We start from the raw sequence: 85,551 nt of genomic DNA on the forward strand, positions 1-85,551 counted from the left end.
GGAAGGTTTCTGACCGCTCCATGAACGGGACGGGTACCGCCGCCGAGGACCGCGTCTTCGCCGCGCTCGCCAACGCCACGCGCAGGGAAGTGCTGCGGCTGCTGCGCGAGAGCGGACCGCAGCCCGTGCAGACCCTGGCCGACCACTTCGACATGCGCCGCCCGAGCCTCTCGGAACACCTCAGGGTGCTCCGGGAGGCCGGCCTCGTCTCCGAGCAGCGCTCCGGCCGGCAGCGCATCTACCGCCTCGAGGCGGCCCCGCTCGCCGAGGTGCAGGACTGGCTCCATCCGTACGAGCGGTTCTGGCGGGACCGGTTGAAGGGCCTCGGCGATCTGCTCGACCGCATGCCGGACGATGACCGCCCATGAGCACCGCACCGCCCGACGACGCCGACGACCTCACCACGATCCGCGTCGACCAGTTCTTCCCCCACCCGCCCGCCAAGGTCTGGCGGGCCCTGACCGAGCCCGGGCTGCTGGCCAGGTGGCAGATGCCCGGCGCCGAGGACTTCCGCCTCGAGGTCGGCCACCGGTACCGGATGACCTCGGTCCCGCGTCCCAACTCCCGCTTCTCCGGCGTCGTAGAAGTGCAGGTTCTCGCCTACGACACCGAGCGGATGCTGTCCCTCCGGTGGGCGGATGCCGATCCCGCCAATCCTGCGGACTGGACCATCACCTGGACCCTGGAACAGGAAGGGCGCGGTACGCGTCTCTTCCTAGTGCACGAAGGTTTCGATCCGGACGACCCGGCGCAGTTGATGGCGCGGAAGATCATGGACGGGGGCTGGAGGGGGCATGTACTGCCGTCTCTGGGGCAGACGCTGGACCGGCTTCGGTAAAGCGGACGTCAAACCTGTAATCGCGGGAACACCCCCCGTGCACGTGCATCTGCTCATGCAACTGCACATGAACGGGGTTATGATCCGGGTCAGTTGACTACAGCATCTATGGCCTCACCAGCCAGTGCACCACCGGGGAGCAACCTGTGGACCGCGACGTTGACGGCGTGTACGGGGGGTACGACGTGTACAACGGCATGGCTGCCACGCAGCTGGACGGAGTGGCCTGGCAGAAGAGCAGGCACAGCAACTCGCAGGGCTCGTGCGTGGAGTTCGCGCGGCTGCCCGGCGGCGAGGTGGCCGTACGCAACTCGCGCTTCCCGGACGGCCCCGCGCTCGTCTACACGCGCGCGGAGATCGAGGCGATGCTCCTCGGCGTCAAGGACGGCGAGTTCGACCATCTGGTGGCCGGCTGAAACGACTCACCGGCCCGGACGCGACCGACCGGTCGCGGTGGGCCGGTGGCGGCCGGGTGACGTCCGGGTGTACGCGCGTAGAACCGCGGCGTCCGTCGGTGCCGTACCGGGTCAGTCGGTGGGCCGGAGCCGGAACAGCGCCCAGACGACCTTGCCGTTGAGGGTGCCCGCGAGCGGGTGCCAGCCCCAGCTGTCGGCGAAGGAGTCGACCAGGAACAGGCCGCGGCCCGACTCGGCCGAGAAGTCGTCCGAGTCGCGTGGGGCGGGGGTCTCGTGGCTGGGGTCGCGCACCGCGCACACCAGTCGCTCGGTCCAGCGCATCAGGTGCAGCCGTACCGGCTGGTCCTCGGCGCACCCCACGTCGGCCGCGTCGGAAGGTGCGGCCCGCAGGGCCTCGTTGCAAGGGTGGTGGTGGGGAAGAGGCAGGCCGTGCCGCAGGGCGTTGGTGACGAGTTCGGAGACGACGAGACATATGTCGTCGAAGCGATCGCCCGCGTCCCACTTGTCCAGCGTGCAGCGGGTGAAGCGCCGGGCCTCGCGCACCGCTTCGTAGCGGGTGGGCAGGGCGCAGGAGGCGGCATCGGACACGGCCGCGGGATCCAGCGGCGGGAGGCCCTGCCGTAACGGCTTGAGCATGGTCGATCCATTCGTTCCCATGCGAGGCACTCCCGGGAATTCGCGGTCGTTGCGATGCAGCGGTGGCGCGGCACCATGCTTTCGGATGCGCACGGCAGATGCAAGGGCAGATGCACGTGCACGCGACCGAATTGAACCCGCCCGCCCCGCTTCTTGGCCATTTTTTCCGCCAACTTGAAGCGGTTGCTGTCACAGGTCCCTATCTCTTCCTGTTCAAAACGGCCGACCTCTTTCCGTTTCCGTAACCGGACGAGTACTGCTCGAAGTGTTTTAGTGGCAGACTTCGGCCCCTGAAGACGGTTGGGGAGGCTGGCGAACGTGAGCGCGGGAGAGCCCGGATCGGTGGTGCGGCGCATGCTGCTCGGCTCGCAACTCAGGCGACTGCGTGAAGCACGGGGGATCACGCGCGAGGCGGCGGGGTACTCGATCCGCGCCTCCGAGTCGAAGATCAGCCGGATGGAGCTGGGCCGGGTGAGCTTCAAGACCAGGGACGTGGAGGACCTGCTGACGCTGTACGGCATCACGGACGAGGCGGAGCGCGAGTCGCTGCTCTCCCTCGCCCGGGAGGCCAACGTCGCGGGCTGGTGGCACAGTTACACCGACGTGCTGCCCAGCTGGTTCCCCACCTATGTGGGCCTGGAGGGTGCCGCCTCCCTGATCCGGGTGTACGAGGTGCAGTTCGTGCACGGCCTGCTGCAGACCGAGGAGTACGCCCGCGCGGTGGTGCGGCGCGGCATGCGGGGCGCGAGCGCGGCCGACGTGGAGCGACGGGTCGCCCTGCGCCTGGAGCGGCAGAAGCACCTGCTCGCGCAGAACGCGCCCGAGTTCCACATCGTCCTCGACGAGGCCGCCCTGCGCCGCCCCTACGGCGACCGCGACGTGATGCGCGGCCAGCTCCAGCATCTGATCGACATCTCCCAGCGCCCCAACGTACGGCTGCAGGTCATGCCGTTCGGCTTCGGCGGGCACTCCGGCGAGAGCGGCGCCTTCACCATCCTCAGCTTCCCCGAGTCGGACCTGTCCGACGTCGTGTACCTGGAGCAGCTGACCAGCGCGCTCTACCTGGACAAGCGCGAGGACGTCACCCAGTACGAGCAGGCACTCAAGGAGCTCCAGCAGGACAGCCCCGGCCCGGACGAGAGCCGGGACCTGCTGCGCGGTCTGTTGCAGCTGTCCTGACCTCACGACTTGCAGCTGTCCTGACCTCACAACTCACGGGAAACACAAGTACGATGACGGGCGATCAGACCGTGTAGTCGACCGGGTGTCTGTCTGGCTGTCACCGAGCAGCGGGGGATCGAGGGAACACATGTCGTCCTGCTTCACCGACCTGGCCCAGCAGTACATCGACGGCGAGTGGCGCCAGGGCACCGGTTCCTGGGACATCATCGACTTCAACCCGTACGACGGCGAGAAGCTGGCCTCGATCACCATAGCCACCGTCGACGAGGTCGACGACGCCTACAGAGCGGCCGCCCGGGCCCAGCACGACTGGGCCCAGACCAACCCGTACACCCGCCGTGCGTTCTTCGAGAAGGTCCTGCGCCTGGTCGAGGAGCGCGAGCGCGAGATCACGGAGATGATCATCGCGGAGCTGGGCGGCACGCATGTGAAGGCCCGGTTCGAGATCCGCCTCGCCAAGGAGTTCCTGCGCGAGGCGGCCCAGCTGGCGCTGCGCTGCGACGGCCGCCTGCTGCCCTCGCCGGTCGACGGCAAGGAGAACCGTCTCTACCGCCTCCCGGTGGGCGTGGTCGGTGTCATCAGCCCCTTCAACTTCCCCTTCCTGCTGTCGGTCAAGCCGGTCGCCTCGGCCCTCGCTCTGGGCAACGCCGTCGTCCTCAAGCCCCACCAGGACACCCCGATCACCGGCGGCACACTGATCGCCAAGCTCTTCGAGGACGCGGGCCTGGCGCCGGGCCTGCTCAACGTCGTGCTGACCGACATAGCCGAGATAGGCGACGCGTTCATCGAGCACCCGGTCCCGAAGGTCATCTCCTTCACCGGTTCCGACAAGGTCGGCCGGCACATAGCGACCGTGTGCGCGGGGCAGCTCAAGCGCTCGGTGCTGGAACTGGGCGGCAACAGCGCGCTGGTGGTGCTGGACGACGCCGACATCGACTACGCGGTCGACGCGGCCGTCTTCAGCCGTTACGTCGACCAGGGGCAGGTCTGCATGGCCGCCAACCGGGTCCTGGTGGACCGGTCGGTGAGCGAGGAGTTCACCGAGAAGTTCGTCGCCAAGGTCAGGACGCTGAAGACGGGCGACCCGAGCGACCCGCAGACGGTGATCGGACCGGTCATCAACTCCCTCCAGGCGAACGCCCTCACGGCCGCCATCGACCAGGCGGTCGCCGAGGGAGCCACCGTTCTCGTCAGGGGCGGGGCGAACGACAATCTGGTGGAGCCCTCCGTCCTCACCGACGTGCCGTCCGGCTCCTCCCTCCTGCACAAGGAGATCTTCGGACCGGTCGCCCTGCTCGTGCCGTTCGACGGCGAGGAGGACGCGGTCCGCATCGTCAACGACACCCCCTACGGCCTCAGCGGCGCCGTGCACACCGCGGACGTCGAGCGCGGAGTGGCCTTCGCCAAGCGGATCGACACGGGCATGTTCCACGTGAACGACGGGACCATCCACGACGAGCCGCTGGTCCCGTTCGGCGGCGAGAAGAACTCCGGGATCGGCCGGCTGAACGGCGAGACCACCCTGGACGCCTTCACCACGCTGAAGTGGATCTCGGTGCAGCACCGGCGCAGCGAATTCCCGTTCTGAGCCGTCCGGCCACGGTCCGGCCTTGCGGACAGAAGCTGACCGCAAGGGTCCGTAGTGTCATCGGTGTCAGGGGGAAAGGCCCCGAGGGCTTCGATGAAAGGCGGCCGGTCATGGTGATGCACGTGGGAGCAGAGGCGCAGGGCGACGAGCGCGGGGCGCTGCTCTCGTTCGTGGAGGAACAGCGCGGAGGGATCCGCAGGGCGCTGCTGGGGCTGACCGAGGAGCAGGCCCGCTTGCGCCCGAGCGCCAGCGAGCTGTCCCTGGGCGGCCTGCTCAAGCACGTCGCCGAGGTCGAGCAGGGCTGGATCGCCCGGGCCAAGCAGGAGCCGCCGGCGGTCCACCGCGACGAGTCGAACTGGCACGAGTGCTTTCAGCTGACCGGCGAGGAGACGGTGGCCTCGCAGCTCGCCCACTGGGAGCAGATCGCCGACGAGACGGAGAAGTTCATCCGCTCGGCGCCCAGCCTGGACGACACCTTCCCGCTGCCGAACGACCCCTGGTTCCCGCCGGACAGCCGCGTCTCCCTGCGCTGGCTGTGCCTGCACCTGATCCGCGAGACGGCCCGGCACGCCGGCCACGCCGACATCATCCGGGAGTCCCTGGACGGGAAGACGGCGTTCGAGCTGGTGGCCCTGGAGCAGGCCGGCTAGCCGTGCGGCAATAACCTGGACCGCATGTCAGCGATCCGTCTTCTCGTGCTGGGCGCGGTCCGCCAGCACGGGCGGGCCCACGGCTACCAGGTGCGCAACGACCTGGAGTACTGGGGCGCGCACGAGTGGTCCAACGCCAAGCCCGGCTCCATCTACCACGCCCTGAAGCAGATGGAGAAGCAAGGGCTGCTGCACGCGCACGAGATCGCGCCTTCCACCGCCGGGGGCCCGCCGCGCACCGAGTACGAGATCACGGACCGGGGCGAGGAGGAGTTCTTCCGGCTGCTGCGCGAGTCCCTGGTCTCCTACGACCAGAAGATGGACATCCAGTCGGCGGCCATCGGCTTCCTGGTCGAGCTGGAACGGGCCGAGGCGCTGGACCTGCTCAGGGACCGAATCCGGCGGATCGGGGAGTGGCGGGCCACCGTCACCGGGCACTACATCCCCGAGGACGGCCCCGACCAGCTCGGCCACATCGGCGAGATCATGAACCTCTGGGTCCACACGGCCGACTCCGACGCGGCGTGGACCCGGGGGCTGATCGCCCGCCTGGAGGCGGGCGCCTACACGTTCGCCGGCGAGGGCGAACGCTTCGTGGGCGTGCTCACCGAGGGCGAGGAGAACCCTTACGCGACGGGGGAGCGGCACCCGGGGGACGAGCGCTGACGCAGCGGAAGGCCCACTAATCAAGTTTGACCAATGAGGCCGCTCGCGCTACTTTCGTGAAGTAGTCAAGTTTGACTAGCGAGGGAGTGGTACGTGGCCGACACGGCGATCACCGTTGAGGACGCACGCAAGACCTACGGCACCGAACACGCCCTGGACGGGCTCGACCTGCACGTCACATGGGGCACCGTGCACGCGGTGCTCGGGCCCAACGGAGCGGGCAAGACCACCCTGGTCCGGACCCTGTCCACCCTGCTCAGGCCGGACGGCGGCCGTATCGAGGTCGCCGGGCACGACGTGCTCACCGAGGCCCGCGCGGTCCGCCGGCGCATCGGCCTGCTGGGCCAGTACGCGGCGCTGGACGAGCAGCTGGACGGCCGGCAGAACCTGGAGATGTTCGCCCGCCTGCACCACCTCGGCGCCCGCCACGCGCGCGTGCGCGCCGCCGAGCTCCTGGACCGCTTCGACCTCACCGGCACCGGCCGCACCCCGGTCGCCCGCTACAGCGGCGGCATGCGCCGCCGCCTCGATCTCGCCGCCTCCCTGATCACCGACCCCGAGGTGCTCTTCCTGGACGAGCCGACGACCGGACTCGACCCGCGCGGCCGCGCCGAGGTCTGGGCCGCCGTCCGCTCGCTGGTCGGCGGCGGTACGACGGTCCTGCTCACCACCCAGTACCTGGAGGAGGCCGACCAGCTCGCCCACCGCATCGCGTTCGTGGACCACGGCCGGGTCGTCACCGACGGCACCCCCGACGAGCTGAAGACGCTCACCGGCGGCGACCGCATCGACGTCGTCCTGCGCGACGCGGGCCAACTCGGCGCGGCCGTCGCCCTGCTGCCCGTCACCGGCGTCTCGGTGGACACCGACCGCCGGCTGCTCAGCGCCCCGGTCGCCGACCGCATGAGCGCGCTCTCCGGGGTCGTACGCGCCCTGGAGGCGGCCGGCATCGAGGCGGCGGACGTCGCCCTGCGCCGGCCCACGCTGGACGAGGTGTTCCTGCACCTCACCGGCGACGAGAACCGAGTGAAGGAGGCCGCGTGACCCCCTACGTCCTGACCGACTCCTGGACCATGACCCGGCGCGAACTCGCCCACTGGGCACGGCAGCCCGGCCAGGTGCTGGTCGGCCTGGTCTTCCCGGTGATGCTGCTGCTGATGTTCGGCTACCTGATCGGCGGCGGCCGGGGCGTCACCGGCGACTACGTCGACTACCTGGTGCCCGGCATGTTCGCGCTCACCATGGCCTTCGGCCTGGAGGGCACGATGCTCAACGTCACCCAGGACCTCACCAGGGGCGTCATCGACCGCTTCCGCTCCCTGCCCATGACCAACGGAGCCGTCCTGGTGGGCCGTTCGGCGGCCGACATGCTCCAGTCGGCGGTCGGGCTCGCGCTGATGACGGGCGTGGCGTACGCGCTGGGCTGGCGGGCGCACGGCGGCCCGGGTGCCTTCCTGGGCGCCGTGGGCCTGCTGCTCCTGCTCCGCTTCGCGATGCTCTGGGTCGGCATCCACCTCGCCCTGATCGCCGGCCGGCCCGAGATGGTCCAGGCCGTGCAGATCCTCATCTGGCCGGTCGGCTTCCTCTCCAACGTCCTCGCCACACCGGACGCCATGCCCGACTGGCTGGGTACGGCCGTCCAGTGGAACCCCCTGTCCCAGACGGCGACGGCCGTACGGGACCTGCTCGGCAGCCAGGGCGGCGAGCCGGGGCACCTGTGGGCGGCCGTGGCCTGGCCGCTGGGCCTCCTCGCGGTGTTCTTCCCGCTGGCCGTAGGGAGGTTCGCGCGGCTGGGCCGCTAGGGGGCGGAAACGGCTGGGCCGCTAGTGATGGAAACCGGTGGCCGCGTCCTTGTCCCGGGTCAGCGGATGCGGCTGCCGGCGCAGGTCCGGCAGCAGGCGGGTCAGGTCGTCGAGGAACAGGTCGGCGAGGTCGTGCGAGAAGCCGTTGCGGCAGACCACCCGCAGCACGGACAGGTCCTCGCGGTGCGGCGGGAAGGTGTACGCGGGCACCAGCCAGCCGCCCTCGCGCAGCCGCCGGGAGACGTCGAAGACGTCGTACGCCGTCACGTCCGGGGCGGTGGTGAAGGCGAAGACCGGCAGCTGGTCGCCCCGGGTCAGCAGCCGGAAGTCGCCGAGCGCCTCGATCCGCCCGGCGAGCGAGACCGCCACGTCCCGCGTCGACTGCTGCACCGCGCGGTAACCATCGCGGCCCAGCCGCAGGAACGAGTAGTACTGCGCGACCACCTGGGCGCCGGGGCGGGAGAAGTTGAGCGCGAAGGTCGGCATGTCACCGCCCAGGTAGTTGACCCGGAAGACCAGTTCCTCGGGCAGCGCCTCCTTGTCCCGCCACAGCGCCCAGCCGACGCCCGGGTAGACCAGGCCGTACTTGTGTCCGGAGGTGTTGATCGAGACCACGCGCGGCAGCCGGAAGTCCCACACCAGGTCCTCGTCCAGGAAGGGCGCCACCATCGCCCCGGACGCGCCGTCCACGTGCACCGGGATGTCGAGACCGGTGCGCTCCTGGAGGGCGTCCAGGGCCGCGCACAGGTCCGCGACGGGCTCGTAGGACCCGTCGAAGGTCGAGCCGAGGATGCCGACGACCCCGATGGTGTTCTCGTCGCACAGCTCGGCCGCCGCCTGCGGATCCAGGTGGTACCGGTCGCCCTCCATGGGCACCAGCCGGGCCTCCACCTCCCAGAAGTTGCAGAACTTGTCCCAGCAGACCTGGACGTTGACGCCCATGACCAGATTGGGCCGCGCCCCCGGGTACCGGTCGGCGTTGCGCTTGGCCCAGCGCCGCTTCAGTGCCATCCCGGCGAGCATGCACGCCTCGCTCGACCCGGTCGTCGAACAGCCCACGACGGCCGCCGGGTCCGGCGCGTTCCACAGGTCGGCGAGCATCGCCACACAGCGCCGCTCCAGCTCGGCCGTGCGCGGGTACTCGTCCTTGTCGATCATGTTCTTGTCGCGGCACTCCGCCATCAGCACCCCGGCCTGCGGCTCCATCCAGGTGGTGACGAAAGTCGCCAGGTTCAGCCGGGAGTTGCCGTCCAGCATCAGCTCGTCATGCACCAGCTGGTACGCCGTCGACGGGGGCAGCGGCGTGTCCGGGAGCCGGTGGGTGGGCGGGGCCTCGGTCATGCCGCCGACCGGATTGGCCTCCCCGAAGAACGGGTTGACCGACATCGGCCGCTCTTCGTGCTTCTCGGGACCTTTGTGCAGGGCCATACAGACATGCCTCCAGACGAGGGGAAAGAGTCAGCGGATCGGGGTGCCGTCCTTGTGCAGCTGCATCTGCGGGCGCCCCGTCACCAGCAGCCAGGCCGGCAGCGAGGCGATGCACAGCAGCGCGAGGATGGCGGGCGAGGCGACCAGGACGGCGGCGGTGAACAGGCTCACCCAGCCCTGCCGGGTGATGGCCAGAAGCATGCCCAGCACGCCCGTGGCCACGCCCAGCGCGGGATGCACGGCCGGAACGAGCGCATGGGAGCACAGGCCCAGAGCGGTACCGACGAACACGGCCGGGAAGATACGGCCGCCCCGGAAGCCGCAGGACGCGGCGACCAGCAGCGCGGCCAGCTTCACCACCGTCATCGTGGCGAACTGCCCCGCCGACCAGCCCTCCGGGTCGCGCGCCAGCTCCCCGATCTCCGACAGCCCCTTGAAGAGCGTCAGGTGGCCCCCCAGGGCCGCCAGGGCCCCCAGGACGACACCGCCGGCCGGAAGCATCAGCATCGGGTGCCGCAGCCGCCCGAAGGCCGTGTGCACGTACGGGAAGGCGTAGACCGCGCACATGCCGAGCAGTGCGGCCGCCGACGCGATCACCAGGGCCGCCAGCAGGTCCCGCCCATGCGGGTGGCCGATGGGCGGCAGATGCAGGTCGAAGGTCGGATGGGCCACCAGGGCGGTCGTCATGGACCCGCACGCGGCGGCGGTCAGCGGCGCGAACAGGTTGTCCCACAGCAGCCCCCGGATCGGCCGACCGGCCAGCGCCTCGGAGATGACCAGCGCCGCCGCCACCGGTGTGCCGAACAGCGCCCCGATCGTCGCCGACTCGGCCAGCACCGGCCACAGGCTGCCGGGCATGCGAGGCAGAAAGCGCCCGCCGAGCCAGGCCGCCAGGGCGATGTTCACGGCGATGATCGGATTCTCCGGGCCGAGGCTCGGCCCGCCCGCCAGCATCAGCCCGGTGGCCAGCACCAGACCCGGCAGCACGAGCGGCGGCATGACGGGCGCGTTCAGCCCCATGGTGGCCGGGTCGGGCCCGGCATGCCCGGGTGCCTTCCACACCACAAGACCTACCGCGACCCCCGTCGCGATCAGCATCACGAACATCCACAGCACGGAGTAGCGGCCGATGCCCAGCGCGTCCGGCAGCGGCCCCCACAGCACCTGCTGGAGCCGCTCCGCAGCCGCGCTCACCCCGACGAAGACGAGGCTCGAGACCACCCCCACGACGGCGGCGGGCAGGATGAACGGCAGCAGGGCCCGTGCCGGCGTCGCCGGACGGGTCGTAGGGGCCTGTTGCGTGCTGTCCTGGGCCACGGGCTCACCATAAGCGGACAAAAGATGTTGAACATCCCGAATCGCATCTGGCTTGCACCTCACGTGGCGTGAGGCCTCAGCGTGGAGGGCGTACCGACGACAAGGAGCGGAAAAGTGAGCTACTCCGTGGGACAGGTCGCGGGGTTCGCCGGCGTCACGGTGCGCACCCTGCACCACTACGACGAGATCGGCCTGCTCGCCCCCGGCGAGCGCACCCACGCCGGCCACCGGCGCTACGGCGAGGCCGACCTCGACCGGCTCCAGCAGATCCTGTTCTACCGGGAGCTCGGCTTCCCGCTCGACGAGGTCGCGGCTCTGCTCGACGACCCGGACGTGGACCCGCGCGCGCACCTGCGCCGCCAGCACGAACTGCTGACCGCCCGGATCGAGAAGCTGCAGAAGATGGCCGCGGCCGTGGAGCACGCCATGGAGGCACGCAAGATGGGCATCAACCTCACGCCCGAGGAGCGGTTCGAGGTCTTCGGGGAGCAGCAGGACCCCGAGAAGTACGCCGAGGAGGCCGAGCAGCGCTGGGGGAACACCCCCGAATGGGCCGAGTCCCAGCGCCGCGCCGCCCGCTACACCAAGGAGGACTGGCTGCGCATCAAGGCCGAGGTCGACGACTGGAGCGAGCGGTACGCCGCCCTCGTGGCCGCCGGTGAGGCTCCGTCCGGCGCGCCGGCCATGGAGATGGCCGAGGAGCACCGGCAGCACATCTCCCGGTGGTTCTACGAGTGCCCGTACAAGATGCACCGCTGCCTCGGCGGGATGTACGTCTCCGACGAGCGCTTCAAGGCGTACTACGACTCCATGGGGCCGGGGCTCGCCGAGCACCTGCGCGATGCGATCACCGCGAACGCGGACCGGCACACCGCGTGAGCTCCTGGCCCGGGAGCCCTACTCCCGGGCCAGGACCACGGCGGTCCCGTACGCGCACACCTCCGTGCCCACGTCCGCGGCCTCCGTCACATCGAAGCGGAACGCCAGCACTCCGTTGGCCCCACGCGCGCGTGCCTGCTCCACCAGCCGTTCCATGGCCTGGTTGCGGGTCTGTACGAGCGTCTTGGTGAGCCCCTTCAGCTCGCCGCCGATCATCGACTTGAGCCCGGCGCCGATCTGGCTGCCGAGGTGCCGGGAACGCACGGTGAGCCCGAACACCTCACCGAGCACCTCCTGCACCCGGTGTCCGGGCACGTCGTTCGTCGTCACGACCAGCACGTCCGGCTGGGGCCCCTGGCCGCCGCCGTAGTCATCGAGTCCCATGGCTCACAGCTTTGCCCCAGTTGCCCCACAGTGCATCCTGGAGTCACCGGTGGAACCTGGGGCGGTCACATCGCGTTGATAGCTTTGTGCGGCCGCACAAGGACGCCCCAGCCGCCCTCATCCCCTCAGGAGCCCGGACCCGTGATGACACTCGCCCTCGGCCCGAGCTGGCTGGATCCCAACTATCTGCTCGACAACTACAGCATCTGGGGCCTGCTGCTCATCGTCTTCGCCGAGTCCGGTCTGCTCATCGGCTTCTTCCTGCCGGGCGACTCGCTGCTGTTCACCTGCGGTCTGCTGATCACGTCCCACCAGCTGGACTTCCCGCTGTGGGGTGCGATCGGCCTGATCTGTCTCGCCGCGATCCTCGGCGACCAGGCGGGCTACATGTTCGGCAAGAAGGTCGGACCGTCCCTGTTCAACCGCCCGGACTCACGCCTGTTCAAGCGGGAGAACGTCACCAAGGCGCACGAGTTCTTCGAGAAGTACGGCCCGAAGTCCCTGGTCCTGGCCCGTTTCGTGCCCATCGTGCGCACGTTCACACCGATCATCGCCGGTGTCAGCGGCATGAAGTACCGCTCGTTTTTGACCTTCAACGTCGTCGGCGGTGTCCTGTGGGGCGCGGGCGTCACCCTGCTCGGCTCCTGGTTGGGCAACATCGACTTCGTCAAGAAGAACATCGAGGCGATCCTCATCCTGATCGTCCTCGTGTCCGTGATCCCGGTCGCGATCGAGTTCCTCCGCGCGCGCGGCAAGAACAAGAAGGCTGCGCAGGCCGAGCCGGAGATCTCGCGTCCGGCACCGGTCCTGGACGACGCCACGACCCGCCTGCGCCGCATCGAGCCGGAGCAGCCGTACGAGCAGCCGTACGAGCAGCCGTACGAGCAGCCGTACGAGCAGCCGTACCAGCAGCAACAGCCGCAGCAGCAGGAGCAGCAGTACTGGAACCAGGGCGGTTACGACAACCAGTACCACGACCAGCAGCACTACCCGCAGCAGCAGTACCCCCAGCAGTACGACCAGAACCAGTACCCGTACGACTACCGCAACCAGTGAGGGCGCTCAGAAGCCCCTGGTCCTCTTCGCAGCCCGGCGCTTGCCGGCGGAGCCGACCCGCAGGGTCAGCCTGGAGATCTCGGATCCCAGGTTGACCCCGATGGCGATCGCCATGGCCAGGGAGGCGGCCTTGGCCAGCGACACCAGCCCCTTGTCCACGTCGTTCTGAGCCATGGCCAACAGCCCGAAGTAGGTGGCCGAACCGGGCAGCAACGGCCCGATCGCAGCTGTCGTGTAGGGCAACGCGGACGCGAACCGGTACCGCGACAACAGCTGCCCGAACAGCCCCACCAGCCCCGCCGCCGCGGCCGTGGAGGCGACCGGCGAGATACCGCCCGCGTAGTGCATCGCGCCGTATACCGACCACGCGACACCCCCGTTGAGCGTCACGGCCAGCACGGTGGATCGTTCCTGCTGAAGCAGCACGGCGAACGTCAGCGACAACAGCATGGACGCGGCGATCTGTATCAGCGGCCGCTCGGAGATGCCCAGCGTCGTGTCCGGGTTCAGCTTGCCGCCGACCTTGACACCGAAGTACAGGACGACCAGCACGCCGGCGACGATGCCGACGAAGAAGTACATGACCTCCAGCAGGCGTGCGGCCGCGGTGATGTAGAAGCCCGTCAGACCGTCCTGCACGCCCGCCACCAGCGCCCGCCCGGGCAGCAGCGCGAACAGCCCGCCGGTGATGACCGCGGACGCCTTCACGTCGACATGGGCCAGCGCGAACGCGACGCCGATCGCCGCGGGCGGCATCGCGGCCACCGTGAACTGGTAGAACTCCGGCAGCCCGCGCCCCGCGCACAGCCAGGCCAGCCGGTCGCCGAGCATCGCACCCACCGCGGCCGCGACGAACACGATCAGGTCACCGCCGACCAGCACGGAGGCCGCCCCCGCGAGCAGCCCGCTCGCCAGGGTCAGGGCCCAGCCGGGGTAGGGGTGCCGGTTACGGCGGATCTCCGCCAGGCGCCGGTAGGCCTCCTCCAGGGAGACATGGGTCTCGGGGTCGGTCAGGTCGTCCACCAGCCGGAACACCGCCGCGAGCCGCGTGTAGTCCGTTCCCCGCCGCCGTACCGTCCGCGACGCCGTCACCGGGTCCTCCACCAGGGACGGCTGGTGGGAGATCGACAGCAGCGTGAACGTGACGTTCGGCTCGCAGCGGTCCAGGCCGTAGGACCGGCACACCGCGAACATCGCGGCCTCCACGTCCTCCGCGCCCTCGCCGCCGGCCAGCAGCAGCTCGCCGATACGCAGGGTCAGGTCGAGCACGCGCGGGACCGCCGGGCCCTCCTCCTCGGCCCGCTGCACGGGCTCCGGCGCCGGCCGCTCGGCCACCGGCATGCGCAGCATCGTGCGCATCCGGTCCTGCCAGGGCGCGTCCTTGATCAGGCTGACCGCCGGCATGCCGGTCGCCGGGGTGAACGCGGCCGGGGCGTCCTTGGCGCTGTAGGTTCTCGGCAGGCTGAACGCCGACCCCTCCGGCTCGGCACCCGGCACCTGCGGCGTCTCCAGGCCCTTCGGCACGGCGAACTCGGACGTGGTCTCCGGCTCACCGCCGCCCCTGGGGACCGCGAGGCCCTCAGGAATGGCGAACTCGGACGTGATCTCCGGGTCGTACCGCGCCTCGTCCGACCGGGGCTTGCGGTCCTCCGCCTCCGTCACCTCGCACCGCTCCCTGAACGACACCTTCCGTAAGCCTCAGTATGCGCATGCAAGGTGCACGCGATGCGCACGCCTACGCAAACGGGCCGCACGCGTGCGCGTGCGGCCCGTGGAACCCGAGGGGTCAGTGACCGCCCTGCTCCTTGAAGCGCTTGTACGAGCGCTCGATCTCGATCTCGGCGTCCGTGCGGCCCACCCAGTTGGCACCCTCGACCGACTTGCCGGGCTCCAGGTCCTTGTACACCTCGAAGAAGTGCTGGATCTCCAGACGGTCGAACTCCGACACGTGGTGGATGTCGCGCAGGTGCTCCACGCGCGGGTCGGTGGCCGGAACGCACAGCAGCTTGTCGTCGCCGCCCGCCTCGTCCGTCATCCGGAACATGCCGATCGCGCGGCACTTGATCAGGCAGCCCGGGAACGTCGGCTCGTCCAGGATGACCAGCGCGTCCAGCGGGTCGCCGTCCTCGCCGAGGGTGTTCTCGACAAAGCCGTAGTCGGTCGGGTAGGCGGTCGAGGTGAAGAGGCGACGGTCCAGGCGGATCCGACCGGTCTCGTGGTCCACCTCGTACTTGTTCCGCGAACCCTTCGGGATCTCGATCGTGACGTCGAACTCCACCGGTGGCTCCTCCATGATCAGCACATAGTTCTGGTGGTTAAGTGTCCCTCACGCAGGTGTGTGATCGCGAAAGGGGCTGGTGGTAGTGCCAGAGCTGAGGCCTTGGCGAGCCGCGAGACCGCAGGTGGAGCGGATCGCGAACGCCGTACGACCGCGTCTGGCACGCGCCGCGACGGCCACGAAACCGCGGGTCGCGCGGCTGAAGCGGGTGGTTCGCCCCGGTCTTGTCCGGATTGCGCACCTCCCCCGTCCGCGGACCGGCGGGACCTGGCAGTACACCGCGGGCGCCGTCACCGCCGGGCTGGCGCTGGCCGCCGGTGTGGTGACCGTCACCGGTCCCTGGGACGCCAACGGTCAGCGTACGGCCGAGCGGGACCGGGCGGTCGCTCTGGAGCGGTCAGGTGGCGCAGATCACGGCGCCCCGGGAACGTCCGCCTCGGCGCCCCGGCCCGCACCGAGCGCCGCACCCGTCCTGACGGGCCTGGGCGCCACCACGAGCACCGTCAGCACCAAGAAGGCGCCGCCCGCCGCAAAGGCCCTCGCAGACGTCATCGGGCCGCTCCTGGACGCCTCCGCGCTCGGCGGCAGCCACACGGCCGCCGTCGTCGACGTCACCACCGGCAAGCGGCTCTACGGCACCGACGCCGGCAAGGCCCTCGCCCCCGCCTCCACCACCAAGATCGCCACCGCCGTCGCCGCGCTGTCCGCGCTCGGCCCCGACCACCGCTTCACCACCCGCGCCGCCCTCGAACCCGACACCGGCGAACTGGTCCTGGTCGGCGGCGGCGACCCCACCCTCACCGCCCGCAAGAGCACGGAAGGCTGGGCGAGCCTGCGCACCCTGGCCGCCGGCACCGCCGCCGCGCTCAAGAAGCGCCACATCCACAAGATCACGCTCTCCTACGACACCACGCTCTACTCCGGCCCCGCACTGCACCCCATCGGCGTCAACGGCAACCTCGCCCCCGTCAGCGCCCTCATTGCCGACGAGGGCCGCACCGACGGCTCCATCAGCGGCCCGGCCACCCGGGTGTCCGACCCGGCGGCGGACGCGGCCGGCAAGTTCGCCGGCTTCCTGAGGGACGCCGGCATCGAAACCACGCCCCCCGGCCCCTCCAAGGCCACCAGCCGCGCCACGACCCTCGCCACCGTCTCCTCACCGCCGCTGTCCGCCCTGGTCGAGCGCATGCTGACCAACAGCGACAACGACATCGCCGAGGCCCTGGCCCGCCAGACCGCCCTCGCCGGCGGCGAGCCGGCCGATTTCGGCGGCGGCGCCAAGGCCGTCGCCATGCAGCTCGGGAAACTCGGCCTGCCGATGTCCGGTGCCTCCTTCCACGACGGCAGCGGCCTCAGCCGCGACGACCGGCTCACCGCGGACCTCCTCACCGCTTTGCTGGTCAAGGCCGGCGACCCGGCCCGCCCCGGCCTGCGCCCGGTCCTCACCGGTCTCCCCGTCGCAGGCTTCACCGGCACCCTGACCAGCCGCTACACCGACGGCGCGGCAGGAGTCGTACGAGCGAAGACCGGCACGCTCACGGGCGTGAACACCCTGGCCGGCACGGTCGTGGACCAGGACGGCCACCTGCTGGCCTTCGCGTTCCTCGCCTCCGGCACGACGGACCCCCTGGAGGCCCAGACGGCCCTGGACCGGACGGCCACGGCCCTGGCGGGCTGCGGCTGCCGGTAGGGAACGCCGCTCCCGCCCCGGAAGGCCGTTCCGTGGCCCCGCCCGACCGTCACGGTCTGCCTCCAGCGGGAGCGCTCACGTACGGTTGACACATGACGAGCTTCGGTGGCACCGCATCTTCCGGGATGGTCGACTGGAACCTCGCGGTGGCAACCGCGACACGGCTCGTACGGCCGGGTCCCGACGTCAGCCGCGACGAGGCCAGGGCCGTCGTCGCGGAGCTGCGCCGGCACGCGAAGGCCTCGGAGCAACACGTCCGGGGCTTCACTCGTATGGGCACCGAGGAGACCCACGACACCCCCGTGCTCGTCGTCGACCGCCCCGGCTGGGTCCGGGCGAACGTCGCCGGTTTCCGGGAGATCCTCAAGCCCCTCCTGGACAAGATGGAGGAACGGCGCGGCAGCAGCCCCTCGGGCGCTGTCCTCGGCGCCGTCGGCGGCAAGGTCACCGGCGTCGAACTCGGCATGCTGCTGTCCTTCCTCTCCTCCCGCGTCCTCGGCCAGTACGAGACCTTCGCCCCCGCCACCCGCGACCTCCCGGCCGGCGGCCCTGCCGGGTCGCCCAACGGCGGCGGCCGCCTCCTCCTCGTCGCGCCCAACATCGTCCACGTGGAGCGCGAACTCGACGTCGAACCGCACGACTTCAGGCTCTGGGTGTGCCTGCACGAGGAGACCCACCGCACGCAGTTCACCGCCGTGCCCTGGCTCCGTGACCACCTCGAGGGTGAAATCCAGTCGTTCTTGGCGGAGACCGACGTCGACCCCATGACCGTGCTGGAACGCGTCCGCGAAGCCGCCCAGTCCCTCGCCGGCGGCCGCCCCGAGGGCGAGGAGGACGACGGCGGACGCTCTTTCGTGGAACTCGTGCAGACTCCTGTCCAGCGCGAGATCCTCGGCCGCCTCACCGCCGTCATGTCCCTGCTGGAGGGCCACGCCGACTTCGTCATGGACGGAGTCGGCCCGGATGTCGTGCCGAGCGTCGCCGAGATCCGCGAGAAGTTCCAGCAGCGTCGCGCCAAGGGCGCCTCCCGGCTCGACCTCGCCCTGCGCAAACTGCTCGGCCTGGACGCCAAACTCAGGCAGTACCGGGACGGCGAACGCTTCGTACGGGCGGTCGTCGAGGAGGTCGGCATGGACGGCTTCAACCGCGTGTGGACCTCGCCCAACACCCTGCCCACCAAGGCGGAGATCGCCAAACCGGCGGACTGGGTCGCACGGGTGCACCGCAAGCCCGAGTCGTGAAGCCCGTGGGGAAGTCGTGAAACGAATCCGGCCGACGGCAGGCGAACGCCCCTCCAATCACCCGTCCGAGGGACCGTGAGCCATGGGTAGGCGTGCAATGCTCGGGGAACGGCCCGCTTCTGTCACCATCTACACACTCTGAGTGACCGACGTCGGGCTCACCCCCCGAAAACTTCATGAAGGGAACCGGACATGGGTCCCCATCCTGCGGTCGCGGCGATACGCCTGGCGGTCCGCCGCGTCCTCCACGACATCCTCACCGACCACAGCCGTAACTCCGAAGCAGTGGCGACAGCGGCAGCGAGAGCAGCCACGGCAGCCGGCGATGCAGCCCGCGAAGCCCGTCGGCACGAGCGCCCGCCGTCCCCCCTCGTGCTCGTCGCGTGCTCCGGCGGCGCCGACTCCATGGCGCTCGCCTCCGCCCTCGCCTTCGAGGCCCCCAAACTCGGCATCCGCGCCGGCGGCATCACCGTGGACCACGGCCTCCAGCCCGGCTCCGACCTGCGGGCCGAGGAGGTCGTCCTCAGGCTGCGCGAACTCGGCCTGGGCCCCGCCGAGTCCATCGCCGTGACCGTAGGCCGCGACGGCGGCCCCGAGGCCGCCGCCCGCGACGCCCGCTACGCCGCCCTCGACGCCGCGGCCGAACGCCACGGCGCCACCGCGGTCCTGCTCGGCCACACCCGCGACGACCAGGCCGAAACCGTCCTGCTCGGCCTCGCCCGCGGCTCCGGCATCCGCTCCCTGTCCGGCATGGCCGCGGTCTCGGGGGCCGGCGGCCGTTACCGGCGCCCCTTCCTGCACCTCGACCGGCAGACCGCCCGCAAGGCCTGCATGGTCCAGTCCCTGCCCGTCTGGGACGACCCGCACAACGCCGACCCTGCCTACACCCGCTCCCGGCTGAGGCACGAGGGCCTGCCCGCCCTCGAAAAGGCCCTCGGCAAAGGCGTCGTGGAAGCCCTCGCCCGCACCGCCCAGCTCTCCCGCGACGACGCCGACGCCCTCGACACCTGGGCCAGCCAGGCCGAGGTCTCCGTACGCGACGCAGCGGGCCTCCTGGAGTGCGCCAAGCTCTACGCCCTCCCGCCCGCCGTACGCCGCCGCGTCCTGCGCCGCGCCGCCATCGAGGCCGGCGCACCCGCCGGATCCCTCTTCGCCCGCCACATCGAGGAAGTCGACCGGCTGATCACCGGCTGGCGCGGCCAGGGAGCCATCAATCTCCCCGGCAAAGTCGTCGCACAGCGACAGGGTGGCAGACTGGTGATTCGGCAAGGCTGAATCCCGACCCCCGGAGCGACCCTCCGACGGCGGCCGGGGAGCCGGTCGCCGTAAGTGCGGCCGTAAGTGCGGGACGACCGAAAGTGATGCGGGTGGACGCGAAAGACATGGGTGCCGACCTCCAGCAGGTGCTCATCACCAAGGAAGAGATCGACGCGAAGCTGGCCGAGCTGGCCGCGAAGATCGACGCGGAGTACGAGGGCAAGGACCTGCTCATCGTCGGCGTCCTCAAGGGCGCCGTGATGGTCATGGCGGACCTCGCGCGGGCGCTGTCCACCCCCCTCACCATGGACTGGATGGCCGTGTCCTCCTACGGCGCGGGCACCCAGTCCTCCGGTGTCGTCCGTATCCTCAAGGACCTCGACACCGACATCAAGGGCAGGCACGTCCTGATCGTCGAGGACATCATCGACTCGGGCCTGACCCTGTCCTGGCTGATCAACAACCTCGGCTCCCGCGAGCCCGCCTCCCTGAAGGTGTGCACGCTGCTGCGCAAGCCGGACGCCGCCAAGGTCGCCATCGACGTGGAGTGGGTCGGCTTCGACATCCCGAACGAGTTCGTGGTCGGCTACGGCCTCGACTACGCCGAGAAGTACCGCAACCTGCCGTTCGTCGGTACGCTCGCGCCTCACGTCTACGGCGGCTGAGCCAACCGGGTCAGCTCTTGTAAGACGATCGGGAACCCCAGCGGGTTTCGCGCCGTTGGAGCAAGCAGAGACGGGATCGCCTGCCGTCCGTGCCACTCCGTGCGGCTTCGGACAACAATGCTGGGGTACCGTCAGAAGAACTGTCTTATCAAACTCACTATGGCAGGAGGGACGGGGCGGCACCGCTCCGTATGGATGGACGTGAAGCGATACTTCCGTGGGCCGGTCATGTGGATCGTGCTGGCCGTCCTTGCCGTGGTCGTGTTGATGCAGGTCGTCGGCTCGTCCGGCGGCTACAAGACGGTGGACACCGGCCAGGTCGTGGCAGCGATCAACGCGAACAGAGTCGAGTCGGCCAAGCTCACCACCGGTGACGAGCAGACCATCAAGGTCACCCTCAAGGACGGCCAGAAGGTCGAGGGCAGCTCGAAGATCCAGGCGAGCTACATCGGCGACCAGGGCGTGACCATCGCCGCCACGCTGCAGACCAAGTACCAGGACAAGCAGATTCCGGACGGCTACACGGTCTCGCCGTCCAAGCAGAACCCGTTCGTCGGTGTCCTGCTCTCCCTGCTGCCCTTCGTCCTGATCGTGGTCGTCTTCCTGTTCCTGATGAATCAGATGCAGGGCGGCGGCTCCCGGGTCATGAACTTCGGCAAGTCCAAGGCCAAGCTCATCACCAAGGACACCCCGAAGACGACCTTCTCCGACGTCGCCGGCTGCGACGAGGCCGTCGAGGAACTCCACGAGATCAAGGAGTTCCTCCAGGAGCCGGCCAAGTTCCAGGCCGTCGGCGCCAAGATCCCCAAGGGCGTGCTGCTGTACGGCCGTCCCGGTACGGGCAAGACGCTCCTCGCGCGTGCCGTCGCCGGCGAGGCCGGAGTGCCCTTCTACTCGATCTCCGGTTCCGACTTCGTCGAGATGTTCGTCGGTGTCGGTGCCTCCCGAGTCCGTGACCTGTTCGAGCAGGCCAAGGCGAACGCCCCGGCGATCGTCTTCGTCGATGAGATCGACGCGGTCGGCCGCCACCGCGGCGCCGGCCTCGGCGGCGGTCACGACGAGCGCGAGCAGACGCTGAACCAGCTGCTCGTCGAGATGGACGGCTTCGACGTCAAGGGCGGCGTGATCCTCATCGCCGCCACGAACCGGCCCGACATCCTCGACCCGGCTCTGCTCCGCCCGGGCCGCTTCGACCGGCAGATCGCGGTCGACCCGCCGGACCTCCAGGGCCGCCTGGAGATCCTCAAGGTCCACCAGAAGGGCAAGCCGGTCGCGCCCGACGTCGACCTGGCCGCCGTCGCCCGCCGCACCCCCGGCATGACCGGCGCCGACCTCGCCAACGTGTTGAACGAGGCCGCGCTGCTCACCGCCCGTGGCGACCAGAAGCTGATCGACAACAAGGCGCTGGACGAGGCGATCGACCGCGTGGTCGCGGGCCCGCAGAAGCGGACCCGGATCATGTCGGACAAGGAGAAGAAGATCACCGCGTACCACGAGGGCGGCCACGCCCTGGTCGCGGCGGCTTCGCCGAACTCCGACCCGGTCCACAAGATCACGATCCTGTCCCGCGGCCGCGCCCTCGGCTACACGATGGTGCTCCCGGACGAGGACAAGTACTCGACCACCCGCAACGAGATGCTCGACCAGCTCGGCTACATGCTGGGCGGCCGGGCGGCCGAGGAACTGGTCTTCCACGACCCGACCACCGGCGCTGCCAACGACATCGAGAAGGCCACCAACCTGGCCCGCGCGATGGTCACGCAGTACGGCATGACCGAGCGGCTCGGCGCGATCAAGTTCGGCGGCGACAACAGCGAGCCCTTCCTCGGACGTGAGATGGCTCACCAGCGCGACTACTCGGAAGAGGTCGCCGCGCTGGTCGACGAAGAGGTCAAGAAGCTCATCGAGAACGCGCACAACGAGGCCTGGGAAATCCTGGTCGAGAACCGCGACGTCCTCGACCAGCTCGTCCTCCACCTGCTGGAGAAGGAGACCCTCGGCAAGGAGGAGATCGCCGAGATCTTCGCCCCGATCCACAAGCGCCCGCCGCGGCCCGCCTGGACCGGCTCCTCCCGTCGTACGCCCTCCACCCGCCCGCCGGTGCTCTCCCCGAAGGAGCTGGCACTGACCAACGGTGCGAACGGCGCGACGGCGGCGATCAGCACGGTGAAGTCCACGGCGGCCGAGCCCGCCCCGGCGACGGAGTCCCCGGAGGACCGCACCGACGGCTGACGCCTTTCGGCCAACCGGACCGGAATGAATGCCGCGCCCCCCAGGTTTTAGCCTGGGGGGCGCGGCATTTTCGCATGTCCGCAGAGAGAGCGCGTGGGCCGCACGCGTGACAGGCACAGGAACGAGGAACCAGATGACCGACCCCGTGACCCTGGACGGTGAGGGCACCATCGGCGAGTTCGACGAGAAGCGCGCCGAGAACGCCGTACGGGAACTGCTGATCGCGGTCGGCGAGGACCCGGACCGCGAGGGCCTCAGGGAGACGCCGGGCCGGGTGGCGCGGGCGTACAGGGAGATCTTCGCGGGCCTGTGGCAGAAGCCCGAGGACGTCCTGACGACGACGTTCGACCTGGGGCACGACGAGATGGTGCTGGTGAAGGACATCGAGGTGTACAGCACCTGCGAACACCATCTGGTGCCGTTCCGGGGCGTTGCCCATGTCGGCTACATCCCGTCCGTGACCGGGAAGATCACGGGCCTGTCCAAGCTGGCCCGGCTCGTGGACGTCTACGCCCGGCGCCCGCAGGTGCAGGAACGCCTCACCACGCAGATAGCGGACTCGCTGATGGAGATCCTGGAGCCGCGGGGCGTGATCGTGGTCGTGGAGTGCGAGCACATGTGCATGTCGATGCGGGGCATCCGCAAGCCGGGCGCGAAGACCATCACCTCGGCGGTACGCGGTCAGCTGCGGGACGCGGCGACGCGCAACGAGGCGATGAGCCTCATCATGGCGCGCTGAACAGCCTCGTCGGAGCCGGCGGTCAGGCCACCGGCTCCGCGCCCGGGTGGTTCTGGTCCTCGTCCTCCGGGAGTTTGCAGACCCGTTCCAGGAACAGGGCCGCCGCTATCACGGCGATGCCGGCCACGACCGAGAAGCCGGCGTAGATGGCCTGGTCGCGGCGGGCGGGGATGTCGAGGAGTTCCAGGAGGAAGACGCCCGTGCCGCCGTACATACCGGCGACGAGGGCGGCCACCAGGGCACTGGCCTGGCCGAAGACGACCGCTCGGGCGGCCATCAGGGGGTCGACCCCCTTCGCGCCGGGGCGGCGCTCGCGCTGGGCCTTGAAGCGGGCGCGCAGCGAGAGCGCTGTGGCGAGCAGGACCACCGCGATCAGGGCGAGAACGATGGGGGCGGCCAGGGGGACGCTGGGGAGTGTCCCGACCGAGTTCCAGAGGCGGGCGCCCGCCCAGGAGAGGACTCCGGCCACGACGAACACGCCGGCCAGCACCCTGATGCGCAGCTGTTTCACGGTGTCCCTTCAGCTCCCCCGGACCGATCCCGGACGGTGGTCGTCTTGACCTTAACGACTACTCGGGCAGTCGGAGTTCCAGGTCCCCCCGGGGTTCGACGCCGTCGCGCGTGATGGCCGACAGCAGTTCGACCACCGTGCCCAGGCCGGGCAGCTGTGCCTGGGGGTCGACGTCGTGCCAGGGGGCGAGCACGAAGGCGCGTTCGTGGGCGCGCGGGTGGGGGAGGGTCAGCTTCGGGTCGTCGGAGGTGACGTCCGCGTACGCGACGATGTCGACGTCCAGGGTGCGCGGACCCCAGCGCTCGTCGCGGACCCGGTTGAAGGCCTCCTCGACGGCGTGTGCCCGCTCCAGGAGGGAGGACGGGGGCAGGGTGGTCTTCAGGACCACGACCGCGTTGAAGTAGGACGGCTGGCTGCCCGGCTCGACGCCCCACGGCTCGGTCTCGTAGACCGGGGAGACCGCCTTCACGCGGACGCCGGGGGTGTCCTCCAGGGCGTCGACGGCTCCCTGGAGGGTCTCCAGGCGGTTGCCGAGGTTGGAGCCGATGGAGATCACGGCCCGTTTCGGGTTGCTCAGCGTTGTGTCGGCGGCGTCGACCTGCTCGACGACGGAGGCGGGGACCGGCTGGACGGTCGGGTCGCTGTGACCCTGGGCGAAAGGTCGGGTCATACTCGGCTCCGGGTGATGGTGACGGTCACGTCGTCGAAGGGGACCGTGATCGGTGCGTCCGGTTTGTGGACGCAGACCTCGACCTCCTGGACTCCATCGTGCTTCAGGCAGGCCTGGGCGATCCGCTCGGCGAGCGTCTCGATGAGGTTCACCGGCTCGCCTTCGACCACGGCCACGACCTCTTCGGCCACGATGCCGTAGTGCACGGTCTTCGCCAGGTCGTCGTCGACGGCGGCCGGCCGGGTGTCCAGGCCAAGGACGAGGTCCACGATGAAGGTCTGGCCCTCCTCGCGCTCCTTGGGGAACACGCCGTGGTGCCCGCGGGCCTTCAGGCCGCGCAGCGCGACACGATCCACGCGAATCACTCCTGCAATCGTCGGGAACGACCGGTCGGTGTCGCGTGCGGGCGGCACACCGGCCTCGGACGAATCTACCTGCGGGCGCTGACACGGCCGGGGCACGGGGCCGCGGGCCGGGGCCGGGACCCGGAGGGTTCACCGCGTGTTTCCCCTGGGGAACCCGGTCGCATCATGGGCTGGAAGCCGCACATACCCCGGGGTTCGTGATTCCAACCACTTCTTGGTCCTTGCGGGGTGCGTACCCGGTTACGCGAGGGGGCCGTCGTCCGGGTTCGCGCCATTCACTCCACTCTGGCCGTTTTCTTCTTCCTCGTCGGTTTCGGCCAGTACAGGCGAGGCGTGGTGCGACCAGATCTTCCAGCCGACTGGTGTGCGCCGGAACACGTTGGTGGCGACGACGAGCTGTCCGACCAGGGGGCCGAGTTCCGCGCCGTCCGCCGGGGCCGGGCCGCCGCTGAGGATGTTCTCGGTGCAGGTCACCAGGGCCGTGTCACCGGTGACGGAGACGTGCACGTCGGTGAGGAAGAACTGGATGTAGTCGGTGCTCGCCATGATCAGCGCGTACGACCTCAGCACCTCGCCGCGGCCGGTGAGCACCGGCCAGCCGGGGTGCACGCAGGAGACCACGCCGGTGTCCGCCGGGTCGTGGTACTCCTCGTCGACGCCCAGGTCGGAGGGCGTGAGCCAGAGCGAGGACAGTTCCTCGAAGTCACCGCGTTCCATCGCCTCGTAGAAGGCGGTGTTGGCGGCCTCCACCTGCTCGACGTCGGTGTGGGGGGCGCTCACCGGGCTCCTTCCACGGCCCGTGCGACCCGTACCGCGTCCGCTGTGGCGTGTACCTCGTGCACGCGCACCGCCCATGCGCCGGCGTGCGCCGCGAGCGCGGAGACGGCGGCCGTGGCGGCGTCGCGCTCGCGGGCCGGCGGGGGTGCCTCCTGGGGTCCGGCGAGGACGCGCCCGAGGAACCGTTTGCGGGAGGCGGCGACGAGCAGGGGGTGTCCGAGGACGTGCAGGCGGTCGAGGTGGGCGAGGAGGGTGAGGTCGTGGTCGGCCTCCTTGGAGAAGCCGAGGCCGGGGTCGACGACGATGCGGTCGGGGGCGATGCCGCCCTCCAGTACGGCCTGCACGCGCGCGTGCAGTTCGTCCACGACTTCGGCGACGACGTCCTCGTACCTGCCCTTGACGTTGCCGCCCTGGAGGAAGCCGCGCCAGTGCATGACGACGAAGGGGGCGCCGGCGGCGGCGACCACGGGGATCATCGCGGGGTCGGCGAGGCCGCCGCTGACGTCGTTGACGAGGGCGGCGCCGGCGGCGAGGGCCTGTTCGGCGACGGAGGCGCGCATGGTGTCGACGGAGACGACGACGCCTTCGGAGGCGAGGACGCGGACGACGGGGATGACGCGCCTGAGCTCCTCGGCCTCGTCGACGCGGGTGGCGCCGGGGCGGGTGGACTCGCCGCCGACGTCGACCAGGTCGGCGCCCTCGGCGACCAGGGCCAGGCCGTGCTTGACGGCGACGGTGGTGTCGAACCAGCGGCCGCCGTCGGAGAAGGAGTCGGGGGTCACGTTCACGACACCCATGACCGCGCACCGGTCCCATGCCGGAAGGCCTGTCACCCGGCCGCGCCCGCTGAGGTTGTTCATACGTTCAGCGTAGGCCCAGGCCGGTGCCGTGAACGCGCCGCGGCCCGGGCGGAAGCCCCCGTGCTGGAGGGGGTGGGGGCTTCCGCCCGGGCCGGTCAGGGGCCGGGCCGGGCTCGGTGCGGGCCTTGGCCGGGGTCAGGCGGCTCGGACGTCGTGTTCCGCCACCGAGTGCGCGCAGGGGCGAGCGGCGGACGCCCTGCGCCGGCGCAGGAAGCGCGGGAGCGGAAGGGCGACGTTGACGAAGCCCTCGGCCTGCATGACGGCGAAGCCGATGCGCGGCAGGTCGGCGGAGGCGCGATAGACCATGAACCGCGGCTCCCAGCGGGGCTGGAACTTGGCGTTGAACTTGTACAGCGACTCGATCTGGAACCAGCGGGAGAGGAAGACCAGCAGTCCGCGCCAGGCGCGCAGCACCGGGCCGGCGCCGATCTTCTCCCCGCGCGCGAGGGCCGAGCGGAACATCGCGAAGTTGAGCGAGATCCGGGTGATGCCGAACTTCGGGGCGGCCTGGAGGGCGGCGACGATCAGCAGTTCGTTCATGCCGGGGTCGGCGCTGCGGTCGCGGCGCATCAGCTCCAGGGAGACGCCGTCCTCGCCCCAGGGCACGAAGTGCAGGATCGCCTTCAGGTCGCCGTACTCGCCGGGCTCGTCGTCGGCCTTGTGGGCGGTGGCGATCAGACAGTCGCTGTCGGCCGGGTCGCCGACGCGGCCAAGCGCCATGGAGAAGCCGCGCTCGGTGTCGGTGCCGCGCCAGTCCTCCGCGGCCCGGCGGATGCGCTCCAGCTCGGCTTCGCCGAGGTCACGGATGCGCCGTACCCGGGTTTCGTAGCCGGCCCGCTCGATGCGCTTGACCATCTGGCGCACGTTGCGCATCGCGCGTCCGGCGAGCGAGAAATCCGCCACGTCGACCACCGCCTCGTCGCCCAGTTCCAGGGCGTCGAGGCCGGTCTCGCGAGTCCACACCTCGCCGCCCGTCTCCGAGCAGCCCACGACCGCGGGGGTCCAGGAGTGAGCCTTGGCCTCGTCCATGAAGCGCTCGATGGCGCCGGGCCAGGCCTCGACGTCGCCGATCGGGTCGCCGCTGGCGAGCATCACGCCGGAGACGACACGGTAGGTGACCGCCGCCTTGCCGCTGGGCGAGAAGACGACCGCCTTGTCGCGGCGCAGCGCGAAGTGGCCGAGGGAGTCGCGGCCGCCGTGCTTGGCGAGCAGGTCGCGCAGCCGGGACTCGTCCTCCTCGGTGAGGCGGGCGGCCGGGTGTTCGGGGCGGAAGGCGAGGTAGATGGTGGTGACCGCGGTCAGCCAGCCGAGGGCGCCGAGGGAGAAGGCGACCGTCCAGGAGGTGTTGCCGGCGTAGTCCACGGGGCCTTCGAAGCCGAACAGGCCGTAGACGACGTGCGTCAGCCGGTCGGCCACGCTCGGGTCGCCGACCATGCGGTTCGGATGGACGCTGACGATGACCATGCCGAGGGCGAGGGAACCGGCGCTCATGAGGACGAAGTTGGCGAGCGCACGCCAGCGGCTGCGGGGGTCGGGCAGGGCCGCGAACTCGGCGCGGTGGCGCAGCAGCGGTACCAGGAGCGCCACCGAGATGAGCATGCCGATGAGCGAGTGCCGGTACACGAACTCCGCCGCCGCGCCCGCCGGGAGGAGCGCGACCGCGGCGCGCCAGGCCCGGCGCTTGCGCCGTTTGAGCCCGTGCGCGAGCAGCAGCAACAGCACGCCGGCGCTGAGCGAGAGCGCCGCCGCGAAAGGCCCGAAGGAACCGGGCAGTACCTCGGCTATGGCGTGCATACGGCTGTGACGGAAGCGCGGGAACACCCCCGCGGCAATGTCCACAACGCCCACGACGGCGCACGCCCTGGCGACCAGAGCGGGAACGGCCTCGGGGCGCGGGCCGCGCAATATGCGCCGCGCCCGGCTTGATCGGCTCGGAACCCCGCCCGACATTTCCCCATCTATCCTGACAGACATCGCATCCCGTAGTTCTGCGAGAGACCTTGAACCCGGTGCCGATCGGGGCATCCGGCGACATTGCGCCCTCTAGGACGGTGTCACGGGGAGAGAGGTTCACTCCCCACCGGAAAGTCGGGTCAAAGGCCAAGGAAAGCCCCGGGCAAGCCCTTGTAACGAAGTGCGGGCGCGCGACGGGCAGAAAGCGCAGGCAGGAACAGCCCATGGGTCTCACGAGCAATAAGGTGCTGGTACTGGCGATCGTGATCGCCGTGGTGCTGTTCGTCGGCACGGTGTGGCTGTGGCCACGGCTGGCCAGGCAGAGCTGGCGGACCATCAGCGGACGTGTCGGCCTGCTGCTGGCCACACAGCTGGCCCTCTTCTCCTCCCTGGGGATCGCCGCCAACCAGGCTTTCGGTTTCTACGCCAGCTGGGCGGACCTCTTCGGCAAGGAGACCGACCAGGGTGTCGTCATCGACCACACCGCCAACGGCGGGTCGGGAGGGCCCCTCCAAGTGGTGTCCTCGTCGGGTGTGAAGGGTGTCAGGGGTTCGCGGCCGGAGACGGGCGGGCAGATCCAGAAGGTCGACATAGTGGGCCGCAAGACCCACATCGCCACACCGGCGTACGTCTACCTGCCGCCGGAGTACTTCCAGCCGCAGTACCGCACGCGTACGTTCCCGGCGGCCGTGGTGCTGACCGGCTACCCCGGTACGGCGCAGGCGCTGGTGGACAAGCTGCACTACCCGCGTACGGCGCAGCAGCTGGCCAAGAACGGGCGGATGCAGCCGATGATCCTGGTGATGATGCGGCCGACCGTGGCGCCGCCGCGCGACACGGAGTGCGTGGACATCCCGGGCGGGCCGCAGACGGAAACGTTTTTTGCCAAGGATCTGCCGGAGGCCGTCCTCGCGCACTACCGAGTGGGCAAGCGGCCCGGCAGCTGGGGCGTCGTCGGCGACTCCACCGGCGGCTACTGCGCCCTGAAGCTCGCCATGCACCACCCCGGCGTCTACGCGGCCGGTGCCGGTCTGTCGCCGTACTACAAGGCGCCGATCGACCCCACGACCGGTGATCTCTTCCGTGGTGACAGGAATCTGCAGAATCGTGCCGACCTGTGGTGGCTCCTGAAGCACGGGTCCGCGCCCGACACCTCGCTGCTGGTCACCAGCAGCAAGATCGGCGAACACAACTACAAGGACACGCTCAAGTTCATACAGCGGGTGCAGGCCACGAACGTGACACGGGTCTCGTCGATCATCCTGGACAGCGGCGGTCACAACTTCAACACCTGGCGGCGGGAGATCCCGGCGACCCTGCAGTGGCTCAGCGCACGGCTGAGCGACCGCTGAGCCGCCGGGCGCCTGATGCCCCGTGAAGCCTGCGGTGTGGCTGTGTTTTTACGGGGCGGGGGCCCACGATCCGCCTACGCGCGGTAAGTTTCTGGCCATGCCACGTGGACGCCACCGCCATTCCCCGCCTCTGCACCGGCTGTTGCCGCCGTCGGCGATCGCCGGCGTCTCCGTTGTCTGCGCGCTGGGTCCCTGGGCGTTCTCCGAGGCCACGGTGCTGCGCACGCTGGCCGCGGCCGCCGCGGCGACGGCGGTCGTCGGCGCGGTCGTGATGCGCCGCTGGGACACCTCGGCGGGCAAGCAGGTCGCCGACCTCACGCGCGCGCGTGCCAGCGACGAGTGGCGCAGCGAGGAGCGGGTCGCCGAACTGGAGACCGACCTGGAGGAGTCGCGCGAGCTGCGCACCAAGCTGGAGCAGCGGCTGCGCGCCAAGCGCGCGGAGCTGGCCGGGCTGCGCAACGAGCACGCGGCTCTGCTGCGCCGCTACGCCACGGCGGAGACCGAGCGCGCGAGCGCCCTGGAGGGACGCCGGCTGCTGGAGATGGAGGCGGCCGAGCCGTCCGGTTCCCTCGCACTGCCGCCCGCGCGCAGCGCCGAATCGCAGGCGCCTCAGGAACCGGCCGAGGACAAGCCGGGGTCCGGTGCGGTGTTCTCGCCCGAGGGTTCGCGGCTGTACCTGCGGGCCGCGGCGGCACTGGCCCGGTTCGCCTCCGGCGCTTCCGCCGAGAGCGAGTCGGCGAAGCCGTCCGCCGAGAGCGAGTCCACGAAGGCCGCCGTCGAGAGCGAGTCGGTGGAGGCCTCCACCGAGGGCGAGTCCGCAAAGCCGTCCGCCGAGCCCTCCGCCGAGACCGAGTCGGTGAAGCCGCTCGCCGGGTCCGAGCCGGTGAAGCCAGCTGCCGGGTCCCGGACCGCGGAGTCCGGGGTGACGCAGCCCGAGCCCGCTGCCAAAGGAGCAGGCGCTGGGGAAGCGCACCGTGTGAGGGAGACGGCCGAGGCTCCCCGGAGCGAAGGAGGGGCCCTGGAAGGCGGGGCTCAGGAGGACGAGGCGCAGGGGCAGTCCGAGGCGGCCGACCCGCACGCGCGCGCGGCCGCCGCCCCGACGGCACCGGCCGAGCCCGCACAGTCCGCGGGGCAGCAGGGCGCCGGGCACTTCACGGTGCCGACCGCGGTGGCCGTCGTACCGGCCGCGCCCGCCCGCCCGGTGGTCGAGGGCGGGTTCGACTTCTTCGGCACCCAGAAGCAGACCTCGTCCGCCGCGCTGGACTCCGTGCAGAACGAGGACCTCGCGGACGTCGTCGGCCAGGAGGCCCTCGCGCTGCACAAGGCCGAGACCGAGGCCCAGTTCAAGCCTGCAGGCGCGGAGTCGCGCGGAATAGGCCAGGTTATCGACCTGACGGCGCACGACGAGACGGAGCAGATCGACCTCCAGGGGCTGCGCAGCGCGGCTTCCTGAGACCTCGCCAGGCACAGGGCCCGGTTCACCCGCGAGGGGTGGGCCGGGCTCAGGCCATCCAGCGATCCGGGCGGGCCTCCCTGCGGCCGGTGCGGGACCGCTCCGCCTGGGCGCGCAGCAGCCGCTCGGCCTCCTCGGCGTCCCGCAGACGGGCCGTGACGGTCTTGTCGGCGCCGGTGTCCACATGGACGTCGGCGAGCCGCCACAGGCGCTCCCAGGGCCCCTGGGTGAGCCGTACGCTCTGGACCTTGGCGTGCGGGACCAGGGCCAGGCGGCGACGCAGCAGACCGTGCCGGGCGGCGAACACCGTGTCGGTGACCGCGAGGCCGTGTCCGCGCCACCACACCGGCACACACCACCGGGCCCGCCGCGGCGGCCGCGACAGCGCCGCCGGAACGGTCACGCCGGGCAGCACGCGCGCTATGACCGACTCGGCGACCGCGCGCGGGGCGACCGGCACCAGCACGGAGTTGTCGGATCCGGCCACGTCCAGTTCCACCCGTACCCAGCCGCGCCGCCGCCACAGCAGCGGCTCCACGATCCGCACGGTCTGCACCCGCCCCGGCGGCACCGTCTCGTGCGCGCGGTCGAGCAGCCCGTGGTCGATGCGCAGCCCGTCCGGGGACTCCCCGACCGTCCAGTCGTACTCGGCGACGAACCGCCCCGCGCTGCTCGCGCCCGCCGCGCCGAGCAGCGGCAGTCCGGTGGCGAGGACCGTCCACACGCTCTGGGTGGCGAGCCACAGCACGGGCGGTACGACGAGGGCGGCGGTCAGGGAGCCCCAGGTGGCGCCCGTCAGCACCAGGGAGAGCGCCAGCTCGCGCGGGGGCACGTGCAGCAGCTCGTGCGCGGGCGCCTCGCCGACTTCCTGCGCCGTCTCGGGCGCGAAACCCGCCGCGCGCGCGAGGAGTTCCGCGCGCAGGGCGCGGGCCTCCCGCTCGCCCAGAAAGGCGAGTTCGTCCTTCTTGTCCGTTCCGACGACGTCGATCCGCAGCTTGGCGACGCCCGCCACGCGCGCGAGGAGCGGCCGCGTGACGTCGACCGCCTGGATGCGTTCCAGCCGGATGTGCGCGGTGCGCCGGAACAGCAGGCCGGTGCGTATGCGCAGTTCGGTGTCGGTGACCGCGAAGTGCGTGAACCACCAGGACAGGAAGCCGTAGAGGCCGGCCGCCGGGACCAGCACGGCGAGCCCGACGAGGAGCATGGTGGAGGTCAGCCGCTGCAACTGCTCGTGCGCCCCGTTCGGGTCGTGCACGGCCCAGCCGGCGAGTACGGTGACCGGCGCCCACGCCCGCCGGAAGGGCGTGACAGGGTGCAGCCGCCTCTCGGCGACGGGCGGGCGCGCCGGTACGTCGTCGAGGTCCGGAATCGTCACAGTCCCGCCGATCGGGCCTCGCCCAGCTCCGTGAGCCGGTCGCGCAGCCGCTCCGCCTCGGCCGGGTCCAGCCCCGGGATGGTCGCGTCGGTCGCCGCGGCCGCGGTGTGCAGCTGCACGCTGGCCAGCCCGAAGTACCGCTCGACGGGGCCCGAGGTGACCTCCACCAGCTGCATCCGCCCGTACGGCACCACGGTCTCCTCGCGCCACAGGACACCCCGGCTGATCAGCAGGTCGTCGGCGCGCTCGGCATACCGCCAGGAGCGCCAGTTGCGGCCCAGCAGCCGCCAGCCCCATGCGGCCAGGGCCAGGGGGAGCAGCGCGAAGGCGGCCCAGGCCGGCCCCACGAGCAGGCCGGGCAGCAGCCCCGCCGCGAGGGCCAGCACGCCCGTCCACGTCACCAGCAGCAGTCGTCGCATGCGCAGCAGGCCGGGCGGCAGCCCCCGCCAGACCGGCTCGTCCCCCGCCACCCCGGTCTCTTCCGGGCTCCCCGTTTCCATGGGGCCAGCGTACGTAGGGGAAACTGGGTCCATGACTGCGACGGAGACCACGGTCGGGATCGGCGGAGCCGCCGAGAGCACCGACATGGTGCTCAACATCGGCCCCCAGCATCCGTCCACGCACGGTGTGCTGCGGCTCAAGCTGGTGCTGGACGGGGAGCGCATCCGGCACGCGGAGCCGGTGATCGGCTACATGCACCGGGGCGCGGAGAAGCTCTTCGAGGCGCGCGACTACCGGCAGATCATCATGCTCGCCAACCGCCACGACTGGCTGTCGGCGTTCTCGAACGAGCTGGGCGTGGTCCTCGCCGTGGAGCGGATGCTCGGCATGGAGGTCCCCGAGCGCGCGGTGTGGACGCGCACGCTGCTCGCCGAGCTGAACCGGGTCCTGAACCACCTGATGTTCCTCGGGTCGTACCCGCTGGAGCTGGGCGGGATCACGCCCGTCTTCTACGCGTTCCGGGAGCGCGAGGTGCTCCAGAACGTCATGGAGGAGGTCTCCGGCGGGCGCATGCACTACATGTTCAACCGTGTGGGCGGCCTCAAGGAGGACCTGCCGGCCGGGTGGAGTGCACGCGCGCGTGCCGCGGTCGCCGCGGTGCGCTCCCGCATGGACGTCTTCGACGACCTGGTGCTCGGCAACGAGATCTTCCGGGGGCGCACGCGGGGCGTGGGGACGCTTGCGCCTGAGACCGTGCACGCCTACGGCGTGAGCGGGCCCATCGCGCGCGCCTCCGGCGTCGACTTCGACCTGCGGCGCGACGAGCCGTACCTGGCCTACCCGGAGCTTCAGGACACGCTGAAGGTCGTCACCCGCGGCGAGGGCGACTGTCTCGCCCGCTTCGAGTGCCTGCTGGAGCAGACCCACAACGCGCTGGACCTCGCCGACGCCTGCCTGGACCGGCTCGCAGAGCTGTCGCCCGGACCGATCAACCAGCGGCTGCCCAAGGTGCTCAAGGCGCCCGAGGGGCACACGTACGCGTGGACCGAGAACCCGCTCGGCATCAACGGCTACTACCTGGTCAGCAAGGGCGAGAAGACCCCGTACCGGCTGAAGCTGCGCTCGGCGTCGTACAACAACATCCAGGCGCTGACCGAGCTGCTGCCGGGGACGCTGGTGGCGGACATGGTGGCGATCCTCGGGTCGATGTTCTTCGTGGTCGGAGACATCGACAAGTAGGGGCGAGCAGGGGCAGCCAGGACGGCTCTAGGCGTCCCGCGGGAGCGGGTCCGGAATTCCAACCGGCTGGAGCAGCCAGCCGAAGCCGCCGAGGCCGCCGGGAGCGGTGAGTTCGGCGGCCTCGCCGGCGCTTGCGAGGGCGCGTACGTAGGCCGCGGGGTCCGTGGAGGCGAGCGCGAGCGGGGGGCGTGCGCCGGTGAGGTCCAGGGCGTGCAAGGCGGCGCGTTGCGTGAGAAGGCGCGCGGCGGGGAGTGCGCGCGCTGTGCCGGGGGACGTGCAAGCCGGATCGGGCGACGTGTGCGCCGTGTCAGAGGGCGTGTGCGCTGTGTGGGCGGTACCTGAGGGCGTGTGGGCGGTGCCCGAGGGCGTGCGTGTCGTGCCGGCCGCCGTGCGCGCGGCCGCGCATGCGTCAAGCGCGACATGCGCCGTGATGTCGCACGAGCCGTCCGGCACGGGCGCCGTCTCGCGGCCCTCCCGGAAGCCGGTGAGCGTCCCGAACGGGGGGCGCGCGTCCGTGGTGTGCGCGTAGTCCACGGCCACCGCGAGCCCCTGCACCACCCGGTCCACCGCCGCCGCCCACGCCAGGTCCCTGGGCAGCCCGATCTCCGCGCGCAGTCCCTCCTCGGCCGGCAGCGGCCACCACCGTGCCAGCCAGTCCGCCGCCACGCCCGACACGGGCTCCCCGAGCCGCTCGGTGCCGTCCGCCGCGACGAGCACCAGCCGGGGCACACCCGCCGAGTCCACCTCGGCGACGTCCACCGGCACGTTGTCCAGCCACTCGTTGGCGAACAGCAGCCCGGTGATCGCGTCCGGGGGTTCGCTCAGCCAGGTGATCCGTGCGTCGAGCCCGGCCGGGCGGTCGGCGACCTCGACGGCGTACCCGCGCGCGCGGGCGGCGACATCGGCCGGGAGGGCGGCGAGCACGCCGGTGACCAGCTCGCCCCGCCCTGCTCCCAGGTCGACGAAGTCCAGCGTCGCGGGCCGCCCCAGCGCCTGGTCGACCCGGCACAGCAGCCGGGCCACGGCCCGTGCGAACAGCGGGGACGCGTGCACGGACGTACGGAAGTGTCCGGCCGGGCCCTCGGGCCGCCGGTAGAAGCCGGCGGGCCCGTACAGCGCCGCCTCGGCCGCCGCGCGCCAGCCGCGTCCGTCCCCGGGCGGCGCTTCCGCTTCCCTCGCCGTCTCATCCGTCACCGGAACAGACTAGGCGCACAGGTGATCACTGCCTCCACCTTGCGGAGTACGCGCGCCGGGCGCGGATCGGCCCTCCGGTTGACCCCTGCACCTATCGCACTTCCCTACTCTGGGTTACGTGCAGCGCCTCTATGACTTCCTCCGCAGGCACCCGACGTGGGTCGACAGCTTCTGGGCCGTCGCCCTGTTCGGGATCTCCGGCGTGAGCGTGTCCAACCTGAACGGGGCGCCGAACCACCACATGTCGCTCGTCCCGGGCCTGGCGGTGTCCGCCGTCCTGTGCCTCGTCGTGGCGCTGCGCCGCCGCTTCCCGGAGCCGATGCTGCTGCTGGCCCTCGCGGCCGGGCTGGTCCAGCTGGTCCTGGACATCGAGACGACCGCCGCCGACTTCGCCATGCTGGTGATCACCTACACGGTCGCCGCGGTCGGGGCGCGCTGGGCCTCCAGGCTCTCGCTCGTGGTCAGCCTGTCCGCGGCGGCCCTGGCGCAGATCCGCTGGCCGGACGAGCAGAGCAGCATGCCGGGGAAGATCGCGGTCGTGGTGTTCCAGACCGTGCCCTTCGCCCTGGCCTGGGTGCTCGGCGACTCCATGCGCACCCGCCGCGCCTACTTCGCCCAGCTGGAGGAGCGCGCCGCCCGGCTGGAGAAGGAGCGCGAGGCGCAGGCCAAGGTGGCGGTCGCCGCCGAGCGCGCCCGGATCGCGCGCGAGCTGCACGACGTCGTCGCGCACAACGTGTCGGTGATGGTGGTCCAGGCCGACGGCGCCGCCTACGTCCTCGACGCCGCCCCCGACCAGGCGAAGAAGGCCCTGGAGACGATCTCCTCCACCGGCCGCCAGGCCCTCGCCGAGATGCGCCGCCTGCTCGGCGTACTGCGCACCGGGGAGCACCAGGAGAGCGGGGAGTACGTCCCGCAGCCGGACGTCGAGCAGATCGACGACCTCATCGAACAGTGCCGCAGCTCCGGCCTCCCTGTCGACTTCAAGGTCGAGGGCACCCCGCGCCCGCTGCCCAGCGGAGTGGAGCTGACCGCGTACCGCATCGTGCAGGAGGCGCTCACCAACACCCGCAAGCACGGCGGGCCGAACGCGGGCGCGAGCGTGCGGCTGGTCTACTTCGACGACGGGCTCGGCCTGCTCGTCGAGGACGACGGCAAGGGCGCCCCGCACGAGCTGTACGAGGAGGGCGGCGCCGACGGCCAGGGGCACGGCCTGATCGGCATGCGCGAGCGGGTCGGCATGGTCGGCGGCACCCTGGACGCGGGCCCGCGCCCGGGCGGAGGATTCCGCATCAGCGTGCTGCTCCCGCTCAAACCGGCGCACTGACATCGCCGTGCGCCCCTGTTGGTACCTGTAACACCCCCGGCCCCGCCCGCCCGAACGAAAGAGACCCGATGACGATCCGCGTGATGCTCGTCGACGACCAGGTGCTGCTGCGCACCGGGTTCCGGATGGTGCTCGCCGCCCAGCCGGACATGGAGGTCGTCGCGGAGGCGGGCGACGGCGTCGAGGCCCTCCAGGTGGTGCGCTCCACCGCCGTCGACGTCGTCCTGATGGACGTCCGTATGCCGAAGCTGGACGGCGTGGAGGCCACCCGGCGGATCTGCGCGGAGCCCAATCCCCCGAAGGTGCTGATCCTGACCACCTTCGACCTGGACGAGTACGCCTTCTCCGGGCTGAAGGCGGGCGCCTCCGGCTTCATGCTCAAGGACGTGCCGCCCGGCGAGCTGCTGGCGGCCATCCGTGCCGTGCACAGCGGCGACGCGGTCGTGGCCCCGTCCACCACCCGGCGCCTGCTGGACCGGTTCGCGCCGATGCTGCCCTCCGCCGGCAAGGAGCCCCAGCACAAGGAGCTGGAGCGGCTCACCGGCCGGGAGCGCGAGGTCATGGTGCTGGTCGCGCAGGGGCTGTCCAACGGCGAGATCGCGGCCCGGCTGGTGCTGTCCGAGGCGACGGTGAAGACCCATGTGGGCCGCATCCTGACCAAGCTCGGCCTCAGGGACCGGGTGCAGGTGGTGGTGCTGGCCTACGAGACGGGGCTGGTGCGGGCCGGCGGCCACGGCTGACGCCCCGCGGCCCTGAAGGGGCGCGGGGCTGTATCGCTATGCGGCTCCGCCGCGCGGGCGCGACCAGCCACGACGGTGCCGCAGGCGATCGACGGCACATCGCGCCCCGCGGCGGAGCCGCATAGCGGCACAGCAAGCGGAGCGCCTAGCGCAGGACGCCCTCGATGAAGTCACTGCCCAGGCGGGCCACCGCGGACAGGTCCAGCTGGTGGCGGACGTACCGGCCGCGGCGGCCGCTGGTGATCAGGCCCGCCTTCTTCAGCACCGCCAGGTGCCGGGATATCTCGGGGGCGGACATGCCGTGCGCGTCCGCCAGTTCGCTCGTGGTGTGCGGGGCGCGGGCCAGATGGCGGCACAGCCGCATGCGCACCGGGTGGGCCAGCGCCTCCATACGGCGCGTGAGCTGTTCCACGGACGGCGTCTGCGGGCGGGAGTCGCTGACGGGATAGGTGATCGTGGGCTGCCAGCCGTACCGGTGCAGGACCATCACATGCGGCCAGCCGAGGCTGGTCGGCACCAGCACCAGGCCGCCGTCGCCGGTCGCCGTGCGGCCCACCAGGAGCTTGTCCACGGTGATGAGGCCGGCCTCCTCGTCCAGCGAGATGGCACCGGAGAGCGAGGAGAGGGCCTCGCCGAGGCCCTTGCGGCGCAGCAGCTCGGTCTTGTGCCGGGCGTCCGCCGCGAGCTGGGGCTGGAGCCGGGCCCAGGTGTCGGCGAAGAAGGCCTCGTCGCAGTCGAGCATCAGCTGCCGGAACCAGGCGCGGATGGCCGGCGGGTCCTCCAGGAGCCGACGGGTGAACCGCTCCTGGACGGCACCGCGCGCGGCGGCCAGCTCCAGGGAGCGGCGGCGCAGCTCCGGGTCCTCGAGCGGACCGGGCTCCGCGACGTCGTAGCGCAGCTGGCAGGTGAACTCCAGGGCTGCGTGGACGAACTGTTCGTCCGTCAGCTTGTCCAGCTGGTCCAGTTCCGCCGTGAGGGTGGCGCCCGGCTGCTCGCGCCCGCCGGGGATTCCGGCGAACGGCGCGAAGACGTCGGAGAACGTCATGCGCCACAGGAAGTCCGCCTCGCACAGCCGGTCGGCCAGGCCCGGGTCCAGCCGGGTCGACACGGCGGTGGCCCAGCCCTGCAACTGCGGGTGATGGCCGGGCTCGCTGAGCGCGTGCAGGGCCATCCCCAGCTCCGCCAGCGGAGAGGGCACGACGGCAACCCGCTCCGGCGGCAGCCCGGTGATGTCGATGGTCACGCTCATGTCCCCATGGTGCACCCGCCCACTGACAGCCCTCCCGTCGATTGACGGCAGCCGTCAATCGACGGGACATCCGCTCTGAGCAGGAGCAATCTGAGGACACCGGGGCAGCCGCGGAGCCCGATCAGTCACCGAGCGGTCGGTGATCAGTCCACGTCCCGAGAAGGCGATCCGCCATGAGCATCACCCAGCAGTACCTCCTCGACACCTACCGCGCTCGCCTGCACGGCGAGCCCGAGCCGCCCGCGCCGGGCCGTCACGACCTCGACGCGATGCGCGAGTTGCGCGAGTACCGGCGCTTTCGCGCGGTCCTCGCCGAGCGCCCGGCGCACGGGCGGCTACGGCAGGTCCTGGAGCGCTGGCTGCGCCCGCGCGCGCTCGGCTAGGCCTCGGCTAGGGCACGGCTAGGCCTTGTCCGGCAGACGGTCCACGAAGTCCCGCACGGCCGCGCGGACGTCGTCGGCCGTCCACTCCAGGCCCGAGGCACGGACGACAACCTCCGTGAAGGCCAGGCCGGGCCCTGCGGAGTCCCAGGCGTTCGCGAAGAGCATCACCGAGGTCTCCTCGCCCTGGCGCACGGCCGCCTCGGCCACCACGTCCGGTTCGTACGGCAGCCAGACCTGGAACTCGTGGGTGTGCGGCTGCTCCGGGTGGACGCGGGCCCAGGGCACCCCGGCCGCCGCGAACCCTTCACGCAGCGCGGCGGCCACCACGCGCGCGTGACGTACGAACTCGGGCAGCCGCGGCAGCTCACGGTCCAGGCCGATGAGCGCGGACAGGGCGGTCGGGAACTGCTGGAAGATCATGCCGCCGTACCGGTGCCGCCAGGTCTTCGCCTCCTCCACCAGCGTCCTCGGGCCGGCGAGCGCGGCGCCGCCGAACCCTCCGACGGACTTGTAGAACGACACGTAGACGCTGTCGGCCAGGCCCGCGATCTCCTCCAGGGGGCGCCCGAAGTGGTCCGTGCACTCCCACAGGCGCGCGCCGTCGAAGTGCACCACTGCGTCGCGCTCCCGCGCCGCCTCGACGACCTCGGTCAGTTCTTCCCAGGTGGGCAGCACGAAACCGGCGTCCCTGAGGGGCAGTTCCAGCATCAGCGCACCGAAGGGCTCTTCGAAGTCGCGTATCTCGGCTGCCGTGGGCTGCCGGGGCCCGCCGCCCACCCTGACCGGGCGCAGGCCGCTGACCTGGCTGAACGCCTGCCGCTCGTGCACCTCCGGGTGCGCCAGGGGATGCAGGGCAACCGTCGGGTTGCCGGTGCGGGCCGCCCAGCAGCGCAGGGCGACCTGCTGGGCCATCGTGCCCGTCGGGAAGAAGGCGGCGGCCTCCGTGCCCAGCAGCGCGGCGACCCGCTCCTCCAGGGCGGCCACGATCCGGTTGCCGTAGACGTCGGCCGGCTCGTCCAGGTCGTACACCCCGTCCCCCGCCTCCGTCAGATGCGCGAGACGTTCGCGGATCGTGGCTCCCCAGCCCCCGCGGGACAGCGTGCGCCGCGCCTGCCGCTGGGCGGCCGCGCGCCGTTCCCGCAACTGCTCCAGTGCCGGTCGTTCCCCGCCCTGCCGGGTGTCCTGCTCAGTGCCCTGTCCTGCCGTGTCAGTCATGGCGTGGATGATGCCGCGCCGCACCGGCGAGGGCACCGGGATTTCCGCGCGGCGGCCGGGCCCGCAGGCGTGGCGAAACCCACAGCCTGTGGACAACCGATCGGCGCCGAACCGAGATAGCGTTAACATGACGAGAAATCGTCCGGTACCCAGAGCGGACTGGAACGGAAGGCCGCCGTCGCGTGAGTACAGTCCACCAGCCAGACCTCAAGGACCGCCCCGCGCGGCTCACTGTCGGCGTCGTCGGCGCCGGTCGGGTGGGCCCCGCCCTGGCCGCGTCCCTGCAACTCGCCGGGCATCGGCCGGTGGCCGTCTCCGGAGTCTCCGACGCCTCCCGCAGGCGCGCCGAGGCGATGCTCCCCGACGTTCCGCTGGTGCCGCCGGCCGAGGTCCTCGAGCGTGCCGACCTCGTCCTGCTCACCGTCCCGGACGACGCCCTGCCCGGCCTGGTCACCGGCCTCGCCGAGACCGGCGCCGTACGGCCGGGACAACTGCTCGTGCACACCTCCGGACGCTACGGCGCAAAGGTCCTCGACCCCGCCCTGCGCGCGGGCGCGCTGCCGCTGGCCCTGCACCCGGCGATGACCTTCACCGGCACCCCCGTGGACGTCCAGCGCCTGGCAGGCTGCTCCTTCGGCGTCACCGCGCCCGAGGAACTGCGCCTCGCCGCCGAGGCCCTGGTCATCGAGATGGGCGGCGAACCGGAGTGGATCAGCGAGGAGAACCGCCCGCTGTACCACGCGGCCCTCGCCCTCGGCGCCAACCACCTCGTGACCCTGGTCGCCCAGTCCATGGAGCTGCTGCGCACGGCAGGCGTGGCGGCCCCCGACCGGATGCTCGGCCCGCTGCTCGGCGCCGCCCTGGACAACGCCCTGCGCTCGGGCGACGCGGCGCTCACCGGCCCCGTCGCGCGCGGGGACGCGGGCACGGTCGCCGCGCACGTCACCGAGCTGCGCAAACACGCCCCGCAGACCGTCGCGGGCTACCTGGCGATGGCCCGCGCGACCGCCGACCGGGCCCTCGCCCACGGCCTGCTGAAGCCGGAACTCGCCGAGGACCTGCTCGGCGTGCTGGCCGACGGATCCGACGGCACCAACGGCACCAACGGCACCGAGGGGAACGCCTGATGACCACCGCCCTGCTGAGCACCGCCGAAGAGCTGCACGCACGCGTGCGCCACGGCCGCCGTGCCGTCGTGATGACCATGGGCGCCCTGCACGAAGGCCACGCCACGCTGATCCGCAGCGCGCGCGAGATCGCCGGCCCAGGCGGCGAGGTCGTCGTCACCGTCTTCGTCAATCCGCTGCAGTTCGGCGCCGGCGAGGACCTGGACCGCTACCCGCGCACCCTCGAGGCCGACCTGAAGCTCGCCGAGCAGGCGGGCGCCGACGCCGTGTTCGCGCCCGCCGTGGACGAGGTCTACCCCGGTGGCGAACCCCAGGTGCGGATCACCGCGGGCCCCATGGGCGAGCGCCTGGAGGGCGCCTCGCGGCCCGGCCACTTTGACGGCATGCTCACCGTCGTCGCCAAGCTGCTGCACCTCACCCGCCCCGACGCGGCCCTGTTCGGCCAGAAGGACGCCCAGCAGCTGGCCCTGATCCGGCGCATGGTGCGGGACCTGAACTTCGGCGTCGAGATCGTCGCCGTACCGACCGTGCGCGAGGAGGACGGGCTCGCCCTCTCCAGCCGCAACCGCTACCTCTCGCCCGACGAGCGCCGCAGCGCACTCGCCCTGTCCCGCGCCCTGTTCGCCGGCCGCGACCGGCACGCCGCGCAGGAGGCGCTGCGCGCGCGGGCCCGTGAAGTGCCCTCCACGCACGCGCGTGCCGAGGCGCTGAGCGCCATAGGCGAGTCCCGCGCGGCGGCCGACGCACACGCCGTGGCCACGGCCGCGCCCGGCGGCCCGGCGGCCGTCCGTGCGGCCGCCCGCCAAGTCCTGGACGAGGCAGCCCGCGTCGACCCGCCGCTGCGGCTGGACTACCTCGCCCTGGTGGACCCGTCCGACTTCACCGAGATCGGCGACGGCTTCACCGGTGAAGCCGTCCTCGCCGTCGCCGCCCGGGTCGGCACCACCCGGCTGATCGACAACCTCCCTCTCACCTTCGGATCCCTCGGAGCCGCCTCGTGACCAGCACAGGCATACGACTGCACGCACCCGCCCCCGGGTGGTCCATCTCCGCGGACGTGGTCATCGTCGGTTCCGGCGTGGCCGGCCTGACCGCCGCCCTCCGCTGCGAGGCGGCAGGCCTGACGACGGTCGTGGTCACCAAGGCACGCCTGGACGACGGCTCCACCCGCTGGGCGCAGGGCGGCGTCGCGGCCGCCCTCGGCGAGGGCGACACCCCCGAACAGCACCTCGAGGACACCCTGGTGGCGGGCGCGGGCCTGTGCGACGAGGAGGCCGTACGGATCCTCGTCACCGAGGGACCCGACGCCGTACGGAGGCTGATCTCCACCGGCGCCCACTTCGACACCGACGACGAGGGCGGCATCCACCTCACCCGCGAGGGCGGCCACCACCGGCGCCGGATCGCGCACGCGGGCGGCGACGCGACCGGCGCGGAGGTCTCCCGGGCGCTCGTGGAGGCCGTCCACGCGCGTGGGCTGCACACGATCGAGAACGCGCTCGTGCTGGACCTGCTGACCGACGCCGACGGCCGCACGGCGGGCGTCACCCTGCACGTGATGGGCGAGGGCCAGCACGACGGCGTGGGCGCCGTGCACGCCCCCGCGGTCGTCCTCGCGACCGGCGGCATGGGCCAGGTGTTCTCCGCGACCACCAACCCGTCCGTGGCCACCGGCGACGGCGTGGCGCTGGCGCTGCGCGCGGGCGCCGAGGTGAGTGACCTGGAGTTCGTCCAGTTCCACCCGACCGTGCTCTTCCTCGGCCCGGACGCCGAAGGCCAGCAGCCGCTGGTCTCCGAGGCGGTGCGCGGCGAGGGCGCCCACCTGGTCGACGGGGACGGCGTGCGCTTCATGGTCGGCCAGCACGAGCTGGCGGAGCTGGCACCGCGGGACATCGTCGCCAAGGGCATCCTGCGGCGGATGCTGGAGCAGGACGCCGAGCACATGTTCCTCGACGCCCGGCACTTCGGCGCCGCCATGTGGGAGCACCGCTTCCCGACCATCCTGGCCGCCTGCCGCGCCAACGGCATCGACCCGGTCACCGAGCCCATCCCGATCGCCCCGGCCGCCCACCACGCCTCCGGAGGCGTGCGCACCGACGCGCAGGGGCGTACGACCGTCCCCGGGCTGTACGCGTGCGGCGAGGTCGCCTGCACCGGCGTGCACGGCGCGAACCGGCTCGCCTCCAACTCCCTCCTCGAAGGCCTCGTCTACGCCGAGCGGATCGCCGCCGACATCGCCTCGGCCCACGCCGGAAACGGCCTCCACGCGCGCGTGCCCGAGCCGGTCCCGCACCCCGAGAAGCCCGCCTACCCGCTGCTCGCCCCCGAGGCCCGCTTCGCCATCCAGCGGATCATGACCGAGGGCGCGGGCGTGCTCCGTTCGGCGGACGCTCTGGAGAAGGCCGCGGACCAGCTCCAGCGGCTGCACACCGAGGCCCGCGACGCCCTGGAGGAGAACGGCAAGACCGCCGAGCCCGGCGTCGACACCTGGGAGGCCACCAACCTCCTGTGCGTGGCCCGCGTCCTGGTCGCCGCAGCCCGGCTGCGCGAGGAGACCCGCGGCTGCCACTGGCGCGAGGACCGCGCCGAGCGCGACGACACGCAGTGGCGGCGCCACATCGTGGTACGGCTCAATCCCGACCGGTCCCTGGCCGTACACACCACGGACACCGCAGACTTCCCCCCTACCCGGCAGACCCAGCGCCCCCAGGAGCAGTGAACAAGTGAGCACCGACGACCTTCCCCTCGCCCCGACCGGCGGCTGCGGTGACGGCTGCGCCTGCGGCGCCGAGGGTGACGAGGAGTACCTGGAGAGCGGCCTCGACCCCGCGCTCGCCGAGCTGCTGGCCGCTGCGGGGCTCGACCCCATCGAGGTCGAGGACATCGCCAACGTCGCCATCCAGGAGGACCTGGCCGGCGGCGTGGACGTGACGACCGTCGCGACCATCCCCGAGGAGGCGGTGGCCACCGGCGACTTCGCCGCGCGTGAGGCCGGCGTGGTGGCCGGACTCAGGGTCGCCGAGGCCGTGCTCTCCGTGGTCTGCACGGACGAGTTCGAGGTCGAGCGGCACGTCGAGGACGGCGACCGCGTCGAGGCCGGGCAGAAGCTGCTCTCGGTCACCACGCGCACGCGTGACCTGCTCACCGCCGAGCGCAGCGCCCTCAACATCCTGTGCCGTCTGTCCGGTATCGCGACCGCCACGCGCGCGTGGGCGGACGCGCTGGAGGGCACCAAGGCACACGTGCGGGACACCCGCAAGACGACGCCGGGGCTGCGGTCTCTGGAGAAGTTCGCCGTGCGCTGCGGCGGGGGCGTCAACCACCGCATGTCGCTCTCCGACGCGGCCCTGGTGAAGGACAACCACGTGGTCGCCGCCGGCGGCGTCGCACAGGCCTTCAAGGCCGTCCGGGAGAACTTCCCCGAGGTGCCGATCGAGGTCGAGGTCGACACCCTGCACCAGCTGCGCGAGGTCGTCGACGCGGGCGCCGACCTGATCCTGCTGGACAACTTCACGCCCGACGAGTGCGCGGAGGCCGTCGGGATCGTCGGCGGACGGGCGCTGCTGGAGGCCTCCGGCCGGCTCACGCTCGACACCGCGCGCATCTACGCCGACACCGGCGTGGACTTCCTGGCCGTCGGCGCCCTCACCCACTCCTCGCCGATCCTCGACATCGGCCTGGACCTGCGCGAGGCGGAGTAACGGCCATGCTGCTCACGATCGACGTCGGTAACACGCACACCGTGCTCGGCCTGTTCGACGGCGAGGACATCGTCGAGCACTGGCGCATCTCCACGGACGCGCGCCGCACGGCGGACGAGCTGGCGGTGCTGCTGCAGGGCCTGATGGGCATGCACCCGCTGCTCGGCGAGGAGCTGGGCGACGGCATCGACGGCATCGCGATCTGCGCGACCGTGCCGTCGGTGCTGCACGAGCTGCGCGAGGTCACCCGGCGGTACTACGGCGATGTGCCGGCCGTCCTGGTCGAGCCGGGCGTGAAGACCGGCGTGCCGATCCTCACCGACAACCCCAAGGAGGTCGGGGCGGACCGGATCATCAACGCGGTGGCCGCCGTCGAGCTGTACGGCGGTCCGGCGATCGTCGTGGACTTCGGTACGGCGACGACGTTCGACGCGGTCTCCGCGCGCGGGGAGTACGTCGGCGGGGTCATCGCGCCCGGTATCGAGATCTCCGTGGAGGCGCTCGGCGTCAAGGGTGCGCAGCTGCGCAAGATCGAGGTGGCCCGGCCGCGCAGTGTGATCGGCAAGAACACGGTGGAGGCCATGCAGGCGGGCATCGTGTACGGGTTCGCCGGGCAGGTCGACGGAGTCGTCAGCAGGATGGCGCGGGAGCTGGCCGACGATCCGGACGACGTGACGGTGATCGCCACGGGCGGTCTCGCGCCGATGGTGCTGGGGGAGTCCTCGGTGATCGACGAGCACCAGCCGTGGCTGACGCTGATCGGGCTGCGCCTGGTGTACGAGCGGAACGTGTCGCGCATGTGAGGGGACCGGCGCCCGCGCGGGCGCCGGTTTTCGCTGTCGCCGCGCGCGTGTGGCCCCGGTCGAGGGAAACCCGGAAACGACACGCGACGACACAACATTCCGATCCGTAACTTTTGTCCGATTAGCGGTAGCGTCGCCGCATGCCCACGCCATACGGATCCCGCGGCGGCATGGCGTTCGGCGCGGAGGAGCTGCGTGTGCTCCGCCGCGCCCTCGCCCTCGCCCTTCACCCCGGCCGAGCGTCCGCCGAGGACATCAAGGACTGCTTCCGCCTCGCCGAGTCCCTCGACGAGGCGATGCGCGAGGGGGCCCGGCTGCGCGCCTTCCTGGTGGCCGACCTCGGCCGGTACCGCGCCGCCCTGCCAGGGACCGCTGCCGATTACCTCGCGCTCCTGGAGGAGGCGCTGGGCGCCGGACACCGGCCGACTCCGGACGACCTCGCAGCACTGCGGGCGCTGCGCGGGAACCCCATGGCGGCCGCTCTGCTGGACCGCTGTCAGGTGCTCGCCGAGCAGGACGTACGGGCACGCTTCGCCCAGGGTGCGCGCAAGGTCCCCGCCCCCGCCGTACCCCCCTCCCGGACGCGCCTGCTGGCCCTTCCCGGCGGCGCGGACAGCGCCCCGGCCGTCCAGCCCCAGGGTCCGGAGAAACCCGCCCAGAAGCCCTCCCAGGACCCCACGGGCAAGCCCGCCCCGAAACCCGTCCGCCCCCCGTCCGAACCCCCCGCCACGCAACCGTCCGCCCCGAAGCGCCCCATCCCCACCCCGGGCGAGGTCTTCCCGCCCCGCAGGCGTCCCGGACCGCCGGCCAATCCCCCCGAAACACAGCAACTGGCGGCCGGCTGAGCGGATTGCCGCGGGCGCTGCCACGGACCCGGGCCGCCTCGCTCGCACTTGGGGTATCGGCCTGGGCGGGTGGCACGAAAGTCCGGGCGGACGGCGCGGCCGGCCGAACGGGGACGACCCCGGACCTGGGGCCGCCTCGTGCGCACCCGGGCACGCGCCCCGGGTGAGCGGCGCGGAGGTCTGGGCGGACGGCATCGATGGCTGAGCGCTGGGCCGCCTCGTTCGCACTCGGGGTATCAGCCCGGGCAGGCGGCGTGGAGGTCTGGGCGGACGGTGTGGACGGCTTGGCCGGCCGAACGGGGATGGTCCAGGGCCTGGGGCTGCCTCGTTCGCGCCCGGGTGCGCGGCGGGGATGTCAGGGCGGCCTGCGCGGACGGCTGGGCGGGCGCTGTCCTGGATCCGGGTCGCTTGGCTTGCGCCTGGGGTGTCGGGCTGGGCAGGTGGTGGGGGTGTCTGGGTGGCCTGTGTGGACGGCTGGGCGGGCGCTGTCCTGGATCCGGGTCGCTTGGCTTGCGCCTGGGGTGTCGGGCTGGGCAGGTGGTGGGGGTGTCTGGGTGGCCTGTGTGGACGGCTGGGCGGGCGCTGTCCTGGACCCCGGCCGTCTGCCGCGTACCCCGTGGAGGTCTGGGCGGACAACGCGGACTACCGGGCAGACGCTGCACCGGACCTGGCCGCCTCGCTTGCACCCGGGGTATCACCCGGGCAGATGGCGGGCTGTCTGGGCGCATGGTGGGGGCGGCGGGGCCGTGCCGAACGGGGATGGGCCCGGGCCTGGAGCCGCCTCGGGCGCACCCGGGCACGCGCCCCCGGGTGAGTGCGTGGGGCGTCTGGGAGGGCGGCGTCGAGGGGCGGGCGGGCATTGCCGCAGGCCCGGTGCCTCATCCGTGGGCGGTGCCCTGGTTCGCCCACCCCGCCCTATTCGCCCGGGGCCCCGTGGCTACCCTGGAGGCATGGACTACGTCTCCGCGCTCGTGCCTCCGGTCGTCATGGCCGTGTTCTTCATCGGTCTGGTCAGGGTGATCGTGAAGACCCAGGGCGGGGCCGCCAAGGCCAAGGAGGACGCGGCCGTCGACGCCGCCCTCGCGCGCGCGGAGCGTGCGCAGCAGGCCCCGGCCGGCGGCGACGCCTGAGCTCTTCGCCTGCCGAACGCCTGTCGCGGCGTACGACTCCCCGCACCCCGGTGCTTTCCGAGTCGTACGCCCTTTTTGTTCGCTTTTGTAGCCTAAGTGCACGTCTGGCACGCCATTGTCGGGATCTCCCACTATTGTTCTGAGTTGTGCCTCGCCCATTGGGAGAACTCGAAGACGCGGTCATGACGCGGGTCTGGAAGTGGAACCGCCCGGTGACCGTTCGAGAAGTCCTGGAAGACCTCCAGCAGGAACGGTCCATCGCGTACACCACCGTGATGACCGTTTTGGACAATCTCCATCAGAAGGGCTGGGTGCGCCGTGAGGCGGAAGGACGTGCCTATCGATATGAGGCCGTCTCGACTCGAGCCGCCTACGCCGCTGCCCTGATGAACGACGCCTGGTCGCAGAGCGACAACCCCGCCGCCGCTCTCGTCGCCTTCTTCGGGATGATGAGCGAGGAACAGCGCCTCGCCCTCAGGGACGCCGTACGCATCGTCCAGGGGCCGGAAACGCAGGAAGCCGCTCAAGCCTCGCAAGAGGAGAACCCCGGCTCGGCTGGGGATGCCGACGAGCGATAGCGTCCGCTCATGTCAGCAGAGCGTCCCGAAGTCACCGCAAAAGCCATCACCGTCCGGCGGGCCCGGACCAGCGATGTCCCGGCCGTGCGCCGGCTCCTCGACGCCTACGTCCGCGACCGCATCCTGCTCGACAAAGCCACGGTCACGCTTTACGAGGACATCCAGGAGTTCTGGGTCGCGGAACGCGACGACAACGCCGAGGTGGTCGGCTGCGGCGCGCTGCACGTCATGTGGGAAGACCTCGCGGAAGTCCGCACTCTCGCGGTGAAGCCCGGCCTCAAGGGCGCCGGCGTCGGTCACCAGTTGCTGGAGAAGTTGGTGGAGACCGCGCGCTGGCTCGGCGTTCGACGCGTTTTCTGCCTGACCTTCGAAGTGGACTTCTTCGGGAAGCACGGCTTCGTGGAGATCGGTGAGACGCCGGTTGACACCGATGTCTACGCGGAGCTGTTGCGTTCCTATGACGAGGGCGTCGCGGAGTTCCTCGGTCTCGAACGAGTGAAACCGAACACCTTGGGCAACAGCCGGATGCTTCTGCATCTGTGATCGTCATTGCCCGGGTGGCCTATGTCCGAAACGCGCATGTTTCCGGGCCGAGGCGGGTCCCCTGATCTCTCCCAGGGGTTTGTGTTTTTCCGGCAAAAGCGGTTTGCTTTCCGACGTACTGCAGTACTGCATATAACAGGGACGGCGAAACGGCGGACGCCGCACACCCCCTGCCCTCACGTTATCGATGAAAGGAAATCCGGTGGCACAGAAGGTTCAGGTCCTTCTTGTCGACGACCTCGACGGCGGCGAGGCGGACGAGACCGTGACGTTCGCGTTGGACGGCAAGACGTACGAGATCGATCTCACGACCGCCAATGCGGACAAGCTGCGCGGCCTTCTCGACCCCTATCTGAAGGGCGGTCGTCGTACCGGAGGCCGTGCTTCGGGCGGGCGCGGAAAGGCGCGTGCCGCTTCCGGTGGCAGCCAGGACACCGCGGCGATCCGCGCCTGGGCGAAGGAGAACGGTTACGAGGTCAACGACCGCGGCCGTGTTCCCGCGTCCATTCGCGAGGCCTACGAGAAGGCCAACGGCTGATTTCTCCGGCAGGCGGGCGAAGGGGCGCTCGCGCGCCGCAGCCGGACGCGGTGGCACTGGGCTGCCACCGTGTCCACCAGTCGTACGAGATCGGGGGTGCCCCCCAGGCCCTCCATGGCCGGCAGTGCCGGCAGCGAGGCCTCGACCTCGCACCCCGGCGAAGGGGGTCGCAGCCATACAGCGGCCCCCTCAGCGGCATCGGCGCCGTCCCCGGCGCAGGCCCGCCCGGGCAGCAGTGGCGCCTGCATCAGGCCGCCCGTGCCCAGGGCTCGCAGATCGAGCGCCAGCGCGCCCCACTCCAGCCAGTCCAGCACCTCCGGCAGCTCCTCCGCGCTGCCCGCGGCCACCAGCAGCCGCATCCGGTCACCGCGCCGGGCCACCGGAGAGTCCGGTACGAGATGCCGGAGCGCTGCGGCGCCCGCCTCGGCCGGCACGTCCAGCACGTCGAACCGCACCCCCGTGACCAGCCGCAGCGGCCGTCCGGGCACGGTCGGCCAGCCCAGATCGTTCTCGTACCAGTGCCGGGCCCGGACATCCGGATCGGGCCGGCCGTCCGGGCCGTCCGGGCGGGCGGGCGTCTCCGGATCGACGGGGCGGCGAGGAAGGGGGACCGTGGAGGTCATGGAGACCGTGCCAGCCATGCCAAGTGCAACCGCCGAAGCAGGCCACAGGTTACGCTGGGTGTTCTGTCGAACGCACAGAGTGCCCACGAGGGGGGCGTGCGGGGGCCCGGGGAGGCGCAAGGTTGTTCGCCCATAGCGGAGGGAACCGGTGCGCGCGGCATGGAGTGTCAGTCCCTGCGGGTAAGACATGCCTAGTGGGAGGGGGCGACGCGCAGAACGGGACGTCTCACGTTCGCCATCGGCGTAGTGGCGAGTGGGGTAACTGCCTGGCCTGCGGGAACATCGTCTCGCACCATCGGGTTGGAGCAGATGTCGGCGTTCGGGGTCAGGAGGCCAAGGACGGTGTCGGCAGTTGGAATGAGCGGTCCCCGCTTGCGGGACTAAGCTGCGGAAGGACAGGGAGGGGAAGTTCCCCCCACTGCCTGACCGCTCTGAGGAGCGATTAACGATGTTCGAGAGGTTCACCGACCGCGCGCGGCGGGTTGTCGTCCTGGCTCAGGAAGAAGCCCGGATGCTCAACCACAACTACATCGGCACCGAGCACATCCTCCTGGGTCTCATCCACGAGGGCGAAGGTGTCGCCGCTAAGGCCCTGGAGAGCCTCGGCATTTCGCTTGAGGCGGTCCGCCAGCAGGTGGAGGAGATCATCGGCCAGGGCCAGCAGGCCCCGTCCGGGCACATCCCCTTCACCCCCCGTGCCAAGAAGGTCCTGGAGCTGTCGCTCCGCGAGGCCCTTCAGCTGGGCCACAACTACATCGGCACGGAGCACATCCTGCTCGGCCTGATCCGCGAGGGCGAGGGCGTCGCCGCCCAGGTCCTGGTCAAGCTGGGCGCAGACCTCAACCGGGTGCGGCAGCAGGTCATCCAGCTGCTCTCCGGTTACCAGCAGGGCAAGGAGGCTGCCACCGCCGGCGGTCCCGCCGAGGGCACCCCCTCGACGTCCCTGGTCCTCGACCAGTTCGGCCGGAACCTCACCCAGGCCGCTCGTGAGTCCAAGCTCGACCCGGTCATCGGGCGCGAGAAGGAGATCGAGCGGGTCATGCAGGTGCTGTCCCGCCGCACCAAGAACAACCCGGTGCTGATCGGTGAGCCCGGCGTCGGCAAGACTGCCGTCGTCGAGGGCCTCGCCCAGGCCATCGTCAAGGGCGAGGTGCCCGAGACCCTCAAGGACAAGCACCTCTACACGCTGGACCTCGGCGCCCTGGTTGCCGGCTCCCGCTACCGCGGTGACTTCGAGGAGCGCCTGAAGAAGGTGCTCAAGGAGATCCGCACCCGCGGCGACATCATCCTGTTCATCGACGAGCTGCACACGCTGGTCGGTGCGGGTGCCGCCGAGGGCGCCATCGACGCCGCTTCGATCCTGAAGCCGATGCTGGCCCGCGGTGAGCTGCAGACCATCGGTGCGACCACGCTGGACGAGTACCGCAAGCACCTGGAGAAGGACGCGGCCCTGGAGCGCCGCTTCCAGCCCATCCAGGTCGCCGAGCCGTCCCTGCCGCACACGATCGAGATCCTCAAGGGTCTGCGTGACCGGTACGAGGCCCACCACCGCGTCTCCATCACGGACGAGGCCCTGGTCCAGGCCGCCACCCTGGCCGACCGCTACATCTCGGACCGCTTCCTGCCGGACAAGGCGATCGACCTGATCGACGAGGCCGGATCGAGGATGCGCATCCGCCGGATGACCGCTCCGCCGGACCTGCGCGAGTTCGACGAGAAGATCGCCGCCGTCCGCCGGGACAAGGAGTCCGCGATCGACTCGCAGGACTTCGAGAAGGCCGCCTCCCTGCGCGACAAGGAGAAGCAGCTCCTGGCCGCCAAGGCCAAGCGGGAGAAGGAGTGGAAGGCCGGCGACATGGACGTCGTCGCCGAGGTCGACGGCGAGCTGATCGCCGAGGTCCTCGCCACGGCCACCGGCATCCCGGTCTTCAAGCTGACCGAGGAGGAGTCCTCCCGTCTGCTGCGCATGGAGGACGAGCTCCACAAGCGCGTCATCGGCCAGGTCGACGCCGTCAAGGCGCTGTCGAAGGCGATCCGTCGTACGCGTGCCGGTCTGAAGGACCCGAAGCGTCCCGGTGGCTCGTTCATCTTCGCCGGCCCGTCCGGTGTCGGTAAGACCGAGCTGTCCAAGGCGCTCGCCGAGTTCCTCTTCGGCGACGAGGACGCGCTGATCTCCCTCGACATGTCGGAGTTCAGCGAGAAGCACACGGTCTCGCGTCTCTTCGGTTCGCCCCCCGGATACGTGGGCTACGAAGAGGGCGGTCAGCTGACGGAGAAGGTGCGGCGCAAGCCGTTCTCGGTGGTCCTTTTCGACGAGGTCGAGAAGGCGCACCCCGACATCTTCAACTCGCTGCTGCAGATCCTGGAGGACGGTCGTCTGACCGACTCCCAGGGCCGGGTCGTGGACTTCAAGAACACGGTCATCATCATGACGACCAACCTCGGCACCCGGGACATCTCCAAGGGCTTCAACCTGGGCTTCGCGGCCTCGGGTGACACGAAGACCAACTACGAGCGCATGAAGAACAAGGTGTCGGACGAGCTCAAGCAGCACTTCCGCCCCGAGTTCCTCAACCGCGTCGACGACGTGGTCGTCTTCCCGCAGCTGACCCAGGAGGACATCCTGCGGATCGTCGACCTGATGGTCGGCAAGGTGGACGAGCGCCTCAAGGACCGGGACATGGGCATCGAGCTCTCCCAGTCCGCCAAGGAGCTGCTGTCCAAGAAGGGTTACGACCCGGTGCTGGGCGCGCGTCCGCTGCGCCGCACGATCCAGCGCGAGATCGAGGACACGCTCTCGGAGAAGATCCTCTTCGGCGAGCTGCGCCCCGGTCACATCGTGGTCGTGGACACCGAGGGCGAGGGCGAGTCCCAGACCTTCACCTTCCGGGGTGAGGAGAAGTCCGCACTGCCGGACGTTCCGCCGATCGAGCAGGCGGCCGGTGGGGCGGGGCCCAACCTGAGCAAGGACGCGTAAGCCTTACGGCGACGCCATGAGGGGCCGGTGCTTTCGGGCACCGGCCCCCTTCTGCGTTTTCAGCGGTCCAAGGTGACTTCCGCATCCGGGAACAGCCCCGCGAAGCGAGAGACCGGGAACGAAGCACCGGGCCGGTTGTGCAGGATCACCGAGCGCAGCCCGGGCAACCGGGGGACCAAGGCGGCGAGATCCTCGGCACCGTACATGGCGGCCACCCGCAGAATCTCGATGCCGGGGAGTTCAGGCATCAGCTCGATGGAGTGCAGGAAATCCCGGATGATCGTCGCGTTCAGATACAGGTGGTTCAACTGGGGCAGGTCGGCGACCTCCTGCCAGTCGGCGACTGTCAGCTCCGTGGTCAACGGACCAAGGCTGAGCCGCTGCAGCGTGCTCCAGTGCCGCAGTCCCCGCAGCCCCGTACTGTCGGTGCTTTTGCTCCCCAGGAAGAGGAACTCCAATGGTGCGTCGACCGGGAGCACGCGGGTGAGCGTGGAGCCCGGCAGTTCCTGACTCAGAGAGAGACTGGTGAGTGACCGCAAGGACCGCAGCCCGCTCATGTCGGCGATACCGTCGAAGACGAGGCCGTCGAGCGGCAGCGCGGACAACCGCTCCAGGCCCGTCACGGAAGGACATTCGCTCAGCCACAACCGACGGAGCGAGCTGAACGGCGTCAGAACGGCCAGATCGGTGATGGTCGGGTTGCTTCGCAGATCGAGCGAGTGCAGCGTCCCGGGGGCCGGCAGGGCGGCCAGGATGTCCTCGATGTGATGCGGGCCCCGGAAAGAGACCTCGGGCCACGGACGCATCCCGGCGAGGGCCGCGCGCTGGTCGGGCGAGTCGCAGGGGAGGATGAGGTGCGCCCGGTCAAGATGGTCCAGTACCTCGGCTGCGTAGGTCAGGGTGTCGAACCGGCTCCAGGTTCCGGCCAGTTGACGCCGCACGTCGAAGCCCGGATGGTCCCGGAAGCGTCGTAGCACGGCCAGCGCTCCGTCCGGTTCCTCCGCCCCGAGGACCGAGGCGGTGACCGTGACGCCCTGTGCCTCCTCGTCCGTGAGCCCGTCCGGCCCTGGCAACAGCTCCAGCACCAACGGCCCCGCGTCCGCCAGGGTCTTGGCGTCCTCCGTCGTACGTGGCGGAATCAGCGCCGCGGCTCGGGCCTCCACCTCCAGCCGGACCTTCGGTTCCAAGGCCGCCGTATGTTCAAGGCATGCCAGCGCCAGCAGAGTGAGCCGAGGCGTGTTCCGAACCAGCAGCTCCCCCAGCATCCAGGCGCGCTCACCGGGCCGGGCATGGGCCACCGCCATCCGGATGACGTCTTCCCATTGCGTGTCGTCGCCGTGGCTGACGAGGACCTGGAGGTGGCCCTCCTCCACCGCGTAGCGCGCTGCCAGGTAGTCCTGGAAGGTGCGGTGCACGAAGTCCACCACGCCCTCGGCCGGTTGGCGCAGCAGCCCGCTCCGCAGCAGTAGTGTCCGAAGAACCGCCGCCGCGTCCCCCTGCGCCGATACGACTGTCGGCAGACACCGCTCCACAATCCCTTCGGCGGTACCGGCGTCCATCTCGGTACGGCCGCTCAGCACCAGTGCATAGGCCAGCCGCTGCAACAGCTCCAGCTGCACTTCCTCACCGAGCTCGACACCCATCCCCCGCTCCCGGTCCCGCCGGGCAAGCAGCATCGTGAGGGCAGCGTCGTACAACTCCTTGCGGCCGGTGGGGAGGTAGCCCCGCCGCTCGCGGTGCAGCGCGCAGATCAGGCCGCACATCAACGGGTTGGTGGCCAGCCTGGCCAAGTCCCGCTTGGTGCGCAGCGCGTCCAGCAGCGGGCCTTCGTACTCGGGCACCTGCGCCGCCTCGTGCCAGCGCCGTACGAACGTCGTCACCTCGGAGCGGCGCATCGGGGCCAGGGACAGTTCCCGGAAGCCCTCCTGGGCCAGCCAGTCGGGCCGTACGGCCGTGGGGCGGGAGGTCAGGAGCCAGTGGTTGCCGGGGTAGGCCTGGAGCAGGGAGCGCAGCCAGTCGCGGGTGCGGTGGCGGTCGGCGGCCGGGATCTCGTCCAGGCCGTCCACCAGGACCAGGCCGCGGCCCGCCGCCAGGACGCGTTCGGCCCAGCCCTCGGGCGGGGTCAGCGGGCAGCTCACCGCCTTGAGGAAGTCGGCCGGGGTCGGGAGCCGGCCCGTGCGGATCAGAGTGCGCAACGGGAGGACGTACGGGATGCGGTCGCCGACCCGGGCCGCCGTCACCGCCAGCCACTGCACCAGGGTCGTCTTGCCGGAGCCCGCGTCGCCGCGCAGCAGGACGCGGGAGTCGGTGACCAGCGCCTCCTCGGCGGGCAGCCGGCCTGTGGCGGCGGGCGGGCGCTCGCCCGGCAGCGCCTCAGGTAAAGCCTCCTGCGCGGCGGTCGCCTCCAGGCTCAGATAGGCCACTTCGAGGGGCCAGCGGTCCGGGGAGTCGCGCAGGTCGATGCCGTAGATGGTGATGTGGTTGTGCTGCTGGGCGACGTACGGGAGGTAGCGGCGCTCGAAGGCGGTGTCGCGGGCGTCGGGGCGCGGGATGCGCGCGATCAGCTCGTCCACCTTGGCGATCAGTTCTGCCTGCCCACGGCTCTGTTCGACGAGCGTGCGGGCTACGAAGGAGGAGCGCCGGGTGAAGAACTCCAGGATCTGCAGGCAGGCCCACTCCGTCGCGGAGTCGAGGAAGAGGGAGGCGTCCCTGGAAAGGCCGTTGCCGAAGACGAAGTCGGCTTGGTGCAGCTGCCTGGCCAGCTCGCGGTGGCCCAGGCGTACGGCCTGCACGTCGTCCATGTTCAGGTCGCCGAGTGCGAGCAGCCTGCGGGCCAGGGCGTCGGCGACGGCGGACTGTTCGTCGGCGGGAAAGGGGGCCTCGCCCGGGGAGTCCACCGCCTGGGCCACCAGCCGCCCGGCCAGCCGGTGGACGTCCTTCTCGGTCAGGGTGCGCTTCTCACCCCGGAACGACACGAGCGTGGACAAACGCACCGGTTTGTCCACCAGCCCCGCACCCGGCCCGTCCGCCACGAACAGCTTCTTCACCAGCGGCCCGATCAGGCTGGACACCAGCTTGCTGCCCAGTACGGCCGGCTCCATCCGCCACCCCCGTAGTCGCAGGAACAGACGGAGCCTAACCGCAGGTCCGAGTTGCCGTCAGGACAACTGCCCGTTGTAGTCCGGCAGTTTGAACGTCTTCTCGGCATGCCCGCCCGAGAGGTCCGTCGCGCTGTTGCCGATGTTCGCGATGATCGCGTAGCCCTGGTTCTCGATGCCGACGCGCTGGGCGGTCTTGTAGGCGGCGACGTCCTTGAAGAGGTCGAAGAAGCCGCGGACGTAGAGGCCGGAGACGTCGTAGCCGTCGTGCTCGAGGTTGTACTCGGTGGGCCAGTAGATGATGCCCGGGCGAGCGGTGACGAAGAAGAGGGAGACGCCGTGCTCCTGGGCGTAGCGGGCGACGTTCAGGACGGGCTTGTTGGCCGGCTGCGGGTAGCTGAAGCCGAAGTCGGTCTCCAGCGTGGTGTTGTCGATGTCGAAGACGATCGCCTGCTTCTCGCCGGGCTCGGCGGCGGCGATGCGGTCCTTGAGGTACGGCAGGGCCTGGTCCATCACCGTCTGGCAGTCCTTCTGCCAGGTCGCGTAGTCGACCGTGGTGGAGGTGCTGCTGGTCGTGGTCGCCGCCTCGGCCGGGGTGGCGAGCGCGGCGAGCGCGGCCACGGTGACGGCGGTGGCGGATATTCGGTGCGCCCAGGGGCCTCTGGTCATCGGTGGGGGTCCTCTCACGTCCGTACGCTGCACGGCCTGAAACAGTCGAATGTCAGGGGCATGATCTGTGGCGAGGGTGGCGTGAGGGGAACCGTAGGGTTACTGAACGGTAGGCGCCTAGGGGTGTGCGTCACATTTCTCCGGGCGGTGGTTTAGGAAGTCGGCGGTGAGCCGGTGATATGCCGCACAGGCGATGTGGCCATTACTAACCCGGATAGTCGACCTCTTATGCGGGCAAAAAGGGACTTTCGTTCCCGGGCTTTGTGTGAAATGCCGACGTCGGCCGGGCTGATGCCCGCGCGGTGGACCCTCTGTCAAGAAGTGGGTCGTTTTGTACTCATCTACTAGTCCATGCCGTAGATAGTGGGCATTGAGGCGGGATGGGGTGGGGGGTTACCAATGACTGGCCCTCCGGCGAACGTCCCTGCGCCGGGTGGCGGTTCTGTCCCCGAAACCACGAGGTCTCGATGTTCCAGCGCGCCACGTCCCGTTCTTCCCGTACGTCCTCGCTCCGTACCCGCGTGACCGTCCTGGCCGCCGGGGTGGGCGCCACGGCCGTGCTGGGGGCCGGGGTCGCGAGCGCCGCCGCGCCGTCCGCCGCCTCCTGGGTCGACCCGGTGAAGAAGTACACGCTCTCGGCCAGCTTCATGCAGGCCGGCAGCCACTGGGTCGCCAAACACAGCGGCCAGGACTTCGCCGTGCCGACCGGCACCGAGGTCGTCGCCGCGCACGGCGGTACCGTCGTCAAGGCCGGCCCGAACGGCGCCGGTGACGGCCCCGCGTACGGCAACGCCGTCGTCATCAAGCACGGCAACGGCACCTACTCGCAGTACGCGCACCTGTCCCGGATCGACGTCAAGGCCGGCCAGATCGTCAAGACCGGCCAGCACGTCGCCCTTTCGGGCAGCACCGGCAACTCCACCGGCCCGCACCTGCACTTCGAGATCCGCACGACCCCGAACTACGGCTCCGCCGTCGACCCGGTCGCCTTCCTGCGCGCCCAGGGCGTGACCGTCTGAGTCAGCCCCGCTTACGGGCGCCCTCGTGCGCCTGTGTGACGAGGTCCAAGGCGACTTCGAGAACGGCCTCGCGCTTCTTCTCGGAGTCGCCTTCCAGGTCCTGCATCACGAACATCCCGGCGTGCAGCGTGAACATGGCGCTGATGCAGCGGACCTGTTCGACGAGTGGTGCCTCGGGGTCGATGATGATGTCCCTGAGGCCGCGCATCCGGTCCTTGAAGGCTTCGCCGATGCGCAGTTCCCGTACCGTCGCCTGGTTCTCCTGCATGAACCGGAAGAGCGGCTCGGCGCCGCCCAGTGCCTGGCTGTAGCGCCGGATGATCTCCTGCTTGGTCTCCAGGGTGTGCGGCTGCTCCCTGCCCCACTCGATCAGGTCCTCGATCGGTTTCGTCAGGTCCTCGAAGAGGCTGACGATGATCTCTTCCTTCGTCTTGAAGTGGTAGTAAAGGGCCGCTTTCGTGACGTCGAGACGCTCGGCGATCTCCCGCAGGGAGGTCTTCTCGTAGCCCTGCTCGGCGAAGAGTTCGAGCGCCACGTCCTGGATGCGCTGGCGGGTGTTGCCGCGGCGCTGCTGCTTGGTGCCGTCCATGGTGACGCCCATCCTCGTACTCCTCGCGCTCCCGCGGAAACTTACTTGACGCCCGGCTAGTGACAGGTCTACCTTCCCAGTGTAGTGGGAACTAGCCGGGCGGCAAGTAAGTTGAGTCGTCAGGGGGAGTGGGAGAGATGGCGGACACGGATGCGGCCGTGACGGGCCAGGGGATGCCGGACCAGCAGGAGAAACAGCCGAAGAGCGTACGCGTGGTCCTGCTCGCGCTCATGATCGCGATGATGCTCGCGATGCTCGACAACATGATCGTGGGTACGGCGATGCCGACGATCGTGGGTGAGCTGGGCGGCCTGGAGCACCTGTCCTGGGTGGTGACCGGGTACACCCTGGCGACCGCGGCCTCGACCCCGATCTGGGGCAAGCTCGGTGACATGTACGGGCGCAAGGGCGCCTTCCTCACCTCGATCGTGATCTTCCTGGTCGGCTCCGCGCTGAGCGGCATGGCCCAGAACATGGGGCAGCTGATCGGGTTCCGGGCCGTTCAGGGGCTCGGCGCCGGCGGTCTGATGGTCGGTGTCATGGCGATCATCGGCGACCTGATCCCGCCGCGGGAGCGCGGCAAGTACACGGGCATGATGTCCGGTGTCATGGCGCTGGCGATGATCGGCGGCCCGCTGGTCGGCGGCACCATCACCGACAACTGGGGCTGGCGCTGGTCCTTCTACATCAACCTGCCGCTCGGCGCGGTCGCGCTCGCGCTGGTCAGCGCCGTGCTGCACCTGCCGAAGAAGCGGGCCAAGGTCGGCATCGACTATCTCGGCGTCGTGCTGCTGACGGTCGGCATCACCTCCATCGTGCTCGTCACCACCTGGGGCGGCTCCGAGTACGCCTGGACCTCCGCGCGGATCATGGAGCTGATCGGCATCGGCGTCGCCACGCTGGTCGGGTTCGTGTTCTGGCAGACCAAGGCCGCCGAGCCGGTGCTGCCGCTGCACATCTTCAGGAGCCTCAACTTCACCCTGATGTCGGTCATCGGCTTCATCACCGGCTTCGTGATGTTCGGCGCCACGCTCTACCTGCCGCTGTACCAGCAGTCGGTGCAGGGCGCCTCCGCGACCAACTCCGGCCTGCTGCTCCTGCCGATGCTCGGCGCGATGCTGGTGACCTCGATGATCGCCGGGCGGGTCACCACCAACAGCGGCCGCTACAAGGTCTTCCCGATCGTCGGCGGTGCCCTGATGATCGTCGGGCTGTACCTGCTGTCGCTCATGGACACCGGTACGACCCGGCTGACCTCCGGCGTCTACATGGCCGTCCTGGGCCTGGGCATGGGCTGCCTGATGCAGATCACCATGCTGGTGGCGCAGAACAGCGTGCAGATGAAGGACATGGGCGTCGCGTCCTCGTCCACGACCCTGTTCCGTACGCTCGGTTCCTCCTTCGGTGTCGCCATCATGGGCGCGCTGTTCAACCACAAGGTCCAGCACGTCATGGCCGAGCGGGCCGGTGCGGTGGGCAAGCACATGACCGAGAAGTCCGCCGCGCTGGACGCGAAGCACCTCAGGATGCTGCCGGCCCCGATGCGGGAGGCGTACCAGCATGCGGTGTCCGCCGGTACGCACGCGGCGTTCCTGCTGGGCGCGGTGATCGCGGTGCTGGTGCTGATCGCGGCGTTGTTCGTGAAGGAGGTTCCGCTGAAGGGCGGTCCCCAGAAGCCGGCGGCTGTGGCCGGCGGTGACGATGCGGTGCCGACGCCGGTGATCGAGGCGGTCTGAGCCGTCCCTGAGCAGAAGGCCCCCCGGCTGGTGTCCGCCCCGGGGGGCCTTCGCCGTGTGCGGGCCGTCTGCCGGGGGCTGCCGTCCGGCGTTCGAGGACGAGGCCGATCAGGCCGGAGCGGACGGGCCGGACCACCTGGACCGGCGCCGATGTCCGTCCCCCGACGACCGGGTACGGCAGCGAGGAGCCGGACTTCGCGAAGGACCGGGCCTGGTCCTCAGCGGCCGGTCGCCAGGGTGGCGCCGCCCGTCGCCTCCAGGACCACGCCGGTCACGAAGTCGTTGGCGGCGAGCATGTGCACGGCGCGGGCGATGTCCTCGGGACGGCCGACGCGGCCCACGGGAGTGCTGGCGGCGAAGCCGTCGAAGAGGGCGCCCCGCTGCTCGGCCGGTACGGCGTCCCACCAGGGCGTGTCGACGACGCCCGGGGAGACCGCGTTGATCCGCAGGGGGGCCAGTTCCACCGCGAGGGGCGGCACCATCGCCTCCAGGGCGCCGTTGATCGCGGCGAGGCCGGCGGTGCCGGGGAGGGCGGCGCGGGCGGAGGCGGCGGTCACCAGGGTGACCGAGCCGCCCGGGCGCAGGGCGGGCAGGGCCGCCTGAAGGACGTTCACGTGCGGCCAGAACTTGCCGTCGAAGCCCGCCGCGAGCTCCGCGAGGTCCAGTTCGGCGAAGGCCCCGCCGCCCTTGGAGCCGCTGAGCGCGAGGACGAGGTGGTCCACGGGTCCGGACCGGTCGAAGAACGCGTCCACGGCAGACCGGTCGGCCGCGTCCAGGCGGTACGTCGACACCTTGCCCTCGATCCGGGCCGCGGCTGCGTCGAGCCGGTCCTGGCCGCGGCCGGTGATGACCACCTCCGCGCCGTCGGCCGCGAAGGAGGCGGCCGTCGCCTCACCGATGCCGGAGCTGCCGCCCATGACGACGACGCGCTGTCCGGCGAGGTGGCTGGTGTTCGGAGTGCTCATGACTGGCTTCTCTCCTGATGCGTCACCGGGTTCCGACCCTTTGTCGAGAACGTCGGTCTCGTTAAAGTGTTACCGAGACCAGTAGTCTCGTCAAGAGGGGTAAATGTGGCAGGGGGAGTCGGAGAGGATGAGCCCGTGGACACGAAAGAACCCGGCACCGCAGGCGCGGCACCCCGCCCGCACACCGGCCGGCGCCGTAACGAGGCGGCCCGCCGGGCGATCCTCGACGCCGCCCTGGAACTGCTCGCCGACGCCGACGGCGCCCCGGTGAGCGTGGAGACCATCGCCCGGGCGGCCGGGGTCGGAAAGCAGACGCTGTACCGCTGGTGGCCGTCGAAGGGTGCCGTACTGCTGGACGCGCTCGCCGACCGCGCGGCGCAGGACGTACCCGCGCCGGACACCGGCACCCTGCGCGGGGATCTGCGCGCGCTGGCGGTGGCCACGTTCGAGGCGTCGCAGCGGCCGCCCGCCGCCCCGGCCCTGCGCACCCTCGTCCGGGAAGCGGCCCGCGCCCCGCATCTGGCGGAGCTGCTGCGGACCTTCACCGAGTCCCGCCGGGCCGCCGTACGCGAGATCCTCGAACGCGGCCGTGACCGGGGCGAACTCCCCGGCGACCGGGACGTCGACCTGCTGGTCGACCAGTTCTACGGCTTCTTCTGGTACCGCTTCCTGCTCGGCCACGCCCCCCTGGACGCGGCCACGGCCGAGCGGCTCGCCGACTCCCTGCTCAGCTGAGCGCTCCGCTGGACGTGCCGCGGCGTGCCGGCGGTTGTCTGCGGCACCGTCGTGGCCGGTTGCGCAGTTCCCCGCGCCCCTTCAGGGCGCTGCCGAGCCGCAGCGGACTTCAGCCGCCCTGCTTGGTGCCGCCGGACAGCGGCATCATGGGATAGCTGCCCGTGCTGGTGGGGGCGTGTTCCGGGAGCCAGAGGACGGCCACCGCGCCCTCCGCCGGGATGTGCTCGGGGGCGCCGATCGGGCGTACGTTGCGGAAGGTCAGGCGGGCGCCCAGCACCCGGGCCTGGCCGGCCGCGATGGTCAGGCCCAGGCCGTGGCCCGTACCGGCGCGGTCCTTGCTGCCGGTGCGGAAGCGGCTCGGGCCCTCGGCGAGCAGTTCCTCGGGGAAACCGGGGCCGTGGTCGCGCACGCGGATGACCCGGCCCTCGACACTGACCTCGATCGGCGGTCTGCCGTGCCGGGCGGCGTTGGCCAGCAGGTTGAACAGCACCCGCTCCAGGCGGCGCGGGTCGGTGGTGACCTCCGACTCGTGCACCACCTGTACGACGATGGCCGGGTCCTTGGCGGCCACGCGCCGGGCCACGAACTCGCCCAGCATGATGTCCTGCAGCTCGGCCCGCTCGGAGGCGCCGTCGAGGCGGGCCACCTCCAGGACGTCCTCGACCAGGGTGCGCATCGCCTTCGCGCGGTCCAGGACCAGCTCGGTCGGCCGGCCGGGCGGCAGCAGTTCGGCCGCGGTCAGCAGGCCCGTCACCGGGGTGCGCAGCTCGTGCGCGATGTCGGCGGTGACCCGCCGCTCCGCCTCCAGCCGCTGCCGCAGTGCGTCGGCCATGGCGTCCACGGCGCGCGCGAGATCGTCGGTCTCGTCCCGTACGACCCCGCCGATGGCCTCCCGCACCCGCACGTCCGTCTCGCCGTTGGCGAGCTGGCCCGCCGCGGCCGCCGCCTTGCGCAGCCGCCGCGACAGCTGCCCGCCGATGAGCACGCCGAGCGCGCTGCCGCCGAGCACGACCGCGATGGAGCCGATGACCAGCGCCTGGTCGAGGTCCTTCATCACGTCCGTGGAGCGGTCCGGGAAGTGGCTGTGCAGGGACAGCACATGCCCGTCCTTGGCGGGTACGGCCGCCCAGATCTCCGGCGACCCTCCGCCGCGGTCCGAGACGTCGCTGACCCGGCGGCCCTCCTCGACCTTCTCGCGCAGGGCGGGCGGCAGCCCGGGGTCGTCGATCCTGATGTTGGGGAAGTTCAGCCGCCCGTACCGCTCGTAGTTGCCCTGGGCGACCTGCACCCGCTCGTTGGCCAGGTCGCGCGCGTTGTCCAGCATCGAGACCCAGGCGGCGTTGTGCACGACCAGGCTGAGCACGATGGCCACAAGCCCGGCGACCAGGGCGATCGCCGCGCTGAGTTTCCATCTGAGCCCGGTCTTGAGGCCCACGCGCTCCAAGCCTCCCACCGGGTGCCGAATGATCCCCCGCATGGCCGCCCCGCTCAGGCCTTCAACTTGTAGCCGAAGCCGCGGACCGTCTCGATCCGGTCCTGGCCGATCTTCTGCCGCAACCGCTGCACATGGACGTCGACGACCCGGGTGTCCCCGCCCCAGCCGTAGTCCCACACCCGCTCAAGGAGCTTGTCGCGCGAAAGCACCGTCCCCGGCGCGCTGGAGAACTCCAGCAGCAGCCGCATCTCGGTCGGGGTGAGCGCCACCGGCTGCCCGGCCCGGCGCACCTCCATGCCCTCGGTGTCGATCTCCAGGTCACCGAAGCTCAGCGGGCCGCCGTCCACCTCCGCGGGGGACTCCCCGGTCTGCGCGGCCCCGCCGGCGTGCCCGAAGCGGCGCAGCACCGCGCGGATCCGGGCGACCAGGACGGCACCGTCGAACGGCTTGGTCACATAGTCGTCGGCGCCCGCCTCCAGGCCGAGGACGACGTCGATGGAGTCGGCGCGCGCCGAGAGCATGATCACCGGCACGGTCGACTCGTCCCGGATACGGCGGCACAGGCTGACGCCGTCCAGGCCCGGGACCATGACGTCCAGCAGGGCGATGTCCGGGCGGTTCGCCCGGAACGCCTCCAGGCCGGAAAGCCCGTCGGGCATGGCGGTGACCGCGAAGCCGTCCCGCTCCAGGGCGAGCTGCGTGGCCTCGCGGATGACGTCGTCGTCCTCGACGAACAGGACGTGGGTCTGGTCTGCCATCCCGTTGCTCTCAGTTCTCAGTCAGATGGTCGGTCAGTTGTCCGGCACGGGCATGGCGTCCCCGCCGCTGCCGTAGTCGTTGTGGACGGGGCGCCCTTGCTGGACGAACCGTCCTGCCTTCCAGACGTAGGTGATCACGTCCTCGCTGGAGGGGCTCGAGATCGGGTCGTCCTTCTTGTACACCTGTTTGGTCACGCTCAGGGTGCGCTGCTCGATGTCCGCGACGACCGGGGACTCCTCGTTCTTGAAGACATTCTTGAACGTGCCGCCCTCGTCCCGGTACACATACGTGGCGAGGCCGATCTTGTCGGCGCACGTGAGGACGTTGATGAGCACATCGTCCACGGAGCCGCCGGTCAGGTCGCCGTAGGAGACGTCGACCGCATAGTCGTCGCCCTCGCACGGCTTCAGGTCGCGCTTGACGGCCGCCGAGACCGCGGGGTCGTCCTTGAGCAGGGCCACGGCGTCCACGCTCCGGTAGGCCTCGGAGGGGCTGGACGTCGGCGAGACGACGGCGCCCGCCACCGCGGACGCGTGCGCCGGGCCCTCGTCCCGGGCCCCCGTGCCGCCGCTGCCGCACGCGGCGAGGAAAAGGGCGAGGGCGGCGATCGAGGCCGCAGCCGCGATCACCGCCAGTGAACTCCCTCGGGCCTGGCTGGGCCCGGCCTCGGTCAGGCCGCGCAACGCTCCCGCTCCTCACGCTCCAGCGCGCGTGCGTCCAGATCGCGGGCCTCCAGCTCCTCGCGGAGCCGGGCGAGCGCCCGGTGCAGCGTGCTCTTGACCGTACCGGCCGACATGCCGAGGGCGGCGGCCGTCTCCTCCGTGGACATCTGCTCCCAGTGTCGCAGCACCACGACGCTGCGCTGCTTCGGAGCGAGAACCTTCATGATGTCCATGAGGAGTGCCCGGTCGGCGTGCTGCTCGGTGGAGTCGTCCACGGACGCGTCCGGCAGCTGCTCGGTCGGGACCTCCTCCAGTTTGCGGGCCCGCCACCACTCGGTACGAGTGTTGATCATCACCCGGCGCAGGTAGGCGTCCGCGAGCCGCTTGTCCGCGATGCCCTCCCAGCGGCCGTACGTCCGTACCAGTGCGGTCTGCAGCAGGTCCTGGGCGTCGACCGGGTCCGGGACCAGTCGGCGGGCGCTGCGCAGCAGCGCGTCCTGCCGGGTGCGGACGTACTCCTCGAATTCGAGCACCTCGCCCTGCGCCATGATCAACCGCCTCCATCCCCGTGTACTCCGGCTTGTTGCCTGAAGTCCTGCTGTCCCACTGGCCCGCGGTCTGCCGGGCACGAGGAAAAAGCTACGGAGCGGTTGTCACGGGGCTGTGCGCAGGAGCCCGCGGCTAGCAATCGGCTGTCCGTCGGTTGTGTAACAGACACAGGAACGGGGTAGAGGGGTCCACCCTTATGTCCAGTTATGAGGTGCTTTATCGGGTTCGGTGGGCCGTAACGAAGGCCCGCGCGCTGTGACTTGGCTGTGTGTCAGGTCAGCGGCAGCCGGTACAGCCCGCCCGGCAGCGGCTCCACCAGGCCGTCCGTCACCAGCCCGTCGAGTGCGCGGGCGCGCTGCACCGGCTCGTGCCACACCCGGTCCAACGCCGCCTGCGGCACCGGCGTATGCGCCTCCCGCAGCACGGCGAGCAGCTTGCCGCGCACCTGGCGGTCCGTGCCCGCATACGTCTGCCCGCGGCGCGGCGGTCCCTCGTGCTCCGGCTTGCCCGCGAGCCGCCAGGCGCACTGCGGGGCGATCGGGCAGCGCTGACAGCCCTCGTTCTTCGCCGTGCACACCAGTGCGCCCAGCTCCATGGACGCGGCGGCCCAGCGGGCGGCGGTCCGCTCGTCCTCGGGCAGCAGCTCACGGGCCAGGTGTCGCTCGGCGGCCGTGGTGGCGTTCGGCGGGTACTGCATCCCTGACACCGCCCGCGCGAAGACCCGGCGGACGTTCGTGTCCAGCACCGCGTGCCGCTGCCCGTACGCGAAGGACGCCACCGCGGCCGCGGTGTACTCGCCGATGCCGGGCAGCGCCAGCAGCTGTGCGTGATCCGTCGGTACGTCCCCGCCGTGCCGCTCCGTTATGGCGAGGGCGGCGCCGTGCAGGCGCAGGGCGCGGCGCGGGTAGCCGAGCCGGCCCCAGGCGCGCACCGCCTCGCCCGGGGGTTCCCCGGCGAGGTCGGCGGGGCGCGGCCAGCGGGCCAGCCACTGCTCGTAGACGGGCAGGACCCGGCTCACCGGGGTCTGCTGGAGCATGAACTCGCTGACCATCACGCCCCACGGACCCGCCTCCGGGCGGCGCCAGGGGAGGTCGCGGGCGTGGGTGTCGAACCAGGCGATCACGGGAGCGTGGAGCTTCTCAGTCATGGCCTTCCGATCCTGCCACGGCTCGGCCGGGCATGGTCGGTGGCGGGGCGGACACGCAGCGTGATGATGGGTGAAAGGTGGTGTTTCTGACGGTAGTTGCCGGGATGATGATCCGGAAAAGTTGACGCTCGGGCGGCGGGTGACGCAAGCAAGCGCGGCGATCTCTCGTACAGTTTGCGCCGTGGGATCTCTGCGCAATCCGGTCGGGCCGCTTCCCTCCTCCATCTACTGGCGACGGAGGGCCGTCATGCTGTCGGTGGCCGCCCTGCTGGCGCTGCTGATCGCCTGGATCGTCACGTCCGGCGACGGGGGAGGCAAGAAGGACGCCGGCGGGTCCAACGGCAAGAATCCCGTCTCCACGATCACGCCGGGTCCGTCCTCCACGGGGCCCGCCATCAGTCAACACCCGGGCGGGCGCGACGAGTCGAGCGGCGGGGACTCCGGCGGGAGCGGTTCCGGATCGGACGGCGGCTCGGGCTCGGACGGTACGGGGGGCTCCGGCTCGTCGGGATCCGGTGGCGGCTCGGGTTCGGCTTCCGGCGGTGGCGCCGTCGGTACGGGCGACACGCTGCCGGCGTCCTCTTCGCTGCCCAACTGCACCGCATCGGCCGTCTCGTTGAGTCTGCGCAGCCGGCACAACTCCTACTCGCCGGACCAGACGCCGACCTTCGAACTCACCGCGAAAAACACGGCGTCCGGTGACTGCAAGGTCGATCTCGGGCCGAAGAGTGCGGTGTTGACGATCACGCCGGCGGACGCCGGTGACGCCTACTGGTCCTCGGCCGACTGCCCGAAGGGTTCGGCGAGTCTGGTGTTCCGGGTGCCTGCGGGGCAGAGCATCACCTACACCGTGCAGTGGGACCGCAAGCCGAGTGCCGCCCAGTGCGCGACGCCTCCGGCGGGGTCGGCGAAGACGGGGACGTACTTGCTGGAGGCGAAGGCCCCTGGCTTCGCCAAGGCCCAGGCTTCGTTCGTGCTGTCGGCCGACTAGGTCATGCCGGTGGGCGGTGCCGCGAGTACCTGAGGGGCGCGGGGAGCTGCGCGACCAGCCCCCCCGCCGACCCGCAGCCGACGACGTAACGGGCAGCCTCCGGACCGGACGAAACGGGCAGCCCCCGGATCAGACGTACCGCTCGAGGATCGACGACTCGGCCAGCCGGGACAGGCCCTCGCGCACGCTGCGGGCACGCGCTTCGCCGACTCCGTCCACGGCCTGGAGGTCGTCGACGCTCGCAGCGAGCAGCTTCTGCAGGCCGCCGAAGTGTTCCACCAGGCGGTCGATGATGGCGCCGGGGAGCCGGGGGACCTTGGCCAGGAGGCGGAAGCCCCGCGGGGACACCGCGGAGTCGAGGGTCTCGGGCGAGCCCGTGTAGCCCAGCGCTCGCGCCACCGTCCCCAGTTCGAGAAGTTCCGCGTGGGTGAGGGCGTCCAGCTCGGACAGTGCCTCCTCGACGGTGCGGGAGCGCTTCGCCGTGGGCTCGGGCACGTAGTCCCGGACGACCAGCTCACGGTCCGGCTCGACGCCCGCGATCAACTCCTCCAGCTGGAGGGCCAGAAGGCGACCGTCCGTGCCCAGTTCGACCACGTATTCAGCGATTTCGGTGGCAATGCGGCGGACCATCTCCAGACGCTGTGCGACCGCCGACACATCCCGGACCGTCACCAGGTCCTCGATCTCCAGCGCCGACAGCGTGCCCGCGACCTCGTCCAGGCGGAGCTTGTACCGCTCCAGGGTCGCCAGCGCCTGGTTCGCGCGGGACAGGATCGCCGCCGAGTCCTCCAGGACACGGCGCTGCCCGTCGACGTACAGGGCGACCAGCCGCATCGACTGGGAGACCGACACCACCGGGAAGCCGACCTGCTTCGAGACCCGGTCCGCCGTGCGGTGACGTGTACCCGTCTCCTCCGTCGGGATCGTCGGGTCCGGCACCAGCTGCACACCGGCCCGCAGGATCTTCGACAGGTCCGACGACACCACGATGCCGCCGTCCAGCTTGCACAGCTCCCGCAGCCGCGTCGCCGTGAACTCCACGTCCAGGACGAACCCGCCGGTGCACATCGCCTCGACGGTCTTGTCGGAGCCGAGCACGATGAGCCCGCCGGTGTTGCCGCGCAGGACCCGCTCCAGGCCGTCACGCAGGGCCGTACCCGGAGCCACGGCGCTCAGCGAGGCGCGCATCAGGCCATCGGTACCGGCACTCCCACCGGACTTTCCGGGAGCTGCTGCCCGGTCGTTGGCTGCCACTGCACTCCTCCGGTCGCAGGTTCTGGGGCGCCGCCGTCGTGCGCACTCGGTTCGTACGGACGGGCGAGACCTGGGCAAAGTCTACCGGCGGTCCTCCGCCTCCCGCGGGGCCTCCCGGCGACGGGAGCGCGGCAGCACCCTCAGCGCTTCCCCGATGTCGGCGACTTCCAGGACCTTCATGCCGGACGGGATCTTGCCCGGATCACCCGGCACGAGCGCGTGCGTGAAGCCCAGCCGGTGCGCCTCGGCGAGCCTGCGCTGCACGCCCGTGACCCGTCTGACCTCGCCCGCCAGACCCACCTCACCGATCGCGACCAGGTTCTTCGGCAGTGGGATGTCACCGGCGGCCGAGGCGAGCGCGAGCGCGACGGCGAGGTCGGCGGCCGGCTCGGAGAGCTTCACGCCGCCGACGGTCGCGGAGTAGATGTCCCGCTTGCCGAGCGCGCTGATCCGGCCGCGCTGCTCCAGCACCGCGAGCATCATCGACACCCGGGAGGTCTCCAGACCCGAGGTGGTCCGGCGCGGGGAGGGGATCTGGGAGTCGACGGTCAGCGCCTGCACCTCGGCCACCAGCGGGCGGCGGCCCTCCAGGGTGACGGTCAGACAGGTGCCGGGGACCGGTTCGTCACGACGGGTAAGGAAAAGTCCGCTGGGGTCCGTAAGGCCCGTGATGCCCTCGTCGTGCAGTTCGAAGCAGCCGACCTCGTCCGTGGCGCCGTAGCGGTTCTTCACGCCCCGCACCAGGCGCAGGCGCGCGTGCCGGTCGCCCTCGAAGTGCAGCACCACGTCCACCAGGTGCTCCAGCAGCCGGGGACCGGCGATCGCGCCGTCCTTGGTGACGTGGCCCACCAGCAGCGTGGACATCCCGCGCTCCTTGGAGGCGCGGATCAGGGCGCCGGCCACCTCGCGCACCTGGGCCATGCCGCCGGGGGCGCCGTCGATCTCCGGGGAGGCCACCGTCTGCACCGAGTCGAGGATCAGCAGGGAGGGCTTCACCTCGTCCAAGTGGCCGAGGACGGCCGCCAGATCGGTCTCGGCGGCCAGATACAGGTTGTCGTCGAGGGCGTGGATGCGGTCGGCGCGCAGCCGGACCTGGCTCGCGGACTCCTCGCCGGTCACATACAGGGTGCGGTGCTCCGCGCTCGCCGACTTCGCGGCCACGTCCAGCAGCAGGGTGGACTTGCCGACGCCCGGCTCGCCCGCGAGCAGGACGACCGCGCCGGGGACGAGACCGCCGCCGAGCACCCGGTCCAGCTCGGGCACGCCGGTCGTGCGGGCGGTGGCCTGCCTGCCGTCGACCTGGCCGATGGGCAGCGCGGAGCTGGTCACCCGGCCCGGCGCCGTCGTACGGACCGCGGGTGCGCCGTACTCCTCGACCGTGCCCCAGGCCTGGCACTCGGGGCAGCGGCCGAGCCACTTGGCCGTCTGCCAGCCGCACTCGGTGCAGCGGTAGGACGGGCGGTCCTTGGTGGTCTTCGTACGGGCAGCCATGCGGAAACCGTAGCCCGCGGCACTGACAGAGCCCGCCCGGGTCGCAGGTGGGTGATCCGGTACCGGCCACGGCCCATCGGGTTCGAGCCGCGGAATGAGGGGTTCCTGTCCCCTTATGAGGGATCGTTTCACCCGTATGGATTAAAAGTGCTCAAGGTACGAGAAGGGGTACTCCGGCGCCGCCTACGGTCGCACGGGTGATGAGCCGCAGTCCGGAGACGACGACCCGCACCACCGGCGCGCATCGTGCGCACCGCGAAGCGCGCGACCGAGCCGCCGCACGCACCCTCGCCCAGCGTCCGCCTGCGCGCTATGAGCCGTACCTGGACGGTCTGTTCACCTACTGCCTGTCCGTGCTGTGCGACCACGACGCGGCCACCGCCGCCCTCGGGGACGTCCTCGCGCTGGCGGAGCGGCGCGGGCAGCGCGTCCCGGAGGCCGCCGCCGACCGCAGGGCGTGGCTGTACGCGCTGGCCCGCTGGGCGTGTCTGCGGGGGCTCGCCGAGGCCAAGCAGAAACGTCAGACCAGCCACGCAGCGGGCCGTCCCGCAGCCGGAAAACAGGTACCCGATCCGCCCGTCGCGCCCGAGGTCCAGGAGCAGCGGCGCCGCGAACTCGCCCTGCTCGCCTGGCCGGAAGCGGCCGGCACCACCCCCGAGCAGCGCGAGGCCCTCGAACTCGCCGTGCGCCACCACCTCGCCGCCCACGAGGTCGCCGCCGTCCTCGGCATGGAGCCCGCCACCGCCCGCGAGCTGCTGGCCTCCGCCGCCTGCGAGGTCGAGCGCACCCGCGCCGCACTCGCCGTGGTCGAGACCGGCGGCTGCCCGAGCGTGGCCCACCTCACCGGAGACAGCCAGCTGGTCCTCAGCACGGCCCTGCGCCGCGAGCTGGTCCGGCACGTCGACGACTGCCCGCGCTGCCGCCGTACCGCCGAGCGCGCGGTGCCCGGCCGCTGGCCCGGCGCCACGGTCACCCCGGCCGAGCTGCCCGTCCTGGAGGCGCCCCGCGTGGCCCTGCACGTCGCCCTCGCGCACCACCCGCGCGCGCGGGGCGCGGCCGTCCCGCGTTTCGACCGGCGCGGTTTCCCGATGGACCCCAAGGACCACGCGGCCCGCCGCGACCGCCTCCGCGCGCGTGCTGTCACCACGACGGTCGTCGCCACCGTGGTCGCCGCCCCCGTGCTCGCCCTGTGGGCCGCCTACCGGGGCGCGCCCGCCGTCGGCGAGGACGGCCGCGCGTCCACCGCACGCGAGGCACAGGGCCCCGACGCGCTCGGCAGCAACGCCGCGGGCGGCTACGAGAACGCGGGCAACGCCAGCGTGAAGCCCCGCAGCAGCCCGGGCAAGGAGGGCACCTCGGACGTCTCCGTGGAGGTCGTCAGCGTCTCCGGAGGAGACAAGAAGGGCGCCGGACGGCTCGCGGTCAGCGCCGGCAACGACGGCGACACCACACTGATCACCCTCAGCGCCTCCGGTTCCGCCCCGGTCCGCTGGTCCGCGTCCACCTCGGCGGCCTGGCTCTACCTCAGCCGCTCGTCGGGAACCCTCGCCCCCGGCCAGACGTTGACGATCAAGGTGTACGTCGACCATCTGCGCGAGCCGTCCGGCCACTGGCGCGCGCAGCTGGCGGTCTCACCGGCCGGCGCGGTGGTCACCATCGACGGCTACGGCACCGCCCCCAGCGGTCCCGCGACCCCGCCCCCGACCCCGAGCGCCGATCCGACGACGCCCCCTTCCTCGCCCCCCACGCCCCCGCCCTCCAGCCAGCCCCCGTCCCCGACCGACCCGAGCTCCAGCCCCAGCCCCACGGCCCCGACCCCGTCCGACCCGTCGCCGAGTTCGTCCCCGCCGCCCAGTGACGACGGCACGCCGAGCCCGTCGGGCAGCTAGCGTGCCGCGGCAGAGACCCTCAGCTGCCCTGCTCCGGGTCCGCCGGGTGTGGTGCCACCAGGGGCAGCTGCGATGCCAGTCGCTGCTCGCACAGCTCGACCAGGCGGTCGTAGCCGGCCTTGCCCATCAGTTCGGTCAGCTCGGCGCGGTAGGAGACGTACACCGGCTCGCCCGCGCCGTGCGCCGAGGTCGCCGACGTGCACCACCAGTGCAGGTCATGGCCGCCCGGACCCCAGCCCCGGCGGTCGTACTCGCCGATCGACACCTGGAGCACGCGCGTGTCGTCCGGCCGGTCGATCCAGTCGTACGTCCGCCGGATCGGCAGCTGCCAGCACACGTCCGGCTTGGTCTCCAGCGGCTCCCGGCCCTCCTTCAGGGCGAGGATGTGCAGCGAGCAGCCCGCGCCGCCCGCGAACCCGGCGCGGTTCTGGAAGATGCACGAGCCCTGGAAGGGCCGGGTCTGCCGGGATCCCTCCTCGTCCTCGGAGATCCAGCCGTCCCGCGTGCCCTCGTCGTAGTGCTGCCAGATCTCCGGCGTGAGCCTCGCCACATGCTGGGCGACCCGCTTCTCGTCGTCCTCCTCGGAGAAGTGGGCGCCCAGCGTGCAGCACCCGTCGTCCGCGCGGCCCGCCTGGATGCCCTGGCAGCCGCTGCCGAAGATGCAGTTCCAGCGAGAGGTCAGCCATGTCAGATCGCAGCGGAAGATCTGCTCGTCGTCCGCCGGATCAGGGAACTCCACCCATGCGCGCGCGAAATCGAGCCCCTTCTCGTCGCTCGCCTTCGGGGCCTTCCTGGGTGTCTTGCCGGACTTGGAAGACTTGGCTCCCTTGTCGTCCTTCGCCTTTTTCGTCTTTGGCACGCGTCCAGGGTAAGTGGCCCAGGGGCGCTGCGGGGACCGAGCACAGTGGATCTGGCAGTAGCGTTCCGTACATGAGACTCGGTGTCCTGGACGTGGGATCGAACACGGTGCATCTGCTGGTGGTGGACGCTCACCCCGGCGCGCGCCCGCTGCCCGCGCATTCTCACAAGGCCGAACTGCGCCTCGCCCAGCTCCTCGACGACAGCGGTGCCATCGGCGACCACGGCATCGACCAGCTGATCGGAGTCGTACGGGACGCCCTCCAGGCTGCCGAGGACAAGGGCGTCGAGGACCTGCTGCCGTTCGCGACCTCCGCCGTGCGCGAGGCCAGCAACGCCGACGACGTCCTCGCGCGCGTGGAGGACGAGACCGGCGTACGACTCCAGGTCCTCACCGGCGCGGAGGAGGCCCGGCTCACCTTCCTCGCCGTCCGCCGCTGGTACGGCTGGTCCGCCGGAAGACTGCTGGTCCTGGACATCGGCGGCGGCTCCCTGGAGATCGCCTACGGCATCGACGAGGAGCCGGACGCGGCCGCCTCGCTGCCGCTCGGCGCCGGCCGCCTCACCGCGGGCTGGCTGCCCGGCGACCCGCCCGACCCCGAGGACATCCGCGCCCTGCGCCGCCACGTCCGCGCACAGATCGCCCGGACCGTCGGCGAATTCAGCCGCTTCGGCGCCCCCGACCACGTGGTCGCCACCTCCAAGACGTTCAAGCAGCTGGCCCGCATCGCCGGCGCCGCCCGCAGCGCCGAGGGCCTCTACGTCCAGCGCGAACTCAAGCGGGAGTCCCTGGAGGCCTGGGTGCCGCGCCTGTCCGGCATGACCGCGGACCAGCGCGCCGAACTCCCCGGCGTCTCGGAGGGCCGGGCCGCCCAGATACTGGCCGGCGCCCTGGTGGCCGAGGGCGCGATGGACCTGTTCGGAGTGGAAAGCCTGGAGGTCTGTCCCTGGGCCCTGAGGGAGGGCGTGATCCTACGGCGCCTCGATCACATGGGAAGCGCATAGCTGCCCAGGGACGCGGGGCCGTATCGGGATGCGGCTCCGCCGCGTGGGCGCGAGCAACCACAACGCCCCGCACCCGCAAATGGCGATCGTCACAACGGCGAATAGGCACCCAGCCCCCCCACCACCCGACCCCGTAAGGTGACGGACGTGGCTGAACCAACGGACGTGCGCATCGCGCTGTCGACCGCCTCCGTGTACCCGGAGTCGACGGCGACGGCCTTCGAGATCGCCGCGCGCCTCGGCTACGACGGCGTCGAGGTCATGGTGTGGACGGACCCGGTCAGCCAGGACATCGAGGCCCTGCGCCGCCTGTCCGACTACCACGGCATCCCGATCCTGGCCGTCCACGCCCCCTGTCTGCTGATCACCCAGCGGGTCTGGTCCACCGACCCCTGGGTCAAGCTCCAGCGGGCCCGGGCGGCCGCCGAGAAGCTGGGCGCCGACACCGTCGTCGTCCACCCGCCCTTCCGCTGGCAGCGGCAGTACGCCCGCGACTTCGTCGCCGGGATCTGGCGGATGGCGAACGAGACGGATGTGCGCTTCGCCGTCGAGAACATGTACCCCTGGCGCTACCGCGACCGCGAGATGCTGGCCTACGCCCCCGACTGGGACGTCACCAAGGACGACTACCGGCACTTCACGATCGACCTCAGCCACACGGCCACGGCCCGCACCGGCGCCCTGGACATGATCGACCGCATGGGCGACCGCCTCGGCCACGTCCACCTCGCCGACGGACGCGGCTCGGCCAAGGACGAGCACCTGGTCCCGGGACGCGGCACCCAGCCCTGCGCCGAGCTGCTGGAACGCCTCGCGCTCACCGGCTTCGACGGCCACGTCGTGATCGAGGTCAACACCCGGCGGGCGATGTCCAGCGCCGAACGCGAGGCCGACCTCGCCGAGGCCCTGGCCTTCACCCGCGAGCACCTGGCCTCCGCGGTGAAGGTGCCCCGGCGATGACCGGGGCCACCGCGCGCCGAAGGGGACGGCCGCCGCGCGCAGAGTCCGCCGACACCCGCGACCGGATCCTGACCGCGGCCCGCGAGGAGTTCTCCGAACGCGGGTACGAGAAGACGTCCGTACGCGGGATCGCCAAGTCGGCCGGTGTCGACTCGGCGCTGGTCCACCACTACTTCGGCACCAAGGAGCAGATCTTCGAGGCGGCCATCGAGGTCGCCTTCGCGCCCGCGCTCGACGCACCGAACGCGGTGGCCGACGGCCCGCTGGACGGGGTCGGGGAGCGGCTGACCCGCTTCGTCTTCGGCGTCTGGGAGAACCCCACGACCCGTGCGCCCCTCCTCGCGATCCTGCGGTCCGCCGTGAACAACGAGACCGCCGCCGCCGTCTTCCGCCGCCTCGTCGCGTCCCAGCTGCTGCGCCGTATCGCCGCCCAGGTGGACCTGCCGGACGCGGAGCTGCGGGCCGAGCTGGCCGCCGCGCAGATCGTGGGCACGGCGATGATGCGCTACGTGATCAAGCTGGAGCCGCTGGCCTCGGCGGACCTGGAGCAGATCATCACGCGGGTGGCGCCGGTGGTGCAGCGCCATCTGACGGCGCCGTGAAACACCTGTCCCGCATTCCGGACAACCTTGTCCAGCCCTTGGAGCGGCGGCGTACGCTCGTAGGGAGTCAGAACTCTCTGGCAGTAGGTCTTCGAAGGAGCGAGCGACGATGCCCGAGCTGAGGTCCCGCACAGTCACCCACGGCCGCAACATGGCGGGCGCCCGCGCCCTTATGCGCGCCTCCGGTGTACCCGGTGCGGACATCGGCCGGAAGCCGGTCATCGCGGTCGCCAACTCCTTCACGGAGTTCGTGCCGGGCCACACCCACCTGCAGCCGGTCGGCCGGATCGTCAGCGAGGCGATCAAGGAGGCCGGCGGCATCCCGCGCGAGTTCAACACGATCGCCGTGGACGACGGCATCGCGATGGGCCACGGCGGCATGCTGTACTCCCTGCCCTCCCGCGACCTGATCGCGGACAGCGTGGAGTACATGGTCGAGGCCCACTGCGCCGACGCCCTGGTCTGCATCTCCAACTGCGACAAGATCACCCCGGGCATGCTGATGGCGGCCCTGCGCCTGAACATCCCGACGGTCTTCGTCTCCGGCGGCCCGATGGAGTCCGGCCGGGCCACGCTGGTCGACGGCACGGTCCGCACCCTCGACCTGGTCGACGCGATCTCCGACGCCGTCAACGACAAGATCTCGGACGAGGACATCCTCCGTATCGAGGAGAACGCCTGTCCGACCTGCGGCAGCTGTTCCGGCATGTTCACCGCCAACTCGATGAACTGCCTGACCGAGGCCATCGGCCTCTCCCTGCCCGGCAACGGCTCGGTCCTCGCCACCCACACGGCCCGCCGGGCGCTCTACGAGAACGCCGCCCGCACGGTCATGGACCTGACCCGCCGCTACTACGAGCAGGACGACGACACGGTCCTCCCGCTCAACATCGCCACCTTCCAGGCCTTCGAGAACGCCATGGCCCTGGACATCGCGATGGGCGGCTCCACGAACACGATCCTGCACCTGCTGGCCGCAGCCCAGGAGGCGGGCGTCCCCTTCGGCCTGGAACAGATCGACGCGGTCTCGCGCCGCGTCCCCTGCCTCGCCAAGGTCGCGCCCAACGTCGCGAAGAACCGCACGTACTACATGGAGGACGTGCACCGCGCCGGCGGCATCCCCGCCCTCCTCGGCGAGCTGCACCGCGCGGGCCTGCTGAACGAGGACGTGCACGCGGTGCACAGCCCGTCCCTGGCCGACTGGCTGAAGACGTGGGACGTGCGCGGCGGCTCCCCGTCCCCCGAGGCCGTGGAACTGTGGCACGCGGCCCCCGGCTGCGTCCGCTCCGCCGAGGCCTTCTCCCAGTCCGAGCGCTGGGAGTCCCTGGACGACGACGCCGAGAGCGGCTGCATCCGCTCGGCCGAGCACGCGTACTCCAAGGACGGCGGCCTCGCGGTTCTCAGGGGCAACCTGGCCGTGGACGGCTGCGTGGTCAAGACGGCCGGTGTCGACGAGTCCATCTGGACCTTCGAGGGCCCGGCCGTGGTCTGCGAGTCCCAGGAGGAGGCCGTCCAGCGGATCCTCACCCAGGAGGTCAAGGACGGCGACGTCGTCGTCATCCGCTACGAGGGCCCCAAGGGCGGCCCCGGCATGCAGGAGATGCTCTACCCGACCTCGTACCTGAAGGGCCGCGGCCTCGGCAAGAGCTGCGCCCTGATCACCGACGGCCGCTTCTCCGGCGGCACGTCCGGCCTCTCCATCGGCCACGCGTCCCCCGAGGCGGCCTCCGGCGGCACGATCGCCCTGGTCCAGGACGGCGACCGCATCCGCATCGACATCCCGAACCGCACGATCGAGCTGCTGGTGGACGAGGCGGAACTGTCCCGCCGCGAGCAGGCCCTGGACGGCGCCTACGCCCCCAAGAACCGCGACCGCAAGGTCTCGGCCGCCCTCCGCGCGTACGCGGCGATGGCGACCAGCGCGGACAGGGGCGCGGTGCGGGACGTGAACAAGCTGGGCTGACCCATCGGCTCACGACAGGGGCCGCCCCCCTCGGTGGGGCGGCCCCTTCGCGTGTCACGGGGCCCTTTCGTGGGTCACCAGGCCGACGGGTCGCGTCCGTCCACGGCGAAGACGCTGCCGTCGGGGGCGGTGGCGTAGACATGGCCGCCGACGATCACGGGTTCCGTCGGCGCTCCCATGACCTGGGACGAGTTCGCCCCCATCCGGGCACGGGTCTGCCCGACGAGCGTACCCAGCCGGGCGTCGGCGGCGAGCAGCCGTCCGTCACCCGCGCTGAAGTACACGTGCGCGCCGTCCGTGACGGGCGTCGAACCCCGGCTCACGGACGTCTCCAGACGCCACAGCTGCTTCTTCGCGTCCATGTCGACGGCGACCAGGGAGCCACCGGTGCCCAGCAGATGGACGAGGTGCCCGCGCACGCTCGCCTGGGCGTCGTCCAGCGCGACGGGCAGCTTCATCCGGCCCGTCTCCTTCGAGGCGGGCGTATAACGGACGACCTCCTTGGTGTTGCCGTAGACGCTGTCGACGGAGAGGAAGAACACCGAGCCGCTCTGGACACCGAACGGCTTCAGCGCCCCGGTCAGCCGGGCGTCCCAGCGCACCCGCCCCGTGCGCGGATCCACCGCGGTCACCCGGGTGCTCGAACCGTCGACGGAGGTACGGGCCGTATAGGCCGACGAGTCCCCGGAGAACGACAGAAAGGCCGGCGCGCCCTGCCCGGGGAACCCGCGCTGCCACTTCGTGTCCCCGGTCGCCGCGTCCACGCCGCTGACCGTCCCGTCGGGACGCGTGAGCAGAGCCATGCCGCCCGCGTAGTGGATCGTCGTGTCCCGGGGCAGACGCCGCTGCCAGACCTCCTTGCCGGAGGCGGGGTCGAGGGCCGCCAGACGCGATCCGCCGCTCGTGCAAGGCTGCACGAGGCCGGCGGACAGCACCGGCGGTTCGCTCGTGGTCTGCGTCGCGACGGGGTGCTGCCACAGCAGGCTGCCATCGGCGGGCGACAGGGCGAACACCACGCCGGGCCGGGCGCACAGCAACTTCCCCGCGCCGTAGGAGCACTGCGGCATACCCTTGCCCGCCCCGACCGGACCGGCGGCCCAGGAGCCGAACGCGGCCGACACGGTCCGCGGACGCCCGTCCTCGGACGGGTGCGGGGTGCCGTCGAACAGCCGCACCGAGACCAGGGCGCCGACCACGGCCAGGCCGAGCGCCGCGGCGCCCACCACGGCCGCCACCCGCTTCCCCCGGCGCTTCCCGGGCCGCTCGGCGGTCTGCCGGGGACCGGCCTTCGAACCCGGGTCGTCGTCCTCCTCACTCGTCCGCTGCGCCGGTATGAACGCCTGCGTGTCGTACGAGGCGGCCACCGACCGCAGCTCCTGCATCAACTCATCGGGAGTCGGCCGCTCTTCCGGCTCCTTGGCGAGGCAGCGCAGCACCAACGGAGCCAGGCTCTCCGGCACCCCGGCCAGATCCGGCTCGTCGTGCACCACCTGATACGCCACGACATACGGGCTGTCCGAGTCGAACGGCCCCCGCCCGGTCGCCGCATGCACCAGCACCGAACCGAGCGCGAAGATGTCCGCCGCCGGCCCGACCTCCCGCGGCCGCCGGAACTGCTCGGGTGCCATGAACGGGGGAGTGCCGATCAACTTCCCGGTCTCGGTCCGCAGTTCACTGTCCTTCGGCCGCGAGATGCCGAAGTCGATCACTTTCGGTCCGTCCTCGGCGAGCAGTACGTTGCTCGGCTTGAGATCCCGGTGGACGACCCCCACCCGATGGATGTCGCGCAGTGCCTCCGCGAGCCCGGCCATCAGCCGCCGCAACTGGGCGGCCGGCATCGGCCCGTTCCGCTTCACATGATCGGAAAGGGTCGGACCGGGGATGAACAGCGTGGCCATCCAGGGCCGCTCGGCATCCGGATCGGCATCCACGACCGGCGCGGTGAAGGCACCGCTCACCCTCCGAGCGGCGGCCACCTCCTGCCGGAACCGGCCCCTGAACTCGGGATCCCTGGCGAACTCGGCGTGTACGACCTTGACCGCGAGCTTCAGCCCGGACGTGCTGCGGGCGAGGTGTACGACCCCCATGCCACCGGAGCCCAGACACGACTCCAGGTGGTAGTGGCCGGCGTACTCAGGAAGTTCCGCTTCCGCGCCCGCTCCGGTGTTGCGCTGTGGCGTCATGGACCACCCCCGTGCTGTTCGTCCGCGCGCGCGACGCACGGAGCCTAGTCGATGACTCGTACGAGACCGAGGCGGCTTGCTAGCGTCTGTCTGCGAGTTGCGTACAGGTGTTTCGTCACTCGATTCAGGGCAATCAACGGGACCCCATGACAGTCATGGGAACAACGGGGGGAGGCACTCGATGTCTGTCGAGCGCGTCGAAGAGGCCGGCAACACGGATGCGGCAGCGGTCACGACGGAGTCCCTGCGCTATTACTCGGTCGCCCCGGGCGTCCGCCTGAACGTCCGCAGCGGCCCCGGCACCGGCTACAACCTCGTCCGCGTCCTGCCCGAGGGAGCCAAGGTCCACGTCTACTGCCAGTCTCCGGGCACCACCGTCACGGGCCCGTACGGCACGACGAACGTCTGGGACAACATCAGCAACGGAGAGTACGTCTCCGACGCCTTCGTCCAGACGGGCAGCGACGGCTACATCGCCCCGCGCTGCGGCTGACCCGCCCGGGAGCCCGCCCCACCTGGCAGCCATAATCGTCCCGTGAGCGACGAAACCGGCACCCCGGACACCCCGGCGGGCTCCGCACGCGGCGCGGCCCAGGGCGGCGGCCCCCGCCCGGAACCCCTGCGCTTCTTCGGCACGTCCTGGGTGAACCACAGCAACGGGTACCCGGCCCGCCGCGCCGCAGTGGCCGTCGGCTCGCTCACCGCGGCCACCGTCTCCTGCCTGATCCTGCGTTTCGCCTACGAGGGCATCCAGATCGCCGACACGGGTGCCTTCGTGACCGTGCTGATCGTCGCCGTGTTCGCGATCTGCAGCGCGCTCGCCTTCCGCAACACCTGGGAGGGCTTCGGCAAGCGCCATGACCCGGCACGACAGGCCTCCCTGCGCGGCCTGCTGGCCATCGGCTTCGTCGGCTCCCTGCTCGCCTACTTCTTCCGCTCCCTCACCGAGGCCCCGGGCGAGAAGCTGCACCGTGAGGAGTACGAGAAGGCCCGCGAGGAGTACGACCGCCGCTCCACCCGCCGCACCGGCAACCCCTCGAAGAAGAAGCGGCGCCGGTGAGCGACGAACGCCCGTGAGCCATAAGGCTGTGCGCCTGGCCGGAAAGCGCTGACTCGCCCGTATACCCGTTGTCCCCGCGCGCCCCACTCCGCGCACCATGACGGCATGACCGCGACCCCAGCCTCTCCCCAGCCGTCCGCGCCGTCGCCCGCCCTGCGCGCCCACTCCTTCAACGCCGCAGCCGCGCAGTACGCCGCGAACCGCCCCTCCTATCCGCCCGCTCTCTTCGACACGGTCGAGGAACTGGCCGGCCGGCCGCTGTCCGGAGCCCGGGTCGTGGACGTCGGTGCCGGAACCGGCATCGCGACCGCTCTGCTGCACGCACGCGGCGCCGACGTCCTCGCCGTCGAACCCGGTGCGGGCATGGCCACCGAGTTCCGGCGCGGTCTGCCGCACATCCCGATCGTGCGGGGCGACGGCAACGCCCTCCCCGTGGCCGACGCCCACGCCGACTTCCTCACCTACGCCCAGGCCTGGCACTGGACCGACACCGCCCGCTCGGTGCCGGAGGCGCTGCGCGTCCTGCGGCCGGGCGGCGCGCTGGCGCTGTGGTGGAACACCGAGGCCCTCGGCGTCGAGTGGATCACCGAGGCAGCCGCCCGCATCGGCCGGTTCACCGGTGTGGACATGGCCGAGAAGCGCAAGGCCGCGGACAACACGGACCTGGCCGACCCCAGCGGCCGCCTCCGTTTCACCCGCCGCGAGGTCCGCTGGAGCCGCCGCGTCCCCGTCGACACCCACCTCGCCAACCTCGGCAGCCACTCCTTCTTCCTCGTCACCGCCGAGGAGCGCAGGACCGCCTTCCTGGAGGAGGAGCGCAGCCACCTGCTGAAGGTCTTCCCGGACGGCATCGTCGAGGAGACGTACGACGTGCTTCTGCTCGTCGCGACCAAGCCCTGACCCGACATCTCCCAGCAGCGGCGGCGGCCCGGTTCCTTCCCGGGCCGCCGCTTTCGTGTACGGCACACCGGCCTCCTCCCCTTGACGGCATCAACGGCCAGGCAGATTATTCATCGCATGATGAATTATGCGCCCGATCCCCTCCACCCCACGGCACCGGACGCCGTCCACGCCGAGGACCTCACCGTCGTACGAGGCCCCCGCACCGTCCTGCACCACCTCGGCTTCACCGTCCCCCGCGGCCAGATCACCGGCCTGCTCGGCCCCTCCGGATGCGGCAAGTCCACTCTCATGCGCTCCATCGTCGGCACCCAGGCCAAGGTCACCGGCACCCTCGACGTCCTCGGCCTCCCGGCCGGCCACCCCGCCCTGCGCAGCCGCATCGGCTACGTCACCCAGGCCCCCTCCGTCTACGACGACCTGACCGTCCGCCAGAACCTCGACTACTTCGCCGCGATCCTGAACCCCGGCCGCGCCACCGCCGAACGCCGCCACGACACCGAACGCGTCCTCGCCGACGTCGACCTCACCAGCCACGCCGACGCCCTCGCCGGCAACCTCTCCGGCGGCCAGCGCAGCCGCGTCTCCCTCGCCGTCGCCCTCCTCGGCACTCCCGAACTCCTCGTCCTCGACGAGCCGACGGTCGGCCTCGACCCCGTCCTGCGCCGTGACCTGTGGAACCTCTTCCACGCCCTCGCCGCCGACCGGGGCGCCACCCTCCTCGTCTCCTCCCACGTCATGGACGAAGCCGAGCGCTGCCACCGCCTGCTCCTCATGCGCGACGGCCGGATCCTCGCCGACGACACCCCCGATGCCCTGCGCACCCGGACCGGCACCGACACCGTCGAGGCCGCGTTCCTGCACCTCGTGGACGAAGCGGTCGCCGCCGACCGCACCAAGGAGACGACCCGATGAGCACGACGACACCCACTGCCCCGGCCGCACCCACCAGCGCCCTGAACGCCGCCCGCACCACCGCCACCGCGGCCCGCGTCCTGCGCCAGCTCCGCCACGACCCGAGGACCATCGCGCTGATGATCCTGATCCCCTGCCTGATGCTGATCCTGCTGCGCTACGTCTTCGACGCCAGCCCGGGCACCTTCGACAACATCGGCGCCTCCCTGCTCGGCATCTTCCCGCTGATCACGATGTTCCTGGTCACCTCCATCGCCACCCTGCGCGAACGCACCTCGGGCACCCTCGAACGCCTCCTCGCCATGCCCCTCGGCAAGGCCGACCTCATCGCCGGCTACGCCCTCGCCTTCGGCGCCCTCGCCGTAGTCCAGTCCGCCCTCGCCACCGGCCTCGCGGTCTGGCTCCTCGGCCTCGACGTCACCGGCTCCCCCTGGCTGCTCCTCCTCGTCGCCCTCCTCGACGCCCTGCTCGGCACGGCCCTCGGCCTCTTCGTCTCAGCCTTCGCGGCCTCGGAATTCCAGGCGGTCCAGTTCATGCCCGCGGTGATCTTCCCCCAGCTCCTCCTGTGCGGCCTGTTCACCCCTCGCTCCGACATGCACCCCGTCCTCACGGCCGTCTCCGACGTCCTGCCGATGTCGTACGCCGTCGACGGCATGAACCAGGTCCTCCACCACACCGACATGACGGCGACCTTCGTCCGCGACGTCCTGATCGTGGCGGGCTGCGCGGTACTGGTCCTGGCGCTGGGAGCAGCGACGCTGAGGCGACGCACGGCATGAGCGCCGAGGCGTTTGCTTCCCGTCCCACCGAGTCCGCCCACCGGACAAACAACCCGCACCCCTAATCCCCGGTGCCAAACTGAACCGCATGAGCCAGAAAGTCGCAGTCCTCGGCACCGGCAAGATCGGCGAAGCCCTGCTCAGCGGAATGATCCGGGCCGGCTGGGCCCCCGCCGACCTCCTGGTCACCGCCCGCCGACCCGAGCGGGCCGAAGAACTCCGCACCCGCTACGGAGTCGCCACGGTCAGCAACACCGAGGCCGCCAAGACCGCCGACACCCTGATCCTCACCGTCAAGCCGCAGGACATGGGCGCCCTCCTGGACGAACTCGCCCCGCACGTCCCCGCCGACCGCCTGGTCATCAGCGGAGCCGCCGGCATCCCCACCTCCTTCTTCGAGGAGCGCCTCGCCACGGGCACCCCGGTCGTCCGCGTCATGACCAACACCCCCGCCCTCGTCGACGAGGCCATGTCCGTCATCTCCGCGGGCAGCCACGCCACCGCCGAACACGTCGCCCACGCCGAGGAGATCTTCGGCGCCGTCGGCAAGACCCTCCGCGTCCCCGAAAGCCAGCAGGACGCCTGCACCGCCCTGTCCGGCTCCGGCCCGGCGTACTTCTTCTATCTGGTCGAGGCCATGACCGACGCCGGCATCCTGCTCGGACTGCCCCGCGACAAGGCCCACGACCTCATCGTCCAGTCCGCCATCGGCGCCGCCGTGATGCTCCGCGACAGCGGCGAGCACCCCGTCAAGCTCCGCGAGAACGTCACCTCCCCGGCCGGCACGACGATCAACGCCATCCGCGAACTGGAGAACCACGGAGTCCGCGCGGCCCTCATCGCCGCACTGGAGGCCGCCCGCGACCGCAGCCGCGAACTCGCCTCCGGCAAGAAGGACTGAAACCCACGGCACCCTGGGGCGGCGGGTCACCCCGCCGCCCCACAGCGCGGCTAGCGACCCGCGCTCAGCGCAGGCTCCGCCACGGGCGGCAGCAGCCCGATCGCCCGATAAGCGGTATCGACGATCGGCCGAGCCATCGCCCGAGCCTTCTCCGCACCATCCCGCAGCACCCCCTCCACATACGTGGGATCCGCGCACAGCTCCCTGTGCCTGGCCTGCACGGGCCTGAGTACCTCCACCACCGCCTCCGCGGTGTCCTTCTTCAAAGCGCCGTACGAGTCGTAAACGCTCGCCAGTGACTCAGGGTTCCCGTCCGTGCACGCTGCGAGAATCTCCAGCAGATTGGCGAGCCCCGGCCGCGTCTCCCGGTCGTAGACGACCTCCTGCCCGCTGTCGGTGACCGCCCGCATCACCTTCTTCCGCACGACGTCCGGCTCGTCCAACAGGTAGACGACCCCCGCAGCCCCCGACTCGTCCGACTTCCCCATCTTCTTCGTCGGGTCCTGCAGGTTCATCACCCGCGCCGCCACCGCCGGAAGCGTCACCTTCGGCACGACGAACGTGTGCCCGTAACGCTGGTTGAACCGCACCGCCAGATCCCGCGTCAGCTCCACGTGCTGCGCCTGGTCGTGCCCGACCGGCACCTCGTCCGCCCCGTACGCCAGGATGTCCGCCGCCATCAGGACCGGGTAGGTCAGCAGCGACAGCCGTACGCTCCCGCCGCGCTCCCGCTCCCGCGCGGCCTTCTCCTTGTACTGGATCATCCGCCGCATCTCGCCGTCGGTCGCCACGCACTCCAGCAGGTACGACAGCCGGGTGTGCTCGTCGACATGGCTCTGCATGAACGCGGTGCACACCTCGGGATCGAGTCCCGTTGCCAGCAGCAGCGTGGCCGCCTGCCGGCTGAGCCTGCACACCCGCGCCGGATCGTGGTCCACGGTCAGCGCGTGCAGATCGACGATGCAGAACAGCGCGTCCGACCGGTGCTGGTCCACCTCGGCCCAGCGGCGCATAGCCCCCAGGTAGTTCCCGAGGGTCAGGTGCCCGGTCGGCTGGATCCCGCTGAAGACCCGTGTCATCTCTTCTCCACTCCTGGTTGGGACCGCCGTCCCCGTGCGGCCGACCCCCGGAGTCCTGGAGGGAGATACGAAAACGGCCGCCGAGGCGGCGGCCGTTGAAGTGCATACGTGAGCGCGGCCGCCGTCAGGCGGCCCACCACTGCTGGGTGCACGTATGCGTAGTCATGTGTCACAGAGTACGCCTGGGGAGTGGCCCCCGCAGGCGAGTTGACACGCCCCTCCCGGCTACGTAGTGTTCTCCGGGTTGTCCGACGTGAGCGCCGACTCCGGTCGGTCCCCGGACAGCCATTCCGCAAGTACCACCCACTCTTCGACGCTTCGGCGCCGACTGCTTTGGTGTGCGCATTTGCGAAATGAGGAATCCGCGTTCGAAAGGACGCAGCCCCCGATTAGCTCGGGAGCCAGGAATCCGCTAAAGTCTCACTCGTCGGAACGGCCCAACAGCCGC

82 protein-coding genes (1 of these 82 only partly in view) are annotated in these 85,551 nt (G+C 71.1%); 50 read left to right on the top strand and 32 right to left on the bottom strand.

Going from position 1 to position 85,551, the window contains the following annotated elements:
• The 4 genes from AQI88_RS32930 to AQI88_RS32945 form a co-directional block, all read left to right on the top strand.
• Positions 1–13: the end of a VOC family protein gene (locus AQI88_RS32930; protein WP_067006197.1), read on the top strand. 362 nt of this gene lie to the left of the window's left edge; the window shows 13 of its 375 coding nt (coding positions 363–375); the start codon falls outside the window, past its left edge; the stop codon is at positions 11–13.
• Positions 14–20: 7 nt separating this feature from the next.
• Positions 21–368 carry an ArsR/SmtB family transcription factor gene (locus AQI88_RS32935; RefSeq protein WP_067006199.1) on the top strand — a complete coding sequence of 116 codons (348 nt, stop codon included), beginning with the start codon at positions 21–23 and terminating at the stop codon, positions 366–368.
• Complete coding sequence (locus AQI88_RS32940) at positions 365–838, top strand: SRPBCC family protein (protein ID WP_067006201.1); 474 nt, start codon at positions 365–367, stop codon at positions 836–838. The genes AQI88_RS32935 and AQI88_RS32940 overlap by 4 nt, the downstream gene beginning before the upstream one ends.
• 146 nt (positions 839–984) lie before the next feature.
• Entirely contained in the window at positions 985–1,254 is a 270-nt protein-coding gene (locus tag AQI88_RS32945; protein ID WP_067006203.1) for a DUF397 domain-containing protein, read from the top strand.
• A 111-nt stretch (positions 1,255–1,365) separates the two neighbouring features.
• On the opposite strand, the gene AQI88_RS32950 is transcribed toward AQI88_RS32945, so the two are convergent.
• Positions 1,366–1,911 carry an ATP-binding protein gene (locus AQI88_RS32950; protein ID WP_244184433.1) on the bottom strand — a complete coding sequence of 182 codons (546 nt, stop codon included), beginning with the start codon at positions 1,909–1,911 and terminating at the stop codon, positions 1,366–1,368.
• Between the two features lie 333 nt (positions 1,912–2,244).
• Here AQI88_RS32950 and AQI88_RS32955 point away from each other — a divergent pair, with 333 nt between their 5' ends.
• The 6 genes from AQI88_RS32955 (at position 2,245) to AQI88_RS32980 (ending at position 7,778) form a co-directional block, all read left to right on the top strand.
• Positions 2,245–3,069 carry a helix-turn-helix domain-containing protein gene (locus AQI88_RS32955; RefSeq protein WP_067006208.1) on the top strand — a complete coding sequence of 275 codons (825 nt, stop codon included), beginning with the start codon at positions 2,245–2,247 and terminating at the stop codon, positions 3,067–3,069.
• A 130-nt stretch (positions 3,070–3,199) separates the two neighbouring features.
• Positions 3,200–4,660, top strand: coding sequence for an aldehyde dehydrogenase family protein (locus AQI88_RS32960; protein WP_067006210.1), 1,461 nt, complete (start codon positions 3,200–3,202; stop codon positions 4,658–4,660).
• A 110-nt stretch (positions 4,661–4,770) separates the two neighbouring features.
• Positions 4,771–5,310, top strand: a complete 540-nt coding sequence (locus AQI88_RS32965) for a DinB family protein (protein ID WP_067006212.1) — start codon at positions 4,771–4,773, stop codon at positions 5,308–5,310.
• A gap of 24 nt (positions 5,311–5,334) precedes the next feature.
• Complete coding sequence (locus tag AQI88_RS32970; protein ID WP_067006213.1) at positions 5,335–5,976, top strand: PadR family transcriptional regulator; 642 nt, start codon at positions 5,335–5,337, stop codon at positions 5,974–5,976.
• Positions 5,977–6,069: 93 nt separating this feature from the next.
• The gene (locus AQI88_RS32975; protein WP_067006214.1) at positions 6,070–7,020 is read left to right on the top strand and encodes an ATP-binding cassette domain-containing protein; all 951 of its coding nucleotides are present in this window, start codon (positions 6,070–6,072) and stop codon (positions 7,018–7,020) included.
• Positions 7,017–7,778, top strand: a complete 762-nt coding sequence (locus AQI88_RS32980) for an ABC transporter permease (protein ID WP_244184434.1) — start codon at positions 7,017–7,019, stop codon at positions 7,776–7,778. The genes AQI88_RS32975 and AQI88_RS32980 overlap by 4 nt, the downstream gene beginning before the upstream one ends.
• Positions 7,779–7,799: 21 nt before the next feature.
• On the opposite strand, the gene gad is transcribed toward AQI88_RS32980, so the two are convergent.
• The gene (gene gad / locus AQI88_RS32985) at positions 7,800–9,206 is read right to left on the bottom strand and encodes a glutamate decarboxylase (RefSeq protein WP_067006216.1); all 1,407 of its coding nucleotides are present in this window, start codon (positions 9,204–9,206) and stop codon (positions 7,800–7,802) included.
• 30 nt (positions 9,207–9,236) lie between these two features.
• Positions 9,237–10,523, bottom strand: coding sequence for an ion channel protein (locus tag AQI88_RS32990; RefSeq protein ID WP_067006225.1), 1,287 nt, complete (start codon positions 10,521–10,523; stop codon positions 9,237–9,239).
• A 114-nt stretch (positions 10,524–10,637) separates the two neighbouring features.
• Here AQI88_RS32990 and AQI88_RS32995 point away from each other — a divergent pair, with 114 nt between their 5' ends.
• Positions 10,638–11,402, top strand: coding sequence for a MerR family transcriptional regulator (locus AQI88_RS32995; RefSeq protein ID WP_067006228.1), 765 nt, complete (start codon positions 10,638–10,640; stop codon positions 11,400–11,402).
• A gap of 18 nt (positions 11,403–11,420) precedes the next feature.
• Here the strand turns inward: AQI88_RS32995 and AQI88_RS33000 are convergent, their stop codons facing one another.
• Positions 11,421–11,786 (bottom strand): YbjQ family protein, encoded by a 366-nt coding sequence (locus AQI88_RS33000; RefSeq protein ID WP_067006230.1) that lies wholly within the window; start codon positions 11,784–11,786, stop codon positions 11,421–11,423.
• Between the two features lie 141 nt (positions 11,787–11,927).
• Here AQI88_RS33000 and AQI88_RS33005 point away from each other — a divergent pair, with 141 nt between their 5' ends.
• Positions 11,928–12,842, top strand: a complete 915-nt coding sequence (locus tag AQI88_RS33005) for a DedA family protein (protein WP_067006233.1) — start codon at positions 11,928–11,930, stop codon at positions 12,840–12,842.
• A 6-nt stretch (positions 12,843–12,848) separates the two neighbouring features.
• On the opposite strand, the gene AQI88_RS33010 is transcribed toward AQI88_RS33005, so the two are convergent.
• Positions 12,849–14,504 carry a threonine/serine exporter family protein gene (locus AQI88_RS33010; protein ID WP_067006235.1) on the bottom strand — a complete coding sequence of 552 codons (1,656 nt, stop codon included), beginning with the start codon at positions 14,502–14,504 and terminating at the stop codon, positions 12,849–12,851.
• A gap of 124 nt (positions 14,505–14,628) precedes the next feature.
• Entirely contained in the window at positions 14,629–15,120 is a 492-nt protein-coding gene (locus tag AQI88_RS33015) for an inorganic diphosphatase (RefSeq protein ID WP_010044289.1), read from the bottom strand.
• A 124-nt stretch (positions 15,121–15,244) separates the two neighbouring features.
• On the opposite strand from AQI88_RS33015, the gene dacB reads away from it, so the two are divergent.
• From dacB to folE, 6 genes are all read left to right on the top strand, one after another.
• On the top strand, positions 15,245–16,810 hold the full coding sequence (gene dacB, locus AQI88_RS33020; protein ID WP_067006238.1) for a D-alanyl-D-alanine carboxypeptidase/D-alanyl-D-alanine endopeptidase: 1,566 nt from the start codon (positions 15,245–15,247) through the stop codon (positions 16,808–16,810).
• A 92-nt stretch (positions 16,811–16,902) separates the two neighbouring features.
• Complete coding sequence (locus AQI88_RS33025; protein WP_067006241.1) at positions 16,903–18,051, top strand: zinc-dependent metalloprotease; 1,149 nt, start codon at positions 16,903–16,905, stop codon at positions 18,049–18,051.
• A gap of 192 nt (positions 18,052–18,243) precedes the next feature.
• On the top strand, positions 18,244–19,326 hold the full coding sequence (gene tilS / locus AQI88_RS33030; RefSeq protein ID WP_067006243.1) for a tRNA lysidine(34) synthetase TilS: 1,083 nt from the start codon (positions 18,244–18,246) through the stop codon (positions 19,324–19,326).
• A gap of 86 nt (positions 19,327–19,412) precedes the next feature.
• The gene (gene hpt / locus AQI88_RS33035; protein WP_067006246.1) at positions 19,413–19,973 is read left to right on the top strand and encodes a hypoxanthine phosphoribosyltransferase; all 561 of its coding nucleotides are present in this window, start codon (positions 19,413–19,415) and stop codon (positions 19,971–19,973) included.
• A 195-nt stretch (positions 19,974–20,168) separates the two neighbouring features.
• Positions 20,169–22,205 (top strand): ATP-dependent zinc metalloprotease FtsH, encoded by a 2,037-nt coding sequence (ftsH, locus tag AQI88_RS33040; RefSeq protein ID WP_067006249.1) that lies wholly within the window; start codon positions 20,169–20,171, stop codon positions 22,203–22,205.
• A gap of 133 nt (positions 22,206–22,338) precedes the next feature.
• Positions 22,339–22,944, top strand: coding sequence for a GTP cyclohydrolase I FolE (gene folE / locus AQI88_RS33045; protein ID WP_067006252.1), 606 nt, complete (start codon positions 22,339–22,341; stop codon positions 22,942–22,944).
• Positions 22,945–22,966: 22 nt separating this feature from the next.
• Here folE and AQI88_RS33050 read toward each other — a convergent pair whose 3' ends face one another.
• The 6 genes from AQI88_RS33050 to AQI88_RS33075 form a co-directional block, all read right to left on the bottom strand.
• Positions 22,967–23,455 (bottom strand): DUF3180 domain-containing protein, encoded by a 489-nt coding sequence (locus AQI88_RS33050; RefSeq protein ID WP_067006255.1) that lies wholly within the window; start codon positions 23,453–23,455, stop codon positions 22,967–22,969.
• A gap of 58 nt (positions 23,456–23,513) precedes the next feature.
• Positions 23,514–24,125, bottom strand: a complete 612-nt coding sequence (gene folK, locus AQI88_RS33055) for a 2-amino-4-hydroxy-6-hydroxymethyldihydropteridine diphosphokinase (protein ID WP_067006257.1) — start codon at positions 24,123–24,125, stop codon at positions 23,514–23,516.
• A complete protein-coding gene (folB, locus tag AQI88_RS33060) occupies positions 24,122–24,481 on the bottom strand; it encodes a dihydroneopterin aldolase (RefSeq protein WP_067006260.1) in 360 nt (119 codons plus the stop codon). The genes folK and folB overlap by 4 nt, the downstream gene beginning before the upstream one ends.
• 249 nt (positions 24,482–24,730) lie before the next feature.
• The gene (locus AQI88_RS33065; RefSeq protein ID WP_067006263.1) at positions 24,731–25,270 is read right to left on the bottom strand and encodes a nuclear transport factor 2 family protein; all 540 of its coding nucleotides are present in this window, start codon (positions 25,268–25,270) and stop codon (positions 24,731–24,733) included.
• Positions 25,267–26,127 (bottom strand): dihydropteroate synthase, encoded by an 861-nt coding sequence (gene folP, locus AQI88_RS33070; RefSeq protein ID WP_079057963.1) that lies wholly within the window; start codon positions 26,125–26,127, stop codon positions 25,267–25,269. The genes AQI88_RS33065 and folP overlap by 4 nt, the downstream gene beginning before the upstream one ends.
• 135 nt (positions 26,128–26,262) lie before the next feature.
• A complete protein-coding gene (locus AQI88_RS33075) occupies positions 26,263–28,077 on the bottom strand; it encodes a phosphatidylglycerol lysyltransferase domain-containing protein (protein WP_067006269.1) in 1,815 nt (604 codons plus the stop codon).
• Positions 28,078–28,304: 227 nt separating this feature from the next.
• Between AQI88_RS33075 and AQI88_RS33080 the strand changes: the two genes are divergently transcribed.
• Positions 28,305–29,432, top strand: coding sequence for an alpha/beta hydrolase (locus AQI88_RS33080; RefSeq protein ID WP_067006272.1), 1,128 nt, complete (start codon positions 28,305–28,307; stop codon positions 29,430–29,432).
• 97 nt (positions 29,433–29,529) lie between these two features.
• Positions 29,530–30,885 (top strand): prolipoprotein diacylglyceryl transferase, encoded by a 1,356-nt coding sequence (locus AQI88_RS33085; protein ID WP_079057964.1) that lies wholly within the window; start codon positions 29,530–29,532, stop codon positions 30,883–30,885.
• Positions 30,886–30,934: 49 nt separating this feature from the next.
• On the opposite strand, the gene AQI88_RS33090 is transcribed toward AQI88_RS33085, so the two are convergent.
• Together AQI88_RS33090 and AQI88_RS33095 are read right to left on the bottom strand one after the other, a co-directional pair.
• Positions 30,935–32,260, bottom strand: coding sequence for a PH domain-containing protein (locus AQI88_RS33090; protein ID WP_067006275.1), 1,326 nt, complete (start codon positions 32,258–32,260; stop codon positions 30,935–30,937).
• The gene (locus AQI88_RS33095) at positions 32,257–32,760 is read right to left on the bottom strand and encodes a PH domain-containing protein (RefSeq protein WP_067006278.1); all 504 of its coding nucleotides are present in this window, start codon (positions 32,758–32,760) and stop codon (positions 32,257–32,259) included. Before AQI88_RS33095 ends, AQI88_RS33090 begins: the two co-directional genes overlap by 4 nt.
• Before the next feature lie 31 nt (positions 32,761–32,791).
• Between AQI88_RS33095 and AQI88_RS33100 the strand changes: the two genes are divergently transcribed.
• Complete coding sequence (locus AQI88_RS33100; protein ID WP_067006281.1) at positions 32,792–33,940, top strand: NADH-quinone oxidoreductase subunit D; 1,149 nt, start codon at positions 32,792–32,794, stop codon at positions 33,938–33,940.
• Between the two features lie 27 nt (positions 33,941–33,967).
• On the opposite strand, the gene AQI88_RS33105 is transcribed toward AQI88_RS33100, so the two are convergent.
• Positions 33,968–35,134, bottom strand: coding sequence for an SAM-dependent methyltransferase (locus AQI88_RS33105; RefSeq protein WP_208615975.1), 1,167 nt, complete (start codon positions 35,132–35,134; stop codon positions 33,968–33,970).
• A 118-nt stretch (positions 35,135–35,252) separates the two neighbouring features.
• On the opposite strand from AQI88_RS33105, the gene AQI88_RS33110 reads away from it, so the two are divergent.
• Together AQI88_RS33110 and AQI88_RS33115 are read left to right on the top strand one after the other, a co-directional pair.
• Positions 35,253–36,458, top strand: a complete 1,206-nt coding sequence (locus tag AQI88_RS33110) for a sensor histidine kinase (RefSeq protein ID WP_067006283.1) — start codon at positions 35,253–35,255, stop codon at positions 36,456–36,458.
• Positions 36,459–36,526: 68 nt separating this feature from the next.
• Positions 36,527–37,198 carry a response regulator transcription factor gene (locus AQI88_RS33115; RefSeq protein WP_067006286.1) on the top strand — a complete coding sequence of 224 codons (672 nt, stop codon included), beginning with the start codon at positions 36,527–36,529 and terminating at the stop codon, positions 37,196–37,198.
• A gap of 145 nt (positions 37,199–37,343) precedes the next feature.
• Here the strand turns inward: AQI88_RS33115 and AQI88_RS33120 are convergent, their stop codons facing one another.
• Positions 37,344–38,447: a DUF5937 family protein gene (locus tag AQI88_RS33120; protein ID WP_067006289.1), complete on the bottom strand. Its 1,104-nt coding sequence runs from the start codon at positions 38,445–38,447 to the stop codon at positions 37,344–37,346.
• 173 nt (positions 38,448–38,620) lie between these two features.
• On the opposite strand from AQI88_RS33120, the gene AQI88_RS33125 reads away from it, so the two are divergent.
• The gene (locus tag AQI88_RS33125; protein ID WP_067006292.1) at positions 38,621–38,830 is read left to right on the top strand and encodes a hypothetical protein; all 210 of its coding nucleotides are present in this window, start codon (positions 38,621–38,623) and stop codon (positions 38,828–38,830) included.
• An 18-nt stretch (positions 38,831–38,848) separates the two neighbouring features.
• Here AQI88_RS33125 and AQI88_RS33130 read toward each other — a convergent pair whose 3' ends face one another.
• A complete protein-coding gene (locus tag AQI88_RS33130; protein WP_067006435.1) occupies positions 38,849–40,045 on the bottom strand; it encodes a threonine aldolase family protein in 1,197 nt (398 codons plus the stop codon).
• A 182-nt stretch (positions 40,046–40,227) separates the two neighbouring features.
• Between AQI88_RS33130 and AQI88_RS33135 the strand changes: the two genes are divergently transcribed.
• The 10 genes from AQI88_RS33135 (at position 40,228) to AQI88_RS33180 (ending at position 49,310) form a co-directional block, all read left to right on the top strand.
• Positions 40,228–41,172: a Rossmann-like and DUF2520 domain-containing protein gene (locus AQI88_RS33135; protein ID WP_067006295.1), complete on the top strand. Its 945-nt coding sequence runs from the start codon at positions 40,228–40,230 to the stop codon at positions 41,170–41,172.
• A complete protein-coding gene (panC, locus tag AQI88_RS33140) occupies positions 41,172–42,173 on the top strand; it encodes a pantoate--beta-alanine ligase (RefSeq protein ID WP_067006298.1) in 1,002 nt (333 codons plus the stop codon). The genes AQI88_RS33135 and panC overlap by 1 nt, the downstream gene beginning before the upstream one ends.
• Entirely contained in the window at positions 42,170–43,891 is a 1,722-nt protein-coding gene (locus AQI88_RS33145) for an L-aspartate oxidase (RefSeq protein WP_067006301.1), read from the top strand. The genes panC and AQI88_RS33145 overlap by 4 nt, the downstream gene beginning before the upstream one ends.
• Before the next feature lie 4 nt (positions 43,892–43,895).
• Positions 43,896–44,873 carry a carboxylating nicotinate-nucleotide diphosphorylase gene (gene nadC / locus AQI88_RS33150; protein ID WP_067006304.1) on the top strand — a complete coding sequence of 326 codons (978 nt, stop codon included), beginning with the start codon at positions 43,896–43,898 and terminating at the stop codon, positions 44,871–44,873.
• 5 nt (positions 44,874–44,878) lie between these two features.
• The gene (locus tag AQI88_RS33155; RefSeq protein ID WP_067006307.1) at positions 44,879–45,676 is read left to right on the top strand and encodes a type III pantothenate kinase; all 798 of its coding nucleotides are present in this window, start codon (positions 44,879–44,881) and stop codon (positions 45,674–45,676) included.
• Positions 45,677–45,846: 170 nt separating this feature from the next.
• On the top strand, positions 45,847–46,521 hold the full coding sequence (locus AQI88_RS33160) for a hypothetical protein (RefSeq protein ID WP_067006311.1): 675 nt from the start codon (positions 45,847–45,849) through the stop codon (positions 46,519–46,521).
• 950 nt (positions 46,522–47,471) lie between these two features.
• The gene (locus AQI88_RS33165; protein WP_067006314.1) at positions 47,472–47,651 is read left to right on the top strand and encodes a hypothetical protein; all 180 of its coding nucleotides are present in this window, start codon (positions 47,472–47,474) and stop codon (positions 47,649–47,651) included.
• A 182-nt stretch (positions 47,652–47,833) separates the two neighbouring features.
• Entirely contained in the window at positions 47,834–48,229 is a 396-nt protein-coding gene (locus tag AQI88_RS33170) for a BlaI/MecI/CopY family transcriptional regulator (RefSeq protein WP_067006317.1), read from the top strand.
• A gap of 9 nt (positions 48,230–48,238) precedes the next feature.
• Positions 48,239–48,772, top strand: coding sequence for an amino-acid N-acetyltransferase (locus tag AQI88_RS33175; protein WP_067006320.1), 534 nt, complete (start codon positions 48,239–48,241; stop codon positions 48,770–48,772).
• Positions 48,773–48,974: 202 nt separating this feature from the next.
• Positions 48,975–49,310: a histone-like nucleoid-structuring protein Lsr2 gene (locus AQI88_RS33180; protein WP_067006323.1), complete on the top strand. Its 336-nt coding sequence runs from the start codon at positions 48,975–48,977 to the stop codon at positions 49,308–49,310.
• On the opposite strand, the gene AQI88_RS33185 is transcribed toward AQI88_RS33180, so the two are convergent.
• A complete protein-coding gene (locus tag AQI88_RS33185) occupies positions 49,289–49,951 on the bottom strand; it encodes an SCO3374 family protein (RefSeq protein WP_107118736.1) in 663 nt (220 codons plus the stop codon). The genes AQI88_RS33180 and AQI88_RS33185 overlap by 22 nt on opposite strands.
• A gap of 430 nt (positions 49,952–50,381) precedes the next feature.
• On the opposite strand from AQI88_RS33185, the gene AQI88_RS33190 reads away from it, so the two are divergent.
• Positions 50,382–52,910 (top strand): ATP-dependent Clp protease ATP-binding subunit, encoded by a 2,529-nt coding sequence (locus AQI88_RS33190; protein WP_067006326.1) that lies wholly within the window; start codon positions 50,382–50,384, stop codon positions 52,908–52,910.
• Between the two features lie 59 nt (positions 52,911–52,969).
• Here the strand turns inward: AQI88_RS33190 and AQI88_RS33195 are convergent, their stop codons facing one another.
• Both AQI88_RS33195 and AQI88_RS33200 read right to left on the bottom strand, forming a co-directional pair.
• Positions 52,970–56,011 carry an NACHT domain-containing protein gene (locus tag AQI88_RS33195; protein ID WP_067006329.1) on the bottom strand — a complete coding sequence of 1,014 codons (3,042 nt, stop codon included), beginning with the start codon at positions 56,009–56,011 and terminating at the stop codon, positions 52,970–52,972.
• A gap of 57 nt (positions 56,012–56,068) precedes the next feature.
• Positions 56,069–56,677: an HAD family acid phosphatase gene (locus tag AQI88_RS33200; protein ID WP_067006332.1), complete on the bottom strand. Its 609-nt coding sequence runs from the start codon at positions 56,675–56,677 to the stop codon at positions 56,069–56,071.
• 467 nt (positions 56,678–57,144) lie between these two features.
• Between AQI88_RS33200 and AQI88_RS33205 the strand changes: the two genes are divergently transcribed.
• Entirely contained in the window at positions 57,145–57,696 is a 552-nt protein-coding gene (locus tag AQI88_RS33205) for a M23 family metallopeptidase (protein WP_067006334.1), read from the top strand.
• A gap of 1 nt (position 57,697) precedes the next feature.
• On the opposite strand, the gene AQI88_RS33210 is transcribed toward AQI88_RS33205, so the two are convergent.
• Entirely contained in the window at positions 57,698–58,297 is a 600-nt protein-coding gene (locus AQI88_RS33210; RefSeq protein WP_067006338.1) for a TetR/AcrR family transcriptional regulator, read from the bottom strand.
• A gap of 125 nt (positions 58,298–58,422) precedes the next feature.
• Here AQI88_RS33210 and AQI88_RS33215 point away from each other — a divergent pair, with 125 nt between their 5' ends.
• Entirely contained in the window at positions 58,423–60,021 is a 1,599-nt protein-coding gene (locus AQI88_RS33215) for an MDR family MFS transporter (protein WP_079057967.1), read from the top strand.
• 218 nt (positions 60,022–60,239) lie between these two features.
• On the opposite strand, the gene AQI88_RS33220 is transcribed toward AQI88_RS33215, so the two are convergent.
• Positions 60,240–60,986, bottom strand: a complete 747-nt coding sequence (locus AQI88_RS33220; RefSeq protein WP_067006341.1) for an SDR family oxidoreductase — start codon at positions 60,984–60,986, stop codon at positions 60,240–60,242.
• 135 nt (positions 60,987–61,121) lie between these two features.
• On the opposite strand from AQI88_RS33220, the gene AQI88_RS33225 reads away from it, so the two are divergent.
• Positions 61,122–61,721, top strand: coding sequence for a TetR/AcrR family transcriptional regulator (locus tag AQI88_RS33225; protein ID WP_067006343.1), 600 nt, complete (start codon positions 61,122–61,124; stop codon positions 61,719–61,721).
• A gap of 109 nt (positions 61,722–61,830) precedes the next feature.
• Here AQI88_RS33225 and cseC read toward each other — a convergent pair whose 3' ends face one another.
• From cseC to AQI88_RS33250, 5 genes are all read right to left on the bottom strand, one after another.
• Positions 61,831–63,198, bottom strand: coding sequence for a two-component system sensor histidine kinase CseC (cseC, locus tag AQI88_RS33230; protein WP_067006345.1), 1,368 nt, complete (start codon positions 63,196–63,198; stop codon positions 61,831–61,833).
• 11 nt (positions 63,199–63,209) lie between these two features.
• On the bottom strand, positions 63,210–63,914 hold the full coding sequence (cseB, locus tag AQI88_RS33235; protein WP_067006348.1) for a two-component system response regulator CseB: 705 nt from the start codon (positions 63,912–63,914) through the stop codon (positions 63,210–63,212).
• A 33-nt stretch (positions 63,915–63,947) separates the two neighbouring features.
• Complete coding sequence (locus AQI88_RS33240) at positions 63,948–64,598, bottom strand: hypothetical protein (protein WP_244184435.1); 651 nt, start codon at positions 64,596–64,598, stop codon at positions 63,948–63,950.
• Positions 64,586–65,125 carry a SigE family RNA polymerase sigma factor gene (locus tag AQI88_RS33245; protein ID WP_067006350.1) on the bottom strand — a complete coding sequence of 180 codons (540 nt, stop codon included), beginning with the start codon at positions 65,123–65,125 and terminating at the stop codon, positions 64,586–64,588. The genes AQI88_RS33240 and AQI88_RS33245 overlap by 13 nt, the downstream gene beginning before the upstream one ends.
• Positions 65,126–65,397: 272 nt before the next feature.
• Positions 65,398–66,273, bottom strand: coding sequence for an HhH-GPD family protein (locus tag AQI88_RS33250; protein ID WP_067006353.1), 876 nt, complete (start codon positions 66,271–66,273; stop codon positions 65,398–65,400).
• 181 nt (positions 66,274–66,454) lie between these two features.
• Here AQI88_RS33250 and AQI88_RS33255 point away from each other — a divergent pair, with 181 nt between their 5' ends.
• Positions 66,455–67,264, top strand: coding sequence for a hypothetical protein (locus AQI88_RS33255; protein ID WP_208615976.1), 810 nt, complete (start codon positions 66,455–66,457; stop codon positions 67,262–67,264).
• Positions 67,265–67,393: 129 nt separating this feature from the next.
• Here AQI88_RS33255 and disA read toward each other — a convergent pair whose 3' ends face one another.
• On the bottom strand, positions 67,394–68,518 hold the full coding sequence (gene disA / locus AQI88_RS33260) for a DNA integrity scanning diadenylate cyclase DisA (protein WP_067006356.1): 1,125 nt from the start codon (positions 68,516–68,518) through the stop codon (positions 67,394–67,396).
• Between the two features lie 81 nt (positions 68,519–68,599).
• The gene (gene radA, locus AQI88_RS33265; protein ID WP_067006360.1) at positions 68,600–70,009 is read right to left on the bottom strand and encodes a DNA repair protein RadA; all 1,410 of its coding nucleotides are present in this window, start codon (positions 70,007–70,009) and stop codon (positions 68,600–68,602) included.
• A gap of 197 nt (positions 70,010–70,206) precedes the next feature.
• Here radA and AQI88_RS33270 point away from each other — a divergent pair, with 197 nt between their 5' ends.
• Entirely contained in the window at positions 70,207–71,898 is a 1,692-nt protein-coding gene (locus AQI88_RS33270; RefSeq protein WP_067006363.1) for a BACON domain-containing protein, read from the top strand.
• Between the two features lie 19 nt (positions 71,899–71,917).
• Here the strand turns inward: AQI88_RS33270 and AQI88_RS33275 are convergent, their stop codons facing one another.
• Entirely contained in the window at positions 71,918–72,757 is an 840-nt protein-coding gene (locus tag AQI88_RS33275) for a DUF3109 family protein (protein ID WP_067006366.1), read from the bottom strand.
• A 71-nt stretch (positions 72,758–72,828) separates the two neighbouring features.
• On the opposite strand from AQI88_RS33275, the gene AQI88_RS33280 reads away from it, so the two are divergent.
• The 4 genes from AQI88_RS33280 (at position 72,829) to ilvD (ending at position 77,286) form a co-directional block, all read left to right on the top strand.
• Positions 72,829–73,761 (top strand): Ppx/GppA family phosphatase, encoded by a 933-nt coding sequence (locus tag AQI88_RS33280; protein WP_067006369.1) that lies wholly within the window; start codon positions 72,829–72,831, stop codon positions 73,759–73,761.
• 138 nt (positions 73,762–73,899) lie between these two features.
• A complete protein-coding gene (locus AQI88_RS33285; protein WP_398698133.1) occupies positions 73,900–74,721 on the top strand; it encodes a sugar phosphate isomerase/epimerase family protein in 822 nt (273 codons plus the stop codon).
• Positions 74,718–75,323 (top strand): TetR/AcrR family transcriptional regulator, encoded by a 606-nt coding sequence (locus AQI88_RS33290; protein ID WP_067006377.1) that lies wholly within the window; start codon positions 74,718–74,720, stop codon positions 75,321–75,323. The genes AQI88_RS33285 and AQI88_RS33290 overlap by 4 nt, the downstream gene beginning before the upstream one ends.
• Before the next feature lie 109 nt (positions 75,324–75,432).
• Complete coding sequence (gene ilvD / locus AQI88_RS33295; protein WP_067006380.1) at positions 75,433–77,286, top strand: dihydroxy-acid dehydratase; 1,854 nt, start codon at positions 75,433–75,435, stop codon at positions 77,284–77,286.
• A gap of 74 nt (positions 77,287–77,360) precedes the next feature.
• Here ilvD and AQI88_RS33300 read toward each other — a convergent pair whose 3' ends face one another.
• Positions 77,361–79,469 carry a serine/threonine-protein kinase gene (locus tag AQI88_RS33300; RefSeq protein ID WP_067006383.1) on the bottom strand — a complete coding sequence of 703 codons (2,109 nt, stop codon included), beginning with the start codon at positions 79,467–79,469 and terminating at the stop codon, positions 77,361–77,363.
• Between the two features lie 181 nt (positions 79,470–79,650).
• Here AQI88_RS33300 and AQI88_RS33305 point away from each other — a divergent pair, with 181 nt between their 5' ends.
• The 6 genes from AQI88_RS33305 to proC all read left to right on the top strand — a co-directional run bounded on the left by AQI88_RS33305 (position 79,651) and on the right by proC (position 84,024).
• Positions 79,651–79,962, top strand: a complete 312-nt coding sequence (locus AQI88_RS33305; RefSeq protein WP_067006386.1) for an SH3 domain-containing protein — start codon at positions 79,651–79,653, stop codon at positions 79,960–79,962.
• 42 nt (positions 79,963–80,004) lie between these two features.
• Positions 80,005–80,529, top strand: a complete 525-nt coding sequence (locus tag AQI88_RS33310; protein WP_067006389.1) for a hypothetical protein — start codon at positions 80,005–80,007, stop codon at positions 80,527–80,529.
• 105 nt (positions 80,530–80,634) lie between these two features.
• Positions 80,635–81,429, top strand: a complete 795-nt coding sequence (locus AQI88_RS33315) for a class I SAM-dependent methyltransferase (protein WP_067006392.1) — start codon at positions 80,635–80,637, stop codon at positions 81,427–81,429.
• Positions 81,430–81,546: 117 nt separating this feature from the next.
• Positions 81,547–82,344, top strand: a complete 798-nt coding sequence (locus AQI88_RS33320; RefSeq protein WP_067006395.1) for an ABC transporter ATP-binding protein — start codon at positions 81,547–81,549, stop codon at positions 82,342–82,344.
• Positions 82,341–83,123: an ABC transporter permease gene (locus AQI88_RS33325; protein ID WP_067006398.1), complete on the top strand. Its 783-nt coding sequence runs from the start codon at positions 82,341–82,343 to the stop codon at positions 83,121–83,123. Before AQI88_RS33320 ends, AQI88_RS33325 begins: the two co-directional genes overlap by 4 nt.
• Positions 83,124–83,211: 88 nt before the next feature.
• Positions 83,212–84,024, top strand: a complete 813-nt coding sequence (gene proC, locus AQI88_RS33330) for a pyrroline-5-carboxylate reductase (protein WP_067006401.1) — start codon at positions 83,212–83,214, stop codon at positions 84,022–84,024.
• A gap of 50 nt (positions 84,025–84,074) precedes the next feature.
• Here the strand turns inward: proC and trpS are convergent, their stop codons facing one another.
• Positions 84,075–85,103, bottom strand: coding sequence for a tryptophan--tRNA ligase (gene trpS, locus AQI88_RS33335; protein ID WP_067006404.1), 1,029 nt, complete (start codon positions 85,101–85,103; stop codon positions 84,075–84,077).
• Positions 85,104–85,551 lie beyond the last annotated feature (448 nt).

Origin of the sequence: Streptomyces cellostaticus, assembly GCF_001513965.1 — a bacterium.
Classification (GTDB): domain Bacteria; phylum Actinomycetota; class Actinomycetes; order Streptomycetales; family Streptomycetaceae; genus Streptomyces; species Streptomyces cellostaticus.

What these genes read in the sequence shown, in the direction of transcription:
- AQI88_RS32960 (WP_067006210.1), top strand. Translation starts at nt 3,200, where the DNA reads ATGTCGTCCTGCTTCACCGACCTGGCCCAGCAGTACATCGACGGCGAG.
- AQI88_RS32935 (WP_067006199.1), top strand. Translation starts at nt 21, where the DNA reads ATGAACGGGACGGGTACCGCCGCCGAGGACCGCGTCTTCGCCGCGCTC.
- AQI88_RS33315 (WP_067006392.1), top strand. Translation starts at nt 80,635, where the DNA reads ATGACCGCGACCCCAGCCTCTCCCCAGCCGTCCGCGCCGTCGCCCGCC.
- proC (WP_067006401.1), top strand. Translation starts at nt 83,212, where the DNA reads ATGAGCCAGAAAGTCGCAGTCCTCGGCACCGGCAAGATCGGCGAAGCC.
- AQI88_RS33175 (WP_067006320.1), top strand. Translation starts at nt 48,239, where the DNA reads ATGTCAGCAGAGCGTCCCGAAGTCACCGCAAAAGCCATCACCGTCCGG.
- folP (WP_079057963.1), bottom strand. Translation starts at nt 26,127, where the DNA reads ATGAACAACCTCAGCGGGCGCGGCCGGGTGACAGGCCTTCCGGCATGG.
- AQI88_RS33215 (WP_079057967.1), top strand. Translation starts at nt 58,423, where the DNA reads ATGGCGGACACGGATGCGGCCGTGACGGGCCAGGGGATGCCGGACCAG.
- AQI88_RS33130 (WP_067006435.1), bottom strand. Translation starts at nt 40,045, where the DNA reads ATGACTGACACGGCAGGACAGGGCACTGAGCAGGACACCCGGCAGGGC.
- AQI88_RS33080 (WP_067006272.1), top strand. Translation starts at nt 28,305, where the DNA reads ATGGGTCTCACGAGCAATAAGGTGCTGGTACTGGCGATCGTGATCGCC.
- ilvD (WP_067006380.1), top strand. Translation starts at nt 75,433, where the DNA reads ATGCCCGAGCTGAGGTCCCGCACAGTCACCCACGGCCGCAACATGGCG.
- AQI88_RS33100 (WP_067006281.1), top strand. Translation starts at nt 32,792, where the DNA reads ATGACTGCGACGGAGACCACGGTCGGGATCGGCGGAGCCGCCGAGAGC.
- AQI88_RS33220 (WP_067006341.1), bottom strand. Translation starts at nt 60,986, where the DNA reads ATGAGCACTCCGAACACCAGCCACCTCGCCGGACAGCGCGTCGTCGTC.
- panC (WP_067006298.1), top strand. Translation starts at nt 41,172, where the DNA reads ATGACCACCGCCCTGCTGAGCACCGCCGAAGAGCTGCACGCACGCGTG.
- AQI88_RS33165 (WP_067006314.1), top strand. Translation starts at nt 47,472, where the DNA reads ATGGACTACGTCTCCGCGCTCGTGCCTCCGGTCGTCATGGCCGTGTTC.
- AQI88_RS33000 (WP_067006230.1), bottom strand. Translation starts at nt 11,786, where the DNA reads ATGGGACTCGATGACTACGGCGGCGGCCAGGGGCCCCAGCCGGACGTG.
- hpt (WP_067006246.1), top strand. Translation starts at nt 19,413, where the DNA reads ATGCGGGTGGACGCGAAAGACATGGGTGCCGACCTCCAGCAGGTGCTC.
- AQI88_RS33250 (WP_067006353.1), bottom strand. Translation starts at nt 66,273, where the DNA reads ATGACTGAGAAGCTCCACGCTCCCGTGATCGCCTGGTTCGACACCCAC.
- folE (WP_067006252.1), top strand. Translation starts at nt 22,339, where the DNA reads ATGACCGACCCCGTGACCCTGGACGGTGAGGGCACCATCGGCGAGTTC.
- cseB (WP_067006348.1), bottom strand. Translation starts at nt 63,914, where the DNA reads ATGGCAGACCAGACCCACGTCCTGTTCGTCGAGGACGACGACGTCATC.
- AQI88_RS33325 (WP_067006398.1), top strand. Translation starts at nt 82,341, where the DNA reads ATGAGCACGACGACACCCACTGCCCCGGCCGCACCCACCAGCGCCCTG.
- AQI88_RS33025 (WP_067006241.1), top strand. Translation starts at nt 16,903, where the DNA reads ATGACGAGCTTCGGTGGCACCGCATCTTCCGGGATGGTCGACTGGAAC.
- AQI88_RS33075 (WP_067006269.1), bottom strand. Translation starts at nt 28,077, where the DNA reads ATGTCGGGCGGGGTTCCGAGCCGATCAAGCCGGGCGCGGCGCATATTG.
- AQI88_RS33085 (WP_079057964.1), top strand. Translation starts at nt 29,530, where the DNA reads ATGCCACGTGGACGCCACCGCCATTCCCCGCCTCTGCACCGGCTGTTG.
- cseC (WP_067006345.1), bottom strand. Translation starts at nt 63,198, where the DNA reads ATGCGGGGGATCATTCGGCACCCGGTGGGAGGCTTGGAGCGCGTGGGC.
- AQI88_RS32965 (WP_067006212.1), top strand. Translation starts at nt 4,771, where the DNA reads ATGGTGATGCACGTGGGAGCAGAGGCGCAGGGCGACGAGCGCGGGGCG.
- AQI88_RS33210 (WP_067006338.1), bottom strand. Translation starts at nt 58,297, where the DNA reads ATGGGCGTCACCATGGACGGCACCAAGCAGCAGCGCCGCGGCAACACC.
- AQI88_RS33095 (WP_067006278.1), bottom strand. Translation starts at nt 32,760, where the DNA reads ATGGAAACGGGGAGCCCGGAAGAGACCGGGGTGGCGGGGGACGAGCCG.
- AQI88_RS33280 (WP_067006369.1), top strand. Translation starts at nt 72,829, where the DNA reads ATGAGACTCGGTGTCCTGGACGTGGGATCGAACACGGTGCATCTGCTG.
- AQI88_RS33170 (WP_067006317.1), top strand. Translation starts at nt 47,834, where the DNA reads ATGACGCGGGTCTGGAAGTGGAACCGCCCGGTGACCGTTCGAGAAGTC.
- AQI88_RS32940 (WP_067006201.1), top strand. Translation starts at nt 365, where the DNA reads ATGAGCACCGCACCGCCCGACGACGCCGACGACCTCACCACGATCCGC.
- gad (WP_067006216.1), bottom strand. Translation starts at nt 9,206, where the DNA reads ATGGCCCTGCACAAAGGTCCCGAGAAGCACGAAGAGCGGCCGATGTCG.
- AQI88_RS33195 (WP_067006329.1), bottom strand. Translation starts at nt 56,011, where the DNA reads ATGGAGCCGGCCGTACTGGGCAGCAAGCTGGTGTCCAGCCTGATCGGG.
- ftsH (WP_067006249.1), top strand. Translation starts at nt 20,169, where the DNA reads ATGGACGTGAAGCGATACTTCCGTGGGCCGGTCATGTGGATCGTGCTG.
- AQI88_RS33300 (WP_067006383.1), bottom strand. Translation starts at nt 79,469, where the DNA reads ATGACGCCACAGCGCAACACCGGAGCGGGCGCGGAAGCGGAACTTCCT.
- AQI88_RS33125 (WP_067006292.1), top strand. Translation starts at nt 38,621, where the DNA reads ATGAGCATCACCCAGCAGTACCTCCTCGACACCTACCGCGCTCGCCTG.
- AQI88_RS33115 (WP_067006286.1), top strand. Translation starts at nt 36,527, where the DNA reads ATGACGATCCGCGTGATGCTCGTCGACGACCAGGTGCTGCTGCGCACC.
- AQI88_RS33200 (WP_067006332.1), bottom strand. Translation starts at nt 56,677, where the DNA reads ATGACCAGAGGCCCCTGGGCGCACCGAATATCCGCCACCGCCGTCACC.
- AQI88_RS32950 (WP_244184433.1), bottom strand. Translation starts at nt 1,911, where the DNA reads ATGGGAACGAATGGATCGACCATGCTCAAGCCGTTACGGCAGGGCCTC.
- AQI88_RS33320 (WP_067006395.1), top strand. Translation starts at nt 81,547, where the DNA reads ATGATGAATTATGCGCCCGATCCCCTCCACCCCACGGCACCGGACGCC.
- AQI88_RS33290 (WP_067006377.1), top strand. Translation starts at nt 74,718, where the DNA reads ATGACCGGGGCCACCGCGCGCCGAAGGGGACGGCCGCCGCGCGCAGAG.
- AQI88_RS32955 (WP_067006208.1), top strand. Translation starts at nt 2,245, where the DNA reads ATGCTGCTCGGCTCGCAACTCAGGCGACTGCGTGAAGCACGGGGGATC.
- AQI88_RS33190 (WP_067006326.1), top strand. Translation starts at nt 50,382, where the DNA reads ATGTTCGAGAGGTTCACCGACCGCGCGCGGCGGGTTGTCGTCCTGGCT.
- folK (WP_067006257.1), bottom strand. Translation starts at nt 24,125, where the DNA reads ATGACCCGACCTTTCGCCCAGGGTCACAGCGACCCGACCGTCCAGCCG.
- AQI88_RS33205 (WP_067006334.1), top strand. Translation starts at nt 57,145, where the DNA reads ATGTTCCAGCGCGCCACGTCCCGTTCTTCCCGTACGTCCTCGCTCCGT.
- tilS (WP_067006243.1), top strand. Translation starts at nt 18,244, where the DNA reads ATGGGTCCCCATCCTGCGGTCGCGGCGATACGCCTGGCGGTCCGCCGC.
- AQI88_RS33120 (WP_067006289.1), bottom strand. Translation starts at nt 38,447, where the DNA reads ATGAGCGTGACCATCGACATCACCGGGCTGCCGCCGGAGCGGGTTGCC.
- trpS (WP_067006404.1), bottom strand. Translation starts at nt 85,103, where the DNA reads ATGACACGGGTCTTCAGCGGGATCCAGCCGACCGGGCACCTGACCCTC.
- AQI88_RS33305 (WP_067006386.1), top strand. Translation starts at nt 79,651, where the DNA reads ATGTCTGTCGAGCGCGTCGAAGAGGCCGGCAACACGGATGCGGCAGCG.
- AQI88_RS33160 (WP_067006311.1), top strand. Translation starts at nt 45,847, where the DNA reads ATGGCGTTCGGCGCGGAGGAGCTGCGTGTGCTCCGCCGCGCCCTCGCC.
- AQI88_RS33185 (WP_107118736.1), bottom strand. Translation starts at nt 49,951, where the DNA reads ATGGCTGGCACGGTCTCCATGACCTCCACGGTCCCCCTTCCTCGCCGC.
- AQI88_RS33245 (WP_067006350.1), bottom strand. Translation starts at nt 65,125, where the DNA reads ATGGCGCAGGGCGAGGTGCTCGAATTCGAGGAGTACGTCCGCACCCGG.
- radA (WP_067006360.1), bottom strand. Translation starts at nt 70,009, where the DNA reads ATGGCTGCCCGTACGAAGACCACCAAGGACCGCCCGTCCTACCGCTGC.
- AQI88_RS33155 (WP_067006307.1), top strand. Translation starts at nt 44,879, where the DNA reads ATGCTGCTCACGATCGACGTCGGTAACACGCACACCGTGCTCGGCCTG.
- AQI88_RS32970 (WP_067006213.1), top strand. Translation starts at nt 5,335, where the DNA reads ATGTCAGCGATCCGTCTTCTCGTGCTGGGCGCGGTCCGCCAGCACGGG.